The sequence below is a fragment of the Psychrobacillus sp. FSL H8-0510 genome, from assembly GCF_038008345.1.
Lineage (GTDB): Bacteria > Bacillota > Bacilli > Bacillales_A > Planococcaceae > Psychrobacillus > Psychrobacillus psychrotolerans.
This window is the reverse complement of record NZ_JBBOYZ010000002.1, coordinates 1-106,517: the sequence shown is the minus strand read 5'-3', so window position 1 is coordinate 106,517 and position 106,517 is coordinate 1. Positions and strand designations below refer to the sequence as shown.

The window sequence follows — 106,517 nt, the reverse complement described above, 5'->3', positions numbered from 1 at the left end:
GTATCTTTTGGACATACGCATACGCGTGCTGGAGTAAAAGAATCAGACCAGAAGACAATTGTGTTGAATCCACTTGGTTATTTTGAGGAATGGAAGACAGATTCCTTTGAAAAAGAACTCGAGAATGTATTCGTCATAGTGGAATGGAAGAAGTAGAAATAAGAAGGAACCGTCATGCATAAGATAAAAGGACATAACAATAAAGGGGACAAAAAATGGAAACAAAAGTGAATAAAAATGAAAATGCAATTAGAATTTTACAGAAAGTCATGTTCTTCTTTGGTTTGATGTGGCTAGTTTCGGGAGTGGGACTAATATTTGGTCAATACGTGCCTTCATCTTTACTCATTCCGTTAATCATTGTCGAATTGGGTTTAGTTATAGCCGTTGTGTTTGCACGTAAATCCAAGGCTGTAGGAAAGTTCTTAGCATTGCTTTTTGCCCTCGTCAGTGGGATTGTGTTATATTCATCCATCTCTTATTATGTGGGAGAATTAGGAGGGCAATTAGTGCTCACTGTATTCCTTACAACTGCTATAGTCTTTGCGATATACGGGATAATTGGATTTAATCTGAAGAAAGATTTGGCAGGGTGGGGAAGTTATTTATTCATCGCTCTAATCGTACTTGTCGTCTTAATGGTCGTGAATATGATATTTCCTATGAGAGAGACATGGATGCTTGTAGCTTCAGGGTTTGGCGTCTTATTATTCTCCTTTTACACGATCTACGACTTCAATTCGTTGAGACACCGACAACTTTCAGTTGATGATGTTCCATCACTTGCTCTTAATCTATATCTAGATTTTCTTAATCTATTCCTGGACTTGTTGCGAATCGTTAACTATTTCAAGAACTAATGGGCAGCCTCGGCTGCCTTTTTATATTGTTACATGTCGTATTGCATATAGTAAAAGACAGAGAAAGGAAGATGATATGAGTAACTATGAGAAGAGAATAGAAGATGAAAGAAGAAAACAATTTATAGAGATGTACGAGAAAACATTTGGAGTAGAATGTCAAATAGAAGAAATAGACAGACATAACAAAACAGTACTAGTAATCAATATCTGGGGTATCAAAAGTAATTGGATTTAGAAAACGTAGCCTCTGTAAAAGCAGAAGGCTTTTTTATGTTATTGTAGTCGCTATTTCTATTTTGCATATAATAGACGGATTCTAATAAAAAGGACAGGCAAAGCCTGAATATACAAAGGGAGAGGATTCTTATGAAAGCTAGATGTCCAAGGAACACTAGCCATCAGCAATTTATTGCCATTGCAAATGTAACGCAAAAGTGGGTTGTAGATGAAGACGGCAAGTTTCAGAAAGAAATAAAGATTTTAGAGGTTGTTCATGGGCCAGATACGCATAATGTATGGAATTGTGCCATATGTGATACAAAAGCTATCGTATCTGTATGAAGCATTTAAAGTGAATTTAGAAAAATGATTATATCAGGAGGGAAATGTTATGAAGACAACTTATATTCATCAGTTACCAGAAATATTAAAGGGAAAAATCTATGTTGCTTTGAAGGAAATCATCCAGGATAAAGATTTACTGGATGAAGCGATGAATAGTAGGTTGTCCGATCTGGAAGATACGATCGACATTAGACCTTTTATTGCTGAGATGGAATTCTGGAAAAACCTCGGAAGAGAAGTTGCTCAATTTGAGCTTGGAGATACGCTGTGGGATAAGACAGGGAAATTGTATCTAGTGGTCAAAAACCCCTCGCTTCCAAATCGAATCACAGCAGAGACGGCTATGTCGTTATATGAAGATGATTTGTTAGAAGGTATATCTACACAGGAAGAAGTTGTTAATTTCAATTGGACGAAATCATAAGGAGGAAAAATTTATGCCAACAGCAAAGACTATTCAAGAGATAAAAGATAACATGGTAGTGCCCGAATCCTATGCTATAGTACGGATAAAAGGGGAAGATAGAGAGTATCATGTTTGTGATATTTTCGAGGATGATCACTATCTCTTACCAGAAACATGCATGATGGTGGTAGTGGAACATTTTCAGTTGTTCATGGAATTCATGAAAAACTTGCCAGACATGCAACAATTTGCAGATGGCGATACATTACCGTATTGGAGAGATGATACTGTAGTGGGTCCAGGGGAAACGACAAGAATCTTCTATAAAGATGTGAATACAGAGCGTAAGGTATTGGTTGGCTACGATGACTATCCCGTGATTTGTTTGGAACTAAACAGTAAGCATTACGTGAATGAAAGTGAGAAATGGACTGCGGAAGACAAAAGGTAATCAAGGTATTAATATTGTTTCGTATTTGTAAGCAGTAGATTACTGTAAAGCTTAAAATTAAACTTACAGACCATCAGTTATTTAACTGGTGGTTTTTTATGTAAAGGAGCAGAAGAGATTAATATGGTGGTTCGTTGTTGATTATAGAGTATCTGCATATAGTAGAAGGATTTGACTAATCTGTTCAAGCACTGCATGCAATTTGAAAAGGAGGAAAAAGAATATGGAACAAAAACAAGTCACTGTAGGTTGTAGGCACTTAGATGCCGTTATTGCTATAAGAGACCATGGATGGAGATTCGAGGGTTCCCCACAAAGACCATTGCTTGTGCCTCCTTTAGAAGACGAAAGAAGGCAATGGACAGCTATGTGGGATGAACATGGATACCCACACTGGCTACCGAGGTGCTCAGAAGGAAAAGTATAGCAGAAAGGTGGAAGATAGAACAGAAAATAGGCACTTGCGAACTTTGAGATGTAGAAGATGTACTTGGTTTGTGCGGCTAAAAGTCGCATGCAGTATGCATAAAATTGTAATACGAAAGAAGCGGGATTTATCCGTTTCTTTTTTTATTTCATACAACTTGGTTGTGAGACCCGTCTTAAGAAAATGTGAACAAAATTATGATAGATGTGTAGTATATTACATTTTAGTTGTGTCTCTACTTATATCTGCATATCATAGGAGGATTAATAAAAAAAGGACAGGTTAGCCTGTATTCAAAAGGAGAGATATTTTATGGCAGAAATTATTCTAAGTGGAAAATATGATAGTGCAAAGGTGTTCACTGAAAACATTGATGATGTAACGATTGGACAGATTATCAATTTCTTAAATCAACCGTTTGTTGAGGGTGCAAATACTAGAATCATGCCTGATACACACGCTGGAAAAGGTGCTGTTATTGGAACAACAATGATAATTACTGACAAAATCGTTCCTAATTTAGTAGGGGTCGATATTGGTTGTGGGATGCTTTGTGTAGAAGTCGAAAAACAATTAGTTGATTTTGCACTTCTGGATACTTTAATCAATAAATTAGTACCTTCAGGACAGACGAACAGAAAAACTGCTCATCAATATGTTAACAAAATACCACTTGATGAAGTTATTGCACCATTCTCGAAAGAAAGAGCTATTCTCTCAGTGGGTAGCCTTGGAGGAGGGAATCACTTTATAGAAATGAACGTTTCAGAGGATGGTAGATTATTTCTTATCATTCATTCTGGTTCTCGTCATTTAGGAGTGAAAGTAGCAAGTTATCATCAAAAGAAAGGTATTGAGGCATTAGCTAAAGACCTGGACGGACTAGAGATGGTTATTGAACAGTTGAAAGCAGAAGGAAGACAAAAAGAAATACAGCAAACAATTCAATCGTACAAGTCTACCAAACCGAAAATTCCAAATGAACTTGCTTATGTGGAAGGAAAGTTAATGGATGATTACCTGCATGATTTGAAAATTGCTCAAGATCTAGCTAAGTGGAATCGTGCTGCTATGATGCAAGTAATTATCCAAGCTATGGGGTTCAAAGAGGTAGGACGAATTGACACTATTCACAACTATGTAGACTTGGAGCAGATGATTCTGCGAAAAGGAGCTATTTCTGCTAAGTCAGGAGAAGAAGTACTGATCCCGATTAATATGAGAGATGGCTCTATTCTTGCGAAAGGAAAAGGCAATACTGATTGGAACCAATCTGCACCTCATGGAGCAGGAAGAATTTACTCTCGCTCAAAAGCGAAAGAAGTTTTGAAAATAGAAGACTTTACCGAAACGATGAGGGGCGTTTACTCTACGAGTGTGCGTCAAGAAACACTGGATGAATCACCGTTTGCCTATAAACCAATGGAAGAAATCATCGAGAACACGAAGGATACAATTGATATTCAGGCTATTTTAAAGCCAATTTATAACTTTAAAGCGACAGAATAAAATTAATACAGAAGTGATATGCAGACGCCTCGGCGTCTTTTTATATATATAAAAACAGATTATCCGACACTTTAATAATAGTAAATAACAAAAGAGGTCATCAAGATGAAAAAAGAACCATAAGAGTAACTGTTTAAGAACAGAATTTTATCTTGTTGTTACCTTCCTAACAACTGCATATCATAGAACGATTCAAACAAAATAGGACAGGTTCGCCTGTACATAAAAAAGGAGACGGTATGCATGGTAAACGTCAAAGAACATAAAAAGGAAGAAACGACAGAGGAACGTCTGGATTATAGACTAACTAAAAAGTATTTGAATGGGTATTTGAAGTCGAAAGAAGAAATATTGGAAATTGCCAAGAGTGAAGGAAAGGATAAAATTTACCGAGTATTGTCGTTTGGAGGAGGTACACAATCTAGTCATCTATTAGAAGCTCATTTCCAAAATCTAGTAAAATATGATTATATTGTCTTTTCTGACACAGGTGCAGAACCTCAATTTATTCATGAACAAGTGGCTTTCTGGCAAAAAAGACAAATTGAAATGAGTAATAAGACTCCGTTTATTATCACGACCCACAATAGTATGAAAAACGGTCTCGAAGAAATGCTTATGAGGTATATATTTACGGATTATCAACGTTTTCAAATGCCTCTATATTTTAACAAGGTGACTGAGAACGGAGAAATTGTTCCAGGTGGACTGATGCCAAGGCAATGTACCGGAGATTTCAAAATCGTACCCGTGCAACAAGCGGTGCGAAATAGAATTAAAGAGGAGTTGGGAATAAGAAGAAGCCAACCAATGCCTAAAAACATCGGGATAATCATGGATATAGGGTTCTCTTTTGACGAGGTGAACCGAGTAGGGGGTTATGTATCGCATCAATCCAAGTATATATATCTAGCATATCCTTTAATAGAAGAAGGGCTGACAACAAGAGATAGTATCCACTTCTTAGAAGAAAATAACTTTCCGAGCAAGCGATCTAGATGTTATTTCTGTCCATTTAACTGCTCTGGTGACAAAGGGAAGGCAATTGGAATGGAATGGGAAGAAATTATAAGAGAAGAACCTATCAGTTTCTTGAAAGCCTGTTTCTTCGATGATCAACTCCGTAGTGTACAAGCGACAGGTAAGAAGAACATGCGTAGCATCCCTTATTTCCATTCGAGTCGAACTCCACTTAGAGAGTTCTATCAAGCTGAATTCGACAAATTAGAGAAAATGCATGTAGAAGAAATGGAGAGCTGGATATTGCACTGGTATGCTTTTCTTAATCAAAAATATTTGAAAGCCGCTGCATAATATTTTAATAAGACAATAATTATATTATGTTAACTAATTGGGTGAAATGAAATAGACTTCTAGGCAGGAGAGAATAAAATGGAAAACGAATGCAATTGCGAAAAAATGTATGATTGCTGTGATTGTGGTGGAAATGATTGTGGATGTGGCTATTGTTGGTCCTGTAACGCTTGTGAAGAATGTTTAAGCGAATAAGATTATAAGATAGTTGAAGACATGCTACAAATCTACAAGACCAATATCTATTAACAGGAGAAGGCTGCTTGGTTTATTCAAGCAGCTCTTTTTGTTTGTCAAAAATCGTTGGGCTTGATACCGCTTGATATTCAAGGCGAATTAAATGTTTTATGTTCGAAATGTCTCCGGAAAGAAGCGGGCTTGGAAGAAGGTATTTAGATAAAACAGGATGTCCATTAAACTGTATCTTTTTGAAAAAGACCTGTCGAGTTTTATTTAATCCTATTTCATCCTTTCTCCTACATATACAAATATCAGAGGAGTCTATTTCCACAAATTCTAAATCTTCTATAGGTATATCCAATAATTCTCTCAACTGTAGATCAAACATGACTTTCATTTCTACCAAGGTTTTGTTCCACCGTAATGGATAGATACCGTAATTTTGCATTTGATCTATGAGTAACAAGTGAATCATATTATCACCCTTTATTCGTTATTTTTAGTCATCTCCCAGTCAGTTTAGGTAATACATCTGCGGTTGAGACATGGGAATATTAGCCATTAAAACGGAGTGCTTAATATTCTTTAGACCAATTATAGATATACATAATACACTTGAGCATATAATAAAAAAAGAAGTAATCAGGAGGGATATAAGATGAACTGGCTTTTTCTGTCTGATTTACAAGGGGTATATCATGATGAGTGGCAAACCTTTATAAATATGGACAATACAGAATGGGATGGAGTAGTGGTCCTTGGAGACATCGACACTCTCTATTTGAAGAGCATCTCTGAGCGATTCAAGGGGAGACCAATTATTGGCGTTTTAGGAAATCATGACTATCCAGGAGATCTAGAGTATTACAATATCGTCAATATTCACCGAGAACAATCAAAGTTAGGAACTGAACGAGTAACAGGCATCGAAGGCTGCGTGAGATACAAGCAAGGAAAGAGTTTCCCGATGTATACACAAGCAGAAATGATTTGCATTTGTGATGACTTGCCTGCAGCAGATATCATCATTAGTCATAATTCACCATTTGGAATTCACGATAAAACTAATCGTGCCCATCTTGGGTATCTCGGGCTAAAAAACTACATCGAAAAACATCAACCGACTCATGTGTTTCATGGACATCAACACAAACATCAAATTAGCATGGTTGGGAAGACAAAAGTTGTTTGTGTATTTGGAGGATGGGTCTGGAATCAAGAGAAAGACACGCTAAAACAGGTGCTAAAAGTGGCAGAATGAATAATCCCTATTAAATTTAAGCATAGAGAAATCGACGGACAAAAACGTTCGTCATTTTTTATTGTAAATTTTATTTGACAAACTGGATATTGGGTGGTATACTTAGAATATAAAGTTAAAGAAACGAAATAATCATTTTTGTTCGACACGCTAGAAATGTATATACACCAAGGTTTTGAATGGGATAGAACCATTTTTGGTAAAGATTATGGAATAATTGCCGAACTATAGAATATGATGTTACAACAAAACAAAAAAAACGAAAGCAGAGGTGATGGACATGTTGAGAAAAATGACGATAGAAAACTTTTTAAACGTAGCGTCAAAACAGGGGAACAATCCCTTTATTTCAACACGCCTATCATCAGACGCATCACATACAAATTTAGATAGTCGCGAACTAACAGCAGAGGGATGGTATCCTTCTCGCTCATTAGGAAAGCTCCGAAAGAACATGCAGACATACTTGTATTCTTTTTACACACCACTGGTGTCGAATCGAATGTAGATTAGTTGTATATTCTTTTCCCACTCCGAGAGGATTGAGGAAGCTGCTCCTGATGAGATTATCTCACCGGGAGTTTTTTATTGCCTAAAAGGAACAAAAACAAAAAAACTAACACACGAAAGGAGAGGAAAGACATGATGAAAACAATTGCAGATTTAATGAGCAAGCATTGGCAAACACTATCAAGCGAATCAAGAATAGGCGGATTTGATCGCCCTAGTTTCACATGTCCGGAATCTGGACGTGTTGTTGAGTATACGCAAAATACGGCAAATTTACTGGATTTAGCGGGAGAGGTTTCATTACCGAAAGAATGTTTCAAGGAAAAACGTAAGATGGACGACCGACAGCAAAAGGGCAACCCTTATTTTTCAGGGCACCAATATTTGCACAGGCGAACACATCGCATGTTTTGTCATACCTTCGCATAGGAGGATATAGACACCCTTGAAGCACTCGTCGGGAAACCGAACGGGTGCTTTTTTGTAACATTTTTTTCGGACAGGTAGCCAAGAGGCTCAAGGCGAGAGACTGCAAATCTCTTATTCGCCGGTTCAAATCCGGTCCTGTTCTCCAATTATTCCCCTTTAGCCAAATGGTAAGGCATTCGACTTTGAATCGGAAAAGTCCACGTTCGAATCGTGGAAGGGGAACCAATCACACGGTGCTGTAGATCAATGGTAGATCGCTTCCCTGTCACGGAAGAGGTTGCGGGTTCAAATCCCGTCAGCACCGCCAACATTTCAAGATGTAGCTCAGTTTGGTTAGAGTACTTGGTTTGGAACCAAGGGGTCGCAGGTTCGAGTCCTGCCATCTTGACCATATATGAGGTGTTCGCATAGTGGCAATTGCAAGGGACTGTAAATCCCTCCTCGAAAGAGTACGTTGGTTCGAGTCCAACACACCTCACCATACTTTAGAACAACAATGCGGATATGGTGGAACTGGTATACACGTGCGATTCAGAATCGTATGCCTATGGGCGTGGGAGTTCGACTCTCCCTATCTGCACCAAACTTATAAAAAGAAGGAGTGAGCGACATGCTCGAGACAATAGAAGTAGATGAGATAAGGTTCGGAAGGCAACACAATAAGGCCCAGTGGTGAAATGGTTAACACACTAGACTTTCACTCTAGGATTGCGGGTTCAATCCCCGTCTGGGTCACCAAATAATGCGGATATGGTGGAACTGGTATACACGTGCGATTTAGAATCGTATGCCTTCGGGCGTGGGAGTTCGACTCTCCCTATCTGCACCAAACATGCTCGTTTAGTTCAGCGGAAGAATGCCTGTTTTGTAATCAGGATGTCGGGGGTTCAAATCCCTCAACGAGCTTAGCTTCATCAATACAAAAAGAATAGGAAGTGAGAACGATGAAGAGTGATAAGAGTGACAAGAAAATCAGCAAGCAATCAAATCCGCCTTCGTAGCTCAACGGTAGAGCAAGGTACTTTTAATACCGAGGTTGTAGGTTCAAATCCTATCGAGGGCATTTCATTTGTGGTCATGGTCTAATGGCAAAGACGACTGCCTTCCAAGCAGTAGATGTGGGTTCGATTCCCACTGGTTGCACCAATTAAACACAAGAAGGGATCTGATGTAGATGGGAGCAAGACAGAAGTACTACTAATTGACTACAAACAACTAATCGATTTTACAGACTCGATGCAGAAGAACAACTTTAAATTCGTTCACCAGTACATTCAAAAACGAGTGAAGAAACAAAAAGAAGGATGGGAAGAGGAATGTGAAAGCTTCCTGAAGGATGCAATAGAGTTGCAAGAGAGATTGAACCAGTATAGAAAAGATTACCTTAAACGGTTCGGTAGTGAACTATAACCATATTTGCCCTTGTAGCTCAGTAGGATAGAGCAACCGATTTCTAATCGATGAGTCAAGAGTTCGAGTCTCTTCTTGGGCGTTTTATTAATGCGGTAACAGGTGTACATTTGCTCTCATAAGGCAGATTGTGTAGGTTCGATTCCTACTACTGCAACCAATCTATACATCCTTAGCTCAGTGGTAGAGCGTTCGGCTGATAACCGAGAAGTCAGGAGTTCAAATCTCTTAGGATGTACCAATATTTCAAGATGTAGCTCAGTTTGGCCAGAGTACTTGGTTTGGATCCAAGGGGTCGCAGGTTCGAGTCCTGCCATCTTGACCAAATGGGATTATAGCTCAATTGGAAGAGCAACTGCCTTGCACGCAGTAGGAAGGGGTTCGAGTCCCCTTAGTTCCACCATTTTCAAAAGAATAAAGTTACGGGTAGTTGGCTGAGTGGCTGAAGGCACCGCACTGCTAATGCGGAAGAGGGGTAAAATACTCTCACAGGTTCGACTCCTGTACTACCCGCCATAACGGAGATGTGGCAGAGCTTGGTTTATTGCGTCGGTCTCGAAAACCGAAGGGCATGGAAGTGTCCCGTGAGTTCGAATCTCACCATCTCCTCCATATTTGGAAACGTGGCCGAGAGGCTGAAGGCGTCGGTCTTGAAAACCGAAGGGCGTGTAAGCGTTCCAGGGGTTCGAATCCCCTCGTTTCCTCCAATAATGACTCCGTGGTGTAACGGTTGCACGCCCGCCTGTCTAGCGGAAAGTTGCGGGTTCAAATCCCGTCGGGGTCGCCATATTAAGTATTTATTTTGCGGGTGTGATGGAACTGGTAGACATAGCGGACTTAAAATCCGCTGCTCTTGTAGCGTGTGGGTTCGACTCCCGCCATCCGTACCAAAATAACCACGTAGCTCAATGGATGGAGCATCTGACTACGAATCAGAAGGATTGCAGGTTCAAGTCCTGCCGTGGTTGCCATAGGGGTATAGTTTAATGGCAAAATGACGGCCTCCAAAACCGACGATGTAGGTTCGATTCCTGCTATCCCTGCCAAACGTTTGCTTAGCTCAACTGGGAGAGTACCTGTTTTACAAGCAGGTGGTTGGGGGTTCAAGTCCCTCAGCAGACACCATTAAAGTAAATGAAATTTCGAAAAAAAGATAAGGAGTGAGCAAGTTGAAATGGTTAGTACAAGAATTTCTAAACAATAGTTCGAATGTGGAAAGAGTCATAACTGCTTTAGAAATGAGTTCTACTGCTTATTTAATAGTACGACTGAACAAAGATTATAGTTTAACTGTCCTCCATAAAGGTACGAGAATACCTGAAGATAATTCAGCAGATATATTGAAAAAATTTACAAAAAATGAAAACATAATGGTCTACGGTTCAAAACAATTTGCAAACGTTGCACAATCAGAGAATTTTAAGCCAGGTTCTTTCTGGAGCGAAGACTTTGAGTATGAAGTGTTTAAACAAAAAATCGGCAAGGAACTGTTAAACAACGAATTCGTGGTTGGGGAGCTGTCGGGGCTAAAACCTATTTGGGATTCCTTTTTCATCCGACCGACGGGAAACACAAAGTTGTTTACTGGTTTCACCATCACATTAGAAGATTTTCTTTCATGGCAAGAAAGAGAATCTGATGTCAATAGTGCGTATGTGGGACAGACTTTAATGATCTCACCTGTCAAAGAGATAAAAGCCGAATATCGCTTTTTCGTTGTTGAGCAACAAATCGTGACAGCCTCAAGCTATGTAGTCGAGAAGTCTACAAATATTAATCACAAACCATCTGAAGAATTGATGGCTTATACCAAAGAAATGATTGATTTGTTTCCTCTCTCAAAGGCCTTTGTTATTGATGTTGCGGAAACAGATGATGGATTTAAAGTGATTGAATACAATAATATAAACTCTTCAGGACTGTACGGTTGCGATGAGTTAAATATTGTCCAAAAGATAAACGCAATGCAATTATAGATTAAGAAAAAAATACAGAAAGTCGGTGGAAGAACAATGAAAATGAAAGACTTAATCATGAAAGATCTAATCCAAGCAATGAAAGCGAAAGACGCACGGAAAAAAGGCGTGCTACAACTCGTGAAGGCAGGCTTGGAGAATGCTGAGAAAGTAAAACGTTCGCCTTTGGATGAAAAAGAAGAAATCCAGATCGTGCAACGCGAGATCAAGCAGACCAAAGACTATCTGGCAGAAGCCGAAAAGCTTGGTCGGACAGACAGCGTGGAGGATGCGAATGCAAAAATCGACATTTTATACGGTTACCTTCCGAACCAGATGTCAGAAGATGAAGTGCGAGCAGCTCTCATACAGAGTGGTGTCGTAGCTGGAATGAGTATGGGAGATGCAATGAAGATTGCCATGCCTGTACTATCTGGTAAAGCAGAAAACGCAACAATTTCGAAGATGGTGAAACATCTAATATCCTAAAATTCGGGCAGCAACGACTGCCTTTCTTATTCCGATATAACTCAGTTGGTAGAGTATCTGGCTGTTAACCAGGAAGTCACAGGTTCGAGCCCTGTTGTCGGAGCCAATTATTTACCCGTAGCTCAATCGGTAGAGCAACTCCCTGTTAAGGAGAAGGTTACAAGTTCAAGTCTTGTCGGGTAAGCCAACTATTGCAGAGCGATGTAGTTCTGTAACCAGTGGGAGTAGTTTAATGGTATAATGCCAGCTTGCCAAGCTGGAGGTGAGGGTTCGATTCCCTCCTCTCGCACCATATGGATCTTTAGTTCAGCGGTAGAGCGGTCCGCTCATAACGGACATGTCGCAGGTTCGAATCCTGCAAGATCCACCATAACGGATAAATAGCTGAGATGGATTAGCGATGGACTGAAAATCCATAGAGGGTGGATCGTTACCACTTTTGTCCACCATACATGCCGAAGTAGCACAATTGGCTAGTGCACCTGACTTGTAATCAGGGGGCTGCAGGTTCAAGTCCTGTCTTCGGCACCAAATAAAACTGTGGTGATGTTGGTGAAGCGGTTAACACGGGCCACTGTGAATGGTCTATTCGAGGGTTCGACCCCCTCACGTCACATACTAGAAAGAGTTAGAGATAAGCGTCGTCCATAATGGATGGCGTTTTTGTCTCGTTTAGAAGTAAACTAGATGTATTTTAGGTCGAATGGTTTTCAACAGAATCTACATCGAATTTAGATGACGTTACTATACTATTGTGTACTATAGTAACAAATCTGTAATGATTGAAATGCAGTTATAAATGGTTTAATATGTCGATTCTAGTCGATTTTTTCTATGACTTCGATTCAATTAACCAATATTATTTATTGACATTGTTTACTACAGTGTATATAATAAATGGTAGAGATGAGATAACCTCTTATTCCTTCTGTAACCGATTCATCTAAAAAAAAATAAGGGGAGTGGGCTAAGAATATGACAGTGAGCTTACAAAAAGGTCAGCGTATTGACTTAACAAAAGGAAATGCACAACTCGATCGCATTCAAGTCGGTTTGGGTTGGGATTCTGCTTCTGCTTCGTCAACAAAAAAGAAAGGTTTTTTAGCAGCTCTTACTCCACAGATTGACTGCGACGCATCTGTCATCATGCTTCAAGATGGAAAGTTCCAATCGAAGAAAGATTTGATTTATTTCATGAATAAAAAAAGTAATTGCAAGTCTGTTATACATTCTGGTGATAATTTAACAGGCAAAGGCAGCGGCGATGATGAAGTAATAACGGTTGATTTGAAGTCTGTTCCTGCTTCTTACGATAAAATCGTCTTCGTAGTAAATATTTACAGCTGCGTTTCTCGAAAACAAGACTTTGGCATGATTTCCAATGCATTCATTCGAATCGTTGATCCAACAACAGGTAACGAGTTGGTTAAATACAATCTCTCGGATGATTATCAAGGCCTTACTTCTCTTATTGTCGGCGAAATCTATCGTCATGGGCAAGAGTGGAAGTTTTCAGCAACTGGTGATGGAACAACAGACAAAACCGTCAACGAAATTTGCCAGAGATTCGCATAAATACACAATACTCGCAATAAAAACGTAAGAATAAACAAAAAAATGGAGGTTTTGTAAATGGGAGTTTCCTTAGCAAAAGGACAAAAGGTAGACTTAACAAAAAATAATCCGGGATTATCACATGCAACGGTTGGTCTTGGATGGGATGTTAATAAATATGATGGAGGACATTCTTTCGATTTAGATGCATCCGTATTTTTATTGGACGCGAACGGTAAAGTGTCAGCAGCAAGTGACTTCGTGTTCTACAATAATCCAACAGGCGGAAATGGTTCTGTGGTTCATATTGGCGATAACCTTACTGGAGAGGGAAACGGCGATGATGAGACGATCAACATTGATATTCAAGCAGTTCCATCTTCGATTGAAAAGATTACCTTTGCCGTGACTATTAATGACGCTGAAACTCGTCACCAAAACTTCGGTATGGTAAGCAACTCGTATATCCGTATCATGGACAAATCATCGGGAGAAGAATTGATTCGTTATGATCTAGGAGAGGATTTCAGTATTGAAACAGCAGTAGTCGTAGGCGAGCTTTACCGTAACAACGGGGAATGGAAATTCAACGCAATCGGAGCTGGTTATCAAGGTGGCCTTGGTTCACTATGTAACGACTTTGGAGTAGAAGTATCTATAAATTAACCATATACGAAGGGGAGGCATTTATGCTTCCTCTTTTTTGGTTGTTAAATACTTTTTTCTAGAGAAAGGCTGTTTTTACTTCCATTCTTATAATAATTAAAGATTAGCAAATTTCAGAAAATTGAATTGACTAAATGTTAAATTTTAGATAAAATTGAATCAGGAGCCCTAATAGATTAGGAGAGGAGAAATTGACTAGAAAAAGAGCGGAGTGATTTTATCAAAAAATACATTTACCTTGGAATTTCAATAACTTTAGTCATTTTCTTAGGTATTATAGCTTCATATTATTTCATGAAAAGTGAAACGACGGAAATAGCAGAAGTTGTCATTGAAAATGACGATTATTTAAACAGCTTGAACAAAATTGACATAAATTTATTAGAGAGTTCTCCTAGTGTATATTCTTTAAAAAATGAGTCTTTGGCTAATGGAGATATTTTTTTGCTGAGAGAGAAAAATGAAGGATTGTCTTTAAAAAAAGGTGATCATGTTTTTATTAATCTCACCTTTGAGCCAGATGGTTCAAGTCAAACAAATGCTGGTTTCATTTTAAATGGAAATTATACAGAACTATTTGCAGAAAAAATTACTGATAAGCTCGTAACTGATTTTACTGTAGAAGAGGATGGAGAATATATATTTTGCGTAATTGGTTTTAATGCAAATTTCATCAATCTTACATACGGTGGTATTCATATCAATTGATAGATAAAACAGGGGGAAATATATGAAGAATTTAAACAAGTTCGCAAAGTCTATCGCTTTCTTAGGAATGATTAGTTTTGCCATTTTCTCGGTTGAAACCGTTGCAAGTGCAGATTCCGTATCTGTATCTATACCAAAACAGGAACAATTGGATTTTGATAAGTTGAACAAAATAGATACCCTTGGTGTCAATGCAGAAGTTTATGTCAATCCAGAACACCAAGACGATGTCTATTTTCTAATAGATAATGAGAAATACATCATAAAAGATAATACTTTTGTAAAAGACATTAACATTCCTAAATATGGTACATATGCTACTGATTCGTGGTATGTTCAATTAGAAAATGGTCATAATACGGGAAAACATTATACCATTTCAAAGGGTACGAGCACGCAGTTTTCTACTTATGGATTACCGGAAACTAGAAGAATGGTGGTCTATGGACCTAATTGGGATGTAATAGCAACAGTGACAGGTAGCAACGAAGGTGTAGCTATGGTACAAAAAGCAAAAGTAACAGGAGATCACGGTTTTTATGTTCAAAACTTCAGTGCAACAAGTCAGTTGTTTAGATGTGAAGTGAAGTTTTAATAAATTAAGAGTACGTTTGTAACTGCTCGCATATTGTACACAAAAAGACATTCAGGGCTAGACTATTCTATTCTGAATGTCTTTCGTCATGCCATATTCTATTGAGTTCTTATTTTTCTTTACTTGAAATGAACATAGATTTTCCGTTTAAGATACCTGAGTAAATATCTCTTCCGCGATACGAATGACACCAGAATAGCCAAGACCCCATTTTGTTTCAAAAGGAATATCATTCTCTCTACACATCTGTTTGATGTGCTCTCCTCCAACATGACCTGAAACAGACAATAAGAAAATGACAAGATCCGCTTTCTTCACGAGTGGTTCGATACGAATTAATTTATCTTTCGCATCTGCCGTCAATAAAGTACCTCCACGCTGATAAATTGGATCTTCGTAATGATTTCGGTTGGATTCATCACCAATCAATAAGATGGTACGTCCAGTAAGGGTTTGTTCTAAGGGTTCTATCTCTATCTCTTTCATGCTTTTCTTCTTACTTCCTGTATTCTTGTCGTTTGCTTCTGGAATGACTTCTGTTTTATGCACCCACAACACTTTTGCTTTTTGAGGGTTAGTTTTGTAAAAAGCAATATCAATAAGGGATCCTTCTTGAATATGATGCTCATGAATATCTTGTTCATCTAACAAAACGGTATAGAAATCTTCTCCGGAACGAATTGGTTTGCCTGTTTCCTCACTTTTATCTACCGCCAGTCTTCCAGCTACCTTTTTCACCACACAATAATTAAATTGTTGGCGTATTGGATTCTCTTCAGCAACTCCTTTTTCAACTAGCTCATATTGATAGAACTTATGATTGTCATCGAACTCTTTTAGCAACTTGGCACTTACGCTATCACCGTGTTCAAGTCCGAGTTTTCGAACGATGCCTTCTGGAACAAATCCATTAATTTCAGGAATATATCCACCTCTTAATTTTCTCTCAAAAATATAAGTCGGGGTTTCAATTTCCTCAGTATCTATCAATTCTTTCTCAACTAATACTTCCTCTTTCGGTTCAATTATTTGCTCCTCTTCTTTCTTCCAATTTTCCAATACAGAGAGTTCGTTATCTAAATTATGTTTAGTTTTGAACGAAACTACTTCTTCTAATTGTTCGCATAGCTGCCAATAGTGTTTAAAGAGTTTTTTCTGTAACTCGATATTCTCAAAACTGATGGAATCGATACTTTCTTTCATTTGCTCTTTTATCATTTCTAGTAATTGTCTATTCATAATTTTCCTCCTTCTACTTTGGATAATTCTACAAAAATCGTGGCATTCCTGCTAATTATATCCTAAAAAAACTAAATTAGTAAATTTTATTATACAATAATCTTATAATTTCATGAAAAAAAGGTCCTCTGAGTCACTCGCGGTCTTATTATCGACATCTCTTCGAGAATGGTTCGACTTCTCATCGAGTTCTGTTTGAAAAAAAACATAAGAAACCAACACATTGAATACCAATATACGTCCTTGCTATAAATATATGATTTCCAGACCTTGTCACGTTTCTAAGCGGACCACGGTAAGTCTTTTTTTTGTTCCTTTTCTTACTTCATCTTTTTTTTATCAACTCGCCTTTTTTTGCATAGAATAGGTGAAAACTTCCAAAAGGAGCAACTTGTTTGCAGATAAAAAGGGAAGCAGTAGAAGGGCGGAAAAGAAATGAAAAAAGAACCAAAAGAAACAGCTAGCTATCTTGAAAAGTTTGTGAGGAATTTGTTTATTATTATCGGAGCAATTATCACAGCAGTCGGTTTAGAAGCTGTACTCATTCCAAATGACGTAATTGATGGGGGTATTACAGGAATATCTATCATGATTGCACATTTATCCGGTTTATCGCTCAGTTTGTTCATCTTTATCCTCAATATTCCATTTGTTTATGTCGGGTATAAGCAATTAGGGAAGACTTTTGCCTTTAGAACGGTGGTTGGAATTGCTAGCCTTGCAATTGCAACTAGTTTACTTCATCATATTCCAACGTTGATAAGAGGAGATTCACTTCTTGTTACAGTTTTAGGAGGAATTATGATTGGTGTGGGTATTGGAATCGTTCTTCGGAACGGTGGGGCTTTAGATGGCACAGAAGTTCTAGCTGTCTTGATTGCTAAAAAGATACCATTTTCTGTTGGGGAAATCATCATGGTATTAAATATCGTTATCTTCTCCGTGGCCAGTTCTATATACGGGTTAGACGGAGCTTTGTATTCAGCTTTAGCCTATTTTATCGCCATCAAGGTGATTGATGTAGTACAGGTTGGATTTGATGAATCCAAATCAGTGACTATAATCAGTAATAACTCAAGAGATGTCGGCGAGGCTATTCAAGCTAGGTTAGGAAGAAGCGTTACCTACATCGCCGGTGAAGGTGGCCATAAAAATGAAAAGGTAGAGATGATTTATTGCGTGATCAATAGGTTGGAAGAATCGAAAATGAAGACTATTATCAAATCGCTAGATACAGAAGCTTTCATCACGATTTCGGATGTAGCAGAAGTAAAAGGTGGAAACTTCAAGAAGCGAAACATTCACTAATACATTTCTAACTAGAATCATATGAGTAAGCACCTCTTATCGAGGTGTTTTTTTTGTGATTTTCCTACTTGCATATATCCAACAATGGAATTTTTCTTAAGTAATACAACTATAATGGTAAGTAAATCGAAATCAAGGAGAGCTTTTGGGCTTAGGTAAGGGAAACAATAAGAATGAGAAAAGGGAGATGTTTTAATTGGGCGAGAATGTAAATATGTTAATAGGGTGTATTAATAAATTGGAACAAGTAATCCAAACGCGTTACTTTTATTTGAATCAGGAGACTGGAGCTGTGAAGGATGTTACTCTAGAACTATGCGAGTCAATCGATTCTTTTAATGAGGCAGCTCGGGAAAAGCGAGATAATAATGAGTATGCTTTAATAATTCCATACGAATATAACCTTGGGATGGCTCAGTACAGTTTTGGTTGTGGATTATCTCATTATCTACAAGCAGATCAATTTATCTTAATCGAGAGAAGACATAATGCAGCTGGAAAGACTCTTTCTTTCCCTCTATTTAAATGTCGCATCTCGATGTATGTTCCGTCAGATATAAAAGACATCTTGGAGTGTACAGGAGTTTTTGATCCATCGATTCAAGAAGCACTAAGAGCTAGATATGTAAAACAACTGACAGGTAATAAATAAATACCATACAGTCCGACACCTCATTTCGAGGTGTTTTTTTGAATCTTATTCCTTCTATCAAAAAGACTGCGGCTGCATATCATATAACGGCAAAACAAATACAGGAGCGAGGAATCGCAATTAAAAAGGAGAGAAATAAAATGAGTCAAGAAGTAACTGGTAAAACAATTAACGGAAGTGGAAGGGCGATTTTAATGCAAACAAGAGATGTGTATTTGGCAGAATATAAAGAGGATTTAGGGGAAAGAGAGTTCAAGAGTATGTTTTCTATCATTGATAATGAATACTATGCACTTATAGAAAAAGATATTAAAGAGGGAAGAATTATCACACAAGAGGTATATGCTAGTTTAGCAGAAGGCCAAAGATTTCATTTTAACAAGCATTACAATCATCGAGGAGACAAGGTGAAAACAAACAGTGAATTTTAAAGGAGCTGTAATATGTCAAATTTAATTAGAGTAGCAGACATCTCTGCCAAAAAAGTGTATAGTCTTGGAAAAGCTCGCAATGCAGCGAACATTTTACCTTTGTTATTGAGTCAATTATCGCTAAAATCAACTCAAATAGTCTTATACGGGGATGAGAGCCATGCATTCTTAGAGGATAAGTACGAAGACGAACAAAACTTCGAGCAAAACATGTTGGATTCTTATACAGACGATTGGGTAGATTGGGCAAAATCGAATAAGTGGAGTTTGGAAGAATTTAATGAACTTTTTGAAGTATATGGAGGAAACATCGTAACACCATTAGAATTAATCAAAAGAGCATAAATTCCATTATAATAACTTTTAAAGGATGAGTGATATGAATATACTAACAACTGATTTCACAGATTGGTTCAAGCATTCGAAAGTTGTAGGAACCGATAAGCTCCCGTTAATCGTTTATCATGGTACAAACAATGAATTCTCAGCTTTTGAAACGGAACCATTAAAGGCGAAAAGTTATTATGGAATGGGTGCTTCAGCTATTGGTAGTTGTTTTTCCGAAAGTCTAGAGGTTGCGGCTTCTTATCCAAAGCAATTAAATTTGGAAAACCGCCATGTAAAAGAAGTATATCTGTCCATACAGAACCCGAAAAAGTATAGAACACTCACAGCTTTAACTAATCATTTAATAGAGTTTTGTGAAGAACGAAAGCTTCCCCTTGTCCAAGACCGGTTGCTGCACGTATCCATGTTCAAAGACTATTTAATAGATCAGGGTTATGATGGAATCACTTATAAAGAAGGACCTGTTTATAATCCTAAGCAAAATAAAGCGACTGTGTGGGTGGCGTTTCATCCATATCAGATTAAGATCAGTAAGTAAAGTTGTCAATAAACAAATAAATACCATTCAGGCAGACACCTCATATCGAGGTGTCTTTTTTTAATTTTATTCCTTCTATCAAAAAGACTATGACTGCATATCATAGAGCAGCAAAACAAACACAGGAGCGAGTAATCGCAATTAAAAAGGAGTGTTAGATATGGGAAATATTAAATGGTCTCACTTGGTTAGGTTATGGTTTAGTCATCCAGAAAAAAAGGGAGAATCGGTAAGGAAGTTATACGAAATTAATAAATTGACAGAGAGAATTAGAGAAAAAGGAGGTTTTCAGTTAATTACGCGAAATACACGATTTTTAGCGTTAACCATTAGGCTAAAACAAATTAACAAGCTCTATCACGACCAGCCATCCATGCAAATAGAAGTATTGGATAAATATGAACCAACGCTTTGTGTCATTAAGGATGCATTGAAGCTTTCATGGGGTCGAAATATCTCAAGAGATACGCTATTTTGTAAACGGATAGAAAATTTACTGCAGTTTGTTTTAGAAGACATGGAAAAATTGTTGATAGAGGATAGAAATAAAATAGGAACAGATGTGGTAAATCCACTAGAACAAGAACTGTTCATGTTGAAAAGCCTGAAAGAAATGGGAAGTATTTAAAAGGGAGTGAAATACATGACAGTAGAAAAGTTGGGGTTTATCCTCGCTGTGAGCGTACTGGTTATAAGAGGCATAAGTTCTGTCATTCATTTGGTGAAGATGAAGAGAAACAAGGGGAAGATGTTAGAAGAGAAATACGACAGCCTGAAAATACTAGAGGATACAGTATCAACACTGCAAGCTGCTGTTAAAACAATGGAAGAATCGGAAAGTAAAGTTCCTGAAAAGTTAGTGCATGTGTACAAATCGTTGGCTGTATTAAGAAATGTCTGCAAACGAAAGGAAACGATGGCTTACTATAAGCCACTAGTTGACAAATATGACGAATCGTTTTTATTAATAAAGCGTTCGGTAGAAGGTACGATAAAAATCAATTTACTTGGAGAAGAAGTCGTTTGGGAAATGACAGCAAGACTCATTGATTCCATTGTCCTCGAATTTGTAGAAATGGAGAAACTTATAAAGACAAATCAAAAACTGACTAAGCAATCAGAACTTAACTCTATTGTAGAACAATTAAAATGGGAGATAGAATTAATGGAAAAGTTCAGAAGCGGTAAGCAAGAAGGGAAGACGCAACTGGACCAGGTCAGCTTATTTAAAAAATATTAATTCACTAGGCATGTCGTTCGGAAGCTAACAATATGACACCCTTTAAATGTTTCAAGAGACACCTATTTGGGTGTCTTTTTCTATCACAATTAAAAAGACAGACGCTAAGGCCTGTCCAATTCAAGCATGTTCGGTTGTATATACTTGGTAGTCTCCAATTGTTCCCACTAAAGAAAGATACAAGCTAATATGAGCTTCTTCTGCAGCTTCTGCCGCGTTAGTTGTGCCATACATTTCAAAAATTTCTTCCCCTGAATAGATAGCTTCAAACATGCTTTCCAGACGGCCGTGGATCTCATCTTCTTTCAACACATCGTAATAGATGCTCTCACCATTTTCTTCTACATAATATTCATTAGCAACTCCGCTATCTACATCTTCCTTAATAAAACGAGAGGATATCTGCTCCTGATTTATTCCTAACAGTTTTGCTAATGCTTCTATTCGGTTCATTTCCTTATTCCTCCTTAGTAAACTATGACAGTTTCCTGATATTTTTATTCGCTTATTCTATGCAGGTGTGACAAGAACTATAAATCTCTACATGTCTGGAATGATAAATGGAGCGTCTTTTGAATATGATATAGGGATTTGATAACACTGGTGCAGTTTTCGTGCTGCTGACTAAAAAGGAGAGATTGTAGATGAAAAGAAAAGACATGTTTATGAATGAAGTTATTTTAGTAGAGGAAGCCATGGGAAAAGCGTGTGGACTGTCTATTCCGCCTCGATTTGAAGCGTTGGAACTAGATGCTGTGCTTGAATACTTACGTGTGTTCCGCAAGCAAAAAATAAGTGTGCTTGTGAAACATTTAAAGGAAGAAGAAACAGGTACATTCTTAATAGAAACTGCTAAATTGGTATTAGCCATCTGCAAGGATTTAGGAGAGAAGACTTATCAACTCTCTTGGAATGATACTCAAGACAAAGTAGCGACGGATTTATCCAATTCATTTCCTGAGCTATTTCAAGCAGTCAATGCCGAGATAGAAGAAGCTGATGCATATGAGGAGATTCGTTATAATATGAACAAGTCTCATACGAGACAATTAAAAGGGATTACGGCCTTGTTATCAACTCCACAAGAAGTCGTGGAAATCAAACGGGAAATAGGGAGAAAATCGCGTGAAATGCAATACTTAATAGACAACAGTAAGCTCTCTATGGAAAATAAAGAGAAGTTGAACAAGTACAGGAAGACAAAATACGAAGAATCCCTCTTACGAATAAACATTAAATTCGAAGAAGAACCAGTTAAAGTACTGTATTACCGTTCTGGAACAAGTGTATCCGTTAAGGTGAAGTTGAGCAAGACTGGATATAGCTACCGAGAAGGAAGAGGAAAAGAAGTAAGGAGAAACAAAGGAACAGACAAGGCAGAGTATCCACTTATTATATCTTTTTCCTATTTCGAAGATTTCTTATCTGGAAATGGAGTAGCGAATGAGGATATTTTAGTAGATAAACAAAGTCTGGATACATTCTATCAATTTGGAACGAAATTATCTGCCAATCTAACACCGAAGTTTGTGGAAGACTGGTACAATTACGATTGTCCAGATCTTTATCGACTTAGTTCAAATAAAGAACAAGGACTATCTTGGATAGGAGAACCGCTACCTCATTTTTGCACTAAATTAGTAGAGGTATCTTGGAGTTCCACCTATGTAAATGAAGGTGTGTCAGAAGAAGAAGTGAACAAACTAATTAAAGGCCGTGAGCACACTGGGATAGCGACAGAATTAACAACCATGCTTAAATCAAAGGCAATGAGATTAACTGGCGAGGCAGATGCTCTCGAACAAGAAATAAATGAGTATGATGAGAAGATTCAGAAGGTCATTCAAGAGAATTCTTCCACAATCCTAGAAGGGGTAGCAAAAGCTTTTCCAGAACGGATGATTCATTTTTCTAACCAACCAGCTGACTTTAAGATTAACGATGATTTCGGCTTGGATTGTGGATATATCAACATCCGGTCTAAAGATGATGTGTATACAGAGAAACGGAAGATGTTATCGAATGTCTTCTCAGACGTTGCAGATTGGATGAGTATATCGCTGCCATTGTATTCACAGAGTACAACGCTCAATAAAGTGCAGTTTGATGTAGCCGCTCAAGTTGTAAGGAATGAGTTGGGTATTGAACTATTTGCACACACGGTTATGGATTAAATAACCAGGTAGGAGAGAGAGTTCTCTCCTATTTTTATTGACTAAAAACTAGCACTACTTATGAGATTAAGTGGTACCCCGTTGGTTCAACATTCCAAATGGAATAGTTGTAACTAGGTTTATATATAATAGAACATCAAAATGAAAAAATTAAAGGAGAAAGATATATGAACCCATTAATACCCGCTATAGTTCTGTTAGTCGCGTTCGTTATTCTGTTGTGTTTCAACTGGGGAAGAATGAATGGAGCATCTGAGCTAAAAGAAAAGAACGCATTTAAACAAAAAGTGTTTTTATACGCTTTTGCCAGTGTCGTTATTGTGGTCGCTGGAATAGTAATGTTCGTACTAAAATAACAGACAGAACCTGACACCGTCTTCGGTAGATTCAGGTTCTTTTTTTGTCTACTATCTGAAATAAAGAACCTAAGTGAAAATGGTTGAGAATGCATATGATAAACAGCACAAGTGAAATAGGAGCGAACATTCGCGTGTAAAAAGGAGAAAGAAGAATCCATTGGATAACAGGTGAGGAAGAATAAAGGTAGGTATGTATTATATATGTTTTTTTATAAATGGTGTTTTGTTAGAAAGTAAAGGAATGAATAAAAACAGGGAGGGATTTATAAATGGCTAATGAGAGAGAGTTGGAAAAATTAAAAGAAATAGCCCATGATGTAGCAAAGGAGATCCTTGCATTTAAAAAATACGGAAGAATTATTCGTGTACATTATGATGAATCAGATGGAAGAAATCAGGGCCGGTGGAGTCATGATTACGGACTACAGTCTGACTCAAGTGAAAAAGAAGTCCCTTTTGAATGGAATGAAGACGATGATTATTGTGAAAAGCATTACGACGCATATGGTGTTATTGATGATTGTCCATTATTTAAAGAGTGGCAAGAGTTTGCGGAGAGAATAGCTGCAGAAAAGGCAAGTCTATATGGCGTCGAAATATTTACGGAATTAGAGGGTGTAAAATATCAAATTGGCCTTAGAGTAAAGGTAGAAAAGGAAAATCAAGCATGGTGGTAACTTGTTATTTTTGTAGAGAAACCGGGCCATTAGAAGATTTCGAAATGGATACGGTGAATAAACTTGGCTTTTGGTGTGAATGGTGTGATGGATTCACCTATTTTGAGGAAAAGATGAAGGAAAGACACCGCTTTACATTGATTCTGGAGGACAAAGAGGCTGAGAAGCCTAAAGTCGGAGCAATGCCTATCAAACTGAAGAAAAGCCTCTCACCACTTCGTTATCCGGGCGGTAAAACGCGGTTGGTAGACTATCTTTACAAACATTTGCAACAAGAGAATTCAAAGACCCTAATTTCCCCGTTTACCGGTGGCGGATCTTTCGAACTCGCGATGTTGGATGCCGGTGTGGTTGAACAGTTGCACTTAAATGACTTGGATTACGGGGTGTATTCGCTTTGGTGGACAATGTTACATGCACCGTACGCTCTAATAGATAAGCTTCAGCGAATTCAACCAACCCATGCGGATTACTTTAGAGCACAAGCAATGATTAAGCAGGATTATCGAGGATTAGACGCAGTGGATGCTGCTTGGGCAACACTTTTGGTCAATCGGACAGCTTACAGCGGAATAGTGAAAGCTAACCCCCTAGGTGGAAAGAATGGAACGAAAGAAGCGTTGCTCTCCCGTTGGAATCCGAAAGCTCTAATCGAGAAGATTAACCATATTCATTCGCTATCAGATCGGATTCAAATAACGCAAGAGGATGCAGCTGAATTGATTGAAGAGTCCTATTGGTTAAGCAACGCAACCATCTTTATAGACCCTCCATATGTTGAAAAAGGGAAGGATTTGTACCACTGCTATTACACGGAAAGAAATCATGTGGAGTTATCAACATTGTTGGACTCTCTGCATCAAGGGATGCCAGGTGCGGACATTGTCGTCACCTACGACTACAATGAATGGTTACAGGCCATCTATGAGTATCCAGAAACCGTTGTGATAGGAAGAAACTACAGTATATAGAAGTAAAAAAAGAAGGCAGAGTGGGGGATATCCATTCTGTCTTTTTATAGGTTTTGATTGCCTTAGTAAGCTCGGGAAATATATTCATAGCCTATTAAACAGAGATAGAACTGTTTAAAAGAATAATTCGTTTTCATTTGTATATGATGTCTTAGATGCAAAGAGGTTTCGCATTCTTAGGCGTACGGCCTCTAGAAAGCTGATTAATCATTGTAGTGGTATCAAAAACTAGAAGTAGTTAAAAAAGGACGTTCAAACTGCTTAATTTGAAGGTCCTTATTCTGTATACGAAAAAGTCTTGTCTATCTTTCCTTATGAGAGACTTGATATTAGGTGCATCACTGTAAATCCATATCAATATATCTTTAAAAACATATAATGCAAAAACATTAGAGAAGAACGGGGGAAATGAAGTGGACGGTTTATTGATTATTGGAGTTTTTATATTGGTATTTTTCTTTGCTTCTGGTTCCTTTATTGGTTCATATTATTTTAATGCGGCAAAAGATGGTAGTGAATATTTCTTGAAACGCTATAAAATATTTAGAATTATGATTATGCCGATCATTGGGTTTTGTGGCTTGTACATCTTTAGGGAATCCAAAGATGTCGATGGTATTGTATTCATGGTAATTTCTGCTGGTTTTTACACATCAATCCTATTCCTCAAGATATTTAAGAAAAAATAAAAAAGAGAACCCCCTAAGTATTAAGCGAAGGGAATGATAGGAGAGAATATGTATGGGGAAATCCTTTAAGGAAATAGGAATCATACAGAGAGAGAACAGTAAGATTTCCATGGCTCTTGCTATCGGAGTCTTTATTACTATCGTTATTGGGTGGGTTACGGCTAGCATTCAACGGGTATCGTATGGTTCCTATCTACAGCCTGACAAAGTAATAGAAACGATTTTTATCATCCCGACAATGCTGTTTTTATTGTTAGTGCATGAGGGTATACATGTCCTTTTTTTTCTGATGTATGGTAAAGGAAAGGCAAAGATAGAGGTGAAACTAGAGCGTAGCGTTGGTGCGATCATTATGCACCAGGTCAATCCCGAGGTCTATTACCAACGGAACGAGATGTTAGTAATTTTACTTGCTCCTCTTGTAATAATAACAGGCGGTTTGTTAATGCTTGACCAGATTGTTATGCTTCCATTTTTGTTTATGACGAACATTTTATTGAATTCTATCGGGAGTTCTGTGGACCTATATCTCTCTTATCAATTGTTATTCAGATATAAATCCCAGCATTTCATTAATTTCGATACGAAGGAACCGATACTCTATATTCATCAGAAAATATAACGGACTTCAAGAAGGCATCTTCCATTTAAAACGGAGGATGCCTTCTTCTATTAGTTTATTAAGCTCCGGCAATTATAATCAATAGCCAAAATCCGAACTTATACATAATGGTAACAGAACCAAGAATGACTCCAGTGATAGCAGCCCCTTTTTTCTCATTACGCATCCACGCAACTGCTCCTAAAATTATGGCTAGAAACCATGTCGGAAGTAAAAACCACCCAACTATTGGTATAAGACCTAACACTAATCCAACAATTCCAAGAATTAAGGCTGCAGTAGCTAATCCACCGACTTTGTTATCGTTATTCTCCAAAAACACTTCCCCCTTTATCAGTAGTAGTTCATTGTATGCATAGAGCACCAATTGCAATCATTTTGGATACTTAACCCCTACGAATGAAGTCTCGTTCGGACTGGAAGTCTAGTCATCTTTGTTTATAAAAATATTTTGTTCGAAAGAATCGAAGAATGATAGAATAGAAAGCATGTAAATGCTTACAATATAGTAGTTCGAAAAGAAAGGAAGCGATAGCTACTTATAAAGGAGAAGGATATGAAGAAGGGAGAGCGATGACATGATTCAGATTTTCGCAGGGGTATTAGCTATATTTGTGCTAGCTAGTTATATAGTGTATTTTTTCATGACTGACAAGTACAATTATAATGTTCGAAAGTGGAGAAAAGGATTGTATACCCTATTTGTACTAGGATTGATGGTTGCCTTGTTTTTTGAAATAGTGGGTATAGAGGATTGGAAAGATCTATTGATTTTGGGGAGTTTTGTATTCTTGGCAGATTTGGGAGTTCTCCTGACTCCAAGTGTGTCTAAATTCTTGAATACCGAGTTTGAATATGAGAGTTATGTGGAAGAAGTAATTAAGAACAACAATCAAATCAGAAACGGAAATATGCAACGTGCCAATTACATGTCTACTATGATACAAAATATAGACGATTATTTTCATGGGTTCGTCCTTACAAATGACCAAGAGCAGTTGGAAGAATACCTAAGAGTTTATACTGAACATTTTGGACTTAAGGTTTCTCTCTTTCTTATAAATTTTGGTTCTAGCAGTTCATTGGCGGATGATATTAAGCTGTCTCTTGACACAATTGAATTAAATTATTTGTTGGATTTGGGAAATAAGAAGGATAGTTTCAAAAAAACGCTTGCGAAATCAGAGATTGTTTCAATTGAGCAACATGGAATTATGATTGTTCCGATATTAACACAGGGTTACGCAATGTTAGCTGTATTAAGATCTGGAAGAGGCGAGGTTTTAGAGATAGATTCCACGCATATTGTAAATCTGACGTATCTCTATTATAATTTTACCTAAATATGCTATAATAGTAGAAAGAGTACAGATGAAGGAGGAGTTTTATATGACGAAAACAATGCAAAGACCAACAGAAACTGCCCAAGGAAGAAATATCAGTAATGTTACAGTAGCTGAAAAACGTCGGAATTCCGTTAGACCTCTTCAAACGACTCAGTTATCCGAAAAATCAGCTAGTCGATTAACTAGAAAAGTAAATGCTTTAAACGAGAAGATTTTAGAGTATGTAAATAAATAATTTTTGGAAGAAGAGGGTGCACTTCATGCATCTTCTTCTTTTTTTTGTATAAATTGTGGTTCATTGGTAAATGATGCTAGAAAAAGAAAAAGGAAGATGCCCCATGAGAAAAGCAACGGATAAGAAGAAAGTTACCCCATTAAAGGTGACTCAATTTAAGGGAGAAACAAAGATGGAAAAGGAAAACAATAAGCTCCTTAAGATGTTGAAAGAGCGTAGGGGATAATAAGACCAACAGAAAGTCTACTTAGAAGCAGTATTTTTGTTTTAGTTAATGATACACTACCACTCATAATAGATGATTAATTGGGATTGTTATTAACAATAACGTAAAGTATCCCTATTGTTATGGGGAGAAATACGTCATTCCCAACAAAACAAACAGCACCGGATACATTAGTGCTGTTTGTTTATATCTAATTTTGACTATTTAGATGTTTAAGTCAAAAAGATAAACATCTACCGAGGTAAACATTTTCTCGAAAACAACTAACAACTTATTACCGTTCAGAAGAACTTTTTTTACATGGCTCTTTTTATAATTCTTGAAATCATTGCTTGATGTTCTAGTAGTCGCTTTATTTTCATTTTCAAAAGCGGAAGGCGTGTCTGATTCTATTTTTTCATAGAAGAACCAGATAGACTCATCATAGACACTTACTCGAAAGTTTTCGTTGTCAATAGTAATAATAGCATTACCATATGGTCTTTCTACGGTTTTTCTTCCGTACAGTTCTTTATACTGCATCGTATGTGATGAAAGTAACGGGATATGGTGATATGTCATATGGCTAAACTTTTTCATATCACTGAATGCGTTAGTGTTTAGCAATGCTCTAAATCTTTCATAGGAAAGGGGCGTCCCTTCAAAATTCTCAATCAATTCTAAGATATAGTCAACTTTCTGTTTTCTTGGCAAGTTGTCGGGATTGAATTTCTCCAGCGTATCAAGTTTTTTCTCGTCTTTAAATAAACGTTTTAGCAGACTCATGTTGTTTTGTCCTCTCTGTTTTTCATTAATTGACGCACAAGGTTAAACGCTCCCTATTGTAAAATATATTTTACTATTGTGTTACGCTACTGTCAAGCTTGTTTTTGTTCGTCGGATAAGAAGAATACTTAAAGTTCATATGCATATGATGGGTTAGCTGGCTTGTTGTAAGGACAAATAATCAATATGTCGACCAAACACTTACAAGACATAGCCATGGGAAAGGCACACCTACTCAAATCCATGTCAGAATGGATTTAAAGTGCTAGGTTGTGGAAACCTCATCTGTCCGAAACTCCACATAAAAAAACGACCTCTAATAAGGGTCGTTTTTTTATGGAGTCTAGTTGTGAATATGCTCCAATAAAATATTTAATCGTGGAGTGTGTCGTAGGAATTAGATTTTTGTTCTAAAGGAAAGGAAACGAAACGCAACAAGAATAACTAAAAGTGTTTTAGATAAAAATACAGAGCTTCGTAACATGACAATTTTGTTCTGAGAATAAGAACGCAATGGAGAAATGGTATTTATTAGGGTGCTTTAAATTGACGTTGAGAGCTCGATATTTGTCGAAAGGTGGAGCTACATATACGTAGAGTTGCCTGAGACGATTATTAGTCAAGCTTATAATTGGTCAAAACGTTGCTATTACTAGGGTTAAAGAGGATTTATGCGATATAAAACTTTGCAAATCAGATAAACACATGCAAATTGTGGAAATAGAAATAAAAAGACACCATCAGTCTAAAATCTGAAATGGTGTCTTTTCTAAATTGGAGAGTATTCAAAATAAATCTACATTAAGGTCTATGTCTAGTTGTTCCGGGGCATTAATTTCTGTCGTTATATCCTTGCCAACCTGAATTCTGGCTATTCCGGATGCGATATCGACAGCTATTTCTGCACTATCAGAAAGTTCAACTTTTTTTTCTTTCTTCCAAACCAAAGTGCTCTTGAAAAAGTTCGCATTTTCTTTGATAAACAGGGAGAAGTCAGCGAATGGGGAAGTTAAATAGGATAATGAAGATAAGCTAATCCACAGAATCAAACGCAAAGGCCATGTTATCAACCATGCAGCGGCTAATATAAGCTCCAGGATAAACATAGACAGTGCAGAGACTGCCTCTATCAATGAGTCTAAAAGATCCAAAGCTATTCCTACATATTTATATTTTCTCAACACATCTAAAACATCTTCTATTTTATCAATGCAAATCATGGGTAACATCAGTATGCAAGCGAGTATTTTTACTAATAAATCCATAGCAATAGATACTAGTCTCATGGTTTTCATCTCCTTAAATATACTTACTACATAATACGCAAAACTAAATATTGTATTCATGATATGCAAGGGATAGGATGGTGTTCGGGAAAATTCCTGAAAGTTATATTAGAATAACATTTAGAAAAGATAACATGGTAATATTCCATTGATTTAGCATCGTGATTGCAAAGTCTGGATTTTGGACAACGATTTATCACGAATTTTTCGTCCTGTCTCCGAAAATCTACAAAGCCTTGCGGCATCTATGTTTATTCGTAATTTTTTGGACTAAATTTGTTACTGTTTTTTAGGAATTGCCTGGTTTTTCAGCAAGGAACGGATGGAGAAAAGGGGACATTTTGAGCGTCCTTGCAAAATCTTTAACTATTCCAAAAAGATATGTTTTCGGAATAGTTGGGTGTATACTTATTTGACTATGCAAAAAAGACCTGATGATTCTTCAATTGGAGTGCAAGTCCAATGAAAAGTTCAACAGATCTGTTTGTCATAACCGATGTATGGTTGGTGTATCCATGGAAGCGAAGTGTTTGTCGGTTATGTGGTTTCATTATGAGTTATTCTCCAGATTTTTATACTAAGACAAGTTCTCTATCATTAATTAACTTTCGAAATGTTCTAGTGTTTTTTACCGTATATCCTGGAACCACTCGTAAATATAAATTATCCCGAATAAGATGATCGCCATCTTGATCTACTAATGTAATTTCTAATCTGCAAATCTTCTGGGATAATTTGATAATATCCTCCTGAATTGAAATATAACTTTCATTGATGGCACCATTGATTGTTTGCCATTGGTCATTATAGCCGCGAGTGTCTTGCGTCGAATACAACAAATATCGATGCGTTTGCAACTCATTGATTGTTTCCATCAAGAGCATTAAGTCTTCTTGTTCGAAACCTTTTGTTGCGTTAACCAGGATACCAACCGCAACAATTTCTTTTTCTTTCATCGATAAGACTTCCTTTCCATTCATAGTGTCTTATCTTATGCAAAGGTTCTCTACTCAAAACCTTATTTATGGTCTATGAAGTCGCATCATTAGCAAAATATGAATGAAAAGCAAATAAAAAAGACCATTAAAGGTCTTTTTTTAGTCACGTTATTCAAACTATCCCGATATCGCCAGTTCCTATTTTTATGTTATTTAACAAAAGGAAGCGAGTAAGGAAATTAAGAGCATCTTCATGTTCATTGTCTTTATACAGAAGTTTATTTTGTTTAGTTTTTGCTTGAATAATCGCAAGTGTTCCGTTAAATTCTTCAAACTCTAAGCAAACAATCGGCCTATTTTGTTTACTGATTGTTGCCAAAATCAATTTTCCATCTAATGCTTTTTGGTCATAAAAACCTGGTAGACTTAGTGCGTTTTCCATTAATAATCCCAAATATTTAATTTCTCTTGCAGTATTTAACAGTTCGATTTTAAATCCGTCATTTTCCTGTTCTGTAAAGATGGCACGTACTTCTGGCGAATAGTTTATTGTTTTAGACATGTGATAATTATCCCCTTTTATAGTTCGATGTTGGACATCGCCTTTTTATTTTGTAACGGTCCATTATATACATGAATTCGTTATTCAATTACTTATTACTATACAAAAAAGAGACCTATTGAGGGTCTCTTTGGATTTTTTCCCATTCAGCAGCTGGCATAAGACTGTCTGTTATGAGCGAAATGTTATTTTTCTGCATGAACTGAGCAATAAATAAAATTAATCTCGAGTCATTTTCACTATTTATGTTTAATCGTTTTGATTTTGTGATGACTCTCGTCAGAGCTAACCTTCCAAATAGAAACTTGAACTCCAAACAGACAATTGGATGTTTACCTATGTCCAAGGTAGCCATGATAACTTTACTTTCTAGAACCTCTTCTTCATAAGGGAAAAGTCCCTCATGCATATATAATTGTAGATATCGAAGTTCTTTTATTGTCTGCAACAGTTCGATACTTAGTCCGCCTACTTTTTCTCCAGTAAAAATAGTACGAATTTCTGTCAAATAGGAAATATTGTTTGACTGTTGATGCTCTTTCATTTTTAGCGATTTGATAACGACATCCCCTTTTAATTTTAAATATGTAGTATTGTATGCAATCTTATGTGCCTCAATCACTTCTAACTAATCTGAAAAACTCGTTTTTTGGATTAGATAGCAAATATTTACTATAAAGTAATATTTTACTTGCATTATTATTTCCAATATATTACAATTAAAATAGGCAGGAGACCCCCTTCCCTGCCCCACTACCCGAATGAAAGTGAGGAATTCATCATGAATCAAGAAATCAACCAAGAAGTTCGGGAAAAAGTTCGGGAAAAATCAGAACTGTTACCAGACTTCGCTGTAGACTGCCTCTTTTCTATAGAAGCAGCCAAGTCCCCTAAAACCCTTTATGAATATACAAAAGACTGGCTTCTCTTTTTCGATTACTTAGTAGACATGAAAAAAGTAACAGCTCCCTCCTCTAAATATATAACTGTAGAAGATTTAGAAAAAGTAAATGAGCGTGATCTTCTTTCTTTCTTTGACCGCCTTACGAAATATGTAAGAAAATTTGAAACAGCAAGCGGGAAACCTACGGAACAGACATTCAAGAATGGTCCTCAAGGAAAAGCACGCAAACTTGCCAGCATTCGGACATTATATCAATACCTAATCAGACGAAAGTTTCTGTCTATAGACCCTTCTGTCTATGTAGAATTCAAGATACCGTCCAAAAGCAAGATCCGCAACAGGCTAAGTCCAAATGAAATACAGTCCTATTTCCAAGCAATACTAGGAGATGTAGAACTCACAAAAGCAGAGCAGAAGTTTCATGGCAAAGTAGTCGAGCGTGATTACATTATCAGTCTTTTCCTTGCCTATATGGGGCTTCGCGTAAGCGAACTTGCTGCTCTAGACATTTCCGACGTCACAATCAACCAACAGGATGATCAGTCACACATCATTGTTACCCGTAAAGGTGGAGACGAGCAATCCATTGCGATGCCTGAGCAAATCATCGGAGATGTTGAGGGGTTTATAGAGGTGAGAAAAAGTATGAAAGACATCCCAAAATCAGAGAACGCCCTCTTCCTTTCATTACAGAAAAAGAGGATGAACAGTCGTACGATACGCCAAATGATTGAAAAATATAGGATGCGTGCAGGGATTCAAAAGACTGTCACACCCCATGTGTTCAGGAGGACGTTCGGAACCAAACACTACAACGATTACGGCGATATGTACTTGACCGCACGTGTACTTGGTCACTCCTCAGCAGAGACGACGAGAAAGCACTACGCGGATCCAGATGAAAGTAGAGAAAGAAAATCAATGACCGGTTTTAAATATTGAAAAAATATAGGAGAAATCGTTCATAATTTGATTGCAAAACACAGTATAATAATTCATACTAAATTTATTCCTTCTGTTTTTATAAAAGCTCGAATCGTTTTAAGCGGTTCGGGTATTTTTATATTTTCGAACTACTGAAACAGAAAAAAAGCCCCCGCATTATCTGCGAGAGCCTTATCTATGCATCTATTCGGAAAGTACCGTTAGTTGCTCTGACAATTCCTTATATGATGACCGAGCCGTTTCATAAGTGATTTCCTTTAACAATTTAGAAGAAAGAGCAGCTTTATGCTTGTCGATTTCTTTTTGTCCTTCCTCTGTGGTTAACCATTGATTTATTTCTCGATGTTTTCGATAGCTAGGACTTGATTCTTCATCAATCGCTTTATACCTTACATCATATGCAGCCGATTCTGAACGATTTTGTAAACGCTCATCAAATGAGCGAATTTGGCTAAGAATGTTCTGTTTCTTTAGTTCAAAGAGACTTGGAACGCCTCTAATAACGCTAATACTCATGCCAATATCCACTGGTCGATTATCCATAACGCCTAAGTCCGTCCATTTTTGTTCTCGTTCTTTCCAGTCATTTTCCGTTAATCCTTCCAGCCTGTCGACATTGTTCCAATAGCCATATTCCGAAACGCCAGGAGTCTGTTCCCACAGCTTTCTGATCTCATTGTGCTCTGCATACAGGAGTACGTAAATACCTTCTTCTGCAGGGAGTAAGATTAATTCGCAATCGAGGTCAATTGCTGGATCTCGTTGCTGCGTTTCTTGCATACGTTGATACCTGCTTTCGATACGTTGGTAGGATAACCGGAGCGGATTTAGTCCTTCAAAGATACTCTCTCCTTTTCCTTCCATTCCTCTGATGTCTTGAAGATGTTGTGCAATAAACTTCTCTTTGCCAAGTATCGCGAGATTGTCTAAGTCGGAAGCTACTAGATTTGCGATATATCGCTCATACAAGTCCTTCCTTAATTTCTCTGAAACTGACTTGAAATTAAGAATAAATTGATTTAACTCCTGAAGATTCATTGCTGGTAGCCGATATCCGTTGTATATTTTTGTCGACATGTGTATGTCCCCCTTTTAATTAATTTCCTTAGGTAAAGCGTTAGAGGATTACAAATCCTCTCTACCAAAAATCTCACGAAAGACGCTTTCTACATCAGTGGCATCTTCAATATAATAGTAAGGTTCAGGTTCGCATGGACCTACATGAGCAGCAAAATAATGCTTGCCATTTTTATCTTTTACTAGATACGAATATTCAGAGCCTTGCAGATCTTCTTCTATCTGGTCCTTATTAGGAAACTCTAATATTTCATAGCTATATTGATGTTTTTCAATCGTCCTTCCAAATAACTCCGCAATAGCAAATCCTTCTACCATTGAATCTTCTGGCATTAATTTATACAGCGTTTGAGTCATTTTCTCTTTAGGCTGAAGATTTTTGTCAAAAGCTACTGTAACGTAAATATAGCCTTTCTGTAGTAAAATACCTCCCAAATATAATTCGTTTGTTTGTATGATTGCACCCATAATAAATTCCTCCTAGTGTTTTTATTATTTTTCCTGGTCCTTATCTTCACCTAACATATAGAATCTCTTAACTTAGCTCAGTAAGTCTATTCGGAATATGAAATCCGCATCAACAGAGAAGTGATGTTGTTTAGGAATTACTTCTACTCCAAACGAATCTTTCTTCTCGCCTACAGTTACTTTGAAGTTGTTGTCAGAAGATAAAAAGAAGCCGATGAATTTCGATAATGAAAATGCTCCTTCACGAAATTGATAAGATTCTTCATTAGAGAACTCACCGTTTGTACAAGAGTCGGATTTTTTAACATACACCCCATAATGCTTATTCGATGAAGCTGCATCATCCACCAATGCTTGCATGGTAACCAGTACGTTTTCAAATTCGAAGAAATCATACATTTTACTTTCTATGTTTTCGATAGAAGCAACCTTCGCTTTGTAAGCTGCTAATTCTTCTTCAATGATAACTAGTGCTTCCTGTGACATGCCGTGTTCCCCCATGATTCCAGTGATATCTTCTGCGATGAAGTCTGCATTCAAAGAGCCTATTTTGTACTCTTTATCTCTCACTGCAAAATCAATTGTGCCAACGACTTCTTTTCTAAATTCCTCTACTGTGCTCTTTACCTCTACTTTAATGTCTGTAACATAATTAATCATTTGAATTCCTCCTGTTTTATCTAGATTTCCTTTTAATAATCCTTCTGTTTCTGTCGCCACTTCACTTTTTATACCAATCCATTTAGATTCGATATGAATCCCTCCATTTCCAGATGTTCTGAAGAACGCCTATTATTTATTTATGACTTAGCATTATAGTCGTAGCTTGGTAGAATAATTCATGGACGATGAAAGGATTTTGTTCTAGTGATATAGACGGATTGATTAATGTTATGAAGTAAACCAGAGAAAAGAAAACGAAAAGAAAAGCCATCTCCTGAAAGATGGCCCATCGTGTTATCAGTCTTTGATGTTTAATCGCTTCTTGAAGTACGCAATCTCTTCTGGAGTGGATCTTCGCAGGTTTTTGAAAGAACCAAAATCTTCAATGGTTCTCGAAGAGCTATAACCGTCTCCTTTACGCTTCCAGTTCACGTACCGAACATTGCCCAGATATTTCTCTCGAACCGTGCCAATCTGCATAATCCAAGACTCATCTCTTGGGTACACATCATTAGGGGGACTGACCATTGTCCAAAAATCACCCTCTCTTACTTCTACGCCATGTTCATTAATAACCGAACCTTTAGTTGCTGTTGTCATCTTAACCTCTCCCTTTTCATATCATTCGCCTGTCCAACAATAATCCAGCAGTTGCTCCTGTGTAAGCTGCTCGTAAAGCCCCTTTTTGACTGTTGTTGCTCTATCATATGGGGTGCAGCCGGACATTATGCGGTTTGTTTTGTTCTAGGGATGTTCAATCACTTTGTTTTGGGACTATTTTAATCTTGTTGACTTGTTTTGAACTTAGATATTTTAATATTATAATGTCGGATAATCTGTTGTGTTATAAGTGGAGCAGAGAAAGATTAAGAAGGGTTCTGGTTGGGATAGCCTCTGTATGGAGGAATTCTTCAGGTTCGGAAGAGAACTCTTGTAGCCCACGCAAAATAGTTTGCAACTATGTGCAGGCTTTGGTGATTAGGATGTTTTCTGTTCTTTGCGTTCTGTTCTGCAAGATGAACAGTAACGATGACCGAGTATTCCAGAGTTCGTTCTGCTGTATACTGATGCTTCCCAGTAATATCCGTGCTTGCACTGCCACCATACTTTTTTATTTGTACCGCAAGGCAAATTGTTCACAATAATCTCCCCATTTTTGGCGGGATGAAATTCTTCAGCGATTTTCGGATAGCCATGAATCAGGTATTTCACAGGTGTACATTCTTCACATGATGGATTGCCCAGCTTCCCAAGTTTGGTACGATCATTGACAGTAGCTTTCCAACTGTTGCCATGGCTACATTGCCACCACACGGTTTTATTGGATTTAACAGAAAGTTTATCCACGGTAATCTCTGCGTTTTTGTTGGGATGAAACTGTGCTGCTACTTCAGGATGATATTGAACAAGGGAGTTCTTCAAAGACACGTAATTTCCACTGCAATATGGGCATCCATGTCCTTTTGTTCTACTGTAAATCTTTGCATTCCACTCATGGCTTGAAGCACAAAGCCACCAAGCTTTTCTGTTGCTACCAAAGGGAAATTGCTCAGGAGTTAAAAGACCATTTTTACTAGGGTGCCATTCTTTCGCAACTTCTGGAAACCTTTCAAGCAATGAATTTTTTACTTCTAAACGGTCCAATAGTTGGTATATAGCCATTTGGTCACGTGAAATATTTATATTTGGAATACTGTCACTTTTTGACATAACAGATACCGTTTCTACTATTTGGCGAATTATTTCGGACATCGTGTTCGAATTATGGTCCAAGAAATAAAAAGAAACTAGTGGATTAGATGATTGGTAATCAGGGCAACCGAACTCTCTGACCCGAATTAATTGAATGTCACCCATTGTTTGTTTTATTAACTTATCTTTTGCTAAATCCTTTTCACTGTCTTTGTGAAAATAGGCTCCATCGTATTCTATTGCAAGATTAATACTTGGAATGAAGATATCTAAACTTCTTCGAGTATTAGATATTGGATATTGCGAAATGGCATCTGGGGCTATCTTGCAAATATAAAAATAAATGCAGAGCTCCGGAAAAGAAATCTTGTTGCTTGCATGGCAAACCGGACATCCACTCCCTAGAGTTCTACTCCCGACTTTAGCTTTCCACTCATGATGATTTTTGCAAACCCACCACACTTTTTTTTGACTTTGAGTTGATACTTTATATGGTGATATATCTAAATTTTTGGTCGGATGCCATTCCTTTGCCAATTCTGGCTTTAAGAGGGCTAATGAACGTTCTGGAGTTGCATTCCTTCCGCTACAATAAGGACAATTAGTTCCTTTCCTCGTTCTAGATGATATTGCTGCTTCCCATTCATGTTGATTTTTGCATTTCCACCATACTTTACGTTTTGTTCCGTATGAAGTTTTATCTGGTGTAATTTTGCCGTTCTTTGTAGGATGCCACTCTTTTACAACTTCTGGATATCTGAAAGACAATGTTCGTTCTAGTGTCAATCGTTTGCCAGCACAATACGGACAGCCACGTCCACTCGTTCTGCTATGCACTACTGCCTCCCACTCATGCTTATGCTCACATTGCCACCAAACTTTCTTACCGCTCCCTTGTGTAAGTTCTCCAGGCTTCAACTCCCCATTCTTCGTCGGATGCCACCCTTTTAAGAGCTCCTGATAATCCTCAATCGTTTTCTTCTTTGCTTTTTCCATTCGTTGAACTCCTCCTATAATTGATGCGTGTTGCATCTTATGCAGGAGTGAATCTTTCATAAAGCATGAGTGTCGTTTGGAAGTGGACAAGTAAAGCTGACAAAAAGAAAAAGCCTGCAGCTATGTGCAGACCTTGGTGATTAGGAGGTTTTCTGTAGTTTACATTCTGTTTTGCAAGAGGAACAGGAAGGATGGCCGTGTTTGCCAGAACTCGTTCTATGATATACGGGTGCTTTCCAGCAGAAACCGTGCTTGCACTTCCACCAAACTTTTTTATTAGACATAACAGAAAGTTCATCCACAGTAACTTCCGCGTTTTTGTCAGAATCAAACTCTCCCGCTAATTCAGGATGATTTTGAACCAAAGAGTTCTTCGAAGACACGTAATGACCACTGCAATACGGGCATCCATTTCCATGAGTTCTACTATTGATTGTCGCTTTCCACTCATGATTTTTATCGCATTTCCACCAAACTTTTTTATTACTTTGAGAGGATACCTCATTTGGTGTTAGAACCGAATTTTTGGTCGGATGCCATTCTTTTGCCAATCTTGAATTCAAAAAGGTTAAAGAGCGTTCAGGCGTTGTGACTTTTCCACTACATAAAGGACAGCCTTTACCTGAAGTTCTGGAGTTAACTTTAGACTCCCATTCGTGTCCTTCTTCACATCGCCACCAAGCTTTACGGCCAGTCCCATATGAAATATTATCTGGCGTAATCTCTCCGTTCTTTGTAGGATGCCATTCTTTTGCAATTTCAGGACTCATGGATGCTAAGGATTTTTCGAATAAAAGTTTCTTTCCGCTGCAATAGGGGCAACTGTGCCCTTTGGTTCTGTTGATTACCATTGCCTCCCATTCGTGTTCTTCTTCACACTGCCACCAGACCTTCTTACCACTCCCTTGCGTGAAATCTTTGGGTTGTAGCTCATCATTCTTCGTCTGATGCCATTCTTTCATCAGCTTCGGATAATCTTCGATCGTTTTCTTCATTGCTTTTTCCATTGTCATTCTCCTCCAATAATTGTTGCGTGTTACATCTTATGCAGGAGGGAATCTTTCATAAAGCATGAGTGCCGTTTAGAAGAGAACGAGAGCAACAAGAAAAAGCCTGCAGCTTTGGCAGACCTTGTGATTACGCGACTTTCAGTTGTTTTCGTTCTGTTTTGCATGAGGCACAGGAGCTATGTCCCAAATTTCCTGAACTTGTTCTTCTGATGACTGGTGCTTTCCAACAAAACCCATGCTTGCACTGCCACCAAACCATCTTATTGCTACCAAAAGAAACGCTGTCTGGTCGTAGTGAACCATTTTTCTCCAGATGCCATTCGCTTGTGATTTCGGGATGTGTGACAGCTAACGCCCGCTCTTTGACTAATTTTAGCCCAGAACAATAAGGACAACCGACACCATATGCTCTACTGTACGCATTGGCCTCCCACTCATGCTCTTTCTCACATAGCCACCATACCTTTTTATTGCTTTTGGCGGGCGTCTCCTCTGCTCGCATTGTTCCGTTCTTCACTGGGTGCCATTCTTTAGCTATTGCTGGATATAGAAAAGATAGACTTCTATCTGGGGTTAATCTTTGACCTGCACAATAGGGGCAACCTCTACCACTTGTTCGGTTGCTGATGACCGCGTCCCATTCATGCCCTTGTTCACACTTCCACCAAACTCTTTTTCCATTTCGTGCGGATATTTCGTCTGGTTTCAGCTCTCCATTTTTGGAAGGATGCCACTCGATTGCTACGAGGGGGTACAGGGAGGCTAAGGAATGCTCCGGAGTAAATCTTCGACCGGAACAATACGGACAGCCATCCCCCGCCTGTCGCCTATTAGCCGAAGCTTTCCACTCGTGTCCTTGGCTACATTGCCACCAAACTTTCCGATTGCTTCCAAACGTGATATTTTCCGGGCTTAATTTCCCGTTTTTCGAAGGATGCCATTCTTCAACAAACTGAGGATGTGTGTGCACGATTGAATTAGCTCGAGCCAATTCCTCGATAAGTTCGTAGATGTGTTCTTCATCTGCTGTGACATCTACTTTGGGCACCCATTGACCTTCTATGACCGAGTCATCCATGATCTTGGTGATTGTGTCGGACAGAGTGTTGTTCTCATCCAAACAATACAGCAGTGTGGCTTCTCCAACAGGGTTGTATGTAGGGCAATCCTGTTCCCGCACACGTATCAATTTGGTTGTAGGCATGTGTTTCGCCAGAAGTTCATCCTTTTTCAGATCTCTTTTTAAGTCCTGGTGATAATAACTCCCATCATATTCTATAGCGAGATTTAAGGAAGGGATAAAGATGTCTATACTCATCCGAGAATGAGGTATTGGATACTGACGTTCTGCGTCGGGGTGCAGGCTATGGATGTAATAATAGATACATAGTTCGGGAAAAGATGTTTGCGTCCCCTCGTTGCATTTGGGACAGCCTCTCCCGCGTGTTCTGCTCCCAACTGCAGCCTTCCATTCGTGTCCCTTGTAACATTCCCACCACACTTTTTTATCGTTTCCAAATGACACTTCGTCTGGTGTGAGCTCTCCGTTTTTTGATGGATGCCACTCTTTTAGGAGCTTTGGATAACGGAAAGCCAAGGTGCGTTCAGGAGATAACTTGTGCCCGGAGCAGTAGGGACATCCACGCCCTGACGTTCTTTTTGCAATAGTAGCCTCCCACTCATGCTTCTGTTCGCACTGCCACCAAACCCTCTTTCCGCTTCCATAAGAGAAATCTTCCGGACAACTACCTGCATTGTTGGTCGGGTGCCACTCTTTTACAAGTCTCGGATATTCTGCCAGCGATTTCTTCTTTAAACTTTTCATGTATAAAGCCCTCCCTTGCTTGATGCGTGTTGCATCGTATGCAGGGAGTCATTGGATTACCGTTGTTTTCAGCTCTAACAATTCGAATGATAATTCTTTTGTTCTATGTAAAGAGAATACAAAAAAACCACCCATATATATGGATGGTTACTTTATCTTCAACTACTTAAAACTTTCCTTTTTACATACCTTTTTACTATTGAGTTCCTTTTTTACAGTTTGACAAGCGTTTCCTTCCTAAACTCCAAACCCTTCGCAGCAATGCACATGACTACAAATCCTAAAATTCCTACGACTATTGCTTTTATTGCGAATGGAAATAACCAAGCAAACAAAGCCCAACCTAACGTAACTTTCCCCAATGCTAATGCAACTCCAACCGCAATAGCTGCTGATGAAGCAATTATTACCCAAAACGCAATTTTCATTATAAGATCTTTCATTAAAATCTCTCCCTTTAAATGCCTTTTTACTTTCTGTATGGCTACGTACCTTTTTAATTAATTTCTATTTAGCTCACCATTTTTCTAGGGCTTTCATCGCGATCCATCCTGAAACAAAACCAATAAACCCAAAGATCATCGATTTTATTGCAAATTGAAACGACCATGAAAATATAGCCCAACCTAATGCAACTTTCCCAAAAGCAAGTCCAACTCCAACCGCAATAGCTGCTGATGATGCAATTATTACCCAAAACACAATTTTCATTATAAGATCTTTCATTAAAATCTCTCCCTTTCTATAGCTTTCTATGCCTTTTTACTTTCAATTTACCTTTTTATAAGATTAATTTTCTTTTGCGTCCCAAGGTGCCCAAAATTTCATAGCTACACACGCAAGTACAAAACCTACAATTCCAAATATTATTGACTTTATTGCAAATGGAAATAACCATGAAAGTAAAGCCCAACCTAACGTAACTTTTCCTAAAGCTAATCCACAACCAACCGCAATAGCAGCTGCAGATATAATTAACGACCAAAATATAATCCACATAACCAAATCTCTCATCTAAATCTCTCCTTTTCTATATTCCTACACTTTTTCCGTTTCTATTTGTCCTTTTTTCTTACCAAACACCCATTTGTTTTCCGATTTTACAATACGCAAACAAAAAGCATGCACATAAAAGTAAAATTGCTATTCCATTTTTCAGTAGAAACATACTAGGAAATATAGTGACTATCACAACAATTCCTAATACTACAAAAAATGTAAGCATTGAAAAAACAAAACCAATAAATAACCAGCTGTTGTTCGCTTCTTTCATTTTGAAACCACTCCTTTTTAGATAATTCCTTTTTATTTAGCCTAAGTAGCCGCCATGTTTGTTGAAGATGTTGTATTATATTCAAAACCACCCAGCTTACTACTTGGAAAACCAAGCACAAAAAAACTCCTTAGAGAAGGAGCGTTGATGGACCTATTTATTAAATTTATAAATCGTAGCTAATATCAAATTTTGATGTGATCCAACCGAACAGAATAATATAAAGAGCACCTAATATTGTCATTGGAATAAAAATAAAGAATAAAATTATGGGATAAGAAATGAAAAAATATCCAAAAATCATACTAATGCCAACCCCAAACGCTCCTGTTGCTCCAAATAGCAACAATAGTAACACTTCCTTATCTAATGCCCAGTTTTTCATTTTTACTCTCTCCTTTTCAAGTTTGAATTTTACTTGTTATATTAGTCATCTTATTCAAACGGTTTATTGATTAGAACAAGTTCTTTACTCACAATTAATTAATTGAAGCAAACCAACAAAAAAAACCACCCCCTCTAAGGAGATGGTCAGTATATCATGTTAATTAAGCGATTTGTCCGTGTTTACGCATCATATCAAAGAATATTTTGTCTGGTCTGATATCTAAAGCTTGCTTCGCTAAACCGTCCGCAATCTCGTTGAAATCGTCACCCGTATGAGCATCTACTTTGCAGAATTGGACACGCATCTGAGGATTCTCTCTAAAGAACTTCTGACACCAGTCGTAATAGACTTTAGAAAACTCGTTTGATCTTTCCCATACTCCAAGTGCATGTAAGGCAACTCCTTTGTAATCGAAGAATATGATGATGTCTTGAGCATTTACCGATTTAGCATATGTCATAGCCTTCATTGCTCCAAGTAATTCCCCACCAATTTGTTGCATTGCTGCTGCTTCTTTATTTTTTCCAGCTGTCTTTTCCAAATGTAGGATCTTGCCGTCTAACACATAAACTATGCCACAGCTATAGTTATTCAGTTCAGAAGATGAAGAACCGTCAACATAACAATGAATTGCATCCACGGGAAGTTCATCTTCCCCCTTGACTAAATAATCTTTGGACTTAATATAAGCTAGAGCGTCTTTCTCATTCTTAAACGACTTATATTCTGGGGATACGCCATGTACCGACTTGTTAATACCCACGACCAGTTGTTTGGCAGCTTCCCATTCTGTTTCAATCTTTGCAAATACCGCTTCCTTTTTGTTTAAATCATATCCTTTTCGTATCCCATACCATTTACCCATTCTTATTTCCTCCTCTTGTTAGGTTCTAAACAATACTCATTTGCTTATCAAAATCCGCATGACGGGAATCGATGCGAAACCATCCCGAACATAACTGTGGAATCGATGCCATCCATCAATAAGCCATTCGTAATCATCTTCCACATTTTCAAAAACGGGATATTGTTCTTCGTGACACGGAACATCTCCATTTCGCAAATATTGTTCATGATATTCGTCGAAGTTTTTATAGCTTTCTTTCAGCTCAGCAAACGACATGCATCTTTTTTTTGCTTCTTCTACAGTTATCCATTCTACTTCATACTTCACGTCGTTATAATGCTTCTTTTCCAGATACGGAAAAGCTTCTACGGATTCTATTGCTAGTAGTGGCAATTCTGAGTATCTGTAAATAACCATTAAAGTCTTCCCTCCTTAAATAGAGGTTTTTCGCCTCTCCCTTTCTTATGAAATCCCATCATTATATGCATCAGGCTTGGTATTGATAAGGCGAACCCTGCATTACCAAAGGGAATAAACACTCCGCTTTAGACAGAAAAAAAAGCCCAAGGAAGATCCCAAGGACTTTAATGTAGAAAAGAAACTATTCGGAAACGGACTCGAAACTAGCAGATATTGGCATTGTAACAAAGCCTGCATCGTTTAAAATCGAAAAATGTTTCGCATAACGTCCCTCGACCACTTGCTTCACCTCGTAGATTGCTCCCGCGGTTACTTTGTCTAATCTACAGCTACTTTTTGCTCTTAACTTCATTCCTTCTACCATGGAAATCGCTCCTTTTTAAATAGAGATATTTTGTACCTCAACCAATTTGTGTGGTACGCTCTATCATATGCGGAACTCTCTTTTTGATTACTAGACTACTCCAAATAGAATTTCTTATTTTCTTTAATCGATTGAATATAAAAAGGTAGCTCTTGGAATTCAAACATAAACAAAGTTTGTTGATATATATCTTTTATTTCTGCATGTGGAGCACCTTTTTTTTCTAGGCATTGTCCTTTATAGTATAAAAATTGTCCGACCAGAAAGTAAAAGGAAGTTGTTTTTGATTGTTGTATTCCATGATTGGCGGTTTCTAGAGCAGCATCGTAGTCTTGCATGTCATATAGTGTTTTACACTTATTGTATAGTACAGCTATAAGGGTTTCGTGTATTTTGAAATCATTATAGTTTTTATGTGTATGTTCCTTTAAAATCTTATTGTAGTAATACAGGCTCTTCTTCGTCTCTCCAATTTCCGAATAAACATTCGCAATGGAATTTTCAATCTTGATTTGTAGAAATCTGAATTGAATCGTTTGCTGATTCGATGTAATTAAGCTTTCTTTTAGCCCCTCAATACATTCTTCTCCAGTAATTCTTCTAAGATTGTAGCTAGCAATTTTTAGCATGTAATTAGAATAGGAATTTAACCAAACATTATCCTTATCCAGACTTTCTTCTTCTATCATTGAAATAACCATTTCATAGTTTTGCTCTTTTAACTGAAGGTCAATATTCTTAATTAGTTCCTCATTATCTAAAACATTTTCATAAAAGAGCATTTCAATAAAGTATTCAACAGGAACTTTTAATTTAGATGCAATTTTTAATAAAGTATCTATAGCCGGAAAAACATCCCCGCCCTCTATCCTGCTGATTGTGGACTGAGTGCAAATTCCTGATGCTAGATCCTTTTGGGACAATCGCATTTCACTTCTGAGCCTAGCGATCTCAACTCCCAGGTATTTCATTTCCAACAAAATCACCCCATATATAGAAGTAGACATGAAAAATCAATAAGTGTTTTATCACAATGTTTTTTGCCTCTATATGGAATTTTTCCCTAATCACAGCGGCCAAAACTGATATTAATTGTTCATCCCTAAGTTATTGATATTATCATATTCTTAATAGAAAAAATAATTATTGGTACTTAATTAATAATTTCAGAATATTCTTCATTAAAACCTATGATATTACTCGTAATTATGTTAATTAATATATATTTTATAGTAAAAAAGACTCCCTTTTATAGGAGTCATTGGTTCAGGTATTATGCTATTAAATTTAATGTATTAAGAGCTGGTTTTACATATTGCTGAATGTTTTCATCGGTAATAGCACATCCTGCAGCATGTGGATGACCTCCACCTCCAAATCTCTTGGCAATGTCTACTACTGGAAGTTTATCATCCTTCGATCGGAACGACAAAGTTCCTTTTGTCAGGTTGATGAGGACTACATAGTCTAAATAATCTCGAGTTTCGGCAATAAAGTGTCCAACCTCGGAGTGGTACTGTTCGCAAAGCACGACAGCTGCATGCTTGCCATCCACTTTAATTTCCTGTGCATAGCGATTTCTTTCTCTTAAATAGTGATAAATACGTTTTTCTTCTATTTTTAGCAATAATTCGAACTCTTTAGTAAAGACAAAACGTTTCTGTTTTATCATATGTCGCACCAATTCGAGATAAGCAGAAAAACCTATAAGATAAAACAGGTTATTTAACCGTTGCGGCTCGACATTTCCTTCTCTTTTCCAATCCCAAGTATCCCAAGAACGAACATTCTCAACGAATTGCTCTAAGGACTGCATAGATAGGTGTGATAAAACTCCAATTTTCATTAAGAAGTCTGCGTATAGGCTTGTTCCACAAGCAAAACGCTGATTTGCCATCACTGCAACTTCAGCCCAATCATAGTTGTTCAACTCGATTGCTGATAGATGATGATCAAACATTAACACATCTAATTTCGCAATTACTGCTACTTCAATGCTTTCAGCTACTTTTGCAGAGGGAGAAATATCGGTAAGAATTAATAAATCATCTTCTTGCATCTTTTCTAATAGAACAATAACTTCTTTATCTACTTCATGATTTCCTACAGCCTTATACTCCACGTTTGGAAATGCCTCTAAGGATAATGCAATTGGAGACAATCCGTCCAAATCGTTGTGAGAAAGGTGATATACCATTCCTTTTCTCTGTTGTAAAGAATGAACCTTTTTACGAATAGTTGGTGTGATTTTCATATAAATTCCTCCTGTTTATATATTGAGGTACATCGTCCTCATCCTGTTTATTTGTTACCATCTATCGTATGCGATAGAACATTTCTTTATAACGACAAAGAAGCAGGACCACCACTAAGGCGACTCTGCTCCCTTTAACTAACCAAATATTAGTGAAACGGATGAATTTAAATAACTCCTTCCCGAAGCTCTTTCAATTTTTCGAGAATTTCTTTTTCTTTTGTTAAAGAAGAAAGTATTTCGTTTTCCTTCATTCTTCTCGATAAATCTTGATTAGTCTTCACTATTTTAATTAAAGGTTTCCATTCCGCCACTAAATATTCTAACAAATCATATATATTCGTATACAATTGGTCATTTTCATGCATTTGATGGAAAATTGCTTCTTCTAGACTATTTTCCACAATACGCAATGTCTCCGCATAACTAATGAGAATTTGCCTGAATGCCTCTCTATGACTTTGCCCATTAAAATGCACATAAGTGCAGGCGGTGTTACATAGCCATTCAACCTGTTCTAGCAGGATTTTCACCGACTTGCTGGCGTATTCAAAGCTATTGTTTTCGACGAATTGTCGAATTCTAGAAAGGGTATCGTAGGCTTCTACCCAATCAGGTTTGGGTTTGTGTTTCGGTTTTTTAAACTTCTTTGAGATAAATTTTATTATTCTTACATAATCTTCCGTTATGACAAGGTATAACATCACAAAGAATAGTAATATTCCTAGTATTATTAATAGTACTTCTCCCATTCACAAGTCAGCTCCCTTTGTTCTCATCCTTTTTAGTTGTATATCAAAAGAGAACCACCCGTAAAGGTGGTTGTCTCGTATATTTATTGCTGTTTCCCTTCGATTACATACTTAATATCACGTACAAAGTCATCATGGTCATGAGCCATATAGCCACTCCCAAGGATAACAATCGTCTCTCCTGAAGAAGATTCAATACACGACCCATAATAACCATCAGACATCGTATTTATTTTTATATCATTCACTATATAAGAGGCAGTGTCACAGCCCAATTCTTTATCAGTAATCTTTTCACTTTCGGGATAAGTCAATTCGTCTCCCTCTAGTTTTAACTGTTTCGGCTTTCCGCCAGGTACAATATGAATGATGGCAGTCGTCTCATTCTCTTCTTGTTCGAAAATAAGGTCAACTGACACCTGTTTAAATACCTTTTGAATGGTTAAATGCGGATGCAATGAATTCCCTTGCTGATCAAAATAACTTTCGTCTCCGATAACTAATGCTAGATCTCTAACCTTTTGTTTACTCATATTCATTTCTCTCCTTTGATAGCTCGATGCGAACATCGTCCATTTATTTAGGTACCGTCCATTATATGCAACCTTCCCCTAAATCATTAATAATCTAGGAACAATTTTTTCTCGTAATAAAAAAGCCCGCAACAATAGCAGGCTTCTTTCCACTAACTTTAAGCTGTCTTTGCTAAATATCGCTTGGTTATTTCTCGAAGAATAGCACGTTCTTCCACTAGCTCTTTCTGAAGAGAATCTACCTCAGACAATGCAATATTTTTCGCATTCTGAATTTTATCCAATTCATCTCGCATTTTACTCATTTCCTCCGTCAGATTGGCTATCAACTCGTCTTTTTCTTCTATAGTGAACTTTTCTGATGTTTGTTTATTAGCTACTTCATCGGTTACCGCTGACTCATTAATTTTATCATCGCTCATACTCACGCTTTTCTCCTTTTCTTTCGCTTCTACGCTAGGATTAAATGCTGCAGATGTGGGAGCCACATATTCAACGTGCGTTTCGTTTTCTGTTTGGCTGTTTGCTTTTGAATTATCTTCCATTGGCAAATTCAACTCCGGATGCTTATAATTAAGATTCGTTTTTGGGGTTCTTCTCTTCCCAGGATTTTTATGTTTCTTGGTTAAACCGTTCACGCTCTTGAATTGATAGACTGACTCGACCGACATGTTATATTCCAAAGCTATACGTTTGTCTTTCCATCCTCTCTCTCTACATTTCTTATAATTACTTACGGTTAATTTGGACATATCAATAACTTCCTCCTCCATATTTTCTATTTCTTGTTTATCGACGATTCCAATTGCTAAAAGTCTTTTTGCTTTTTCTTCTCGTTGCAAGAAAGCTTTTTTCATCTTTTGCTTGATTCCTTTTCTTGTCCTAGAAATATGGGTTTGTGTATATCCCATTTGTATACCTAATTGTCTTTGGTTTAGACCATCCTTTCCATGAAGCATATTGTGGAAAACTGTTAACTCTACTGGTTTCAATGTGTTTTGAGCAATATCAATCATTTCTTCAACCTCTGCACGATTAACAAGATCCCTTTCTATGTCTACTCTTGCATCTGGAACAAGGTCTTCTACACGAAGTTCGTTCCCGCTGCTATTATCTGAGTGAACGATAGTTTCAAGGCTTACTAGCAGATGTTTGTTCTTATCTTTGCGAAGTTGCATTAATATCTCATTATTAATAACAGTACTGGCATAAGTGGCAAATTTTATTTCCTTATCTAAGTCGAAGCTTCGAATAGCTTTCATCATTCCAAACATGCCTAGCGAATGTTTTTCTTCTATAGTAAGATGGGGTGTTTTAAATTTATTGCAGAGGTAATAAATGAACTTATCATTGTTACGAATAATATCATCTTCGATATACCGCTTATCTTCGTTAGAAGAACACTCCATATACGCTCTTAACATTTTTTCATTGTCCTCGTACGCTCTTAATTTAGTCACTCTTCTCCCCACCTTTCTCCAACTAATACATCTAGACAACCTTAAATCTAATTGATTCTCCATTACTTGTTGGTCTATTTTAGTTAAGAAGCAGAACAACTATAACGATTGCATCGTCGAACCCTGCGGAATAGAAGAAAAAGCAACTTTTGTTCAGAAGAGAACAGCATTCACTAGCTTTCTCTGAAGGGTCCAGAGGTATAATGGCTAGGAAAATGGACAAAAAAAAGAAAGCCCTCCTAGAATGGAGGACCTTCTGATGGGCCAATAGTTATTTCTCTGTTTACTTATCTTTCCTTTAACGAAGTAACGAAATAATCGATGGGGTATCCTAGTGCATTTGTAATCTTTCCCATTTGCTTATAATAAGTAGAGGCATTTGGACTGTTCCCTGTTAGTATAAGGTTCAATGTAGGTCGAGAAACTCCCGTAGCAGTTGAAAAAGATGATTTTGAATAACCTTCTGACAGTATATAGGCTAATAAATGTTCCCCAATTTTATCCCTGTATTGATACAATTCCATAAATTTATCCAACCCCTCTCCTTCATATCATTGTTTTAGTTTATTATACAAAACTGCATAAGGGTGCGACAGCACATATTAAAAAAAATCACACCTGCGTCAACAGGAGTGATTTTCTGCTATCGATTTATTATTCTTCGTCTGTTAAAAAGATACTTTTAATTCCACAATTGTTCAGCATTTAAAAGAATCTATCCTTCTGTTTCAACCTTGTCGTCTTCGGTTACATCCCAGATATAGACCTCACGACCAGCAATGAGCTCGTCGTATTCGCCGTTTTGGATATTCACTGCGACTAGTTCACTTGCTGCTGGAGCATTCTCTGCCTCTACCACTACAGTCTCTACTTGGATATCTCTCTCTTCCCATGTTTCGGACAGATCGAGTGCGATATTATATTGATTCATTGGACACCTCCTGAGTTATTTTCCTTTATACCTCTAGCTCAGTTTCTAGATCTTTATCTAATTCTAATTCTTCCCCAGGCTCTTTCCTTAAGGCTAGCTCTCGCTCCAACTCTTCTAAATCTACTTCTAACTCAGCCTCCTCTTCTTCCTCTAGTTTCGATGCTTCAATTTGCTGTAGAATATCCGTTACTGTATCTGGTTTAACTTCTGCAGATGTAATTCCGCCGTACACATAAGCATCTTCTGGATGTACATCTTCTTGATATACAGTAAGCAATTCTTCTTCCATCATGCCTTCTGTATCATAGTCTACAATTGTTACGTCTACCTCTTGGTCTGCAATTACACTTTGCACATTTCCGCCTACGATTGTCACAATTACTTTTGCTGGTTGATTTTCCATTGTAATCTCTCCCTTTGATTTCATGTATTTTCCTAATAACTGCAATTGTTTGATTTCTGCTTTCAAGTGCTCCATTTGTTCGGCGATAAAGGAATCTTCCACAATATAAATATTTTCCAACTCGAACAATTCTAGATCCTCCATACCATGTGACGATTCTTTTAATTCTATAGGTACTCGGTACACATCATCTTTTAGCGTAAAACAAGCCATTTGACCAAGCTTCAAGAAAGAACCTTCTAGCAATTCTTCTAAAATAGAAACGTTGTACTTATTCACCCAGTAATTACTTTCCGAGCTCATATCCATATAAGTGGATTCAATCTTTTCTACCAGTTGTTCGTACGTTAAGGAATGTTTCATGTTTTTCTTCCTCCCTTATCCATTTTTATTTTTTAGCTAATCATTTGAGCATATAGCTCATCTTCTACTTGGAAAAATGCGGACACAACTTCTGGACAGAAATGCGTACCGGTATCTTTCTTAATGATGTTAAGTGCCGTTTCCCTTTTTAATGCTGGACGATACGGACGTTCGGAAATAAGTGCATCATATACATCAGCAACAGATATAATTCGTGAAAAAACATCGATTTCTTCTTCTGGTAGTGAATGTGGATATCCTTTCCCATCAACTCGTTCATGATGACTAAGAACTGCCTTGCGAACATTCTCTGGAAACAAATTTTTATCCAACATGTTGTAACCATGAAGTGGATGACCTTTCACTATTTGAAACTCTTCTTCTGTTAGACGACCAGGTTTATTTAAAATCTCTAGTGGTACATAAATCTTTCCTATGTCGTGAAGACGAGCTGCGAAATAAATCATCTCGACGTCTTCTTCTGTAAAGTTCATTTCTCTTGCGATTTCTGTAGCAACATTAGCTACATGATTAGAATGATCAGCTGTGTATCCATCGTATGCTAATAAATGTCTATACATTTGTTCATAACGATCCCTTTTGATTGATTTCATGAGAAACCCCCTTTTTTGTTAAGACATAACATTGTATGCAGGCTCCTTGTCCTTCATAATAATTCCTCTATGTACTGTGTCGTACGTTGTTCGGAAGTAAACGAATAAAGGAATTCCATAAGAAAAAGAGATCCTATAAGGACCTCCCAAAATCATTTGTAAAATTATTGACAGAAAAAACACCTTAGCTCTCTTAGGTAGGAGCTTAGGTGCTTTACTTTAATTTTCTAATAAAGGTAGCAATCCTGGTTCCTCTTGGTAGGTTTAATCTACTTTCTTATCTCTCTTTGCAATAAAATGATAAACACTTCCTGCGTTAGAATCTGATGGAGCTGATGGATTATTAAATTCTTCCCAAGCATGACTAAAGGAACTTGTAACCATATCATGTAATTCAAATAATTCATCATGGTTATCTTTTGTAGAAGCTGATTCCGTATCAAGACTCAATTCTTCAATTAAATTCAGAAAATCCATAGTTTCGTGTTCGTTATAAAGACCGTAAATATCCTTAATCATCCTATACGCTAAGATATTTGGTATACATTCATTAATGTCCATCAGGAAGATGAATGAATCTTTATTATTCTTGTGGTATACCTGCACAAGATCAATTTCATGTTTATGAAAAGCAATCATTATATTATCCCTTAACATATTTTCATTAAAATAAAAGACACAATCCGTTCCTTCTTCCGACAACATGGATAAACCGTTAATAAAGGACTTCTTAATTCCCATTCGACATTCAACTCCTCTTCTTATTTTAGTAGTTTCCTTTTTCACTAGTTTCTAATCATTTTTTTGTTAATTGAAGTGCTTGTAATTTCTTTCGAATGCGAGTAATTCGACCACAGAATTCAAGAAAGGGTGCGGCGTAAAATTACTCAGTGTCGCTTGGGGATATCCATTTTTATCATCCTTCCTAATTATAAATAATCCTGTGTTTCCCTTAAGATTTATTTATGATATGCATTACTTTTATAAAAACATCAAAAAAAAGGCACAACCAAGTGGCAGGCCTTTACTAAATTATTTCGTGTTGTTGTCTTCTTCATCTTCAATCAGAATAATTTCAACGCTCTTGATACGAACGTCTGAATATTCATAGTTCCCATAGTCCTTATAGGTAGCGAAAACATCATATACGCCATCTCCAAAGCCTGAACTAAAAGCTACTGCTAATCCTTCATTCCCCATGCGGTAAGGAAGTGAACCAGCTTGGTTTTCACCTAGCGTAATATCCGAGATCTGATCATAAGTACCTGTTGTTTTAATAAAGCTAACAACTTTTTCTTCAATTGATTCCATCGCATTTTTTAGAACCAATAGAGACAGCTCTTTTGGTGATTTACTCGAGAAGCGAAGGAAATAACTAGATAAATTAGATTCGATAGCAATGCCCTGCTTTGTTAAGATATCGGCTACTTTATCTCCACCTGCTCCCCAAAACTGAATCCCGATTTCTTCTCCATCATTTTCCCACTGTGATTTGATGTAGGAAGGATCCATCACCATTAATTGTCCTGAATCTACCCCTACGCGTCCGATTAATTTTCTTTCCATGTTTAACTCCTCCTCTTTCCTGTTTAGTTATGCATTCGCCATATGTTTAGCAGCTTCTTCATTGCACATATACGAACCTAATCTCTCGATAGCTTGATCCAAGCTAAACATACCCAGTACGTAAAGCTCTCTTATGGTATTAACTGCTGGATGTGGTCCATCAATGTGAAATTGCTCTAACGATTTTTCATCCATCGCATAAAGTTGACCATTCTCTGATACAACCCCACCTTTTGCAAGCCAACGAACCATTCGTTCCTTTTTACTTAGAATGGTCATGCTTTTCCCTCGGAAAACAGCAGCCTCTTCTGGTTCTTGTTCAGAAATGAACAAAGCATTTGGTTGAAGAGAAAATGATGGCATTTCACAACTGACACAATGTAATCCTGCGAATATTGCTTGTTCCATATTTATGCACGCTCCTTTTCATCATCACGCATTTGTGCGTGTCCTTTTGTGTTAGTTCTATGTATGATATGCAGAAACGCTTATACTGAACACAAAAAGGAGACGTCCGAAGAGACATCTCTAATTGCCGATATACTCCATCAAATCTAATTGAAAGAAATTCTCCAGTTTCTCTATAGCATCTTTAGATGCTCGCCCACCTTCCATCAAATTGACCATTTCTCGTTCATCTACAGATATGCTAGCTGCAAGTTCTGCAGGATGTATATTGGCATTTTTGCAGTACTGATAGATGTATTCTCCAATTGGCTCTTTGAATCTAGTTAGTACTTTCATACAATCCCCTCCCTTTTTATGAGCTACTGTAGTTTATGCGAAAATCTGTGTTTTTATAAAAACGCTATTAAAGTAAATGATTCACCAAATTATGGTGTTTTATGACCGTTCACTAACCATTTTTCCTATTTCTTGCATAACATCCTATATACCGAAATAGTAGACTAAGGTACAGTAGGAAAGTAGTAAACTATTTCATGGAGGGAGAGCTTAAGATGAAAATGAACAGAAAAATAATGACTGGAATGCTTGCCGTAGGTCTTTTAACAACTGGGGTATTGGGTGTTCAAGCTGAAGAAGAAGCTCGTGGCATAAATATTACTGTTCCTGGATTAAACGGAACTAACACCGCAGGAAAGCAAACTAAAGTAATTTCGGATATGGATGGATATTTAAACATTTATGAAATTTCTGGCGATAACAAAATGGATGGAAGAGCAGAGACAGCACTTCATACCTCAACAGGTCCTTGGGTACGTTTATCTCATGACAATAAGGGCTATTTATTACCGAATTCAATAAAAAAAGATGCGAAAATAACTGCTAGATTCAGTTCTGATTTAACGACCTACCTACCTATTACGGTTACTGGTTCATTCCAAGGTAATTAAGTCACTGATTCCAAAGACATTATTAAACAGATTTAAAGACCATGAGGATTTTAAATCCACGTGGTCTTTATTTTTACCTTAAGCTTTCTAAAAAGGGCATCTCCCATTTAGGAAAGTAAATTGTAAATTATAATTGACTAATGTTTATATTTCTGGTTTACTTGAGTTGAGGATATAACCAAATGGTGTCCCGTAATTACTAACTGTGAAATTGATACTATTAATTCCAGTGGTTTTAAGTAGCAGAATAGGAGAGTGAGAAATGTTAAAACAACAAATTGGGGTTGAATTCAAGCGGATATTTACGTTTAATAGAGTTTTAATATGGTTTCTAATTATTACTTTGCCTGTGTGGATACAGTTCTTGATAATACAGGATGGCTATTCCTTCACAGACAATATAGACCTTTACGGGCGTTTGCTTAACGGTGTTAGTGCAATGATTTTTCCAATTTTGATATTGTTCGTTTTTGCCGACACAATAATTCATGAAAGAAATAATAATTATTTAACTTACACCAAGATTAGAATAGATTTTAATACATATCTGAACGCTAAAATCATAGTAAATGCACTTCTTTCATTTGGGGTTTCATTCCTATTTGCATTTTTACCGTTCGTATTTGTTCAATATATAAACCCATCTTTTGGATTTATCTCTGATATCGGGGTTAGTGGAAATCTACCTGGCACAGTAACTTTCGACCAATTATTGGTTTTCGGACCTTTTGTGTATGGATTAATATACTCCATCTGGGTGGGACTTAATGGTGTTTTATTTGCTACTTTGCCTATAATCTTATGCCTACTCTTAGATAATTCATTTGTTGCACTATCAATACCATTTGTATGGTATCAAGGGTTGAGTTTTATCTCTGCTGTGTTAGGCATTGCAAAATTTGCACCATTATATACGGTTTTCCCATATTCTATAATCCAACAAGAATTATGGACAGTATTTGTACCATTTTCTATCCTATTAGTAATCGTGATTGTCAGTTATATATATCTAAAGAAAAGGAATTCAACAGAATGGTCATTTTAAGGAGTCTTATTAATGAGCTTTTGCAGTTAAGATGGATTATATTGGGCTTTGTTATCTTTATCTTTTGTTTTGGAATTAGAAAAACAATTATCGAAAGTAGTGCACCTGTAAATGCCTGGGATCTGTTAATAACATTATTAAGCGATGTTAACTTGATTCTTTATTTCATTTTGCCATTTCTGTTGTATTTCAATGTTATTTTTTTAGTAAAGAACTTTGAATATCATTCATTGATTAGATTAGGCTCATATCAAAAGTGGGTAAGAATGGTCACAATGAAAATCCTAATTTATATAATTTTGACGATTTTCGTTTGGTTATTAGTTGCATTCATTATGACTATAGGCTTCTCTTATACAAACGAATGGAGTTTAGGAAGTAATTCATTTGTAACTACTGACATTATGAGTCAGTATTTTACTACTCCAGCTCTAGCTTTAATATATCAAATAGTTATGTTCTTTATTACGACATTAATTATCTTAACTTTTGTAAATACTACATATGTTTTCCTTCAGTCTTGGAAATGGATTAGTTTTGTTGTTACCGCTTTATATATATTTTCTCTTGTATCCTGGAAGCTTTTCCCTGAGAACCTTACGAAAGTATCTCTTTCAAACTATGTGGCTATGTATCAAACATTAAACCTTTGGAAAAGCACATTCACGACACCTATAATGGCAATCATTTCGATTGTATTAATCTACTTAGTCTTGCAATTTAAAGATGGAAAACTTAAAGTAAGCCTCACCTCTTTTCAGATGGGAATCGCCGTATATCTTTCTATAGTCGTACTAGGAACTTATTTTATGACGGATATCCGAAGTAACACTGTTATCGATCTATTTCTCCTTAATTTTTTCGGCACCTCATCGTCGGGTTATACTCTCATGTCTTATTTGTATTATATAGTAGTATTTTTTGGATTTTTATATCTTACCCAAGTCTATCTAACTAGAGAATTTTCAGAATTGAGTTACTACAAAATCATACGATACAGCTCCATGTTTAAGTGGATGGGTGAATGGTTACGAAAGATTTTATTAATGGCTATGTTGTATTTAGCTTTTATATTTTCATTGACTTTGATAGTGGCATATTCTAGAGGGATGGAATTTTCCTTACAGGTAACTGTAGTAGAAGATATGACTTTTGCTTCTCTGTTATATCACTTTTTTATCAATGGCTTACTACAATTAAGCATTTACCTTTTACTAATGATTACGTTGCAAATAGTTTTCAAAAGAAGTTCAACCAATTTACTGACAATAGCCTTTTATATCGCGTTACTATTTCCTGGATATAAATATATTCCAGTGGGTTTAAATGGGTACAGCCATTTGATAAATGGTTCCTCACCAATAGTTATATCATTGTATTTGTTCCTCGTAGCTTTAATTGAAGGGATATGTATATTTTATTTGCTAAAGAAAAAATATGTATTAGAGGGAGTATGATTATATATGAGCCTTATTGAAGTAAGAAATGTCCATAAGTCCTATAAGGGCTTAACTATATTCCAAGATATAGATCTAACTATTGAAAAAGGGAAAATTTACGGGATTGTAGGTCCTAACGGCTCTGGCAAATCTGTATTATTCAAGTTAATCTGTGGATTCGTGAGACCTGACAACGGAGAAATACTAATCGGAGGGGAATACTTACACAAGGATATAACTTTTCCAAAGAATTTTGGTATCATAATTGATAGACCCGGTTATCTAGGGAATAAAACCGGTTTTGAAAATCTTAAATCTCTAGCTATGATACAAAATAAAATTGATGATGAACAAATCATTAATACAATGAACTTAGTTGGACTCCAGTCTACAGCAGAACAGAAGGTTCGTAAGTATTCATTAGGCATGAAGCAGAAGTTAGCTTTGGCACAAGCCTTCATGGAAAATCAGGAAGTATTAATACTGGATGAACCTTTTAATGCTCTAGATTCTGAAAGTGTGGAGAAATTGCGTAGCCTCTTACTTGCTTACAGAGAAGAAGGAAAAACAATTATAATGACTAGTCATAATCAAGAGGATATTGATTTACTCTGTGATGAAGTCTATAGAATTAATAAGTTTAAGTTAGAAAGCTTATACTAGTTATTACTACTACTTCTGTGGATTCTGAAAAACGAATCTATGTAAGATTTAGAATAAATACGATAATAAAATATAATGAGCTAGGAGAACATATCCCAGCTCATTTTTCATGTGTATTCACATCAACTTTTCCACTAATATAGCCTCTATAAAAACAAAACCTTTAATCTATGATTGTAACATCGACAATTTCATCTAGGTTTAGCTTTAATAAATAGAAAGGATCTTGTAATTCAATTTCTCTTCTGCTTAGGTCTACCCCTTCGACAATGCCTCTTCTATATACAAACTCCCCATCTCTCCACATCTTCACTTTCGTGTCTGCTTTACTGATAATTGCAATGTCTAAGATGGTTTGAATCGCATCATAATCCCATTCATCTAATTGTGGCTTTGCTTCCCTTTTTAACCCCTGTTTAAAGCCTTTTAGCATAGACACGTGCTCTGTTAACATCATGCCTTGCCACTTCTTCATGCCACGGTCTACAATCAAAATGTCCACTCCCTATTCCTTATGCCCACCGACCATCTTAGAGCGTTTCACTGCAGTTCCTGCAGCTGTATAGGAAACGGCTCTCAATAATGCAGCAGACCCATATCGATTTCTAATATTATCCATAGCGGTTGCAAGCTTCCGGTTCTTCCAATTATCTTTTTCAAAAAGACTCAGTTGCATTGATTGTTCATCTTCTAACTTTGTAACAGAAATGGATATGTGTCGCACGGGATTTCTATTATAATTTTCTTTTAATAAATCCAAGCACACTTCGTATATTTTCATGGTGTCATTAGTCGCTTCCTGAATGGTTCGAGATCTTTGAAATCCACCGCCAAAAGCATCTTTACTATAACCAATTCCTAATGAAATCGTTCTAGCTGCTTGGTAGGTATCTCTTGCTCTCTTTGCTACATCTTCACACATTTCTAATATAACGGCTTTTACTTCCTCGATTTTATTGTAATCTCGCATTAAGATTTGACTTTTGCCATAACTGATTTGGCCCTCTACTACAGGAGAGCCTAATTCGGACAAATCAACCCCATGAGCATGGTGATATAGTTGGTTGCCCATTACGCCAAATTTTTCTTCTAGTAGTTCTAAAGGGTATCTAGCCAGCTGTCCTATATTAAATATCCCCATATTGTTTAGTGTTTTTTCTACTTGGCGACCAATTCCCCACATTTCTGATAAGGGAGAGACTGTCCATAATTTTGTTTGCACATCAGCATACGTCCATTTCGCAAACCCAGTTTTCTTTGCTTCTAAGTCCAAAGCAAGCTTCGCCATGAGCATATTTGGACCCATCCCAGCGGTCGAATGCAATTGCAAAGTATCTAATATTTCTTTTTGTATTTCTTTAATTGTATTTTCTGGTGGTCCCCATAGCCTTTCAGTACCAGTCAAATCAATAAAACTCTCATCCACACTATATACGTGTATGGCTTCTGGAGGCACATATTTGTGTAGTATTTCCGTAACAGCCATACTCATTTCCAAGAAAAATTGCATTTTAGGCTCAAAAATCTGTATGTCCGGGTGGTTAGGAATTTCAAATAACCGTGTTCCGGTTTTGACACGGAAACGTTTTTTCATTGCAGGAGATGCCGCTAATACCACAGATCCTTTTTGTTCTAAATTACCAACTACTGCAATGGGAACTGTCCTTACATCTAAATCGTGTATAACAGCCATACATGAGGCGTAAAAACTCATCATATCCACACAAGCGATGGAGCGGTTAGGCAATTCGTTATAATTGATCATCGCAATATGTGCAAAGTTCTTGAACGCTGATCTATGAAATCAATATATCCTTTTCTCCTCATGCTTTCCAAATGACCATGAACTGTTGCTGGAGAATTTAGCCCCACACCATAAGCTATCTCTCTTATGGTTGGGGAATAACTATGTTCAGCTAAATACCCTTTTATATACTCGTAAATTAGTTTTTGACGATTACCCATTAGACAACATTCCTTTCTTTTTGAGTTACTGGAACAAATGCGAGCACATTTTCGGTAATAAACGTACGTTTTGCATTCCTATTGAAGCAAAAAACATGAAAAGTATCACCTTGAATCTTTAGGAGTTTTACTAGCCTTTTGCTTATATTTCCTTTGGAATCCAAATACATTAAATCAATCAATTGATTACGTTCCGTACATTTCATTAAATCTCTACGCACATCTGTTCGCCCCTTTTTCTTTCAATTATACGAACGTTCGTTTGATTTTACAAGAAGAAATTTTTTCTATTTATCAAGTTCGTTCTTGTTTTACAAAAAAAGAGACACCCATTAGGACGCCTCGGCTTTTCTATTCTGTTTCGTAGATGACTAATGCGGAATGCATAACACCTTTCTCTGTTTCTTCATAAACAGCTGCATACTTAACATCCACCAATTCCATTTCACTTTCACCTAAGAACTTATTTATTTCTTCCTCCATTCTTTCCAAAACGAACCACTCACTAAACGACTTCACTTTTCTCATCTTCTTCATCCTTTCCTATCCACATCTCGGAACTTTTTACTCCCACTCTTCAACAGATAAGTATTTTACAAAGCCATTGCATTCACCATCAAATTCATCATTGGATTGAATCACATTGTCAATATCAAAATCATTATGGTACTCTTGAAATGCTTCTAATAATGTTTCTTTTTGTGAAGAGTATATCACCGTTCTTACGGACATTAATTCTTCACCATGCTCTTTTTCCATCTCTTCTTCTTTGATGTAATCTACCAAACATAATTCTTTTATTTTAATTTTCATTTTCATTCTCCTTTTCTATATCGCATAATGTGTCTACGGTTACATAAGTTCGCACAAATTCTTTGTCCCTTACTATACCCATTTGATAAATTCATTTGTTCTGTCCTCGAAATGACACAAGCGTCCATCAATTTTCAACAAAAGAATATCGCCAAGCACCGCATATATTCCAATATACCTAATTTTATAGGTGCCATAATTTGCTGCACATTTTTTCAAATCATTCTCTAGTAATTTCCATGAGTTTTTATATAGTTTCATGTGATCTTCTCCTTTTGAATGAGTTCTGGGTTCAAAAATTGGTCACCCAGCACTTCGTATCGTGTATTGGTGTTCAATCTTCTGTTTCCAGCAAAATAAAACCCTGACCAATCTACTTTAAATTCCACTATTCCAGAGAGTCTTAAATCGATATTGCTATGATAATGAAAAATGAGATCATGCTCGTAAATATCTACCCCTCTACAATCTTTAATTCCGGTAAATCCAGACATGACATAGCGGTCATTTGAGAAATAATAAGATAAGTCTCCTCTCATCATTTCTTCCCAAGCAATCCATAAATTTAATGCCGTGTCCCACGCTCTAAATTTATACTTCACTCTACGCCCTCCTATCTTAGCTTTTCTAAAATCGTAAACCGTCCATCGGAGAGTTCTTTTCCATTTTCAAATGCTTCAATCGACGCGATAATCTCGGAAAGATAGCCTTCCGAAGGGCATCCATTCCCCATCACGCCACTAATTACCTTTGTAGACTTTTCTTTTCCATTATTTAATTCAGACATTTATGACTTCCTCCTTTAATAGTCTCAAATCTTCTACAGCAACAATCGTAAAACCACCACCGTCGAGCCTCACATGATATGCATGTACCGCTACAACTTCTCCTTTTAGAAGCATTCCTCTTCGCCGCACGTCAATATGTCCCATAGAACCTTTATTAAAATGCCTAATTCCTTGCGAATAGTTACCAGTTAATTGAACGCGGTTGCCTTTTTCAAACCCATTCATGTTTGATCCTCCTTTTTATATGACGGTCAAGCCGCTCCTTTTTATTTGATACATGTCATTCTATGCAGTTGCCTTCTAAACCATAAGAAAAGACGCCCCTAAGGACGTCGTCTTATTCTTAAGTTATTCAGACTATTTTTAGAGCACCTTTACATCCAGGTAAATGATTACTTGACCAAAGGCAATTTCAATTCTATCTAGTCCTATGATTCTATACTTTTCGTCTAATACTTGGACAATGCTACCAACGCAGAGCATCTTCATTCGGTCACTGTACTCTGCAATGTCAGAACTTTTAATACAGAGCTTATTTTCTCTGACGAACATACACATTCTCCTTTGATAAGACTAATTCATTTTTATATCGCTTTGAAACCACAATAATTAATCGTGTAGTACAATTCTAGTGTTATGAACATTATACGAAATGGCATGTTCTAAAGCAGTTTAATTGCTGCTCTTACTACTTCTTCCTTTGATTCATAGGTATCAAACACACGGAACATATCTACCCCGTCTTCTACAAATTCGAATTTTTCTAGCACATAGAAAGGTGCCTCTTTATAGATCTGGTGTTTCCCCACTTTTACTACTTCATGCTCCCCTGCTGTTAGTAATTTCTGGAGTATCTGATTTTCTTGGTTGGTCGAGATTCTATCTCCCTCTGCAACTGCCATCCACTCACCTGAAAGCTCGTCTAAGGACATTGTGTACAAGTCATTATTGTCAATAAGGAGCTGGTGAAACTTTTCATCTTTGCCGCATTCCTCGGCTATCTCCCCAAACACTTCACCTAGTTTAAACAATAATTCTTTTTGCTTTTCATTCATTAACAATCTCTCCTTTTTTAGTGACAGCATGAAGCTGTTCCTTTTTGTAAAGACCCTCTATCTTATGCAGGAGCAGGCTAACTAATCATTCATTCGACCTTTTTTTGGTGGTAGTTTATGTAATCTAATAGAGATAATTTCCTCTGATTTTCAAAAAAAAGAACGCCCAGTTGGACGTCCTTAATGATTTCATATTTCTGCTACATGCAAACGCAGTACGCTTTCAAGATACGGCAACTCGCAGTGTTCAACACCTGTCTTCCACCGGTTATTCCGATAACACATACACATTTTAGAATCAAGATGTATCTGTAAGAGACAGGGATACTCCTTCTTAATCATACCTGCCAGAAGTTCTCCCGCTTCATCTGGATCAGTAAGAAGAAAGACTTTCTCACAGGACGAGATAGCCCCGTCTATATCCATCCGAACTCGGTTGTTGAGTCTAGTGCCGTTCGTAACCACTACGTACGCCGTAGGTAGTAGCAGTTTAAGCTTATCCTCATCATGAAATCCCTCTACTATAAACCCAAGCATATATATCCGCCTTTCTCTTCTCATCAAACTTTTGTAAGTTTACAATTTTCCTGGTCAAAGAATGCTATTTTCTCATTTTCCCAATTTCTTTCTTCAATGACTATTTCCAAGTCTACATTATGGGTCAGTTCTAAAATTCTCATTAAGAACTCATCGAAAGAGAAGCAGTCACTTGTATTCATCTCTATTAAATAGTGAGACATGCTTTCCCTCTGAGAATTACCATATATGGTGCTGACCCCAGCAAAGTACCTAGCGACTTCTTCTTGGTTCGTGAAAGAAGTCAGATACTTATTTCTCAAGCCATTTGTTTCCACTACAAAGCTTTCTATTTCAACCCCTCTGTATATGGTTCCCTTATAAGGGAATAGGTGTTGGAACGTCTTATACATCGTTTGGAGATGTATGAGAATGTCGTCTAAAACCTCACCATTCAGCCAATAAATAAGGAATTTTTCTACTTTTTGTATACTGTTATGATACGAACAATATTCCACTTTCCCAAGTATTGCTGAAAGGAAGTAATTATATTCCTCTTCGTAGGTTTTGACTGAAACATCATTTGTCTTTAACGTTAGCAAATCAAATGCCCCCTCTTTAAATCATCTATTCATACTAGACCTCAGCGAAACTCATATAAGTCTATTTCCACTGGACTATTTTTAAAAATTTCCTCTATTCCTTGTTTGATCTCCGTCCAATCTCCCCCAGCTAAACCGCATCCAATATAGGTTGGAATCGCGACAGATAGATTAAGTTCTCTCGCTTTTTCCTCTACTTGTTGAATTCCTTTTAACAGAGCTTCTTTTTTGGTGTAGACCGTTTTGTCATAAGTACCTTTTCGGATATTCACTTGGCCAAATACATTAGCGATGATATTCCCATCATAAACATCTACAAAATTAACAAGTCCCAGCAAGTCTTCATCTTTTAGGCCCTTTTGTAGTTCCCTTAGTCGAAACTTTTGATATTCCTTTTTCACATTCGGATAACGCATCATAATAGATTGTGCAAGGCCCTTACCCATAAATCCTTTACAATTAACTTGTTGTACCAAAATATCCTTATCCGACAATAAAATATTTCCCTGTAACGTTTTCATTTTTTATTCTCTCCTCTAGTTTCATTTCCCTCATTGCTCCACCTGATAATCAAGCTATAGGTGTCAGTAGGTGAATACTTGGAATTAGTCGTATGATATACATCAAAATTTCGTTTTTTGAGTTCTTGGACTACCTCTATCACCATTTCGAGTGGTATCCCTTTTCCTTGAATCTGGTATTCGAGAAAGTTCTTTTTGTGTTCGTAATGGTGTTCGACAATACGGCAAGCAATTTCAAAGAAAAGATCTTTTGTAACCGCAAATCGACAAGCTGTAGCCTTCCCATTTTCTTCTACACCATTGGTCATTCAGAAAACCTCCAAAATTCGCCTTCGGTTTCCTTTCGCATGAATATATGATGAGTGATACCTGTTGAATTTTCCCAGTTCATATCTATTTGGCCAGCACCATCGTCTAACACCTTATCGACCAAACCAACATCCCCTTTTTTGCAGTACCTGGAGTTGACGAGCAACTCTATTTTATCTCCTACCTTCATCTTCCAATTCCTCCTTTTTATCATCAGCCAAAAACTGTCCTATATTGTTTGTTCTGTTTATGATATGCACGTAAGGATGGCCTAACAACGAAATGCGAAAGGTAATCGTTCGGAAGGAAAGAAAAAGACCCTTGGTGCAAACCAAGAGTCTCATCTGTCTATTCTTTTTTAGTTGGCCTCTGGGTAATACTCAAACCCCTGTATTAGATCTCCTTCTACCACGATCGATATTCTTCGATTTCCGCAAGAACATCGGTGTTCTCCCATAATATACGTAGAACACTCGTAACATTCATGTTTCAGGTATACTTCTGTCCCGAATGGCACTTGTTCCTTTAGATACTTTTCTTTTGCTGACTCTGCGACTGTGGCAATAACCTCCGTTGGCGTCAAATCCTCGATGTCTATTTGATGCTCTGTTGCATAGGCAATGGACTTAATCAATAACTTATCGGTCTTTTTGACTTGATTGATCTTGCTATTAAATTGATTTGTTATCTTCCTGTGCAATTCGACCACATTGGTAGGCGATTGATTATTACTGAGCTCAATCCCTTGGATAACACATGAAGTCATATGTGCCGTCGGAATATGTCTTTGGTAGCTTGGATATTTTTCCGATATTTTGTCAACAACGTTATTTTTGAACCATGCTTGATACCCACTGGGCTTCGGAAAGAATCCTGACTTCTTATACTTAATAACGTCAATACCCTGTGTTTTCAGAAAGGTGACCACTTCATCTATTTTGGTATTCTTTTCTGTTACAAGCCGCTTATATGTTTCCTGGTTCTCCTTTTGTATTTCATGCCAACTCTTATACAGGTCTATTACCTCTTTTTCAGTCAATGCTAATAACTTATCCCATTCTCTGATTACTTCTGCATTTGGAAACTCTTTATATACACTCATGGATTTACCCTCCCGTATTTTCTGGCAGTGCCAGACCTTCTTTTTCTTTCTGCTGCATGATATGCAAGGAATCTTGGTTCCACAACAAACAGAAGGAAGAACAAAAGAGACAGCCGAAGCTGTCTCCTTGTTATATCGCTTTATGAGAGAGTTCTTCTTTCGATATCCATTCTTCGACAAGACGTTTCGCTTCATCCATTCCAGAAAGATCAGATGGATACGTACAAGAAAATGTACCCAAACGTTCAACAGCTAATACATCATCTTTTTCAAATAAACTGATGATCGCTTGATAGAATCGATAAGCAAATTCCATGTCATCTCCAAATGAAAAGTCTCCAATCCCACACTCCGAACCTATAATATCTACTCCGTAGCCTTCTTCGTCATCGCAATAAAATAGTATTTTAATGACATCCTCATTTTTTACAATAATATTGTACTGTTCTTTTACTTTAGCCATTTTCAACATCCTCTCTTTTTTATGTTCCATTCGTCTTGGGTAAATTCGTGCTTATTCTACTCCGAACTGCCCATCACGATATTCATGCTCCTCAATTTGATCTACACTTTCCATTACTGCTTCCGTATTATCTGGATACAGCAGATATACCTCCTGCCCATCATTAAACAATTTTTGAGCTTTTTGGGAACTTATTTTTGTCATACCTTCATCGGTATATGCCATCCATTCTCCTCCTCAATGCAGTCAAGCTGCTCCTTTTTAGTTAATACCTTCTATCATATGCAGTTCTTTTAATAACTATAAGAAAACGCAATTAGATGGACACGTTAAACTTTGAAAAAATCGGTTTTAATTAAGGTGAGAAGGAAGTTTAAAAATAAAGCGATAAATAAACCACATATTTACTAAAAAATGTCGTATTATTAGGTATATTAAGTTAATGGGGGTCGAGAAGTATGTATGATTTATTAATGGTGCTCATCGGAGCAAGTTTTTTGGCAATGTGCCTATTTATATTCTTAGCTATCATTTCTTGGATTAATAAAAAGAGTAGTAAAAGCAAGAATATGATTAAGTTTGCTGGTTTTTCATTAGCAGCAATATTCTTTTTTGGATTTGTCTCGGAATTATTTGAAGAAGACACTCCGGTCAGTAAGAAAAAAACAGAAACTTCTGCACCTGTAGTTGCAAAAGAAACAGAAGAAGAAAAAAGTATAAGAGTAGCAAAAGAGGCTGAAACAAAAGCGAAAGAAGAGGCCGAAAATGCAAAAGCAAAAGAAGAACAAGCAAAAGCTGATGCGGATGCAAAACTTAAAGCAGAAGCAGAAAAAGTGAAAATTGCAGAAGAAAAACGGGTAGCAGAAGTTAAATTTTATAAAGAAGAATTATCCCCTCAAATGCAAACAACATTAAAAGAATACGTCGCGATTTGGGAACAACTTTGGGTAGCTACATTCAATGGAGTATCAAATGGCTCAGTAGATGTTTATAATGCATACTCGAATATGAAAGCAATAGATACTCAATATAGAGCTCTGTCTACCAAAATAGATAATATTGAAAAAGGTTCCTTATCCAAAAAGAATCAAAAGGAACTAAAGACGTTCAAATCCAAGTTAAATTCTGCAGTTATGTATCGAAGGATGGCATCTGATGAAGCAGCAGATATGTTTGACGCTGGCACATTCCGACCTTCTGAATTCGAGGATGTAAAAAGAATTGTAAACTCTTCCGATATTGACATGATGCAGGCAGCATTGAGCATGACCGTCATTGAGGATAATCTTGGTCTTTTGGGCGAATAAAGTAAAAAAAACCAAGATTATTTTTTTCTTGGTTTTCTTCTATTTGCCATAGTTTTTTATCCACTCTCACTCTTTTTCAATCTTTTTATCGAGACCATTGAAACGAATAGCCAACTTCTTTGTAAACAAAACCCCATTATTCATAGAAAACACATAATTCTTTCCTGTTTCTATATCTTGCCATACACTATCTGTCCATATTAAATTCGCTATCGGTTTATTCATAAGAACTAAAGAAAATGCATAAAGTTGCTCCTTCCCAGTAGTCTCAGCATGCGATAAATAAAACCCGAACAATCTTCTATAACCAAAGAATTTTATTTTTTTAGCTCTTACACTACTTTCTTTTTTGTTCATTTCGGTTCCTCTCCTTTCTTTGCCTTCGTCCAATTAAACAAAATCGTGGATACAACAAACCCTAAGACTCCAATTAAAAATGGGAAAACGGTAATGAATGCCCAATTGCCTATCGGTGAGTCGGGTATAAAGATCATTGCTATAGCTATGACGTTAGCACCTATCAAACCAATGACAGCAAATATATGCAGAGCGGTCTTAAAAAATTCATTTGAATTTTTCATAAGTACACGATTTACTTTACTTTGTCTGATGCTTTTCTGTTTCGACACTAAAACACCCTCCCTAACTGCAGCTTCACTGCTCCTTATTAATGGATATAGTTATCTATATATATGCGAATAGCCATCAGAACATAAGAAAAGACGTCCATCAGGACGTCTTATGATTCTTTTAATGCTTCTTGTGCAATTTTCTGTGCTACATACAAAGTAGTCGTATGAATGTTATCAATCTCTTTTAAAGCTTGCTCATACCGCTCTATTAATAACGACAACTTTCTTTATATGCTTTTAATTCTTCTAATAATTTACTCATTTTCTTCACTCCTTTAGATATCTAAGCCTTATATTAGTTCTATTAGTTAGCCCACCGTTCATATGGATAATCCACTCTATCAATAAAGCCGATTTCTTTTGCCTTGTAACGTACTTTCATTGTGTTTTCGTAAGTCCAACCCCAAATTTCTTTATAATCATTTAGGAAACCTTGTTCACCCTTCATAATAAATCCTGCGAATTGCTGAACTAAATGTCTCATTGTTCCACCTTCACTAAAACCATCCCAACGATAATGATTAATTGGACGGATTCGTTCTTGAGTGTAACTGTCGATGAAATAAAGAAGACCATTTTCAGCAAAGATAAATTTACTTGGTATGAGTTGTTCATCTTTTTTTGTTCCTAAAGTTGGGTTATGGCGTTCTTTGTCTGTTTCAACAATGAATCTTATTAAAAGATTAATTGCATCTAACCTTTCAACTCTTTTAGATTTCATAATGTTCCTCCTATTGTGTGCTTGTCCATTAAACATTTCTCATATACAGCAAGTTTTTGAATTTTTCTAAGTCCCTATGACAATAAAAACGATAATATCCTTCGTAATACGCATCACTATTTATAACCATTTCATTCGCTACTTCTATTGTTAATAAATGCTCTGTATCACTCTCAAAATCAAAATAGTTTCCATATATGAATGGAATTTGAGCGTAAGCAATATTTTCACCCTCAATAATCTTTTCAATATCAGTCTTGACGAAGTGGATAATCATTGACTCACCCTTTCTGCTACGCTTGATGATTCTTTTGCAACATTTGGTCTAACAGTTCATTTCCCATATATCCAACAGTCAGAATGAACGACTATGCGATTTCCACTCTTATCTTCTAGCCCACATGGAAGTAAAATAATTCCGTTTCCTGCGTTGTATCCAATAACTACATACTCGATATCTCCAGTATGACCGTTATAAACTAATTGACCCTTTTCAAACTTCATATAAATCGCCCCTTAATTCGTTACCCATTCACATGCCAACCCCTTTACTTCATATGCTAATTAGAGCTAGAATGGCAACTACTGACCAATATTTTTCAAGGCGTTTTCAATTGCTTCATCAAAACCGCATCCCCCGTTATAATATCGGACTTCAAATGTAATTTCCCCGTTTTCACTAATACTTGCATTGAAAATACCACTATCTGGGTCAACTTCTTCTTTTTCAACTTGATAAACATCCCCGTTCTGAATCGTCATCGTACGATAATGCTTATCTAATAGATATTCTTCGTAGCTATCAAAGTAAGACGGAAGCTCTTTATTTCCTAAAAGTCTTTTGCATTGTTCTTCCAAATTTTCCTTCTCAAATCTTTCGACTCTACTTAAGACGCCTTTGTAATGAACTGTTTCACTCAAACTATTCATCCTCCTTCAATCTGAAATATTTAATTTGTTTTACTTCATTGCTGTTAGTTGTTCAAAGCCTCTTTTAATGCTTCCTCTACCTATCCGCCGTTAACATGATAAGTTATTATTATCTGCGAGAAAAGACGCTCCTTTTTTTCATATTCTCCTCATGATATGCAGATATCTTCTAAACCATAAGAAATCAAATGCCTTATTATTACACCCTCTAACTTCTTGTATTAGATGATTTTTCTCTAACTGGTATGAAATGTATCTACTTTTCTCATAAAATCTAATCTCATGTACTTTTTATGTTAATTCGATTCCAGTTCTTTTCGTAAACAGGTTTGTCTTTACGGAGCATGATAAACATTCCATCTTCATTTTGATACTTCTGAAATCTTCGGAACGGGCTACTATCTTTTTCCAATTCCCATTTAGCAACAAGAGAATAAGCATTTTCCGACTTCACAATAATTGTAGGTTCGTTCCATTTTTCTAACCAATTATTAATATAACCCTTTATTTTAGACATATAATCCCATCACCTTTCTAATATGGATAACATCTGATTCAAAAAAAGATGCTCCGAAGAGCATCCGATTCCTCATGAATAGTGAACTTTAATTTAATGCCACTTAACTTTCCCTCCATTTTCTGCACAATCTTTAAAAATGTGTTTCAAGTCAGAGAACATTGCACAATCTGATCTTCCTGCATATCCATAGCAAATATTATCGTCTTCATCCTTAATCTTTTCGTAAATCAGCTTTGCTTGTCTTTGGTCAATGGAACCTTCACAATCTGATTGATAACAAAAGTTCGCAATTTCGGATGTTATTACATTTCTTTTAATCAGTTCATCCGTTTGTTTATTATATTTCTTATAAAAAGCCTCTCTATCCATATCTGGTAAGCTCATTGCTTTATCTAGCTTGGAGAAGTGATTTCCAAATTCTAAACTAGATAGAGTTGCAATTTTTTTTCGATAGAGATTAAAACCTCCATAACCCATATCCGCACTAAAACTTTTTGATTTTATTGTAACTCCCACTGAAATTCCTCCTTATATTTAGTTCTCCATTTGATTCTAGGGCGTGTTGTTTATTGCTGTTTTTTTTCCATCCACGTTTCTAAATCTTCTTTTAGGAACGAGCCAGTTAAATAGTTTTGCCTCCCACAATTAGGGCATGTTCTACTTAGTGTTTTTTCAAACTCACCACAACCAGAACACTGATATTTATACTGATCCATTTTTAATTGTTTGATCTCTAATTCCAATTCGTCGATGTAATCAGCACTTTCTGTTAAAGCAGCTGTTATAATAGATGACTGAAATTTACTAGCTAAACTTCTTAGTGCTCGAGTTCTAACTTTCGGCATATTCATTCTCCTTTTCTACTTCTCTATTGCATTACAGTGAGTTCAGCTTAGGCTGAAAGTAGTTTTTTATTTCCGGCTCTAAATTCTTCAGGCAGTCTTTCATCGTATGACTGACATAAATACCACTTTTAGAATGCTGATAACCAGTTAAAACTTCTGCCACTGTGTAGTTGTACCCTCGTTGTTCTAAGAAAATGACAATGCGAACATACGGCAATTGCTCCAATTTTTCTAGTTTTCCTTTTGCTTCAGTTAACATTTCTACTTTTTCCATTGCTTCATAGGCTAGTTCTATTGCTTCTTTCTGCTCTTTTGTCCAATTAGCCCATGCAAATCCAGCTCGAAGGATCTCTTTTGCTTCTTTTAGTTCCATTTTCATTCTCCTTTATCATTCAGCAGTTAATCTGCCCCTTTTTACTTAGTACTTTCTATTCTATGCAGTTGCTTTCGGAACAATAAGAAAAGACGTCCCCGAAGGACGTCTAATGTATTATTCATCATACTCTATTGGTTTTGGTGGAGACTTGGCCCATAGAAGTATTTCATTTAAAAACCTTTTCTTGGTAACAGTAAATTGAGGATTCTTGTCGTTTATAAAATCATACACACTAACATAACGAGAGCCCTTCTTGAACTTAAAATATTGCCAATCAAAAGGGGTTACTAAGTTGTACCACACGTTATACTCCAAAGATTTTGGCATACTATTTGCAATAGCTTTTTTCTCTCTACCTCGCAATATAATTTTTTTCATTTTCCCTACCCTTTCATCAATTTGTCCTATTTGCTTATTTTTCTATCTTTCGCTCAACTTTTCCGGTTTGTGTCGTTACCTTCCGAACAATAATAAAAGACGCCCGGAAGGACGCCTAGCATAAGGACTCTACCATTTCACCCATTCATAACCTACTTGGGTGATCTTTAATTCGCCTAATCCAGTCACTTGTACTTTACTCACATCACTTAGTCGAACTGGTATTGGATTAGGTCCTCCTTCATCCAGGTAAATTAATCCTTTAGAAATATCTATCTCCACGAATGAATGATGAAATCCGCTTAGTTTGTAAATACAACTCGTTAGATGTTTTTCAAATTTCATATATAAAATCTCCTTTTCCTGAAGAATGGTTTGATGTTGTGTTTATCTGAGAACCACACTCAATACATTCTACGAAAGACATGTCTTTGATATAACTACCTCACTTTGTACATACTGTGACCTTTTTCTCTCACTCATCTTCCTCATATGAAAAGTAAGAGATTTTTTCTGGAGGAATGTCTCTATTGCAAATAAACTCCCAGTGATTCTCGGTCTGTTTCACCCAATCTTTTGGAACACAGACCTTAAAACATGTATTTCCAAAACAATGTTGAGGTGTTAGAGATAAAAATATAGGCTTATCTCCATATATTTCAGAACGTGCATTAGAAAGCAAAAGTCCTTTTGCTAATATGCTAACTAACCACTTAGATGTTGTGCAGTGAAACAAAGTAACTATCTCATTTGGACTATTCATTTTAGCTTCACACCCTCCATTCTAAAGCGAGTACATAAGGCCGAACTGTTTAGGAATAATGTTGCTTCGAATGAGTGCCTATACACTCTTCAGATCCACATAAAGGTATTGAACAAGTAAACGTACCTGCAACTGAGCAACCATGTGTTGCCTGTTTTTCCTTACACTGATAGCATTTAATAGTATGCTCCTTACAAAAATTAGTTCCTTCCACCAATTTACCCATGCAAGGTCCTTGCCACGGTTTATCGTATTGGCATCTCACTTTTCCATCAAGGATTTTGACAGAATTCCAGTCTGCTTTCCATCTAATTCCGTCGTCCCCTTCCACATGGATTAGGTCCCCATCTTCAAAGACAACATTTCCTTCTTGATAACCTTCTTTTGTTCTAAATTTCACTCTAATAGTTTTCTCCATTTTAACTACTCCTTTACCTGACTTTTTTGTCTACTACTTCGTATAGATAATAGAGATATTTTGAAACTAACTTTCATTATCTTTTTAAATTATCGTTAATATTAAAAGGAACACAGAACATTACTGTTACTAAACCGATTAGACTTAAACTCTTCACATTTATAAGGCAACCAATTAAAACTATTACAAAGCCTATAATTGCTATCCAACTATACAACTTCAATGTTTGTCACCCTTTCTTAACACGAATAATTCAATTGGGACGCATTATCTACTAACTACGTGCAATATCTACCAGTGTTTTATAATTTCTCAACAATTTGATTTCTTAAATAGCATAAAAGCGATAGTCGAGATTCATTATCAAATCCCGTTTCTTCTATTAGTTTCTCTAGCTGATCCACTTCATCCCCACGTAAAACAAGTGTCACTTCTTTATCCGTATAGTCCATTTTCGCGTCTCCTTTGCTGCACATGAGTCTAGTACGTCGCAATATGTTTCGAACTGCGTCCTATTCTAAAGCACCACAAAGCACCTTATACTTTGTTCTATTATCTCGTTTTACTTTTTTGATCCCTTGATAATGAGGACAAGTTGGTAACTGTAAACCACCAAAAGAACCGCTAAAGCGAATACATGAACATTCTTTTAGAATAGGATTTTCAGTACCTTCTGGAACGGAAAGATATTTTGTTCGCTCTCTATAGCCATTCGTACTTTTGATAGGACATTGATGTTGTTCAACCATTACATCCTCAGTTCCATCGCTCCCAAAAGCACAGCAACTTGATAATATCTCATTCTTTTTTGACATTAGTTTTCTCCCTTTCTTATTACGCTTTTTGTGTCTAGTACGTCGCTATATCTACGTACTTAGGTCTGTTACCAATATTTAAAAATACATTATGACTTCAATCTTTGCTCCATCTTTTTCAACTTCTTTTGGTTGTCACGCTTGGCTTTTCGCTTAGCTTCCCTCGTACTATATCCTTCTGAAGTTAATTCCAAGACTTGCTTCTCAAAGTAATAGTCCCTATTACGACCGATCTCTGGATTCATTTGTATACCTCTCCCATTCTGCAGGTGAACTGCTCCTTTTTATTTTGTACATTCTATACTATGCGTCCTCGGTCTAATCCATAAGAAGACAAGCCCAGAAGAACGCTGAACAAACACTTTTTTGTTAAGTTCATACCAAATAATTCTGCAAAAAAAACACACCCTTTGACTATGGATGTGCTTCTGTTAAATAGTTTGTTAGGATGATACCTCTTTAATAACAACTGGCACAATTGCTCCTTCACCTGCTTGGATGTTTGATTTAAATCCATCAGGTGAACACATCTCGACGATTTTCTTCATTTGGTAAAGGAACTGATATTTTTCCTCTTTTTCATCTTCTTCAATTGACAAATCCTTATATGCCCAATGAGTACAATCCTCTTCCGTAGATTCAATAACTATAACCTCTACAATGTCACATTTCTTTGCCCCACACATAGAAACAGCAATCTTATTTGAATAGAAATGCTGGTATTCTCCGGTTTCTCTGTCTTTTTCACAATATAGATTCATTCGTAACTTACCCCTTCCGTATTTTACATTTTAAATCCAATCTTTTAATGTACACTGTAATGATAGCTTTTAGTTACATGGTATATGGAAACTATAAACGCCTTCATCTTTGAACGTGCGGTGATTGAAAACAGCCTTCATCTTTTCCCAAAAACCATAAGCTTCCGCGGTACTTTGTCCAGTTATACGTTCTACTTGCTTTTGATGCTTTAAGTATTTAACAAGCATTTCTCCATATCCTTTACGTTTTTCAATTGCTTCTACGTTATCCATGTATATATCAGAATAATCAAATCTCAATTGACCTGTGGCTCTTATTTTGTGGTCTACTAAGAATATAAAATCAGTTTCCAGATTGTTGAATTTTTTTATATGTACACTTTTAAAATTAATCCAGTTTTCATCGACTTTTATTTGTAATTTCATATACTTTCCTCCGATTCTCCTTAAATGCAGCAAGACTGCTCCTGTTTATGAGTACATACTATTCTATGCAGAGAACAATTAATCATAAGAAAAGACGTCCAAAAGGACGCCTTTCAATTTTCTTCATCATCTTCTAATACCTGAATCTCTCTTTCCAAAGCTGCTAATTCTTTGTGTTTTCTCTTTATTTTTTCCAACCTTTGAACCTCTAACTCTTCTGCAGTAATCACTGGTATGACAGTGGCATTTTGCGACATGTTAGCACGCCCATCTTTATCGATAAGAACCCCACCACATTTTTCACAAGCCACATCTCTTGAATCCTTACTAAAATCTTTTATTGGATAAGTCTGTTGACATTTACTCTTTTGACATACTAAATACCCCATATATCGCACTCCTTTTCCAATTCTATTTTTTCTCACCGTTTCACAATTCTCATTGGTTTGGGTTAGATGTTCATATCATGGATTTCACTAATGACCTGGAAATAATGGAGTTCTTCTATATCCACTGTCCTCGGGCTTTCATACCCACTGGAGAATAACTTTCCATACTCTTTCCCATAGCGTGTGCCCTCAGAATGAAAAATTGCTTTATGTCTAAAATTACCTTTGAAAAACTCTAATTCGACTACATAGTATTTTCTTCTTTCCAAAACTATCAGTCCTTCCTTTTCAGTCTATTTGAACGTTTTCTGACTGTTCTTTTAACACTAATGTCCATTCTTCCCATTCCTCATAACAGTTGCATTCCACAAAACTTAGCATTCCTGTAGGCTCACAATCACATTCTGTCATAGCGACCATTAAATCACTTTCACCACAATAGTCATCTAGTAATTGTTTAGCTGAATAGGATTTCATTATTACTCTTCCAGTTTTATTACTGGTGATTGTTGCCTGTATCATTCGCTTCCCTCCTTCATTATTTGCAGCGTTCCAGCACCTTTTTAATTAACACACCCTATTCTATGCAGTTTCTTCCAATATATAAGAAAGACGCCTCGAAAGACGTCTAAAGTTCGACCTATAAATTAAAACAATTGGTCCTATTTCATTTACTGCTCTTCTTCCTCAACCTTAAAGTATTCACTGTACTGTTCATTACTTATGATAAAATCGTTTAGATACTCCATAACTTCTAATGTATGTTCTGCATATGTTTCATTTGGATTCTGCTCTGCTAGCACTTCGAACGTTCTTTCTAGTTCTTCAGGTATCTCTATATTTTCCTTTTTAGCTACATAGTGTAAAGCTTTAAAGATAATATCTGCTTGTAGAATATGTATTAGTTTGCCATTCATTTTATTCCCACTCCTATCTATTAGGCTTTCCACTCTCTAATTTGCTTTCAAATCATAAGAATAGACGCCCCGAGGACGTCTAAATTATGCTAAATAGAAATTTTACCTCCGAAAAGAGAGGGTGCTATTCTTGTTAAACTCTTAGTTACTGGGTTTATTCCAATTATTTTTCCATTTTTAATCGTGTCAAATTGATATAATATAGCCTCTCCTTTAAGACTTATATAAAAATAATCGTCTTTAACGAGTTTCATAAATTCTTCTTGGAGTTCTCTATTTTTTGCCTCAATATCTATTTTCTCTAATACTTCAACAAACGATTCTACAGATATGTTATAAGAAGTACCTTCAATTAAACCAATAAAATTCTTTTGTTTGAGTCTTACAAATTCAGCAATACTACCGTCATGCAGTTTCACTTTGTCTCCGCTATTTAATTTGCTTAATTGAGTTAATTTTTCCATGCTCGGCATTGGTCTCATTTAAATCAATCTCCATTCCTTTTTAGTTTTTCGTTCCTAGATTAATAACATCTATCCCTCATAACTACAATTTGTACCGAGTATCCTCCTTATATGCAGTCATACTGCACCAGTTTAATTACTACGCTCTATTATATGCAGTTAGCTTTCCAACTATAAGAAAGGAAATATCCTAGAAATACAGGTTCTGTTCTTCCAGAATATTAATTTCATTTAATTAAACAGTATCCCTCTGGATAATATATCCTTTTGGCACTTCATATACATAATCAATAGGTAACAAATTAGAATCAAATGCAAATATCGCTTCCTCTGAAACCCTTGATATTATACCGTCCACTTCGAATTGTTCAGAACTGCAGAAGTCCTCGAATATCCCTATTTTCTTTATTTCTCCAAGTGATAGAATCAACCTTCTCGGTAATGGTCTATTCATTAAGCCATTCCTTTCTTTATAGCAACAGCTACATAATTTGATAGTTTAAGACAATGACACAATTTGCACCAAGTTCCTCTTTTATCTGTTTTTCTATCTTCCTCAATTCTTCATTAGAAATACCATCATTTGTTGTAGTGAAACTTGTATTGTTTCCGAATGACCAAGGCTTTCCTTCCCCTTTGGAGAAATAGAAAGATACAAATATCGTTTTAGGCATTCTTTTTGCTTTTGCTAATTTTTTGTAAAAACCTCTATTTGGCATATGTTTTCTCCTTTTCATTTAACTTAATACCAATAATAAACGGGTATGCCAGCTTACTTCGTTTTAAGAAGCTGTGAAATCGATTCCCCATGAATACAAATAATGCTTGATGTCAGCGTCTAGAAATAACGTTTTAGCATCTTTTATAGTTAGATGTTCCAACTCGACGGTGATGCACTTAATTTCATGCACATCATGCTCCGCAAATGCTTTTTGTAATTTCTCTTTGGTAACATCCAAGACATAAAACACATCTGGATTCTTCTCGTTTTTCTGGTAATACACTACTGATACATGCTGGCCCATTTGCAACCTCTCCTTTCAATTTGCAGCAGAACTGCTCCTATTTATCTATCTCGTCCTATTCTATGCAGTTCACTTCCTAACCATAATAAAAGACGCCTCGAAGGACGTCTTGTAATTTACTCTTTGAACTTGGCCTTATCAGTTTCGTAAGCATATAGCACGTCATCGCCTTCAAATTGGTAATAGACTTTTTCAATATGTTTCTTTTTGGACTTGGTTCTGCAGTTCGATATGAACAGGCAATAATCAATGTGTTTCCTTTTTTTGGTGTCGTCATATTTTATTTTAGATACACCCGTTGCATATTCGTACACCGCTGTTTTGAATGTCTTATTCAAGAAGTTGTTAATTTCACTTAGTTTTAACGGTTTCCCATTATGACTTTTCAAGGTAGCGATTTTCAAAAAGTCTACATGGATACTGATGTAGGTTAGGTTCGATAAATCGATCGTATACTTTTCATTCCAATGATAAATTCGACTTGGTTTTCTTTTATAATCGATTATCTTTTCTAACTTGAACTTTTTCTCATACCTTTGAATAATGTCCCAGGTGGAACTTCCGCCCCTTGTCCTATTTAATTCAACCAGTTGGCATTTTGCTAGTTTCACTTTTTGCCTTAAGTTCATCTGCACGACTCCTTTAATTTATCAGTAAGTACCAAACATAAAAATAATGGCCAATTATAAGCCCAGATTCCGAAGAGGATTATGCCTCTTTGAAATTTATTAAAATAGCTTCCTTTAACATGATTACATAAGCAACTTGAGCTTCGTTTGAAGTTATTTGAAACTTCGTTGCAGTTTCCGTTACCTCGTAGTCCAAACCTTTCGTCCAAGAGTTATTTTCGGCTTCTAGATTTTCTAATGCGATTACTTTATATTTCTTCATCTTTTCCTCTCCTTATCCGCAGGTGAACTGCTCCTGTTTATTTAATACACGCTATTCTATGCAAGTACTTTTGGAACCATAAGAAAAGACGCCTCGAAGGACGTCTAATCGTTTCTATTTTTTAAACTTTCATTTCTGTAAACCTAATCTTACTCACGCTCTTTCATTATTTTTAAGAAGTCTTTCCCTTTCTTAATACCTTCATTACGACTAACAGCACCCATAACCCCATAAGGTGAATCATCATCTTTAACAGTCAATTTCCTATCGTTCCTTTAGACCATTGGGTTGAAAGGTCGATTTTTCATGATCGTTAAGATAATGCGTGAATCCTCCCTTATAATAGAGACAAATATTACCTGCTTTCGTTTTGCTATAAGCAATCGGGATCAGTTCATCTTTTTTCGCATGATATTCTGCTCCTTGTAGTCGCTTCATGAAAAGCACTCCTTTAAATCTCCACCATTTCCCTTACAATCGGGACACTCAATTAATTGATTCAAACCTATTCTCCTCCTTATTGTTTTGATTCTATTGAGTCACTTGTTCCAACGTCCATATCCTTACTCACTGATATTGTTTAACTTCATGATTTCTGAGATGCCATGTACAGCACCTTCCATATTTAGCGTTAATTCACTATGTCCGTTTCGCTTTATTTCCTTATTCATTTCTCTCCAGAGAGAGTCAGATATCTGTTTTAAGCTCCCTAATTCCTTATGTTTTAATACAAGTGGTTTCTCCATTTTCTTTTGCTCCTTTTTTTTCTGTTTATTTATATGACTTCCCATATACTTCATATTGCCTTCACTTTCCCTTCTTCAATAAGATCGTCATACTTTCTTATTGAAAGAGTGGTTGTAATGGTATCTCCTTTTGCATAATCCATTAAGAAAGTTCCTAATCTTGTCTTACGAGTCATACAAAAATTTTCCAATACTTCTAATTTGAAAATGGAATACATAAAACATTCCTCCAGTTTAGTTTTTTCTTTTAAACAATTGGTTTTATACAAGTTACGATTACTAAGAGCTCTATAGCCATATAGGTATAATATCTTTTCGAACTAATAATATCTTTACTAACTGCATAGTAAGAGCCCAAACCTAATAACAATCCCATTACTATCAATACTATATTAAGATCAATCCAATGAAACATTCGTTCATCCCCTTTTTAATATTCTCAATTCATATCTTTTCGTTCCATTCATATTCACTTATAGCTTTTATTAGCAATGAGCGAAAATTCATTACTTAACGCTAGGTTGAAAAATCTTACTCCCTTTAGGAACCCTTTCACCATAAATTCAATGTCACGTTCGTGTGAGCGTAAACCTTTTTCTTTTGCACGTCTACTCATTTTTAACATGCCTTCAAGCTGTTTTCTCAAATCGTTTTCCGTTAGCACCATCTCATAATATAAAGTATTCGATGGTTTCTTAAGCTCGGTCCACGAGATTCCGAAGGTCTGCATGAGGATAGTGTATTCCGCTCGATTTATTGCATTTACGTCATCAAACATGTGATTTGATTGTGTTAATTCTCTTATCCTTTTTATCAATTGATATTTTTCCACTTTCCCATTCCTCCGATTCAATTAGTTTCCTAATGTAAACAACTTTTATAAATACAACCTTATTCTTATTAAGAAAGATAGACGTCCTTAAGACGCCTATACATTTCAAGGTTAAGCAGTTGCTTGTTCTTCCTTATTCAGACTCTGTCCAATTGTTAGGAGCATCTCGCGAAACTCTGGCAGATCTCCTCTGTTACTGTAGCCTAAGCTATGCGTATATACTCGAGGAGCATGCAAGTTGTGTCGTTGGTACTCTATATAACGTTTAGCCTCATCTCTAATGAAGAACCAGGCAACATCTTTCCACTCATCGATAATCCACGTCTTGCCAGTCATGGTAATTCCATAAGCAGCCAGATAGTCTTTCTCTGAACATATCTCCTGTTCCTGGCCCATCACATCAATCATGGTCCCATGCTCTACAGCCTCATATGAAACATATGGAATAGGCGGTTCATCTTCAAAGAAGTCCATTATTAGATCTTCTAAGCTCTCAAACCAGATCTCATACGAATCGCAAGCAGAGTACTTAATCTTTTCTCCCCCGAAATAGTCCATTAAATCCTCGTGATAGGGGATGTACCGTTCTACCTTCGACTGTACCGTATGAATTGGCGTTTCCGTAAATACATTATCCTTTGCTCCGTCATACTGCTTTTTCGCAAACTCCTTCAAAAAATTTTCCTGTCTTTCAGTCAACGCTAATGTGATCTCTTTCATTCACAATTCCTCCTTATTATGCAGACGAGCTGCTCCTTTTTAATGTGTTCCGTATATTGTATGCAGGTATAATAGAACTCATAAAAAAAGACACCTCAAGGGCGTCAACTTACTTCTTATTTTGCATATTATTAACGTCCTTCTTCATCTGGAAGTCCGGAGATTATCTCTATCAATCGCTCCATGTCTTTCTTGCCTTGTCCTAGTATTTCTAACACCTTTCTCCTTTTATTTTCATCAATTAGTTCATGACTCAACATGTGCAATACCTTTTCTAATGGCTTTTGCGAATAAGAAAATTGAAGCACTGCTGCAACCGAAGGATAAACGATTGCCTCAATTGGAATCGGACATTCGGAAACAATATTTGCTATATAGTCCTCTTCTACAGTCTGAATAGTTCCGCCTTCCATTATCAACCTAGGAAAACCATTTTTCTTACATAACGTCGCTTTCCAAAACCCATTAACAACCTCAAATGTTGTCCCATCATCTAGTTTTGTCACATATACCTCAGTTCCTCCGTATCCATTCTTGCCCATATACTCCATCTCCCTTTTTATTAGCAGGCTAGCTGCTCCTTTTTGTAAGTGCATATCATTCTATGCAGCAGGAGATTAATTCATAAGAACAGAGCCGTCAAAGAAGCAAACAATCTAGTTCGCTTCCAAACATCAAAACAGACGCCCTTTGGACGCCTGTTGGTTCGTGAGTGTTTTTCAACATCTACAATAAATATTCGACCGTAATATAAATAGTAGCTAGGATCGATTGTACAAAAAACAAGGCCCCCCAGAATATAGCCGGAACAAATGTTGACTTCGCTAGGTTCGTCGCATCTCCAGCATTTCTCCTATCCGTTACACTATATTTTAAAATGACTAATGCACTGACAATTGATTGCACGAGCACCATACAAGTTAAAAGAATACTGATATGCAACAATAATACTTCAAAGTGTTTGTACAAGAAGAAAATCATCATACCGATAAAAGCCGTCAACCAAATAAATCCAAAGAGATTTCTAACCCAGAACAACCAATTAATAGTTGATAACAAAACAAAAAAGTAGATGATCCATTCGTATTTTCCGAGATGGAGCAGATAGAACAATCCTACAGCAACCAAGGAGGAACCTGTATAGCCTGCATAAGAAACTAGTATCCTAGCAATCCTCGAGCTAGATGTCGTCTCTGCAAGTCCAGACGAATCTGCAGATATAGAAACACCTCTAATACGACCTCCGGTGACTATCGCCATACATGCATGACAGGTTTCGTGAATCATCGTGTTTGCAATTGCTACGCTCATTCCGATGGCGTGAATCACTTTCGATAGCCTAGCATTTCCTTTTATAAATGAATTAACCAAAGGAACGTTCGACAATACGAAAGCTATCAACAAATAGAGGTACACTAAATTACTATTCAGCATCTGCAATTCCTTCAGTTTTGTTCTCATCCTTTGTATCTAGGTCTTTCCAAATATTTTTCCAAACCTGTCCTGGCTTTCCTGCACCTGATAATAAATGGATGTCTTGGTTGATAACTGTGATACACTTGCTAGATTTAGTAGATAGCAAGATTATCTTCTTCATAGATTTTGCAGTAATTCTCATCGCATCTTCATGCGTTAAGATAATTCTTCGTTCTTTGTGAATTCTTAACCATTTTCTAGTTCTGAATGATTTCATATCTTTCTTCCTTTCTATTTAACTGTCTTTTGATTTTTCGTAAAGGGGATAGGAATATCCTCTTTTATACTTAATGACCTACCATACTTCTCTTCATAATTTGGAATACTCTCTGGTAGAACTCGATACCAAGCTGGAAGCGAAAACTTGAACAAGTAGTGCCGACATGCTTTATATTCTTTTCTAACCAACGAAGAAGGATATTTACTCACATTATACGCATGACAATTGTGCACATCCTCCAAAAAAGTTAAATGTCTATTAAATAATCGATTGACCACTTCCAAGCTTGGCTTCACGGTGGTTTTCTTGGAAGAAATCCCTAACTGGCAAGCTATTAAATAGCGAAGTACTTCCAACTCTTCTAATATGAGTTCTTCTTCCTCGGGTTTTATTCCCCAGGTCTCCAATAAACCGTGGCCATACCTTTCATCTTGCATCGCTCGCAATATCTCCTTGTAATGATTTTCAATGTCGGCGATTGCTTGAAAATACTTCATATGCATTGCCCATTCTCCTTTCTACTTCTTCTCCAGATCTTATGCAGCTTACTGCTCCTTTTTGTATTTGTCCTATCGCATCATACGCTTCCTGTTGGCATATCATCACTTTTTCAAGACACAAACAAGAAGAATACATAAACTTTGGTTTACTTCCAAACAGAAAGAAGCGAATTGCCTATATTACAGGGCAATCCGCTTCTTTATTATACTTTCATTTTTCTTTCAAGTCGGAGTAATAATTCCGCCATCGTATTACCAACTGCATGAATAGGTTGGAATCTATCCAAATAAGCATAGGGACTTTTCTCCAAGTCTTGCATCTCTACAAATACCTTGGTGGCAGTAGCTTCAAAAGACATTTCATAACTACGACCTTTTCCTTTACACTCAATATGAATGTTCCACCCGGCTTCCATCAGTTGTTGCAGTTTTTCTATTTCATTCATCATTAATTCTCCCTTGTTTGCATTAGTTTTCCGTTTCAACAAGATGACGATTCTTCACTCTTTCCACACACTCAATATAGTGGATATCTCCATTCGCTCTTCCGTAAACCTTTAAAACACGTTCGATTTCTGCTAGTGTTTGTTCATACGCAAGGAGCATATCGCACAACTGACCATATCCAGCCGTGTTCTCAAGTGGAAACAAGTGTTTTACTTTTTTCGCTTCTTTACTCACGGATATCTTGTATAGTATTTCTTGATCTTCTCGATACTCTATCTGCTTCTGCAGGACTGCAATGTCTTCTATCGCTTCGTTCACATGCCGTAGATCATTGCTATCCACTTGAATGCTAGATTCTTCACTCTCGATCACGTGTTTAATATCTTCCCTTAAGTCTTTCAAATACGCTAAAGTTCTTTCCAATGCCTTTATACCTCCTTTAAATATCTAAGTTGCTTAACGATTTCTCCATCAGTTAATACATCATAATTAACCATACGCTCTCCATATCTATCCAACTCTAACGCTATGCATAGCCTAATATTTTCTTCCCTTGTGGATGTTTCCTCCTGTTTACGAGCATAATCTCCATTACTCATTACGTAACCTCTCCCTGTGCGATCATTTATAGCTGCTTTCCAATCCATCAGGGATAACTGTGTAGCCACAACCGTAAAAGTATCATTCTCTTGATTTTCACTTTGGATTAATAAGCTAGGATTAGCGATTACAGCTTTTTCCCCAATGATAAAACTCTCAACCGGAAGTCCTGTACGTTCCACTAATTTTATCATTTTACTTCCTCCTTTTTGTCAGCTAAACGAGCCAATATGATATAAGCCCCGTTGGGTACATTGTATTGAAAGGACTTTTCTCCAACTTTATTGGAAAGGGTGACTTCTTCTTCTGTGAGTACACCGTCATACAAGTTGTTACTTTTGTAAACTTGCAGTACCGTTCCGGTCGGAATTTCTATCATTCCGTAAGCAGTTCCGTAAGAAACATCTTTCACCAACTTAATAGTGTCACCACGGGATGCTCTCCAAAGGATAAGATTGGGATTTCTATAAATATCCCCGATTACTTCTCCATCCTCTATATATGAAAGATTCAAACCCATAAGACACTCATTGCCTCGAAACAATTGGAACATGCCCCCGTAAAATTCCACGTTTAGATTTTCTGGTAACGGAGCAGAACTCTCAAAAGTTAATTGCTTTATACATAAAATATCTCCTTGATAAATAGGTGTGCCTTTTGTGTCTGTCTCACCAGAGAATCTTTTGACATAAAATCGATTTGTAACGTTTTCTCCATTCGAATAAACTTCTCCATTCGGTGCTAAAGCGACTCCTTCTTCGGTGACGATTCTTTTCGTTTCCTTATCTACTAGCTGATACATCATTTTTCATTTCCCCCTTTTGATTGAATTTCCAAATTGGTAGTGTCTGTAGGTATAAAGTGGATACAACTTGGACGTTCCCAGCCATAATGCACACACCCTACCCACCTGCAGGTTTTACAAGTCTGCAAATTCGATTCATTACTTTTTACCATGTATTTCTCTCCCTTTTTCTTGCTTCCTACCTTTTTACAACTATCCCATGTGACATAAAGCTATTTTTGTCTTCGTAATAGACACGTATTTTCGCGTGTTTCCCGACAACTACTTTAACTAGGGCAACTGCTTCTTTCTCATTGCGTGCACCCACCTTGTACCGCCCTAGAACCATACATCCACCGCTATCTGTTCTTCCTCTGTGGTGTAAGATATATGCCTTTTCCTTTGGTTTACTTGCCATACTGCACCTCTCCTTTTGTAAAACTCTTCTCTGCACCAAGAACACATATTTCTTAAACTTTGAAAATACAGGTTTCTGCTCCTGTTTATTGATTACATGCCATTGTATGCAGGAATGTCCGATGGCATAAGAAAAGACGCCAACAATGACGTCTTAATGAATAGCTATTTCTTTAATTTACGAGAGTTTCTCAATTTTTGCTTCTACAGTGCCAGTGCCATTAAATTCAAAGCTGACACTTGCTTTTTCTCCGTTCGGACTAACTGGAAATTCTCCTGAAGTGACCTTAGAATTCACATCTTCCATCATGGCAATAATACTTTGTACTTGGTCATAATCCGCTTGCGTTAATAAAGAAGAACCACATGCGGGACATGGTGCATTGATATAACTTTCATATTGTTCCAATTTGATCGATTTGTCCTTGTAATCACATGCTGAGTTGTCACATTTTAATCCACTGATATTTGGTGTTATTCCGTATTCCATATTAAAAACCTCCACTTTTTTATTTGAGCAATTATGAATCTGTGTTTACTTTTAGTCTCACTATGCAGTTACAAATGACCGCAAATCATCTAAAGACATGCTATCAATCTTCCCACGAGCCAGTACTAACAATTCTTTCATTTCCTTTTCATAGGCTACGTTTAACTCATATTCTTCTTTGGATAACCATAAGCGATAGGAGCGTCCATCTGGTATTGAGTATTTAACTTGATGCGTTTTTTGATTAACTTTATAACGCACTTTGGATTTATCATTGTGCCAAATATAAACACTTGTTTTATTTGCTTCCAATACTACCATTTCACACGGTTCATTTTCGTAGCGAACATCGCACCCATGTCTATTTGTAGTTTCTAACCAAACTTTTTGACCAACAACTAAGGGTTCTTTTTTAGCCATATTACGTCACTCCTTTTTTGGATTCTGTATAGTGAATGGTTAACTCATTTACTGTCGCCGCCCTTCGCTTCATGAGTCAATCGGTCACTATCGCCATTACCTTTTGACTACCTTCATGGTCCATTTCAAAGTAAGCAGTATGAACTTCATTTTTAGTACAGTGATTGGATAAAAACTCAATTAAAGATTCTTTGAAGTTTTCATCAGTACTTTGCAAAACAAATGTGTTTTTAGCATTTTCTAATTCCAATATTGTTCCTCCCTTTTTCGAATTATTTTATTTAAGCTTTAGCTACAGTAATAACTGCTCCTATTTAGTTGATACGTTCCATTCTATGCAGTTGAATTCCTAATCATAAGAAAAGACGTCAATTATGACGTCCGATGGCTGTAGCATAAAAAGAATTTTGTAACTAGATGAAGAAGTCTCTGTAAAATTGTATAGCAATCGCTCCGATGAAGGCTGCTACAAAAGTAATCCACACGATAACCGAAAATACTTCTATAAGCTTATTTGCTTTTTCCATGTTCTTCCCCCAAATACGAAATTTCATTGAAATAGGCATGAATCGAATCTGGTGTAATAAAAACGGTTCCTTTTTCATTTGCTAGTTTCCATGGGTCCTCCAGCAACGTGGCATTAACCAGAGCGAAAACGTTATAATTCCCCAAATCATCCCATACATGTTCAATAATTTTCTTTTCCTCATCTGTTAAGTAGGGTAAATCTACTTCCCCTTCGCTAGAATGTATATCATTCTGGCCATATATACTGAATCTGCGATGGATCCGGGGAATAGATGGTCCATATGGCCAAGCCTCAAAATAGTCCCGAAATAAAGGTTTCTGATTCATATAATAAGAATACCCTTGACAATAGTAGAGGAGCTTTTGCATTTTTACATTTTGCAACGTTCGATAATGACCACTTTTTTCATCCTTATTACACAAATGTACGATGAAACTGGCCACGTCAGCAGCAGTTGTTTTCTTTAATCCTTTTTTATCAAATAACCAACGCACTTTAACTCACCATCCATTCAGAAATTCTCCTGTTTTCTTTTCTAACGTTTATCGTATCTATGGCAAACTTGTACCTGTTTTGCATAATTAAAGTCGTCCACAAAGCATTTTTAAACTTCACTGTTTAGATGTGAACAGAGCCCATACACCCATTTTCCATGTCGCATTCATGTATATTCAAAATGCTTATAACTATCACAAATACTTCCGTCGTTTATTCGCAATTTGAATACCTCCAATAGTAATAGATGACTTACAGCTTGAAGTCAAATTCTTATTCCAGCTCTCGTCTATGCTTTATCCAATCCTCATCTAACCAGTTTTTCTTTATAATCGAGGTGTGTCTCCATCCAAGTATCCTTCTCTTCCCACACCAAGAACACTCTTGAAACCACCAAAGATTTTCTCCTTTGAATAAGTGCACTTTCACATTTTTGTATCAATGAATAAACATAGAATCACTCTTCTTTCTTTCAGGTCTTTACCTTTTAATTTCTGCAAATCCTCCTTATAAGCAGCTGGACTGCTCCTGATTAGTTCATACACTCTATTCTATGCAGTACTATTCCAAACCATAAGAAAAAGACGTCCATAAGGACGCCTAAAGTGAATCATTTGCCGTGAGCAAACAATCTACTATTATTATGTTAAAATTCGTTCATTATTCTCCCAGTTCTTCTGTCAATAATCCATATAGCTCCGTGATCGACATGCGTTTCTCTCCCCAAATACGAATATATTCAATCGACTTGGTTTGATTTTGATAAGATAATTTTGCAATCAGTTCTGGTATTGCCATACGTTTTCTCAATAAGATCGGATCAATTGGTAGTTCATTCATCTAATTCATCTCCCTTGTCATCTCATAGTGAAAATACCTTTATGATTCTCCCAGTTCTTCTATCAATAAACTATAAAGTTTAGTAATTGCCATGCGTTTCTCTCCCCAAATACGAATAAACTCAATCGCCTTAGTCTGATCTTGATAAGATAGTCGAGCAATTAGTTCTGGTATTGCGATAGCCTTTTGCAATATGATCGGATCAATTGGTAAATTTCCTATCTAATTCAACTCCCTTTTTATTTTGTCTTGTCTCTTAGTCTTATTAACTCATATTTAATATATTCTGTACATTTATTAGTGAACAACTGCACCATAAGAAAAGACGTCCATAAGAACGCCTCAAAATTAAATCAGTTCGCTTTATCTAAATAATTAAATTGGTTCGAATTTAAATACTTTGAACTTCCAGATTCTACCCATCCGCCTTCTTTCATTGATTCGGTGAATTCTTCTTTCTTGCAAACTGCCCATGCCCAAAACCTTGCAGGCATTCGGTCATTTCCCTTGCAGATTATTATCTTGTTACCAGTCATATTATCTCCCCTTTTCAACATGGTGTAATATTCACCTAGTATAATGCTCTAAAATAGCTGTACGTTTAATCTGTTGTACAACATCCGTATCCATTCTTCTAGCGAACATTTCGCTCCCGCTTGCCGTTATAACCATTTGCACGTGATTCAATTTTCCATTTTCAATTGTTTGGTAAAGAATTTTGTCACCAACTTGGATATTTTCATGATTTATTTCCATTCAAATCTCCCTTCCTTTTCGCATAATCCGATTCGTTGTAAAAATTTTCTATATACGCATCTTCTTCAAGTTTTCCTTCTTTAAACGACAATCCTAATTCATCATTGCGTACAAATCGTAACATCTCCAAACAATTTTCAATCCGTGTAGGATTAATTCCTTCTATTGCTTGTAAAAACCTTAAGTGGGCAATCTCTTTTAATAGCCTTTTGTTGAAATCCGCCATTTTATCCATCCTTTTCCACTATCAAATTTTTGGGTTCCAAGACATGTCCTTTTGTAAAGACTTAATTTTTTCAAATACTTCCTTATTATTATTTTCTGCCCATTCAGTCAGTTCTGCTAACACCATATGTGCTGGTTTTATGTTGTCATACACAGACACAACAGATGTTAGATTCTGTGTGTGAAGAACATTTTCTGCCGTGAAATGTGCGTCCGTGGCTCCCATTTTTCTCATGGATTTTGTTAAAAACTCAATTGTTTTTCTCAACTTATTTCCTCCTTAGTTGCAGGCTAACTGCTCCTGTTTAATCGATTCACATCATTCTATGCAGATTGCTTCTGAACAATAAGAAAAGACACACAGTAGGACGTCTGAGTTGAAATAATAAGAGGGGTGGTCTAGCCTTTCCTTTCATCCAGAATGGCAGAAACTGCTACTACTCCTTCATCTTTTTATAATTTTGCCGATATTTAAAGAACATTGCGTTAATAAAAAGGAGTACGACAGCCCAATGGCTATATATTTGATTGTAAATATTTATGTTTTCCTAGTAATAGTTAGCTATATAGAAAAAAGAAATGAAGAAGATAGGGTTTGGAACACTGTTTTTAATACCCTTATATTTACCCCTGTCGCATTCTTTTTCGAAGTTTTATTTAGGATTATGCAAGTATCATTTTTTTCCTTAACAAGAATATTTTTACCGATTTCATACGGATTCGTTCTCCTCATTATCTTAATGTTGCTACCTAAACTATTTAATGTGGATAGTTTTGTAAATATAGATATCTTTGGTTATTTAATATTGATAGTTTGGTCCAGTATCTATGCACATGCCACCGTATTCAAAAAGTTATACATAGGGATATTAAAAGTTGTCAAAAAAATATTTAACACACAGTACACGAATGAAGAAATTGATAAAGAAAAAAACAAAGTAGAAAATAACCTACTTAGCCTTCATATGTATATACTCTTATTTATTATTTATTTTACGTTTAATATGCTTAATTTTTCAGGAGCTTTTAAAACCGATACGCTCGACTTCATTAGCGAATCCTTTTTGACATTCGTAATGATTGACACCGTCATCAACCTTCGTAAGAAAATAAATGAAAAGACGCGTTCGGTTAAGGATATCTAATATTCTTCGAATTCTTTCCAAATGAAAAGACGTCTCTAGGGACGTCTAATTTTAGTATTTTTATCTATCAAATGTAATCTTGTTTGAAAACATAATCACTTCAGAATCACAAACTCTCACTTTAGCAGAGATAAATCAAAACCTGATTCAACAAACTGCATACTTAATGTTCTGTTTGTATCTTCTCCAAAGTTTGTATAAAGTTTCCTCATGTCAGATTTCGTTAAGTTTGTTCCCAGCACCTCGTTAAAGCTATTCAGCATTTTCAAACTCCAATACTCATTCAACCCCTTGCTTATGGGTCTTGACATCCAAGCGATCAGCTTACACTTAAATTCTAGTTCATTTTGGACACCAGTCAAGATAAAATATAGATTGTTTTTGGGTTCCAAGATCAATTCATTTTTCAGTGTAATATTAGCATTAGGGAATGCCTTTTTGGTTTTGTTTAGGATTAATTTTAGCCCATCGACATTTTTTTGATTGTTTGTGTAATGCTCAAAGTCTTTTGCTGTGTGTAAAACATGCATCTTCATGACCACAATCTCCATTCCTCCTTATTAACCATTCAGAATTATTTTCATTACCTCATCAATTTGTTCTGCTACATCAGCACACCTTTTAACTTCTTTTGTATTTTTTTGTTTCGCCCAGTCCATCATGTCCTCTTCAAAATACAGCTTTCTTGCTGATAACTGATTATAGATAAGTTCTTTCTGTTCTTCTGTAAATTCCATTTCCTCATTCTCCATTCTTATTTGCAGCAAAGCCGCTCCTATTTTTGTAGTCTTCTCATGATATGCAGTTAGCTTCTGAACCATAAGAAAATGACGACCCGAAGGACGCCAAAAGTAATATACTATTCTATTTTTTGTTATTCTTAACATTATGGATAATGAGAGCAATGAGCACAGTCCACATGAGGGATTGAAAAATTATACTATACCACCCTACCAAAAATTCTCTTGCTAGAACTCCCACTAATATACCAGACAAGATTGATAACAAACGAATCGCTGTCATGATTAATCACTCCTAATTCTTCTGCTGCGACTACGTATGGTCGAACTTTGGGGCTATTCCATTTTCAAACGGTAACTTGGTGCTTCATTTTCTTTTCCTTGTAATGCACGATTTAAAAACTCGTGAATATCATCATCTTCGGTATGCTTCATTGCAAATGCTATTATTTTTTCATAGCGTTCAGCCTTTTCTGTTCGTTTGATAAGCCATTCATAATCCTCATATGGAATTACTGTAATAAAATCATGTTGTTTAGTTGTAACAGCATTATCTTTTACTTTTTGTAATCTATTAGGCATTTATTATCCCTCCTTTTCATTCACCGTATGTGTCTACTGAAACGTTTGGTCTCAATGTGCAATGATCGCACAAAAATCTTTTAACGCCACTCAACCTTAGTTCCATCTGAAAAAATCTTTTTCAAATCAGCCATTGTTGCACAATCTACTCTTCCAGAGTATCCAAAACTAATGTTGTCATCGCACTCTTTAATTAATTCATATATCTGTTTAGCTTGTTTTCTGTCTACCTTTCCACCACCATCGCTCTGAAATAGAAAGTTAGCAACTTCTACTGTTACCATGCCTTTCCCAACATACTCATTAGTAATAGCGTCATATTTTTTGAAATATTCGTTCCTTTCTTCCCCAAACAAAAACATGACTGACTTATCTGAGAGCAACAAGTAATGTCTATGAAACTCTGTACTTACCTTTTCTGCTACCGCTTTCCTAAATCTACCGAAGCCACCATAACCCAAATCACAACTTTGCCTTTTCGAACTTATTGTTATCCCCATAAACTTTGATCCCTCCTGCAATAATGATTCTAAAATCCAGTTAATTATAATTAGTTAATGTTAGCTGCGGACTAATCGCTCCTAAATCTGTAATCTCCTTATGATGTGCATTTGGCTTCTAAAGCATAAGGGCCCTGATGGTCATCTAAAGACATCCACGATAATACTAAATTGAAGCATCACTATTTCTATTTCTCACCCTTTTGCATCCCTTATTAGTCGACTCATCTCATATTATTGACTAGAACTATTCTTTGCCTTCTAATTCATTTTTAGCGATTTCTCCTTGAAAGGATCTTTCTGAATGATTAACAATCTCTTTTAAAGCCTTCTCATTTCAGCAAATACGTATTTTTTCAAGAACTAATCATTTGAGCCTGTTTTAACTTCCTCTTATATACCTTTAGGGTATTTCTATTCGTTCCAGTCATTTCGGCAATTTCAAGAACACTTAAATTCCCTTCTATTAACAACTCTTTTGCACGAAGCACATCACCCATGGGTTTTTTTCCATTAATTTTTATTTTCCCTACTTTATCCTGCTTCTTTTTTTCTTTGACCTCTTTAGGTTTCTTGCTCTTTATCTTCTCTAAAATCTCGGTCTCATGCTGTTGAATAATCTCATTAATTGTCAGCTTATCTATTAACTTTTCTTTATAAAATTCCTCATGCTTTTTTCTAACATTAAAAATTAATATTTTAGATACCGTAGCTTGGTTTATCCCGAGCACTCTACCTATCTCATGTTGACTTTTGCCCAGCATTACTTCTTGCACCACATATTTCTCTCTCGAACTCAGCGTTTTTAAAAACTCTTCTGCAAGCATTTTCGTCTGATCATCATTCTTTCCCAAGAAGTGAAATTCTTCTAAATCAGAGGAATCTATTTCATCCAGAGATTCCAAATACTCATTCTGGTGCAAATGAAGTGCTTCAGCAACTTCTTTTCTATCTCTTGCTAACTTTTTAGTTATTATTTCAATGGATTGAAATTCAAGTTCCTTTTTAAATATTTCTTTACGCAATTCTTTTACAGCCGGTGTGTATCTGAACCCTGGATTCGTACTTCTAAAAAAAGAGTTAACCTCATTTCGTATAGAAGTATATGCATAGGTCGAAAACTTAACTGAGTGGTTATCTCCATCAAAACGGTCAAAGGCATTCAATAATCCAATATTTCCTATTGACACCATATCTTCGTAGTCATATCCTAATCGATATCCCCAATTGAGATCTCGCTTAATAACCAAATGTACAAGCCCTTTATAACGTTCATACATGGTGGTTTTGGTATGCCACTCCTCATTAATCCATTTTTTATTTTCTGATTCCATCTATATCATCGCCCCTCATTAAATTGTCTACAATATTTATATATCGTTTTCTATAGTGTACATTAAAGGGGCATGAAAAACAACTAGCCATATGAATATATTCAAAAAAGACGCCCTATTGGAAGGACGTCTAACACTTTTATGCGGTATTCTTTTGTTTGGTATAGCTTACCTCACTTTATTCACAATAAGGAACAGACACACCGTGTTCTTGAATAAACATTTGTGTAATATTTTGTGAAACACTACTGCCGTTATATTTAGAGTCAGAAAGAATGAAATAACAACCAGTCACCTGATCTTTTATTTTATAAATGGTAGCTTCTCCAATCCCATCTTTACTCACACTTGTAAAGCTTTCTGGTAAACTAGCATGAGTTGTTTCTGATGATCCCTGACACCCTATTAAACCTATTGACACGATAAAAATAATTCCAATAAAAACACGCATCTTCATCAAAATCCTCCACTCCCTAAGTTTGATTTTATATATGAAATGGTAACCTTATTTCCTTAAAACGGATATATAGATGGACCATTGTCGCCATGAGTGATGTACAGCTTCTCTCCGCTAGGCATCTCCAAGTATTCCTCGTCTAGCACTTGTACTTCATCCCCCTCTTCATCTAGCCCCTCTACCACTTCTATTTCCATAAGAAGACCTGTTTGTTCATCAACTTTAGCCTTACTTCGAATCTCATATCCCCCGTCCCATACAGACACATATGTTACCTCAGTCAATTTTTCCATTTATCCATCATCCTCTCTATTATTATCTAAACTGATTTAGCTTCTCCTATTTGTTTGTTCGGATTATGATATGCCTTTCAATTCAAAACGATAACGAAAAAAGAGCAACTAAGGCACCCTTCCTTTACTCTAAATTTATTTTGGTAAAGAACCCGCGTAAAACTCATGAGTCAAGCGTCTTTTAATAGACTGTCTGTGCGATTTATAGATATTTTTCTGAAAAGTTTCCCACTTTGCATGATCGTGAATCCGGATAATACGGTCGTTTTCAAAAGGACTATATCTAGAGGAAAATACTTTTCTTTCTTTGTGAAAAACATGTTCTATGAATGCATATTGATTACCGTTCGGATACCGTTCTTCTATTATCTTCCAATCCTCTAACCACTTTTCCTCCGAAGTTACAGAAGGGAATCCCCATCCCGTTAAACATTCTTTGATTCGACCTGCCGTCAATTTTTCCATATGAACCATTCTCCTTCTTAACGAAATGTTTTTCTATTCAATTTCCTATCGAAGAGATTGCATTATATTTTTTCACTTCCACAAAGGAAGGACTACCTGAATAGTCTTCATGCACTTTCCAGTTGTTCATCCACTCTCTTGCTAATACATCAAACGCATGATTGTTCTCTTTCGTATTGTTTACTGTAAATGTTTTGTGTTTCACTAGGACATGTGAAAATTTAGTATGTGATATTTCATTATCCCAAGTTATATCTGTATAATCAGACCAATAAGTTCCGTTTGCTGTGATTTGATAATTGACGATCTTATTGTCTAATAGAGCAATACTGACAGATACTAAAGATGGATATTCACTTAACGGTTCTCTTTCATTGTTTTCTTTTTCTAATCCCATCAATGAATGTAGGTTTCTCATTATAGTAGCTAATTTCAACTGAACAACTCCCTTAAAAGTTAATTACGTTACCTTAATGTTTTCACCCCGCTCTTTTATAGGTCAACAAAAAAGATTCTTCCGTTTCTATACCGTTTACGAAAACAATTTCGACAGCAGGGTTTGTTACTTTGAATTACTGGTAACTTGTCACTGCATCTAACACGCCTAATCATTCAAAAATCTTAGTTTCCAATGGATTACTCTCTTTTAATATTGGCTCCTTCATAATATCTTCTCTCCTTTCTACCTGCAGCAAGGCGGCTGCTCCTTATTATTCAATTCTTCCCATGATATGCAGTTCGTTTCCAAACAATAAGAAAAGACGCCTCGAAGGACGTCCAATTATTATTTTATCTGGCTCTTATTCTTAAGTCTCTAGCTTCGTTTACCAGTTCAATTTGCTCTTGACCAAGATATGCCGGAGTTTTTATATTATAAGTCAACAGGCTACGAAGGATGTCGGATGTAGTTGTTCTTTTTGCCATAAGAAAAGACGCCCCCGAGGGACGCCGATTTCTACGCCCTTTTTAAATGGGACGTTAGTATTTTCTTTGGACCTGTCTTAAACTTGCAGACAGCTACATCTTTTCCGTGGAACGCAATAATTGTTCCTTCTTTCTGTCCATGTTTAACGGTATCGCCTACGACGAAATCACCTTGATGTAAAGCAATCTTTGTTGACTCTTTTGCTTTGCTTTTCGGACCTGTTACAGCCAAAGATGGTACTGGTTTTATTGGTTTCGACTCCCATGCCGGTGCTGACTTTTTCTCAGGATTGAGAAGTGCATAAACTTCTGACAAGAAACCACTTGGTCGTACAGTGTCTTCAAATCGCTTGGTATAGCTCATCATGGTTAAATTCTTTTTTGCTCGCGTCATCCCGACATAAAACAAGCGTGTTGCCTCTTCCATATCAGAAACATCTCCTTCTGCCTCTTTCTTTTGGTCTGAACGAGATGGAATAATGCCATCGAGCAAGTCAATCATAAATACATCTTCGAATTCCAATCCTTTGGAAGAATGGAAAGTAGTTAATGTTACTGCATCTTTTCCTTTATTAAGCTTTGACTGTTTCATTGTTTCTTGTAAGTGATCCAATCTAGCAATAAAAGATGGTAAATCTTTTTCTTTCTCCGCAATGATTTCACACATTTCCAAAACTCCAAACAATGATTCTTTTTTCATGCCGAGACGATCACACATTAAACTAATATGATGGTCATATGCAATTGCTTTGCTAGTGCGAATCATTCGTATGGCTTTTTTAGGCTTCACAAACTTCAATCTTTTCGTTTCCTTGTGAAGTGTGTCAACAAGATTCCTTTTCCATGCAGGGGCTTTTTTATTTGCCGCCAGTGCTTCCCACAAATCATCCTCTGGACCGTACTCGTCCAGTGCAGTGAAATCATCTTTCGTCATGTACAATTTCGTCTTTCTTGATATAGCCTCAAATACTTTACGATGCTTGACCTTCGTCACGTATGACAATCGGAAAAAGTTCTTGAGGTCCTTTAAGATGAAATGGTTGAAAAATGAATGAGTTGATTCCTTCTGATAAAATGGGATACCTGCCTTCTCCAAAGCATCCACAATTGCTATAGAGCTCTCATTGTTTCTGTATAGAACAGCTGTCTCTTTGAAATTTTTGTTCTGCTTTATGGCTTTCGTCAATTTCTCAATCTGCTCTTCATACGTCAAGGTAACCTCGATTAATGGTTTTTTATTATGCCCATTATTCGTAAACATTTCTTTCGGATAACGCTTGGTATTTCGCTTGATAAATCGATTAGAAACTTCTACGACTTCTTTTGAAGAACGGTAATTCTGCTGCATGAATAAGATAACTGCCCCAGGATATGCTTGTTCAAAAGCTAACAAGTATTCTGGATCTGCTCCACGCCAAGAATAAATTGACTGATCATCGTCCGCGACTACGCATACATTTCGATGAACACTAACTAGGTGTTCTATGATTCTATGTTGAACTAAAGAAGTATCCTGCGATTCATCCGTCATTACATAATCAAATCGAGTTTGATAAGCTGCTCGCAATTCGGCATCTTCTCGAAGTATTCTCTCCGCATGTGTCAACATGTCATCATAATCGAATAACAGCTGGTCTTGGGACGCCTTATACTTCTCGTAAGCCAAATATATATCTTTCGCATGAGCAGGCTCTACCTGGTCTAGTTCTTTTCCGGACAGCATCCTGTTTTTTACAAACGTAATGTATGTCATGATGCCTTCGATTTCTTCATCTGTAGAGTCCTCGCCATTTGCTTTTTCATAAAGTTCCTTAAGGAGATTCCTCTTATTAGGATATCCCTGCACACTCTTCTCGTTTGTCTCAATTAAAATAGCCTTTTGACCTGTCTTCTTAAGATGTGCTCGAAAGATTTCATAAGCGAGACTATGAATTGTCGAGAAATGGATACAACCAAGTGGTTGATTAGAAAAAAACTTTTTGAATCGTTCATCCATGTCTTTTGCTGATTCATTCGAGAAGGTAACTGCTAATATCTTCGATGGATCTATCCCTTTTTCTTCTATCAAATACCCAATCCGCATGATGGTGACCGTTGTTTTCCCTGAACCAGGTGATGCTAGTAGAAGTACAGGTCCTTCCGTTGTCACAACAGCTTCGTGCTGTACATCATTTAGATTTACACCTATTTCCCTATTTTTACGTTTGAAAAAATCATCCATTATCCATTTTCCTCCTTACACATTCACCTTTTTAAATTGACTGTTCGTCTCCTTTCTTTCGTTGTCCGTCTATCTTATGCGATTACAAGTCTTTTCATTAGTACAGAAAAGAGGCTGCCTTAGGCAACCCCTTGTTGGTTCTCTTCCAGTTTACGTAAGTCATGTGTTTTAACTATTGCTCCCGATTCTCCCAAATATTCAAGTATAGACGCTACTCCTTCATCTTGAGGATTAGGTAGCTGATTAAATCTCATTTTTACTTCTTCAATCTCTCTCATTCCTGATGAAAACCGAATACACACATATGGCTCATTGTTTTTGTATCCAGTTACCAGATAACAACTCTTCTTAAAAGCTGATTCTCCATATGATGATATGCAATTTGACATATATGTCCCTACATCTACTAACGAATGTGTATCTGGAGCTGCAGTAAAGTAAATATCTCCATACACTCCTGATAATTTATCCTGTTCTGCTTTCGTATAAACAATCTCCTTGTTTTTCACACGCAGTTTACGGTGGGTAGACGCAAGTAAATCATGCACCTCTATAATAGAATGACCTTCCACCTTTGGCAGTAGCAAATCGGTTTCTTTTACCCCAATCTCTCGAATAATTTGCTTATACATTCCCAAAGAATCATTTACCTCGCGTGCAATAAAATTGATTGAACGAGACTTGCTTAACAGAGTTACTTTTCTATCGAAATCTTCTTGACTACGGAAGAACTGTTTTACAAATCGCATTCTTAACCTTTTTGAATACGACGGTGCTACTAACATCACCTGAGCATTTCTATCCGAATATCTGCTCGATTCTTTTTGTAGCGATTCACATATCGTTCGGAACTGATCCTTATTGGATATCATTGTCAAAATGTCCGTTTCAGTGTCTAAGTTCGTATGATTAACGGACTCCAGTATACTTAGTGACCGTCCTGTCAGAGCTGGAAACAATGCTTGCATCAATTTTATACGATTTCCACCTTCTGCAATATCTCTTTTCTCTTTACTAAACTTAGAGGCAGGAATCAATCTCCCTGTGTTAATCAAGTGTGGGTTTGCTAGCAGTAAAAAACATTGGGCTAGCTTTTCCGATATGTTATTCCAACTGCCCTTTGGAAATGGTGCCAGTTCTTCTAGAGCACGTTCCTTCAGTGCATAGTCTGGTAAAAGACTTGTTAATCTCTCCATCCATTTGCCAAATTCCTGGTGGATATCCTCTTGTTGCAACGTTAAGCTTTTTTGTTTAAGTCTTTTTGCAAATTCTATTAAATGTACCATTGCCTCATATCCTGGTTTCCCTACATACCTTACCTGTTTATTCTTCTGATCACCTTTTACATAATAAGTTTTCCCAGTTGCTAAGTTCGTCGTAATCCTAAATTTTTCACTCGTGCTATAAAGATGTGACGGTTTATACTGATTTGTCACCTTATCCTTGAAGTGTCTCACTTGAAACGAATTAATGATTAACACAAGAGCAAACTTATGGTCGTCGTTAAAGTATTTGATGGATGCTAACGTTTCTATAAAGTTTTGTTGTATATTATTGCATCCACATGCCATACACCCTTTATCCTGAAAGATTTTTATTATTTGATGCTCTTCTTTAGTCAATGTTAACGAAGTGACCGCACCGCAATCACAATAGTTTGTCCCCTTGTTACTCCATTCCTTATTTCTAAAGTGTCCAAAAAGATCGTGGTCATGTAATTTCCCAGGCACATGCTCTACTTCCAGTATTCCAAACAATCCCTTTTTATCTTTTTTTGCCGGTTTTTCTAGTACGAATTCCATTATTTTTCCTCCTTTTTATTTGCGAATATTTCGCTCCTTATTACTCGATTCGACTATTATATGCAGAAACAATACAGAACATAAGAAGAAACATGATTGCCCCTCCTTTTGTCATTTCTAGGTCTTTCTTCATTTTATTTCGTGATTTTAGAACTTTAAAATTTATAGAAAAGTGTCGGATAATCTGTTTTTCTTGTTAGCAACGAGGAAGATTCACCAACTAAAAAAGACGCCGAAGCGTCTCTGTCAATTAATCATCTGTAGTAAGTTCAAAAGATTCCTCTTCAGTTATTATTCCTTTTTCGACTGCTGCTTTTCTTATTGCTTGTTCTAATGAAATATAGACAAAATCTGTTCTCGTAATAATCCAAGCATCGCCTCCGATATAACGGTATCCTTCTTGACCCGCTGCAGTAACGATAATTTTCTCTTCTTGTATCATATGTTTTTGGAGAATACTAACCATTGATTCTTCGACTTCATCAATAATGTCCCCATCTAGGTTATAAATATCTCGACTCACATACATAAAGTGACCACCAAATAGAATGAATTTACCATCCTTTTCTTCTACTCTTAAATCTTCAGTATTAACTTCTTTTATTTCTTTCAAAAAAGCTTCCCTGTCTTTTACTTGGAAGTATGATGTTTTTGACCATATATTTAGATTTGCCATTAAATATCCATCTCCATTTCTATTATTTATCCTATATTAAATTGTTTTCTTTATGTTCTTCCTCTACTTTAGTAATGAAAGCATCCACATTCTGTTTCAAATCATCAAAAGCAACTGCCCATGCGTCAACTTGTTCTGTCTCTTGGTTTCCCTCGAACTCTACAATGCTATTACGTTCTGCCGTTTCCAAGCGAATAAACGCAGTTTCTCCATAAACATCTGTTTCTTCATACGTGAATTTCCCATCAGCAAAACAAAGTGTTTGTGTCGCCATGGAATCTACCTCCACATGAAATTCCTTAAAAAAGTTTTCCAATTGTTCTACCGTTGCCTTCATCAAGACCACTCCTTTTAATAGAATTATTCCTTTTTCAATGACAGTAAAATACTGTTCCTTTTTTGCCATTTGTCTATTCTATTCATTTAAGTCTGCTTTGATAATTAATAACAAAAAAAACACCCGAATGGGTGCCTTATGCGGAAATAGCTACGGTCGTACTTAATAACCGCAAATCATGACAATCAGTGTTGTATCCGGCATTCGTTAAATAATCAAGGTATTCTTTTAATATTACAGCTTCCACATCTTCATTTTGAACTATGCGATTAAATGATTTTTTCACTTGTACTACTTTTCGCATAGCTGGAACTATTTCAATGCAAACGATTGGCTTATCTCCCTCATATGCTGTTGCAATAATAACCTGCTTATTCACAGCCATTTGTCCATAACTTCCTACACAAATATTCATTCTACTGCCAATATCCACTAGTTCATGAGTATCTAATGCGAGACGAATATCCAGATTGCCAATACTTACTTCTAGTTTTTTCTCCGATTCCTTGTACTCGATAACCTTGTTCTCCGTTTGGATTTTCTTTATCATTGAGGACAACCGATCATGTACGTCTTTTAAATTTTCACCTTTTTTAGGAACTAACATTTCTTTACGTTCTTCTTTGTTAAAGCCTTTATATAACATATCGAACATTCTCAATGAGTCTATCAAATTGCTATTAGCGGTGGAATAAGAACGCTCGATGGAGCTTTCCAAAACCCTTTCAAATTGTTCTCTCTTAGCAAACATATAACGAACAAATCTCTCTTTTAAAGTTGGAGAATATTCCATTTTGTAAGTTGGCGTGATTGTCTCTCTCCAGTCATAAGTTTTGTTTTCATTAATGACCACATTCAAAACTCTCTTAAAGATATCTTTGTTGTGGAACATTGTAAGTGTTTCCATGGTTATCATTTTCCCTTGTGAAAGCAATTCGTCTAACTTCTTTATAGATTGTTTTCCACTTCCAGGAAACATCCCTTTTAAAATTCCCTTTTTTCCTTTTGCCTCCTGTAGCATTTTACGCGTACGTTGGCTTTCCGGAATGAACATATATTGTTCTGTATGTTGATGATATTTATTTGCGACAAACGCTAATTTTTTGATGACTAAGTTAAAGTCATCTCCTATAGAGGTGAATTGAACAGGAAGCAAAACTTGTATATAGTCCGACCATTTTTTTAGTTCTTCCTCATTCGAACGTACAAGCATTGACATATATTCAAGTCTAATATTTAAACCTACAGATGCTTGCCCTGCATAGAACACGCGATTTTTTGATACATCTACGAAATAACTCTTACCTGTTTTTTTATTCGTGTTCAGTACGTAGTTATGAAAGATTGCTACTACCCGACTATTTATTGGGTTGATTCCATCATAAGGAGCTTTCACAAAACCATAAAAGTGACCAGTTACTACAAGTCGTACATTTTCTTCGTTGTCATATGCATGAACCCCGTGCGTGATATGAGACATCTCTTCAAAGAAACGACGGTTTCCGCATTCTGGACATTCTGTTTCTTTAATAATGTCATATGCCTCATTCAATTCTCTAATATTCTTCTGAAGCCCTACTTTGGGAATATGGGTCAGCTGAATTTTGTTTACAAGACGGTAAGTAGCTCCGCATCCACAGTAGTACGTGGCTTCTAGTGAACTATACATATCCTCGTTCACATTTTCCCACTGTATATCCCCTCTATATACACCAAAAGAACCTACTTTCTCCTTATCTCTTTTTCTAACAACCGTGTATTCCATTCCATTCTCCTCCTTAAATGAGCTTGTGGCTCTCCTTTTTAATTGATTCTGTACATCTTATGCTCGAACTCTTCTATATATCACTGGATATACTTACAATCTTTTTCTTGGAACAACAAGGAGACATATGCTAAAATAAAGAAGAAGATAGTTTTAATCCAAATGTCTCCATTTTGGGGGCATTACTAGACTTTTATCCTTAAATCAAGAAGAGAGAAGCTATTTGCTCCTCCCTTCTTTTTTTAGTTCTTATTCGTAATGAAATACAACTTCTTCTTTATCGAGCTTGATGACTCGTTTATCCACTAAACTCTCCAACGGTTCACCTTCCCGTAACATCGTAATTAATGTATCTTTGTCGATATCCTCCAATTGCCACTCTATATACGCTGCTTCGTTTGGAAATAACACCAGATTTCCCTCTTTTAGCTCTACTTTCGCTTTTTCTAAGCTCCAGTTGTACTTTTTCGCCATTACTTCCAATTCTTCTTCTTTTAAATCCCATATTGTCCGTAAAGCAGATTCATTTTTCAAGACCTCTTCTGTTCTTTGTTCCATCAATAAATCACTCCTTTTTAATATTAGTATTCAATTCTTTATCTAAATAATATTGATTAAATTACCAGTATTGTCCCATCATCTGTTGATAGTCTCCCTCACTGAGAATCGTTATGCCCATTTCTAATGCCGATTTATGCTTCACAGTACCGAACACTGCTGGTCCCATAATTAAATAATCGGTATTTCTATTTACCTTATTGTTCACAATGCCACCAAGCGATTGGATTTCTTCTTCAAAGTACATACGTTGTCGAGAAAGCTTTCCGGTAATCACAAAGACCTTTCCTGCAATTAACGAGCTGTCATTTCTACTCATACAATTTCCTCCTTAATGGATGAACAAGTCATCTCCTTTTTGTGTAATCACTTATCTTATGCAGTAGGAGTAGACTTCATAATGAAAAAGACCACTCCTGGAGGAATGGTCAAAGTGTGTTGTTTAGTTCATAACCGCATCGAGTCTTGCTTGAAGTTCCGTTCTTTCTTTGCTATTAGGAAGTTTATTGATAGCCTCCTGTGCACGCGTGAAGTACGGGTCACGCTTGTAGCGTTCTGCGAAAGTAACTTGTTGCTCGGCAGCCTTTAGAAGTGCTGGATCCACGACTGGTGCTTCAGGTCCCGTAGCGATTGCATCTTCAACCGATTGGATCCTTGCTTCAAGAGCCGTTTTATCTGGACCATCTTTCAGCTTGGAAACCTTCTCCTTAGCATCTGTTAGGTATGGTTCTCGCTGATGCAATTCCGCAAGTACTACAAGCGATGTTGCTTCCGTCAGAAGTGCTTTTTCTGCTTCAATCTCTATTGCGTCTTTGACTGCTTGTAAACGTCCCATAAGCTGAGTCTTCTTCAGACCATCTTTGAGTTTATTCACACTTACGTAAGCCTCTGTGAGATATGGTTCGCGTTTAGTTGTTTCAGCCGAAACCACTTTACTTTCCGCTTCCAGCGTAAGTTTTAGCTCTGTGATTCTTTCCGCAAGCTCGGTTTTCTTCAGACCGTCTGGTAACAGCAGAATTGCTTTTTCCGCAAGCGAAATATTGTAGTTCGTTTGCATGCGTTCAGCCTGTTCCACTGAGCTAATTGCTTTTTGAACCAATTCAATATTTGTGATTCTGTCGATTAATTTATTTTTTTCTATACTGTCTGGAAGCAGAGAAACAAGCTCTTTTGCTGAATCAACTTCTGCTTTTGTAGAGTTATCATCTAAATTATCCACAGCTTCTTTCGCATTTTTCAAAAGTACCTCTTCGTTGTTTGCCTTTTCTACTACTGCTATTCTGTCGAGCAGCTCAGTCTTCACTTGACTATTTGGCAACGCCTCTGTAAAATGACGTGCTGTTTGTATATCCACATCCAGTTTTGTTTCTTCAGCCTTGATAACAGCTGCTGTTGCTAGTGCGATTCGTTCAGCCAAAGCTTTCGCATCTTCGATTGCTTTTTGAACGACATCCAATCGATTATTCAGGTTGGTTTTCTCGGTACCATCAGGAAGGTTGTTCACTAGTGAACGGGATGCATTAACATCTGCTTGTGTTTTAGAATCTTCTGCTTTTGTTACCGATGCAGTTGCTGTTACAATCTTCTCAGCAAGTGTAATTTCCGCTTGTACAGTATCTAAACGATTTGTCAGATTCGTTTTATCTGTTCCAGTAGGAAGTGCATTTACAAGGGTTTTAGCTGAATTTACATCTGCTTGTAACTTCGAACCTTCTGCTTTTAAGACTGCTGTAGTAGCAACTGCGATTTGAGTAGCTAATGCTTTCGCATCGTCAATTGCTTTTTGCACGACATTCAAGCGATTTGTTAAGTTCGTTTTCTCCGTACCTGTTGGTAGAGAATTGACGAGTAAAAGAGATGCGTCTAGGTCGGCTTGCAACTTAGATCCTTCTGCTTTCACGACAGAAGTTGTTGCTGTAGCTATTTTATCCGCAAGTGTAATTGCCCCTTGCACAGTGTCTAAGCGAGTTGTTAAGTTTGTCTTCTCTGCTCCCGTTGGCAATGCATTAACAAGCGTACGTGCCGCAGTTACATCAGCTTGTAGTTTAGATCCTTCCGCTTTTACTACTGATGCCGTTGCTGTTGCAATTTGTTCTGATAAAGCTTTTGCGTCATCAATTGCTTTTTGTGCTGTATCCAGGCGAGTTGTTAAGTTCGTTTTCTCTATTCCAGTCGGTAACGCACTAACTAGTGATCGTGCAACTGTCACATCTACTTGGAGCTTAGATCCTTCCGCTTTTACTACTGATGCCGTTGCTGTTGCAATTTGTTCTGCTAAAGCTTTTGCGTCATCAATTGCTTTTTGTACTGTATCCAAGCGAGTGATTAAGCTATTTTTTTCCTTGCTTGATTTTAATGCACTTACTAGCGTACGTGCAGCTGTTAAATCTGCTTGCAGTTTAGATTTCTCCGCTTTCACAACTGAAGATGTTGCTACAGTTAAGTTAGCAAGGTCAATTTCTGATTGTGTAACATCTATTCGAGAAGAAAGCCTATTCCGGTCTGTTTCTTTGGCCAATTCATTCACAAGTAAGCGAGCATTGTTCACATTAACTTGTTGTTTTGTACTTTCCGCCAGTTCAACCGCTTTTGTTGCTTCTTCTAATTGATACTCATATGCAATGGCGTCTGAAAGATTTTCTTCTGTATCATTTTTCAAATCTGACTCTGGTAATTGTTCAACTAGGTCAGTAACACCAGCAAGTTCACCACTCTCAATCTTTTCCCATATTGTTTCAAGGAGTTCAATGATGTCTAGTACATCTTGTACATATTGGGCAACATTTGCACGGTGTGCCCCATTTAACAGAGTTGTCGAATCATCAAAGATGCTATTCAGTGCATCTCTCATTGCTAGTACATCTTCTTTCGTTCCTTCTCCAGTGAGCAAGTAATCTTTCATATTTGCAAGCTCAGTCATCATATCGGTATACACCCCATTGGATGCATCGATCTCTGTTTGCACGGTATTCAAACGATTCGTCAAGTTGGTTTTCTCCGTACTAGCCGACAAAGCGTTGACTAGTGAACGAGAATCGTCTACATCCACTTGTTGTTTCGTTCCTTCTGCTTTGATTACCGATGTCGTAGCTGTTGCAATCTGCTTCGCTAAATCAATAGCTTCTTGAACTGTATATAAACGAGCTGTTAAGTTCGTTTTTTCTGTGCTAGTAGGCAATGCATTTACGAGCGTAAGTGCCGATGTCACGTCTACTTGCATCATTGAACTTTCTGCTTTCAATACGGATGCCGTTGCTGTTGCAATTTGGTTGGCTAATGCTTGTCCATCGTCAATTGCTTTTTGTACTACGTTCAACCGATTCGTCAAGCTAGTCTTTTCGGTGCCAGTTGGAAGTGCGTTC

168 protein-coding genes, 29 tRNA genes and 1 pseudogene (1 of these 198 running past the window's edge) are annotated in these 106,517 nt (G+C 36.7%); 70 read left to right on the top strand and 128 right to left on the bottom strand.

Annotation, left to right across the window (positions count from 1 at the left end):
- The 9 genes from MHI40_RS20355 to MHI40_RS20315 all read left to right on the top strand — a co-directional run.
- Positions 1-156 carry the end of a metallophosphoesterase gene (locus MHI40_RS20355; protein WP_340764964.1) on the top strand. 651 nt of this gene lie to the left of the window's left edge, so only the last 156 of its 807 coding nucleotides appear in the window; the start codon falls outside the window, past its left edge; the stop codon is at positions 154-156.
- A 59-nt stretch (positions 157-215) separates the two neighbouring features.
- On the top strand, positions 216-860 hold the full coding sequence (locus MHI40_RS20350; RefSeq protein ID WP_340764962.1) for a Bax inhibitor-1/YccA family protein: 645 nt from the start codon (positions 216-218) through the stop codon (positions 858-860).
- Between the two features lie 76 nt (positions 861-936).
- Positions 937-1,098 carry a hypothetical protein gene (locus tag MHI40_RS20345; RefSeq protein WP_340764960.1) on the top strand — a complete coding sequence of 54 codons (162 nt, stop codon included), beginning with the start codon at positions 937-939 and terminating at the stop codon, positions 1,096-1,098.
- Between the two features lie 131 nt (positions 1,099-1,229).
- Positions 1,230-1,424 carry a hypothetical protein gene (locus MHI40_RS20340; RefSeq protein WP_340764958.1) on the top strand — a complete coding sequence of 65 codons (195 nt, stop codon included), beginning with the start codon at positions 1,230-1,232 and terminating at the stop codon, positions 1,422-1,424.
- Positions 1,425-1,473: 49 nt separating this feature from the next.
- Complete coding sequence (locus MHI40_RS20335; protein ID WP_340764957.1) at positions 1,474-1,851, top strand: hypothetical protein; 378 nt, start codon at positions 1,474-1,476, stop codon at positions 1,849-1,851.
- 13 nt (positions 1,852-1,864) lie between these two features.
- Positions 1,865-2,284 (top strand): hypothetical protein, encoded by a 420-nt coding sequence (locus MHI40_RS20330; RefSeq protein ID WP_340764956.1) that lies wholly within the window; start codon positions 1,865-1,867, stop codon positions 2,282-2,284.
- Between the two features lie 223 nt (positions 2,285-2,507).
- Positions 2,508-2,711 (top strand): hypothetical protein, encoded by a 204-nt coding sequence (locus MHI40_RS20325; protein ID WP_340764954.1) that lies wholly within the window; start codon positions 2,508-2,510, stop codon positions 2,709-2,711.
- 312 nt (positions 2,712-3,023) lie between these two features.
- Positions 3,024-4,220 carry an RtcB family protein gene (locus MHI40_RS20320; protein ID WP_340764952.1) on the top strand — a complete coding sequence of 399 codons (1,197 nt, stop codon included), beginning with the start codon at positions 3,024-3,026 and terminating at the stop codon, positions 4,218-4,220.
- Positions 4,221-4,463: 243 nt separating this feature from the next.
- Complete coding sequence (locus tag MHI40_RS20315; protein ID WP_340764949.1) at positions 4,464-5,534, top strand: hypothetical protein; 1,071 nt, start codon at positions 4,464-4,466, stop codon at positions 5,532-5,534.
- 268 nt (positions 5,535-5,802) lie between these two features.
- On the opposite strand, the gene MHI40_RS20310 is transcribed toward MHI40_RS20315, so the two are convergent.
- Positions 5,803-6,120, bottom strand: coding sequence for a hypothetical protein (locus MHI40_RS20310; RefSeq protein ID WP_340764947.1), 318 nt, complete (start codon positions 6,118-6,120; stop codon positions 5,803-5,805).
- A 252-nt stretch (positions 6,121-6,372) separates the two neighbouring features.
- Here MHI40_RS20310 and MHI40_RS20305 point away from each other — a divergent pair, with 252 nt between their 5' ends.
- From MHI40_RS20305 to MHI40_RS20120, 38 genes are all read left to right on the top strand, one after another.
- Positions 6,373-6,975 carry a metallophosphoesterase family protein gene (locus tag MHI40_RS20305; RefSeq protein ID WP_340764945.1) on the top strand — a complete coding sequence of 201 codons (603 nt, stop codon included), beginning with the start codon at positions 6,373-6,375 and terminating at the stop codon, positions 6,973-6,975.
- A gap of 642 nt (positions 6,976-7,617) precedes the next feature.
- Complete coding sequence (locus tag MHI40_RS20300) at positions 7,618-7,914, top strand: hypothetical protein (RefSeq protein ID WP_340764943.1); 297 nt, start codon at positions 7,618-7,620, stop codon at positions 7,912-7,914.
- Between the two features lie 68 nt (positions 7,915-7,982).
- Positions 7,983-8,059: transfer RNA gene (locus MHI40_RS20295), tRNA-Cys, on the top strand.
- 5 nt (positions 8,060-8,064) lie between these two features.
- A tRNA-Gln gene (locus MHI40_RS20290) sits at positions 8,065-8,139 on the top strand.
- Positions 8,140-8,146: 7 nt separating this feature from the next.
- Positions 8,147-8,221, top strand: a tRNA-Asp gene (locus tag MHI40_RS20285).
- Positions 8,222-8,227: 6 nt separating this feature from the next.
- A tRNA-Pro gene (locus tag MHI40_RS20280) sits at positions 8,228-8,305 on the top strand.
- A 5-nt stretch (positions 8,306-8,310) separates the two neighbouring features.
- Positions 8,311-8,395, top strand: a tRNA-Tyr gene (locus MHI40_RS20275).
- Between the two features lie 17 nt (positions 8,396-8,412).
- Positions 8,413-8,497 (top strand) — tRNA-Leu (locus MHI40_RS20270).
- 80 nt (positions 8,498-8,577) lie between these two features.
- A tRNA-Glu gene (locus MHI40_RS20265) sits at positions 8,578-8,652 on the top strand.
- Positions 8,653-8,658: 6 nt separating this feature from the next.
- A tRNA-Leu gene (locus MHI40_RS20260) sits at positions 8,659-8,743 on the top strand.
- 5 nt (positions 8,744-8,748) lie between these two features.
- A tRNA-Thr gene (locus tag MHI40_RS20255) sits at positions 8,749-8,820 on the top strand.
- An 85-nt stretch (positions 8,821-8,905) separates the two neighbouring features.
- Positions 8,906-8,977: transfer RNA gene (locus tag MHI40_RS20250), tRNA-Lys, on the top strand.
- An 8-nt stretch (positions 8,978-8,985) separates the two neighbouring features.
- Positions 8,986-9,060: transfer RNA gene (locus MHI40_RS20245), tRNA-Gly, on the top strand.
- A complete protein-coding gene (locus MHI40_RS20240; protein WP_340764941.1) occupies positions 9,031-9,324 on the top strand; it encodes a hypothetical protein in 294 nt (97 codons plus the stop codon). Before MHI40_RS20245 ends, MHI40_RS20240 begins: the two co-directional genes overlap by 30 nt.
- Before the next feature lie 8 nt (positions 9,325-9,332).
- Positions 9,333-9,406: transfer RNA gene (locus MHI40_RS20235), tRNA-Arg, on the top strand.
- A gap of 84 nt (positions 9,407-9,490) precedes the next feature.
- Positions 9,491-9,565 (top strand) — tRNA-Ile (locus MHI40_RS20230).
- A 6-nt stretch (positions 9,566-9,571) separates the two neighbouring features.
- A tRNA-Pro gene (locus MHI40_RS20225) sits at positions 9,572-9,649 on the top strand.
- Positions 9,650-9,652: 3 nt separating this feature from the next.
- A tRNA-Ala gene (locus MHI40_RS20220) sits at positions 9,653-9,727 on the top strand.
- A gap of 21 nt (positions 9,728-9,748) precedes the next feature.
- Positions 9,749-9,840: transfer RNA gene (locus tag MHI40_RS20215), tRNA-Ser, on the top strand.
- A gap of 4 nt (positions 9,841-9,844) precedes the next feature.
- Positions 9,845-9,936, top strand: a tRNA-Ser gene (locus MHI40_RS20210).
- A 5-nt stretch (positions 9,937-9,941) separates the two neighbouring features.
- Positions 9,942-10,031: transfer RNA gene (locus tag MHI40_RS20205), tRNA-Ser, on the top strand.
- A gap of 5 nt (positions 10,032-10,036) precedes the next feature.
- A tRNA-Asp gene (locus MHI40_RS20200) sits at positions 10,037-10,111 on the top strand.
- Positions 10,112-10,128: 17 nt separating this feature from the next.
- A tRNA-Leu gene (locus MHI40_RS20195) sits at positions 10,129-10,214 on the top strand.
- A 4-nt stretch (positions 10,215-10,218) separates the two neighbouring features.
- Positions 10,219-10,295, top strand: a tRNA-Arg gene (locus MHI40_RS20190).
- Between the two features lie 78 nt (positions 10,296-10,373).
- Positions 10,374-10,449 (top strand) — tRNA-Val (locus MHI40_RS20185).
- Between the two features lie 35 nt (positions 10,450-10,484).
- Positions 10,485-11,300 (top strand): ATP-grasp domain-containing protein, encoded by an 816-nt coding sequence (locus MHI40_RS20180; protein ID WP_445678055.1) that lies wholly within the window; start codon positions 10,485-10,487, stop codon positions 11,298-11,300.
- A gap of 36 nt (positions 11,301-11,336) precedes the next feature.
- Entirely contained in the window at positions 11,337-11,768 is a 432-nt protein-coding gene (locus MHI40_RS20175) for a GatB/YqeY domain-containing protein (RefSeq protein ID WP_340764937.1), read from the top strand.
- Between the two features lie 30 nt (positions 11,769-11,798).
- Positions 11,799-11,874: transfer RNA gene (locus MHI40_RS20170), tRNA-Asn, on the top strand.
- Positions 11,875-11,879: 5 nt separating this feature from the next.
- Positions 11,880-11,955, top strand: a tRNA-Asn gene (locus tag MHI40_RS20165).
- A 31-nt stretch (positions 11,956-11,986) separates the two neighbouring features.
- A tRNA-Gly gene (locus tag MHI40_RS20160) sits at positions 11,987-12,060 on the top strand.
- A 3-nt stretch (positions 12,061-12,063) separates the two neighbouring features.
- A tRNA-Ile gene (locus MHI40_RS20155) sits at positions 12,064-12,138 on the top strand.
- Positions 12,139-12,142: 4 nt separating this feature from the next.
- A tRNA-Phe gene (locus MHI40_RS20150) sits at positions 12,143-12,217 on the top strand.
- 5 nt (positions 12,218-12,222) lie between these two features.
- A tRNA-Thr gene (locus tag MHI40_RS20145) sits at positions 12,223-12,299 on the top strand.
- A gap of 12 nt (positions 12,300-12,311) precedes the next feature.
- A tRNA-His gene (locus MHI40_RS20140) sits at positions 12,312-12,384 on the top strand.
- A gap of 359 nt (positions 12,385-12,743) precedes the next feature.
- On the top strand, positions 12,744-13,343 hold the full coding sequence (locus MHI40_RS20135) for a TerD family protein (protein WP_340764934.1): 600 nt from the start codon (positions 12,744-12,746) through the stop codon (positions 13,341-13,343).
- A 57-nt stretch (positions 13,344-13,400) separates the two neighbouring features.
- A complete protein-coding gene (locus MHI40_RS20130) occupies positions 13,401-13,988 on the top strand; it encodes a TerD family protein (protein WP_340764932.1) in 588 nt (195 codons plus the stop codon).
- A 294-nt stretch (positions 13,989-14,282) separates the two neighbouring features.
- On the top strand, positions 14,283-14,696 hold the full coding sequence (locus tag MHI40_RS20125; protein ID WP_340764931.1) for a hypothetical protein: 414 nt from the start codon (positions 14,283-14,285) through the stop codon (positions 14,694-14,696).
- Between the two features lie 22 nt (positions 14,697-14,718).
- Positions 14,719-15,291 (top strand): hypothetical protein, encoded by a 573-nt coding sequence (locus tag MHI40_RS20120; RefSeq protein ID WP_340764929.1) that lies wholly within the window; start codon positions 14,719-14,721, stop codon positions 15,289-15,291.
- Between the two features lie 147 nt (positions 15,292-15,438).
- On the opposite strand, the gene MHI40_RS20115 is transcribed toward MHI40_RS20120, so the two are convergent.
- Positions 15,439-16,530 carry a hypothetical protein gene (locus MHI40_RS20115; protein ID WP_340764927.1) on the bottom strand — a complete coding sequence of 364 codons (1,092 nt, stop codon included), beginning with the start codon at positions 16,528-16,530 and terminating at the stop codon, positions 15,439-15,441.
- 435 nt (positions 16,531-16,965) lie between these two features.
- Here MHI40_RS20115 and MHI40_RS20110 point away from each other — a divergent pair, with 435 nt between their 5' ends.
- The 7 genes from MHI40_RS20110 (at position 16,966) to MHI40_RS20080 (ending at position 21,047) form a co-directional block, all read left to right on the top strand.
- Entirely contained in the window at positions 16,966-17,838 is an 873-nt protein-coding gene (locus tag MHI40_RS20110; protein ID WP_340764925.1) for a YitT family protein, read from the top strand.
- Between the two features lie 196 nt (positions 17,839-18,034).
- Positions 18,035-18,490, top strand: a complete 456-nt coding sequence (locus MHI40_RS20105) for a hypothetical protein (protein WP_340764923.1) — start codon at positions 18,035-18,037, stop codon at positions 18,488-18,490.
- 140 nt (positions 18,491-18,630) lie between these two features.
- Positions 18,631-18,921, top strand: coding sequence for a hypothetical protein (locus MHI40_RS20100; RefSeq protein ID WP_340764921.1), 291 nt, complete (start codon positions 18,631-18,633; stop codon positions 18,919-18,921).
- Positions 18,922-18,933: 12 nt separating this feature from the next.
- Complete coding sequence (locus MHI40_RS20095; protein WP_340764919.1) at positions 18,934-19,266, top strand: hypothetical protein; 333 nt, start codon at positions 18,934-18,936, stop codon at positions 19,264-19,266.
- 34 nt (positions 19,267-19,300) lie between these two features.
- Positions 19,301-19,807: an ADP-ribosyltransferase-containing protein gene (locus tag MHI40_RS20090; RefSeq protein ID WP_340764918.1), complete on the top strand. Its 507-nt coding sequence runs from the start codon at positions 19,301-19,303 to the stop codon at positions 19,805-19,807.
- A gap of 160 nt (positions 19,808-19,967) precedes the next feature.
- Positions 19,968-20,435 (top strand): hypothetical protein, encoded by a 468-nt coding sequence (locus tag MHI40_RS20085; RefSeq protein WP_340764916.1) that lies wholly within the window; start codon positions 19,968-19,970, stop codon positions 20,433-20,435.
- 15 nt (positions 20,436-20,450) lie between these two features.
- Entirely contained in the window at positions 20,451-21,047 is a 597-nt protein-coding gene (locus MHI40_RS20080) for a hypothetical protein (protein WP_340764914.1), read from the top strand.
- Between the two features lie 120 nt (positions 21,048-21,167).
- Here the strand turns inward: MHI40_RS20080 and MHI40_RS20075 are convergent, their stop codons facing one another.
- Positions 21,168-21,500: a hypothetical protein gene (locus MHI40_RS20075; RefSeq protein WP_340764912.1), complete on the bottom strand. Its 333-nt coding sequence runs from the start codon at positions 21,498-21,500 to the stop codon at positions 21,168-21,170.
- Positions 21,501-21,691: 191 nt separating this feature from the next.
- Between MHI40_RS20075 and MHI40_RS20070 the strand changes: the two genes are divergently transcribed.
- The 6 genes from MHI40_RS20070 (at position 21,692) to MHI40_RS20045 (ending at position 26,539) form a co-directional block, all read left to right on the top strand.
- Entirely contained in the window at positions 21,692-23,221 is a 1,530-nt protein-coding gene (locus tag MHI40_RS20070) for a hypothetical protein (RefSeq protein WP_340764911.1), read from the top strand.
- 167 nt (positions 23,222-23,388) lie between these two features.
- A complete protein-coding gene (locus MHI40_RS20065) occupies positions 23,389-23,577 on the top strand; it encodes a hypothetical protein (RefSeq protein ID WP_340764910.1) in 189 nt (62 codons plus the stop codon).
- A gap of 272 nt (positions 23,578-23,849) precedes the next feature.
- On the top strand, positions 23,850-24,257 hold the full coding sequence (locus tag MHI40_RS20060) for a hypothetical protein (RefSeq protein ID WP_340764908.1): 408 nt from the start codon (positions 23,850-23,852) through the stop codon (positions 24,255-24,257).
- Complete coding sequence (locus MHI40_RS20055) at positions 24,248-25,228, top strand: DNA adenine methylase (protein WP_340764907.1); 981 nt, start codon at positions 24,248-24,250, stop codon at positions 25,226-25,228. The genes MHI40_RS20060 and MHI40_RS20055 overlap by 10 nt, the downstream gene beginning before the upstream one ends.
- 413 nt (positions 25,229-25,641) lie before the next feature.
- Entirely contained in the window at positions 25,642-25,917 is a 276-nt protein-coding gene (locus tag MHI40_RS20050; RefSeq protein ID WP_340764905.1) for a hypothetical protein, read from the top strand.
- 52 nt (positions 25,918-25,969) lie between these two features.
- Complete coding sequence (locus tag MHI40_RS20045) at positions 25,970-26,539, top strand: DUF3267 domain-containing protein (RefSeq protein ID WP_340764903.1); 570 nt, start codon at positions 25,970-25,972, stop codon at positions 26,537-26,539.
- Between the two features lie 58 nt (positions 26,540-26,597).
- On the opposite strand, the gene MHI40_RS20040 is transcribed toward MHI40_RS20045, so the two are convergent.
- The gene (locus tag MHI40_RS20040) at positions 26,598-26,861 is read right to left on the bottom strand and encodes a hypothetical protein (protein WP_445678054.1); all 264 of its coding nucleotides are present in this window, start codon (positions 26,859-26,861) and stop codon (positions 26,598-26,600) included.
- A gap of 256 nt (positions 26,862-27,117) precedes the next feature.
- Between MHI40_RS20040 and MHI40_RS20035 the strand changes: the two genes are divergently transcribed.
- From MHI40_RS20035 to MHI40_RS20025, 3 genes are all read left to right on the top strand, one after another.
- Entirely contained in the window at positions 27,118-27,882 is a 765-nt protein-coding gene (locus MHI40_RS20035; protein WP_340764899.1) for a type II toxin-antitoxin system SpoIISA family toxin, read from the top strand.
- Between the two features lie 46 nt (positions 27,883-27,928).
- Positions 27,929-28,120: a hypothetical protein gene (locus MHI40_RS20030; protein WP_340764897.1), complete on the top strand. Its 192-nt coding sequence runs from the start codon at positions 27,929-27,931 to the stop codon at positions 28,118-28,120.
- Between the two features lie 103 nt (positions 28,121-28,223).
- Entirely contained in the window at positions 28,224-28,346 is a 123-nt protein-coding gene (locus tag MHI40_RS20025) for a hypothetical protein (RefSeq protein ID WP_340764895.1), read from the top strand.
- Between the two features lie 204 nt (positions 28,347-28,550).
- Here the strand turns inward: MHI40_RS20025 and MHI40_RS20020 are convergent, their stop codons facing one another.
- The 5 genes from MHI40_RS20020 to MHI40_RS20000 form a co-directional block, all read right to left on the bottom strand.
- A complete protein-coding gene (locus tag MHI40_RS20020) occupies positions 28,551-29,111 on the bottom strand; it encodes a hypothetical protein (RefSeq protein WP_340764893.1) in 561 nt (186 codons plus the stop codon).
- 785 nt (positions 29,112-29,896) lie between these two features.
- A complete protein-coding gene (locus MHI40_RS20015) occupies positions 29,897-30,397 on the bottom strand; it encodes a hypothetical protein (protein ID WP_340764891.1) in 501 nt (166 codons plus the stop codon).
- Positions 30,398-30,969: 572 nt separating this feature from the next.
- Positions 30,970-31,377, bottom strand: coding sequence for a hypothetical protein (locus MHI40_RS20010; protein WP_340764889.1), 408 nt, complete (start codon positions 31,375-31,377; stop codon positions 30,970-30,972).
- Between the two features lie 130 nt (positions 31,378-31,507).
- The gene (locus MHI40_RS20005; protein ID WP_340764887.1) at positions 31,508-31,897 is read right to left on the bottom strand and encodes a hypothetical protein; all 390 of its coding nucleotides are present in this window, start codon (positions 31,895-31,897) and stop codon (positions 31,508-31,510) included.
- 115 nt (positions 31,898-32,012) lie between these two features.
- Positions 32,013-32,441 carry a hypothetical protein gene (locus MHI40_RS20000; protein WP_340764886.1) on the bottom strand — a complete coding sequence of 143 codons (429 nt, stop codon included), beginning with the start codon at positions 32,439-32,441 and terminating at the stop codon, positions 32,013-32,015.
- Between the two features lie 237 nt (positions 32,442-32,678).
- On the opposite strand from MHI40_RS20000, the gene MHI40_RS19995 reads away from it, so the two are divergent.
- Positions 32,679-33,743 (top strand): tyrosine-type recombinase/integrase, encoded by a 1,065-nt coding sequence (locus tag MHI40_RS19995; RefSeq protein ID WP_340764885.1) that lies wholly within the window; start codon positions 32,679-32,681, stop codon positions 33,741-33,743.
- A 186-nt stretch (positions 33,744-33,929) separates the two neighbouring features.
- On the opposite strand, the gene MHI40_RS19990 is transcribed toward MHI40_RS19995, so the two are convergent.
- The 29 genes and pseudogenes from MHI40_RS19990 to MHI40_RS19855 form a co-directional block, all read right to left on the bottom strand.
- Positions 33,930-34,823: a hypothetical protein gene (locus MHI40_RS19990; protein ID WP_340764883.1), complete on the bottom strand. Its 894-nt coding sequence runs from the start codon at positions 34,821-34,823 to the stop codon at positions 33,930-33,932.
- A gap of 48 nt (positions 34,824-34,871) precedes the next feature.
- Positions 34,872-35,291, bottom strand: coding sequence for a hypothetical protein (locus MHI40_RS19985; RefSeq protein WP_340764881.1), 420 nt, complete (start codon positions 35,289-35,291; stop codon positions 34,872-34,874).
- A gap of 72 nt (positions 35,292-35,363) precedes the next feature.
- On the bottom strand, positions 35,364-36,011 hold the full coding sequence (locus tag MHI40_RS19980; protein ID WP_340764879.1) for a hypothetical protein: 648 nt from the start codon (positions 36,009-36,011) through the stop codon (positions 35,364-35,366).
- 240 nt (positions 36,012-36,251) lie between these two features.
- Entirely contained in the window at positions 36,252-36,554 is a 303-nt protein-coding gene (locus MHI40_RS19975; protein WP_340764877.1) for a hypothetical protein, read from the bottom strand.
- Positions 36,555-36,932: 378 nt separating this feature from the next.
- Complete coding sequence (locus tag MHI40_RS19970) at positions 36,933-38,642, bottom strand: zinc-ribbon domain-containing protein (protein ID WP_340764875.1); 1,710 nt, start codon at positions 38,640-38,642, stop codon at positions 36,933-36,935.
- A 140-nt stretch (positions 38,643-38,782) separates the two neighbouring features.
- Entirely contained in the window at positions 38,783-39,649 is an 867-nt protein-coding gene (locus tag MHI40_RS19965) for a zinc-ribbon domain-containing protein (protein ID WP_340764874.1), read from the bottom strand.
- Between the two features lie 130 nt (positions 39,650-39,779).
- Positions 39,780-40,730: a zinc-ribbon domain-containing protein gene (locus MHI40_RS19960; RefSeq protein ID WP_340764873.1), complete on the bottom strand. Its 951-nt coding sequence runs from the start codon at positions 40,728-40,730 to the stop codon at positions 39,780-39,782.
- A 348-nt stretch (positions 40,731-41,078) separates the two neighbouring features.
- Positions 41,079-41,477 (bottom strand): annotated as a pseudogene (locus tag MHI40_RS23465) (zinc-ribbon domain-containing protein); the annotation flags it as partial.
- A 212-nt stretch (positions 41,478-41,689) separates the two neighbouring features.
- Positions 41,690-41,920 carry a hypothetical protein gene (locus MHI40_RS19955; protein ID WP_340764870.1) on the bottom strand — a complete coding sequence of 77 codons (231 nt, stop codon included), beginning with the start codon at positions 41,918-41,920 and terminating at the stop codon, positions 41,690-41,692.
- A gap of 73 nt (positions 41,921-41,993) precedes the next feature.
- Positions 41,994-42,203 (bottom strand): hypothetical protein, encoded by a 210-nt coding sequence (locus tag MHI40_RS19950; protein ID WP_340764868.1) that lies wholly within the window; start codon positions 42,201-42,203, stop codon positions 41,994-41,996.
- A gap of 63 nt (positions 42,204-42,266) precedes the next feature.
- A complete protein-coding gene (locus MHI40_RS19945; RefSeq protein ID WP_340764867.1) occupies positions 42,267-42,491 on the bottom strand; it encodes a hypothetical protein in 225 nt (74 codons plus the stop codon).
- A gap of 58 nt (positions 42,492-42,549) precedes the next feature.
- Positions 42,550-42,750 carry a hypothetical protein gene (locus MHI40_RS19940; protein ID WP_340764865.1) on the bottom strand — a complete coding sequence of 67 codons (201 nt, stop codon included), beginning with the start codon at positions 42,748-42,750 and terminating at the stop codon, positions 42,550-42,552.
- A 166-nt stretch (positions 42,751-42,916) separates the two neighbouring features.
- Positions 42,917-43,135: a hypothetical protein gene (locus MHI40_RS19935; RefSeq protein WP_340764864.1), complete on the bottom strand. Its 219-nt coding sequence runs from the start codon at positions 43,133-43,135 to the stop codon at positions 42,917-42,919.
- A gap of 163 nt (positions 43,136-43,298) precedes the next feature.
- Entirely contained in the window at positions 43,299-44,003 is a 705-nt protein-coding gene (locus MHI40_RS19930) for an RNase H family protein (RefSeq protein WP_340764863.1), read from the bottom strand.
- Positions 44,004-44,039: 36 nt separating this feature from the next.
- A complete protein-coding gene (locus tag MHI40_RS19925; RefSeq protein WP_340764861.1) occupies positions 44,040-44,402 on the bottom strand; it encodes a hypothetical protein in 363 nt (120 codons plus the stop codon).
- Between the two features lie 184 nt (positions 44,403-44,586).
- Positions 44,587-44,769: a hypothetical protein gene (locus MHI40_RS19920; RefSeq protein WP_340764858.1), complete on the bottom strand. Its 183-nt coding sequence runs from the start codon at positions 44,767-44,769 to the stop codon at positions 44,587-44,589.
- A 95-nt stretch (positions 44,770-44,864) separates the two neighbouring features.
- A complete protein-coding gene (locus MHI40_RS19915) occupies positions 44,865-45,740 on the bottom strand; it encodes a helix-turn-helix domain-containing protein (RefSeq protein ID WP_340765616.1) in 876 nt (291 codons plus the stop codon).
- Between the two features lie 302 nt (positions 45,741-46,042).
- Positions 46,043-47,023, bottom strand: a complete 981-nt coding sequence (locus MHI40_RS19910; protein WP_340764856.1) for a DHHA1 domain-containing protein — start codon at positions 47,021-47,023, stop codon at positions 46,043-46,045.
- 167 nt (positions 47,024-47,190) lie between these two features.
- Positions 47,191-47,775, bottom strand: a complete 585-nt coding sequence (locus tag MHI40_RS19905; protein WP_340764854.1) for a hypothetical protein — start codon at positions 47,773-47,775, stop codon at positions 47,191-47,193.
- Between the two features lie 83 nt (positions 47,776-47,858).
- Entirely contained in the window at positions 47,859-48,308 is a 450-nt protein-coding gene (locus MHI40_RS19900) for a hypothetical protein (RefSeq protein ID WP_340764852.1), read from the bottom strand.
- Between the two features lie 158 nt (positions 48,309-48,466).
- Positions 48,467-49,768, bottom strand: coding sequence for a sigma-70 family RNA polymerase sigma factor (locus tag MHI40_RS19895; RefSeq protein WP_340764850.1), 1,302 nt, complete (start codon positions 49,766-49,768; stop codon positions 48,467-48,469).
- 287 nt (positions 49,769-50,055) lie between these two features.
- Positions 50,056-50,292, bottom strand: coding sequence for a helix-turn-helix domain-containing protein (locus MHI40_RS19890; protein ID WP_340764848.1), 237 nt, complete (start codon positions 50,290-50,292; stop codon positions 50,056-50,058).
- A 191-nt stretch (positions 50,293-50,483) separates the two neighbouring features.
- Positions 50,484-50,699 (bottom strand): hypothetical protein, encoded by a 216-nt coding sequence (locus MHI40_RS19885; RefSeq protein ID WP_340764846.1) that lies wholly within the window; start codon positions 50,697-50,699, stop codon positions 50,484-50,486.
- A 25-nt stretch (positions 50,700-50,724) separates the two neighbouring features.
- Positions 50,725-51,465 (bottom strand): hypothetical protein, encoded by a 741-nt coding sequence (locus MHI40_RS19880; protein WP_340764845.1) that lies wholly within the window; start codon positions 51,463-51,465, stop codon positions 50,725-50,727.
- Positions 51,466-51,497: 32 nt separating this feature from the next.
- Positions 51,498-52,079, bottom strand: coding sequence for an HD-GYP domain-containing protein (locus tag MHI40_RS19875; protein ID WP_340764843.1), 582 nt, complete (start codon positions 52,077-52,079; stop codon positions 51,498-51,500).
- A gap of 264 nt (positions 52,080-52,343) precedes the next feature.
- The gene (locus MHI40_RS19870) at positions 52,344-52,820 is read right to left on the bottom strand and encodes a hypothetical protein (protein ID WP_340764841.1); all 477 of its coding nucleotides are present in this window, start codon (positions 52,818-52,820) and stop codon (positions 52,344-52,346) included.
- 291 nt (positions 52,821-53,111) lie between these two features.
- On the bottom strand, positions 53,112-53,645 hold the full coding sequence (locus MHI40_RS19865) for a hypothetical protein (protein ID WP_340764839.1): 534 nt from the start codon (positions 53,643-53,645) through the stop codon (positions 53,112-53,114).
- Between the two features lie 27 nt (positions 53,646-53,672).
- Complete coding sequence (locus MHI40_RS19860) at positions 53,673-54,053, bottom strand: hypothetical protein (RefSeq protein ID WP_340764837.1); 381 nt, start codon at positions 54,051-54,053, stop codon at positions 53,673-53,675.
- Positions 54,054-54,173: 120 nt separating this feature from the next.
- On the bottom strand, positions 54,174-54,389 hold the full coding sequence (locus MHI40_RS19855) for a hypothetical protein (RefSeq protein WP_340764836.1): 216 nt from the start codon (positions 54,387-54,389) through the stop codon (positions 54,174-54,176).
- A gap of 215 nt (positions 54,390-54,604) precedes the next feature.
- On the opposite strand from MHI40_RS19855, the gene MHI40_RS19850 reads away from it, so the two are divergent.
- The 4 genes from MHI40_RS19850 (at position 54,605) to MHI40_RS19835 (ending at position 58,147) form a co-directional block, all read left to right on the top strand.
- Entirely contained in the window at positions 54,605-55,000 is a 396-nt protein-coding gene (locus MHI40_RS19850) for a hypothetical protein (RefSeq protein WP_340764834.1), read from the top strand.
- A 262-nt stretch (positions 55,001-55,262) separates the two neighbouring features.
- Entirely contained in the window at positions 55,263-56,045 is a 783-nt protein-coding gene (locus MHI40_RS19845) for an ABC transporter permease (protein WP_340764832.1), read from the top strand.
- A 299-nt stretch (positions 56,046-56,344) separates the two neighbouring features.
- A complete protein-coding gene (locus tag MHI40_RS19840; protein WP_340764830.1) occupies positions 56,345-57,502 on the top strand; it encodes a hypothetical protein in 1,158 nt (385 codons plus the stop codon).
- A gap of 6 nt (positions 57,503-57,508) precedes the next feature.
- Positions 57,509-58,147 carry an ABC transporter ATP-binding protein gene (locus tag MHI40_RS19835; protein ID WP_340764828.1) on the top strand — a complete coding sequence of 213 codons (639 nt, stop codon included), beginning with the start codon at positions 57,509-57,511 and terminating at the stop codon, positions 58,145-58,147.
- A gap of 163 nt (positions 58,148-58,310) precedes the next feature.
- On the opposite strand, the gene MHI40_RS19830 is transcribed toward MHI40_RS19835, so the two are convergent.
- From MHI40_RS19830 to MHI40_RS19745, 19 genes are all read right to left on the bottom strand, one after another.
- Positions 58,311-58,622, bottom strand: coding sequence for a YolD-like family protein (locus MHI40_RS19830; protein ID WP_340764826.1), 312 nt, complete (start codon positions 58,620-58,622; stop codon positions 58,311-58,313).
- A gap of 30 nt (positions 58,623-58,652) precedes the next feature.
- The gene (locus MHI40_RS19825) at positions 58,653-59,912 is read right to left on the bottom strand and encodes a Y-family DNA polymerase (RefSeq protein ID WP_340764824.1); all 1,260 of its coding nucleotides are present in this window, start codon (positions 59,910-59,912) and stop codon (positions 58,653-58,655) included.
- On the bottom strand, positions 59,909-60,112 hold the full coding sequence (locus tag MHI40_RS19820; protein ID WP_340764822.1) for a LexA family protein: 204 nt from the start codon (positions 60,110-60,112) through the stop codon (positions 59,909-59,911). Before MHI40_RS19820 ends, MHI40_RS19825 begins: the two co-directional genes overlap by 4 nt.
- A gap of 351 nt (positions 60,113-60,463) precedes the next feature.
- On the bottom strand, positions 60,464-60,649 hold the full coding sequence (locus tag MHI40_RS19815) for a sporulation protein Cse60 (protein ID WP_340764820.1): 186 nt from the start codon (positions 60,647-60,649) through the stop codon (positions 60,464-60,466).
- Between the two features lie 27 nt (positions 60,650-60,676).
- On the bottom strand, positions 60,677-60,925 hold the full coding sequence (locus tag MHI40_RS19810; RefSeq protein ID WP_340764818.1) for a hypothetical protein: 249 nt from the start codon (positions 60,923-60,925) through the stop codon (positions 60,677-60,679).
- A 72-nt stretch (positions 60,926-60,997) separates the two neighbouring features.
- Positions 60,998-61,186 (bottom strand): hypothetical protein, encoded by a 189-nt coding sequence (locus MHI40_RS19805; RefSeq protein ID WP_340764816.1) that lies wholly within the window; start codon positions 61,184-61,186, stop codon positions 60,998-61,000.
- Positions 61,183-61,527, bottom strand: coding sequence for a YopX family protein (locus MHI40_RS19800; RefSeq protein ID WP_340764814.1), 345 nt, complete (start codon positions 61,525-61,527; stop codon positions 61,183-61,185). The genes MHI40_RS19805 and MHI40_RS19800 overlap by 4 nt, the downstream gene beginning before the upstream one ends.
- A gap of 11 nt (positions 61,528-61,538) precedes the next feature.
- On the bottom strand, positions 61,539-61,712 hold the full coding sequence (locus tag MHI40_RS19795; RefSeq protein WP_340764811.1) for a hypothetical protein: 174 nt from the start codon (positions 61,710-61,712) through the stop codon (positions 61,539-61,541).
- Complete coding sequence (locus MHI40_RS19790) at positions 61,705-61,938, bottom strand: hypothetical protein (protein ID WP_340764810.1); 234 nt, start codon at positions 61,936-61,938, stop codon at positions 61,705-61,707. The genes MHI40_RS19795 and MHI40_RS19790 overlap by 8 nt, the downstream gene beginning before the upstream one ends.
- 138 nt (positions 61,939-62,076) lie before the next feature.
- Complete coding sequence (locus MHI40_RS19785) at positions 62,077-62,265, bottom strand: hypothetical protein (RefSeq protein ID WP_340764808.1); 189 nt, start codon at positions 62,263-62,265, stop codon at positions 62,077-62,079.
- 110 nt (positions 62,266-62,375) lie between these two features.
- Complete coding sequence (locus tag MHI40_RS19780) at positions 62,376-62,768, bottom strand: hypothetical protein (protein WP_340764805.1); 393 nt, start codon at positions 62,766-62,768, stop codon at positions 62,376-62,378.
- 189 nt (positions 62,769-62,957) lie between these two features.
- The gene (locus MHI40_RS23460; protein WP_445678346.1) at positions 62,958-63,305 is read right to left on the bottom strand and encodes a toprim domain-containing protein; all 348 of its coding nucleotides are present in this window, start codon (positions 63,303-63,305) and stop codon (positions 62,958-62,960) included.
- A gap of 23 nt (positions 63,306-63,328) precedes the next feature.
- Entirely contained in the window at positions 63,329-63,886 is a 558-nt protein-coding gene (locus MHI40_RS19775; protein WP_340764804.1) for a hypothetical protein, read from the bottom strand.
- 41 nt (positions 63,887-63,927) lie between these two features.
- Positions 63,928-64,407 (bottom strand): macro domain-containing protein, encoded by a 480-nt coding sequence (locus MHI40_RS19770; RefSeq protein WP_340764802.1) that lies wholly within the window; start codon positions 64,405-64,407, stop codon positions 63,928-63,930.
- A complete protein-coding gene (locus MHI40_RS19765) occupies positions 64,404-64,715 on the bottom strand; it encodes a hypothetical protein (protein WP_340764800.1) in 312 nt (103 codons plus the stop codon). The genes MHI40_RS19770 and MHI40_RS19765 overlap by 4 nt, the downstream gene beginning before the upstream one ends.
- A complete protein-coding gene (locus MHI40_RS19760; protein ID WP_340764798.1) occupies positions 64,712-64,906 on the bottom strand; it encodes a hypothetical protein in 195 nt (64 codons plus the stop codon). Before MHI40_RS19760 ends, MHI40_RS19765 begins: the two co-directional genes overlap by 4 nt.
- Positions 64,907-65,074: 168 nt before the next feature.
- A complete protein-coding gene (locus MHI40_RS19755; protein WP_340764796.1) occupies positions 65,075-65,818 on the bottom strand; it encodes a hypothetical protein in 744 nt (247 codons plus the stop codon).
- 130 nt (positions 65,819-65,948) lie between these two features.
- Positions 65,949-66,281, bottom strand: a complete 333-nt coding sequence (locus tag MHI40_RS19750) for a hypothetical protein (RefSeq protein WP_340764794.1) — start codon at positions 66,279-66,281, stop codon at positions 65,949-65,951.
- Positions 66,282-66,332: 51 nt separating this feature from the next.
- On the bottom strand, positions 66,333-66,506 hold the full coding sequence (locus MHI40_RS19745) for a hypothetical protein (protein WP_340764793.1): 174 nt from the start codon (positions 66,504-66,506) through the stop codon (positions 66,333-66,335).
- Positions 66,507-66,739: 233 nt separating this feature from the next.
- Here MHI40_RS19745 and MHI40_RS19740 point away from each other — a divergent pair, with 233 nt between their 5' ends.
- A complete protein-coding gene (locus MHI40_RS19740; RefSeq protein WP_340764791.1) occupies positions 66,740-67,588 on the top strand; it encodes a hypothetical protein in 849 nt (282 codons plus the stop codon).
- Between the two features lie 66 nt (positions 67,589-67,654).
- Here MHI40_RS19740 and MHI40_RS19735 read toward each other — a convergent pair whose 3' ends face one another.
- The 54 genes from MHI40_RS19735 to MHI40_RS19470 form a co-directional block, all read right to left on the bottom strand.
- Entirely contained in the window at positions 67,655-67,945 is a 291-nt protein-coding gene (locus MHI40_RS19735; RefSeq protein ID WP_340764789.1) for a hypothetical protein, read from the bottom strand.
- Positions 67,942-68,217, bottom strand: coding sequence for a hypothetical protein (locus tag MHI40_RS19730; protein ID WP_340764787.1), 276 nt, complete (start codon positions 68,215-68,217; stop codon positions 67,942-67,944). The genes MHI40_RS19735 and MHI40_RS19730 overlap by 4 nt, the downstream gene beginning before the upstream one ends.
- Positions 68,218-68,524: 307 nt before the next feature.
- Positions 68,525-68,941 carry a hypothetical protein gene (locus MHI40_RS19725; protein ID WP_340764785.1) on the bottom strand — a complete coding sequence of 139 codons (417 nt, stop codon included), beginning with the start codon at positions 68,939-68,941 and terminating at the stop codon, positions 68,525-68,527.
- Between the two features lie 28 nt (positions 68,942-68,969).
- Entirely contained in the window at positions 68,970-69,218 is a 249-nt protein-coding gene (locus tag MHI40_RS19720; RefSeq protein ID WP_340764784.1) for a hypothetical protein, read from the bottom strand.
- A 56-nt stretch (positions 69,219-69,274) separates the two neighbouring features.
- Positions 69,275-69,445 (bottom strand): hypothetical protein, encoded by a 171-nt coding sequence (locus tag MHI40_RS19715; RefSeq protein WP_340764782.1) that lies wholly within the window; start codon positions 69,443-69,445, stop codon positions 69,275-69,277.
- Between the two features lie 78 nt (positions 69,446-69,523).
- Complete coding sequence (locus tag MHI40_RS19710; protein WP_340764780.1) at positions 69,524-69,862, bottom strand: hypothetical protein; 339 nt, start codon at positions 69,860-69,862, stop codon at positions 69,524-69,526.
- A 289-nt stretch (positions 69,863-70,151) separates the two neighbouring features.
- Positions 70,152-70,388 (bottom strand): hypothetical protein, encoded by a 237-nt coding sequence (locus MHI40_RS19705; protein WP_340764778.1) that lies wholly within the window; start codon positions 70,386-70,388, stop codon positions 70,152-70,154.
- A gap of 93 nt (positions 70,389-70,481) precedes the next feature.
- Positions 70,482-70,907 (bottom strand): hypothetical protein, encoded by a 426-nt coding sequence (locus MHI40_RS19700; RefSeq protein WP_340764776.1) that lies wholly within the window; start codon positions 70,905-70,907, stop codon positions 70,482-70,484.
- Positions 70,908-70,957: 50 nt separating this feature from the next.
- The gene (locus tag MHI40_RS19695; RefSeq protein WP_340764774.1) at positions 70,958-71,236 is read right to left on the bottom strand and encodes a hypothetical protein; all 279 of its coding nucleotides are present in this window, start codon (positions 71,234-71,236) and stop codon (positions 70,958-70,960) included.
- A 31-nt stretch (positions 71,237-71,267) separates the two neighbouring features.
- The gene (locus MHI40_RS19690; protein ID WP_340764772.1) at positions 71,268-71,609 is read right to left on the bottom strand and encodes a hypothetical protein; all 342 of its coding nucleotides are present in this window, start codon (positions 71,607-71,609) and stop codon (positions 71,268-71,270) included.
- A 117-nt stretch (positions 71,610-71,726) separates the two neighbouring features.
- Positions 71,727-71,990, bottom strand: a complete 264-nt coding sequence (locus MHI40_RS19685; RefSeq protein ID WP_340764769.1) for a hypothetical protein — start codon at positions 71,988-71,990, stop codon at positions 71,727-71,729.
- Positions 71,991-72,119: 129 nt separating this feature from the next.
- Positions 72,120-72,335, bottom strand: a complete 216-nt coding sequence (locus MHI40_RS19680; protein WP_340764767.1) for a hypothetical protein — start codon at positions 72,333-72,335, stop codon at positions 72,120-72,122.
- 130 nt (positions 72,336-72,465) lie between these two features.
- Positions 72,466-72,753, bottom strand: a complete 288-nt coding sequence (locus tag MHI40_RS19675; protein ID WP_340764766.1) for a hypothetical protein — start codon at positions 72,751-72,753, stop codon at positions 72,466-72,468.
- A gap of 49 nt (positions 72,754-72,802) precedes the next feature.
- Positions 72,803-73,171, bottom strand: a complete 369-nt coding sequence (locus MHI40_RS19670) for a hypothetical protein (protein ID WP_340764764.1) — start codon at positions 73,169-73,171, stop codon at positions 72,803-72,805.
- Positions 73,172-73,473: 302 nt separating this feature from the next.
- Positions 73,474-73,623 carry a hypothetical protein gene (locus tag MHI40_RS19665; protein ID WP_340764762.1) on the bottom strand — a complete coding sequence of 50 codons (150 nt, stop codon included), beginning with the start codon at positions 73,621-73,623 and terminating at the stop codon, positions 73,474-73,476.
- Positions 73,624-73,683: 60 nt separating this feature from the next.
- Positions 73,684-73,986, bottom strand: a complete 303-nt coding sequence (locus MHI40_RS19660; protein WP_340764759.1) for a hypothetical protein — start codon at positions 73,984-73,986, stop codon at positions 73,684-73,686.
- An 89-nt stretch (positions 73,987-74,075) separates the two neighbouring features.
- The gene (locus MHI40_RS19655; RefSeq protein WP_340764757.1) at positions 74,076-74,231 is read right to left on the bottom strand and encodes a hypothetical protein; all 156 of its coding nucleotides are present in this window, start codon (positions 74,229-74,231) and stop codon (positions 74,076-74,078) included.
- A gap of 198 nt (positions 74,232-74,429) precedes the next feature.
- Entirely contained in the window at positions 74,430-74,747 is a 318-nt protein-coding gene (locus MHI40_RS19650; RefSeq protein ID WP_340764756.1) for a hypothetical protein, read from the bottom strand.
- A gap of 69 nt (positions 74,748-74,816) precedes the next feature.
- Entirely contained in the window at positions 74,817-75,173 is a 357-nt protein-coding gene (locus MHI40_RS19645; protein ID WP_340764754.1) for a hypothetical protein, read from the bottom strand.
- A gap of 113 nt (positions 75,174-75,286) precedes the next feature.
- A complete protein-coding gene (locus MHI40_RS19640) occupies positions 75,287-75,562 on the bottom strand; it encodes a hypothetical protein (RefSeq protein WP_340764752.1) in 276 nt (91 codons plus the stop codon).
- Positions 75,563-75,624: 62 nt separating this feature from the next.
- A complete protein-coding gene (locus MHI40_RS19635; RefSeq protein WP_340764750.1) occupies positions 75,625-75,831 on the bottom strand; it encodes a hypothetical protein in 207 nt (68 codons plus the stop codon).
- Between the two features lie 19 nt (positions 75,832-75,850).
- Positions 75,851-76,084, bottom strand: a complete 234-nt coding sequence (locus tag MHI40_RS19630; protein WP_340764748.1) for an acetyltransferase — start codon at positions 76,082-76,084, stop codon at positions 75,851-75,853.
- Between the two features lie 149 nt (positions 76,085-76,233).
- Positions 76,234-76,479 (bottom strand): hypothetical protein, encoded by a 246-nt coding sequence (locus MHI40_RS19625; protein ID WP_340764746.1) that lies wholly within the window; start codon positions 76,477-76,479, stop codon positions 76,234-76,236.
- Positions 76,480-76,568: 89 nt separating this feature from the next.
- Positions 76,569-76,943: a hypothetical protein gene (locus tag MHI40_RS19620; RefSeq protein ID WP_340764744.1), complete on the bottom strand. Its 375-nt coding sequence runs from the start codon at positions 76,941-76,943 to the stop codon at positions 76,569-76,571.
- Between the two features lie 235 nt (positions 76,944-77,178).
- On the bottom strand, positions 77,179-77,397 hold the full coding sequence (locus tag MHI40_RS19615; protein ID WP_340764742.1) for a hypothetical protein: 219 nt from the start codon (positions 77,395-77,397) through the stop codon (positions 77,179-77,181).
- A 28-nt stretch (positions 77,398-77,425) separates the two neighbouring features.
- Entirely contained in the window at positions 77,426-77,662 is a 237-nt protein-coding gene (locus MHI40_RS19610; RefSeq protein ID WP_340764740.1) for a hypothetical protein, read from the bottom strand.
- A gap of 63 nt (positions 77,663-77,725) precedes the next feature.
- Entirely contained in the window at positions 77,726-77,968 is a 243-nt protein-coding gene (locus tag MHI40_RS19605; RefSeq protein ID WP_340764739.1) for a hypothetical protein, read from the bottom strand.
- 116 nt (positions 77,969-78,084) lie between these two features.
- Positions 78,085-78,597, bottom strand: coding sequence for a hypothetical protein (locus tag MHI40_RS19600; protein WP_340764737.1), 513 nt, complete (start codon positions 78,595-78,597; stop codon positions 78,085-78,087).
- 79 nt (positions 78,598-78,676) lie between these two features.
- Positions 78,677-78,859, bottom strand: a complete 183-nt coding sequence (locus tag MHI40_RS19595; protein ID WP_340764735.1) for a hypothetical protein — start codon at positions 78,857-78,859, stop codon at positions 78,677-78,679.
- Positions 78,860-79,123: 264 nt separating this feature from the next.
- Positions 79,124-79,297, bottom strand: coding sequence for a hypothetical protein (locus MHI40_RS19590; protein WP_340764732.1), 174 nt, complete (start codon positions 79,295-79,297; stop codon positions 79,124-79,126).
- Between the two features lie 125 nt (positions 79,298-79,422).
- Positions 79,423-79,605, bottom strand: coding sequence for a hypothetical protein (locus MHI40_RS19585; protein WP_340764730.1), 183 nt, complete (start codon positions 79,603-79,605; stop codon positions 79,423-79,425).
- 50 nt (positions 79,606-79,655) lie between these two features.
- Entirely contained in the window at positions 79,656-79,823 is a 168-nt protein-coding gene (locus MHI40_RS19580; protein WP_340764727.1) for a hypothetical protein, read from the bottom strand.
- Positions 79,824-79,852: 29 nt separating this feature from the next.
- Positions 79,853-80,020 (bottom strand): hypothetical protein, encoded by a 168-nt coding sequence (locus MHI40_RS19575; RefSeq protein ID WP_340764726.1) that lies wholly within the window; start codon positions 80,018-80,020, stop codon positions 79,853-79,855.
- A 54-nt stretch (positions 80,021-80,074) separates the two neighbouring features.
- Positions 80,075-80,437, bottom strand: coding sequence for a hypothetical protein (locus MHI40_RS19570; protein ID WP_340764724.1), 363 nt, complete (start codon positions 80,435-80,437; stop codon positions 80,075-80,077).
- 111 nt (positions 80,438-80,548) lie between these two features.
- The gene (locus MHI40_RS19565; RefSeq protein WP_340764722.1) at positions 80,549-81,157 is read right to left on the bottom strand and encodes a hypothetical protein; all 609 of its coding nucleotides are present in this window, start codon (positions 81,155-81,157) and stop codon (positions 80,549-80,551) included.
- A 131-nt stretch (positions 81,158-81,288) separates the two neighbouring features.
- Positions 81,289-81,699 (bottom strand): hypothetical protein, encoded by a 411-nt coding sequence (locus MHI40_RS19560; RefSeq protein ID WP_340764720.1) that lies wholly within the window; start codon positions 81,697-81,699, stop codon positions 81,289-81,291.
- A gap of 184 nt (positions 81,700-81,883) precedes the next feature.
- A complete protein-coding gene (locus tag MHI40_RS19555) occupies positions 81,884-82,618 on the bottom strand; it encodes a M50 family metallopeptidase (RefSeq protein ID WP_340764717.1) in 735 nt (244 codons plus the stop codon).
- Positions 82,581-82,850, bottom strand: a complete 270-nt coding sequence (locus tag MHI40_RS19550) for a hypothetical protein (protein ID WP_340764716.1) — start codon at positions 82,848-82,850, stop codon at positions 82,581-82,583. Before MHI40_RS19550 ends, MHI40_RS19555 begins: the two co-directional genes overlap by 38 nt.
- A 14-nt stretch (positions 82,851-82,864) precedes the next feature.
- On the bottom strand, positions 82,865-83,356 hold the full coding sequence (locus MHI40_RS19545) for a hypothetical protein (RefSeq protein ID WP_340764715.1): 492 nt from the start codon (positions 83,354-83,356) through the stop codon (positions 82,865-82,867).
- 200 nt (positions 83,357-83,556) lie between these two features.
- Positions 83,557-83,802, bottom strand: coding sequence for a hypothetical protein (locus MHI40_RS19540; protein WP_340764713.1), 246 nt, complete (start codon positions 83,800-83,802; stop codon positions 83,557-83,559).
- A 19-nt stretch (positions 83,803-83,821) separates the two neighbouring features.
- A complete protein-coding gene (locus tag MHI40_RS19535) occupies positions 83,822-84,223 on the bottom strand; it encodes a hypothetical protein (RefSeq protein ID WP_340764711.1) in 402 nt (133 codons plus the stop codon).
- A 5-nt stretch (positions 84,224-84,228) separates the two neighbouring features.
- A complete protein-coding gene (locus tag MHI40_RS19530) occupies positions 84,229-84,594 on the bottom strand; it encodes a hypothetical protein (RefSeq protein WP_340764709.1) in 366 nt (121 codons plus the stop codon).
- Positions 84,591-85,205, bottom strand: a complete 615-nt coding sequence (locus MHI40_RS19525; RefSeq protein ID WP_340764707.1) for a YopX family protein — start codon at positions 85,203-85,205, stop codon at positions 84,591-84,593. The genes MHI40_RS19530 and MHI40_RS19525 overlap by 4 nt, the downstream gene beginning before the upstream one ends.
- Before the next feature lie 178 nt (positions 85,206-85,383).
- A complete protein-coding gene (locus MHI40_RS19520) occupies positions 85,384-85,602 on the bottom strand; it encodes a hypothetical protein (protein WP_340764705.1) in 219 nt (72 codons plus the stop codon).
- A gap of 177 nt (positions 85,603-85,779) precedes the next feature.
- Positions 85,780-86,091 carry a hypothetical protein gene (locus MHI40_RS19515; RefSeq protein WP_340764703.1) on the bottom strand — a complete coding sequence of 104 codons (312 nt, stop codon included), beginning with the start codon at positions 86,089-86,091 and terminating at the stop codon, positions 85,780-85,782.
- 60 nt (positions 86,092-86,151) lie between these two features.
- Complete coding sequence (locus MHI40_RS19510; protein WP_340764701.1) at positions 86,152-86,511, bottom strand: beta barrel domain-containing protein; 360 nt, start codon at positions 86,509-86,511, stop codon at positions 86,152-86,154.
- Positions 86,512-86,587: 76 nt separating this feature from the next.
- Positions 86,588-86,761: a hypothetical protein gene (locus MHI40_RS19505; RefSeq protein ID WP_340764699.1), complete on the bottom strand. Its 174-nt coding sequence runs from the start codon at positions 86,759-86,761 to the stop codon at positions 86,588-86,590.
- A gap of 260 nt (positions 86,762-87,021) precedes the next feature.
- Positions 87,022-87,534, bottom strand: a complete 513-nt coding sequence (locus MHI40_RS19500; RefSeq protein ID WP_340764698.1) for a Panacea domain-containing protein — start codon at positions 87,532-87,534, stop codon at positions 87,022-87,024.
- A gap of 661 nt (positions 87,535-88,195) precedes the next feature.
- Positions 88,196-88,375, bottom strand: a complete 180-nt coding sequence (locus tag MHI40_RS19495) for a hypothetical protein (protein WP_340764695.1) — start codon at positions 88,373-88,375, stop codon at positions 88,196-88,198.
- A 39-nt stretch (positions 88,376-88,414) separates the two neighbouring features.
- Positions 88,415-88,567: a hypothetical protein gene (locus tag MHI40_RS19490; protein WP_340764694.1), complete on the bottom strand. Its 153-nt coding sequence runs from the start codon at positions 88,565-88,567 to the stop codon at positions 88,415-88,417.
- Between the two features lie 161 nt (positions 88,568-88,728).
- On the bottom strand, positions 88,729-88,911 hold the full coding sequence (locus MHI40_RS19485) for a hypothetical protein (RefSeq protein WP_340764692.1): 183 nt from the start codon (positions 88,909-88,911) through the stop codon (positions 88,729-88,731).
- Between the two features lie 31 nt (positions 88,912-88,942).
- Positions 88,943-89,131 (bottom strand): hypothetical protein, encoded by a 189-nt coding sequence (locus MHI40_RS19480; protein ID WP_340764691.1) that lies wholly within the window; start codon positions 89,129-89,131, stop codon positions 88,943-88,945.
- Positions 89,115-89,357, bottom strand: coding sequence for a hypothetical protein (locus MHI40_RS19475; RefSeq protein WP_340764690.1), 243 nt, complete (start codon positions 89,355-89,357; stop codon positions 89,115-89,117). The genes MHI40_RS19480 and MHI40_RS19475 overlap by 17 nt, the downstream gene beginning before the upstream one ends.
- A 21-nt stretch (positions 89,358-89,378) precedes the next feature.
- The gene (locus MHI40_RS19470) at positions 89,379-89,624 is read right to left on the bottom strand and encodes a hypothetical protein (RefSeq protein ID WP_340764688.1); all 246 of its coding nucleotides are present in this window, start codon (positions 89,622-89,624) and stop codon (positions 89,379-89,381) included.
- Positions 89,625-89,868: 244 nt separating this feature from the next.
- Here MHI40_RS19470 and MHI40_RS19465 point away from each other — a divergent pair, with 244 nt between their 5' ends.
- Positions 89,869-90,501: a hypothetical protein gene (locus MHI40_RS19465; RefSeq protein WP_340764686.1), complete on the top strand. Its 633-nt coding sequence runs from the start codon at positions 89,869-89,871 to the stop codon at positions 90,499-90,501.
- A gap of 116 nt (positions 90,502-90,617) precedes the next feature.
- Here the strand turns inward: MHI40_RS19465 and MHI40_RS19460 are convergent, their stop codons facing one another.
- From MHI40_RS19460 to MHI40_RS19380, 17 genes are all read right to left on the bottom strand, one after another.
- Positions 90,618-91,037 (bottom strand): hypothetical protein, encoded by a 420-nt coding sequence (locus MHI40_RS19460; protein WP_340764684.1) that lies wholly within the window; start codon positions 91,035-91,037, stop codon positions 90,618-90,620.
- Between the two features lie 24 nt (positions 91,038-91,061).
- Positions 91,062-91,388, bottom strand: a complete 327-nt coding sequence (locus tag MHI40_RS19455) for a hypothetical protein (protein ID WP_340764682.1) — start codon at positions 91,386-91,388, stop codon at positions 91,062-91,064.
- 189 nt (positions 91,389-91,577) lie between these two features.
- Positions 91,578-91,823, bottom strand: coding sequence for a hypothetical protein (locus MHI40_RS19450; protein WP_340764680.1), 246 nt, complete (start codon positions 91,821-91,823; stop codon positions 91,578-91,580).
- Between the two features lie 80 nt (positions 91,824-91,903).
- Complete coding sequence (locus MHI40_RS19445) at positions 91,904-92,323, bottom strand: hypothetical protein (protein ID WP_340764678.1); 420 nt, start codon at positions 92,321-92,323, stop codon at positions 91,904-91,906.
- Between the two features lie 356 nt (positions 92,324-92,679).
- Positions 92,680-93,657 (bottom strand): sigma-70 family RNA polymerase sigma factor, encoded by a 978-nt coding sequence (locus MHI40_RS19440; RefSeq protein ID WP_340764675.1) that lies wholly within the window; start codon positions 93,655-93,657, stop codon positions 92,680-92,682.
- 178 nt (positions 93,658-93,835) lie between these two features.
- Positions 93,836-94,114: a hypothetical protein gene (locus MHI40_RS19435; protein ID WP_340764673.1), complete on the bottom strand. Its 279-nt coding sequence runs from the start codon at positions 94,112-94,114 to the stop codon at positions 93,836-93,838.
- Between the two features lie 56 nt (positions 94,115-94,170).
- The gene (locus MHI40_RS19430) at positions 94,171-94,407 is read right to left on the bottom strand and encodes a hypothetical protein (RefSeq protein WP_340764670.1); all 237 of its coding nucleotides are present in this window, start codon (positions 94,405-94,407) and stop codon (positions 94,171-94,173) included.
- Positions 94,408-94,542: 135 nt separating this feature from the next.
- Entirely contained in the window at positions 94,543-94,872 is a 330-nt protein-coding gene (locus tag MHI40_RS19425) for a hypothetical protein (protein ID WP_340764668.1), read from the bottom strand.
- 37 nt (positions 94,873-94,909) lie between these two features.
- Positions 94,910-95,308, bottom strand: coding sequence for a hypothetical protein (locus MHI40_RS19420; protein WP_340764666.1), 399 nt, complete (start codon positions 95,306-95,308; stop codon positions 94,910-94,912).
- A gap of 519 nt (positions 95,309-95,827) precedes the next feature.
- The gene (locus tag MHI40_RS19415; RefSeq protein ID WP_340764664.1) at positions 95,828-98,017 is read right to left on the bottom strand and encodes an ATP-dependent helicase; all 2,190 of its coding nucleotides are present in this window, start codon (positions 98,015-98,017) and stop codon (positions 95,828-95,830) included.
- Positions 98,018-98,136: 119 nt separating this feature from the next.
- Positions 98,137-99,819 carry a hypothetical protein gene (locus tag MHI40_RS19410; RefSeq protein ID WP_340764662.1) on the bottom strand — a complete coding sequence of 561 codons (1,683 nt, stop codon included), beginning with the start codon at positions 99,817-99,819 and terminating at the stop codon, positions 98,137-98,139.
- 250 nt (positions 99,820-100,069) lie between these two features.
- Complete coding sequence (locus MHI40_RS19405; protein WP_340764660.1) at positions 100,070-100,495, bottom strand: hypothetical protein; 426 nt, start codon at positions 100,493-100,495, stop codon at positions 100,070-100,072.
- A 31-nt stretch (positions 100,496-100,526) separates the two neighbouring features.
- On the bottom strand, positions 100,527-100,901 hold the full coding sequence (locus MHI40_RS19400) for a hypothetical protein (RefSeq protein ID WP_340764658.1): 375 nt from the start codon (positions 100,899-100,901) through the stop codon (positions 100,527-100,529).
- 67 nt (positions 100,902-100,968) lie between these two features.
- Positions 100,969-102,597: a PcfJ domain-containing protein gene (locus MHI40_RS19395; RefSeq protein ID WP_340764655.1), complete on the bottom strand. Its 1,629-nt coding sequence runs from the start codon at positions 102,595-102,597 to the stop codon at positions 100,969-100,971.
- Positions 102,598-102,846: 249 nt separating this feature from the next.
- Positions 102,847-103,155, bottom strand: coding sequence for a hypothetical protein (locus tag MHI40_RS19390; RefSeq protein WP_340764653.1), 309 nt, complete (start codon positions 103,153-103,155; stop codon positions 102,847-102,849).
- Between the two features lie 61 nt (positions 103,156-103,216).
- Positions 103,217-103,474, bottom strand: coding sequence for a BRCT domain-containing protein (locus tag MHI40_RS19385; RefSeq protein WP_340764651.1), 258 nt, complete (start codon positions 103,472-103,474; stop codon positions 103,217-103,219).
- A 123-nt stretch (positions 103,475-103,597) separates the two neighbouring features.
- Positions 103,598-106,517, bottom strand: a 2,920-nt coding sequence (locus MHI40_RS19380; RefSeq protein WP_445678345.1) for a GA-like domain-containing protein, incomplete at its 5' end; no start/stop codon positions are given.

Coding starts and splice junctions, on each gene's coding strand:
- MHI40_RS19590 (WP_340764732.1), bottom strand. CDS start 79,297: ATGAAGCGACTACAAGGAGCAGAATATCATGCGAAAAAAGATGAACTG.
- MHI40_RS19770 (WP_340764802.1), bottom strand. CDS start 64,407: ATGAAAACGTTACAGGGAAATATTTTATTGTCGGATAAGGATATTTTG.
- MHI40_RS20000 (WP_340764886.1), bottom strand. CDS start 32,441: ATGAAAGAGCATCAACAGTCAAACAATATTTCCTATTTGACAGAAATT.
- MHI40_RS19620 (WP_340764744.1), bottom strand. CDS start 76,943: ATGGAAAAATTAACTCAATTAAGCAAATTAAATAGCGGAGACAAAGTG.
- MHI40_RS20340 (WP_340764958.1), top strand. CDS start 1,230: ATGAAAGCTAGATGTCCAAGGAACACTAGCCATCAGCAATTTATTGCC.
- MHI40_RS20110 (WP_340764925.1), top strand. CDS start 16,966: ATGAAAAAAGAACCAAAAGAAACAGCTAGCTATCTTGAAAAGTTTGTG.
- MHI40_RS19860 (WP_340764837.1), bottom strand. CDS start 54,053: ATGGAACAAGCAATATTCGCAGGATTACATTGTGTCAGTTGTGAAATG.
- MHI40_RS19890 (WP_340764848.1), bottom strand. CDS start 50,292: ATGGAATTGTATCAATACAGGGATAAAATTGGGGAACATTTATTAGCC.
- MHI40_RS19745 (WP_340764793.1), bottom strand. CDS start 66,506: ATGGCATATACCGATGAAGGTATGACAAAAATAAGTTCCCAAAAAGCT.
- MHI40_RS19440 (WP_340764675.1), bottom strand. CDS start 93,657: ATGGAATCAGAAAATAAAAAATGGATTAATGAGGAGTGGCATACCAAA.
- MHI40_RS20130 (WP_340764932.1), top strand. CDS start 13,401: ATGGGAGTTTCCTTAGCAAAAGGACAAAAGGTAGACTTAACAAAAAAT.
- MHI40_RS19605 (WP_340764739.1), bottom strand. CDS start 77,968: ATGGGCCAGCATGTATCAGTAGTGTATTACCAGAAAAACGAGAAGAAT.
- MHI40_RS20115 (WP_340764927.1), bottom strand. CDS start 16,530: ATGAATAGACAATTACTAGAAATGATAAAAGAGCAAATGAAAGAAAGT.
- MHI40_RS19945 (WP_340764867.1), bottom strand. CDS start 42,491: ATGAGAGATTTGGTTATGTGGATTATATTTTGGTCGTTAATTATATCT.
- MHI40_RS19790 (WP_340764810.1), bottom strand. CDS start 61,938: ATGAATGGGTTTGAAAAAGGCAACCGCGTTCAATTAACTGGTAACTAT.
- MHI40_RS20095 (WP_340764919.1), top strand. CDS start 18,934: ATGTCAAATTTAATTAGAGTAGCAGACATCTCTGCCAAAAAAGTGTAT.
- MHI40_RS19600 (WP_340764737.1), bottom strand. CDS start 78,597: ATGAACTTAAGGCAAAAAGTGAAACTAGCAAAATGCCAACTGGTTGAA.
- MHI40_RS19990 (WP_340764883.1), bottom strand. CDS start 34,823: ATGTCGACAAAAATATACAACGGATATCGGCTACCAGCAATGAATCTT.
- MHI40_RS19755 (WP_340764796.1), bottom strand. CDS start 65,818: ATGAGTGTATATAAAGAGTTTCCAAATGCAGAAGTAATCAGAGAATGG.
- MHI40_RS20045 (WP_340764903.1), top strand. CDS start 25,970: ATGGGGAAATCCTTTAAGGAAATAGGAATCATACAGAGAGAGAACAGT.
- MHI40_RS19835 (WP_340764828.1), top strand. CDS start 57,509: ATGAGCCTTATTGAAGTAAGAAATGTCCATAAGTCCTATAAGGGCTTA.
- MHI40_RS19460 (WP_340764684.1), bottom strand. CDS start 91,037: ATGAAGATGCATGTTTTACACACAGCAAAAGACTTTGAGCATTACACA.
- MHI40_RS20100 (WP_340764921.1), top strand. CDS start 18,631: ATGAGTCAAGAAGTAACTGGTAAAACAATTAACGGAAGTGGAAGGGCG.
- MHI40_RS20025 (WP_340764895.1), top strand. CDS start 28,224: ATGAGAAAAGCAACGGATAAGAAGAAAGTTACCCCATTAAAGGTGACT.
- MHI40_RS19855 (WP_340764836.1), bottom strand. CDS start 54,389: ATGAAAGTACTAACTAGATTCAAAGAGCCAATTGGAGAATACATCTAT.
- MHI40_RS19780 (WP_340764805.1), bottom strand. CDS start 62,768: ATGAATGAAAAGCAAAAAGAATTATTGTTTAAACTAGGTGAAGTGTTT.
- MHI40_RS19930 (WP_340764863.1), bottom strand. CDS start 44,003: ATGGGTAAATGGTATGGGATACGAAAAGGATATGATTTAAACAAAAAG.
- MHI40_RS19955 (WP_340764870.1), bottom strand. CDS start 41,920: ATGAAAGATCTTATAATGAAAATTGCGTTTTGGGTAATAATTGCTTCA.
- MHI40_RS19845 (WP_340764832.1), top strand. CDS start 55,263: ATGTTAAAACAACAAATTGGGGTTGAATTCAAGCGGATATTTACGTTT.
- MHI40_RS19655 (WP_340764757.1), bottom strand. CDS start 74,231: ATGAATCCAGAGATCGGTCGTAATAGGGACTATTACTTTGAGAAGCAA.
- MHI40_RS20175 (WP_340764937.1), top strand. CDS start 11,337: ATGAAAATGAAAGACTTAATCATGAAAGATCTAATCCAAGCAATGAAA.
- MHI40_RS20070 (WP_340764911.1), top strand. CDS start 21,692: ATGAAAAGAAAAGACATGTTTATGAATGAAGTTATTTTAGTAGAGGAA.
- MHI40_RS19615 (WP_340764742.1), bottom strand. CDS start 77,397: ATGAATAGACCATTACCGAGAAGGTTGATTCTATCACTTGGAGAAATA.
- MHI40_RS19810 (WP_340764818.1), bottom strand. CDS start 60,925: ATGAAAATTAAAATAAAAGAATTATGTTTGGTAGATTACATCAAAGAA.
- MHI40_RS19415 (WP_340764664.1), bottom strand. CDS start 98,017: ATGGATGATTTTTTCAAACGTAAAAATAGGGAAATAGGTGTAAATCTA.
- MHI40_RS19410 (WP_340764662.1), bottom strand. CDS start 99,819: ATGGAATTCGTACTAGAAAAACCGGCAAAAAAAGATAAAAAGGGATTG.
- MHI40_RS19760 (WP_340764798.1), bottom strand. CDS start 64,906: ATGAAGGTAGGAGATAAAATAGAGTTGCTCGTCAACTCCAGGTACTGC.
- MHI40_RS19585 (WP_340764730.1), bottom strand. CDS start 79,605: ATGGAGAAACCACTTGTATTAAAACATAAGGAATTAGGGAGCTTAAAA.
- MHI40_RS20035 (WP_340764899.1), top strand. CDS start 27,118: ATGATTCAGATTTTCGCAGGGGTATTAGCTATATTTGTGCTAGCTAGT.
- MHI40_RS19445 (WP_340764678.1), bottom strand. CDS start 92,323: ATGGGGATAACAATAAGTTCGAAAAGGCAAAGTTGTGATTTGGGTTAT.
- MHI40_RS20350 (WP_340764962.1), top strand. CDS start 216: ATGGAAACAAAAGTGAATAAAAATGAAAATGCAATTAGAATTTTACAG.
- MHI40_RS19545 (WP_340764715.1), bottom strand. CDS start 83,356: ATGCATATGAAGTATTTTCAAGCAATCGCCGACATTGAAAATCATTAC.
- MHI40_RS19720 (WP_340764784.1), bottom strand. CDS start 69,218: ATGATTATCCACTTCGTCAAGACTGATATTGAAAAGATTATTGAGGGT.
- MHI40_RS19575 (WP_340764726.1), bottom strand. CDS start 80,020: ATGTTTCATTGGATTGATCTTAATATAGTATTGATAGTAATGGGATTG.
- MHI40_RS20010 (WP_340764889.1), bottom strand. CDS start 31,377: ATGAATGGAAAGGAAGTCTTATCGATGAAAGAAAAAGAAATTGTTGCG.
- MHI40_RS20125 (WP_340764931.1), top strand. CDS start 14,283: ATGAAAAGTGAAACGACGGAAATAGCAGAAGTTGTCATTGAAAATGAC.
- MHI40_RS19670 (WP_340764764.1), bottom strand. CDS start 73,171: ATGGAGAAAACTATTAGAGTGAAATTTAGAACAAAAGAAGGTTATCAA.
- MHI40_RS19975 (WP_340764877.1), bottom strand. CDS start 36,554: ATGACAACAGCAACTAAAGGTTCGGTTATTAATGAACATGGCGTAGAA.
- MHI40_RS20055 (WP_340764907.1), top strand. CDS start 24,248: ATGGTGGTAACTTGTTATTTTTGTAGAGAAACCGGGCCATTAGAAGAT.
- MHI40_RS19660 (WP_340764759.1), bottom strand. CDS start 73,986: ATGTCAAAAAAGAATGAGATATTATCAAGTTGCTGTGCTTTTGGGAGC.
- MHI40_RS19475 (WP_340764690.1), bottom strand. CDS start 89,357: ATGGCGGATTTCAACAAAAGGCTATTAAAAGAGATTGCCCACTTAAGG.
- MHI40_RS19530 (WP_340764709.1), bottom strand. CDS start 84,594: ATGATAAAATTAGTGGAACGTACAGGACTTCCGGTTGAGAGTTTTATC.
- MHI40_RS19520 (WP_340764705.1), bottom strand. CDS start 85,602: ATGGCAAGTAAACCAAAGGAAAAGGCATATATCTTACACCACAGAGGA.
- MHI40_RS19825 (WP_340764824.1), bottom strand. CDS start 59,912: ATGATCAATTATAACGAATTGCCTAACCGCTCCATCGCTTGTGTGGAT.
- MHI40_RS20085 (WP_340764916.1), top strand. CDS start 19,968: ATGGGAAATATTAAATGGTCTCACTTGGTTAGGTTATGGTTTAGTCAT.
- MHI40_RS19450 (WP_340764680.1), bottom strand. CDS start 91,823: ATGCCTAATAGATTACAAAAAGTAAAAGATAATGCTGTTACAACTAAA.
- MHI40_RS19485 (WP_340764692.1), bottom strand. CDS start 88,911: ATGACTGGTAACAAGATAATAATCTGCAAGGGAAATGACCGAATGCCT.
- MHI40_RS19515 (WP_340764703.1), bottom strand. CDS start 86,091: ATGGAATACGGAATAACACCAAATATCAGTGGATTAAAATGTGACAAC.
- MHI40_RS19675 (WP_340764766.1), bottom strand. CDS start 72,753: ATGAATAGTCCAAATGAGATAGTTACTTTGTTTCACTGCACAACATCT.
- MHI40_RS20300 (WP_340764943.1), top strand. CDS start 7,618: ATGATGAAAACAATTGCAGATTTAATGAGCAAGCATTGGCAAACACTA.
- MHI40_RS19680 (WP_340764767.1), bottom strand. CDS start 72,335: ATGAAATTTGAAAAACATCTAACGAGTTGTATTTACAAACTAAGCGGA.
- MHI40_RS20060 (WP_340764908.1), top strand. CDS start 23,850: ATGGCTAATGAGAGAGAGTTGGAAAAATTAAAAGAAATAGCCCATGAT.
- MHI40_RS23460 (WP_445678346.1), bottom strand. CDS start 63,305: ATGCTTGGGTTTATAGTAGAGGGATTTCATGATGAGGATAAGCTTAAA.
- MHI40_RS19560 (WP_340764720.1), bottom strand. CDS start 81,699: ATGGGCAAGAATGGATACGGAGGAACTGAGGTATATGTGACAAAACTA.
- MHI40_RS19650 (WP_340764756.1), bottom strand. CDS start 74,747: ATGAATCTATATTGTGAAAAAGACAGAGAAACCGGAGAATACCAGCAT.
- MHI40_RS19910 (WP_340764856.1), bottom strand. CDS start 47,023: ATGAAAATCACACCAACTATTCGTAAAAAGGTTCATTCTTTACAACAG.
- MHI40_RS19435 (WP_340764673.1), bottom strand. CDS start 94,114: ATGAAGATGCGTGTTTTTATTGGAATTATTTTTATCGTGTCAATAGGT.
- MHI40_RS19875 (WP_340764843.1), bottom strand. CDS start 52,079: ATGAAATCAATCAAAAGGGATCGTTATGAACAAATGTATAGACATTTA.
- MHI40_RS19935 (WP_340764864.1), bottom strand. CDS start 43,135: ATGAAAAACTGGGCATTAGATAAGGAAGTGTTACTATTGTTGCTATTT.
- MHI40_RS19610 (WP_340764740.1), bottom strand. CDS start 77,662: ATGCCAAATAGAGGTTTTTACAAAAAATTAGCAAAAGCAAAAAGAATG.
- MHI40_RS19565 (WP_340764722.1), bottom strand. CDS start 81,157: ATGAAAGAGATCACATTAGCGTTGACTGAAAGACAGGAAAATTTTTTG.
- MHI40_RS19725 (WP_340764785.1), bottom strand. CDS start 68,941: ATGAAATCTAAAAGAGTTGAAAGGTTAGATGCAATTAATCTTTTAATA.
- MHI40_RS20330 (WP_340764956.1), top strand. CDS start 1,865: ATGCCAACAGCAAAGACTATTCAAGAGATAAAAGATAACATGGTAGTG.
- MHI40_RS20015 (WP_340764891.1), bottom strand. CDS start 30,397: ATGAGACTAGTATCTATTGCTATGGATTTATTAGTAAAAATACTCGCT.
- MHI40_RS20305 (WP_340764945.1), top strand. CDS start 6,373: ATGAACTGGCTTTTTCTGTCTGATTTACAAGGGGTATATCATGATGAG.
- MHI40_RS19540 (WP_340764713.1), bottom strand. CDS start 83,802: ATGATGAATGAAATAGAAAAACTGCAACAACTGATGGAAGCCGGGTGG.
- MHI40_RS19905 (WP_340764854.1), bottom strand. CDS start 47,775: ATGGGAGAAGTACTATTAATAATACTAGGAATATTACTATTCTTTGTG.
- MHI40_RS19555 (WP_340764717.1), bottom strand. CDS start 82,618: ATGAGAACAAAACTGAAGGAATTGCAGATGCTGAATAGTAATTTAGTG.
- MHI40_RS19550 (WP_340764716.1), bottom strand. CDS start 82,850: ATGAAATCATTCAGAACTAGAAAATGGTTAAGAATTCACAAAGAACGA.
- MHI40_RS20065 (WP_340764910.1), top strand. CDS start 23,389: ATGAACCCATTAATACCCGCTATAGTTCTGTTAGTCGCGTTCGTTATT.
- MHI40_RS19390 (WP_340764653.1), bottom strand. CDS start 103,155: ATGGAACAAAGAACAGAAGAGGTCTTGAAAAATGAATCTGCTTTACGG.
- MHI40_RS19830 (WP_340764826.1), bottom strand. CDS start 58,622: ATGAAGAAGTGGCAAGGCATGATGTTAACAGAGCACGTGTCTATGCTA.
- MHI40_RS20315 (WP_340764949.1), top strand. CDS start 4,464: ATGGTAAACGTCAAAGAACATAAAAAGGAAGAAACGACAGAGGAACGT.
- MHI40_RS19950 (WP_340764868.1), bottom strand. CDS start 42,203: ATGAAAGATCTTATAATGAAAATTGTGTTTTGGGTAATAATTGCATCA.
- MHI40_RS19495 (WP_340764695.1), bottom strand. CDS start 88,375: ATGAATGAACTACCAATTGATCCGATCTTATTGAGAAAACGTATGGCA.
- MHI40_RS19665 (WP_340764762.1), bottom strand. CDS start 73,623: ATGGACTATACGGATAAAGAAGTGACACTTGTTTTACGTGGGGATGAA.
- MHI40_RS19880 (WP_340764845.1), bottom strand. CDS start 51,465: ATGAAACATTCCTTAACGTACGAACAACTGGTAGAAAAGATTGAATCC.
- MHI40_RS19425 (WP_340764668.1), bottom strand. CDS start 94,872: ATGGAAAAATTGACGGCAGGTCGAATCAAAGAATGTTTAACGGGATGG.
- MHI40_RS19900 (WP_340764852.1), bottom strand. CDS start 48,308: ATGAGTAAACAAAAGGTTAGAGATCTAGCATTAGTTATCGGAGACGAA.
- MHI40_RS19685 (WP_340764769.1), bottom strand. CDS start 71,990: ATGAAAAAAATTATATTGCGAGGTAGAGAGAAAAAAGCTATTGCAAAT.
- MHI40_RS20005 (WP_340764887.1), bottom strand. CDS start 31,897: ATGTCTAAAACAATAAACTATTCGCCAGAAGTACGTGCCATCTTTACA.
- MHI40_RS19395 (WP_340764655.1), bottom strand. CDS start 102,597: ATGGAATACACGGTTGTTAGAAAAAGAGATAAGGAGAAAGTAGGTTCT.
- MHI40_RS19765 (WP_340764800.1), bottom strand. CDS start 64,715: ATGACCAATGGTGTAGAAGAAAATGGGAAGGCTACAGCTTGTCGATTT.
- MHI40_RS19715 (WP_340764782.1), bottom strand. CDS start 69,445: ATGAAGTTTGAAAAGGGTCAATTAGTTTATAACGGTCATACTGGAGAT.
- MHI40_RS20020 (WP_340764893.1), bottom strand. CDS start 29,111: ATGAGTCTGCTAAAACGTTTATTTAAAGACGAGAAAAAACTTGATACG.
- MHI40_RS20080 (WP_340764914.1), top strand. CDS start 20,451: ATGACAGTAGAAAAGTTGGGGTTTATCCTCGCTGTGAGCGTACTGGTT.
- MHI40_RS19960 (WP_340764873.1), bottom strand. CDS start 40,730: ATGGATGACTCGGTCATAGAAGGTCAATGGGTGCCCAAAGTAGATGTC.
- MHI40_RS19970 (WP_340764875.1), bottom strand. CDS start 38,642: ATGGAAAAAGCAAAGAAGAAAACGATTGAGGATTATCAGGAGCTCTTA.
- MHI40_RS20345 (WP_340764960.1), top strand. CDS start 937: ATGAGTAACTATGAGAAGAGAATAGAAGATGAAAGAAGAAAACAATTT.
- MHI40_RS19740 (WP_340764791.1), top strand. CDS start 66,740: ATGTATGATTTATTAATGGTGCTCATCGGAGCAAGTTTTTTGGCAATG.
- MHI40_RS20090 (WP_340764918.1), top strand. CDS start 19,301: ATGAATATACTAACAACTGATTTCACAGATTGGTTCAAGCATTCGAAA.
- MHI40_RS19465 (WP_340764686.1), top strand. CDS start 89,869: ATGGCTATATATTTGATTGTAAATATTTATGTTTTCCTAGTAATAGTT.
- MHI40_RS19750 (WP_340764794.1), bottom strand. CDS start 66,281: ATGGCTAAAGTAAAAGAACAGTACAATATTATTGTAAAAAATGAGGAT.
- MHI40_RS19480 (WP_340764691.1), bottom strand. CDS start 89,131: ATGGAAATAAATCATGAAAATATCCAAGTTGGTGACAAAATTCTTTAC.
- MHI40_RS19850 (WP_340764834.1), top strand. CDS start 54,605: ATGAAAATGAACAGAAAAATAATGACTGGAATGCTTGCCGTAGGTCTT.
- MHI40_RS19915 (WP_340765616.1), bottom strand. CDS start 45,740: ATGAAATACCTGGGAGTTGAGATCGCTAGGCTCAGAAGTGAAATGCGA.
- MHI40_RS19995 (WP_340764885.1), top strand. CDS start 32,679: ATGAATCAAGAAATCAACCAAGAAGTTCGGGAAAAAGTTCGGGAAAAA.
- MHI40_RS19795 (WP_340764811.1), bottom strand. CDS start 61,712: ATGTCTGAATTAAATAATGGAAAAGAAAAGTCTACAAAGGTAATTAGT.
- MHI40_RS20030 (WP_340764897.1), top strand. CDS start 27,929: ATGACGAAAACAATGCAAAGACCAACAGAAACTGCCCAAGGAAGAAAT.
- MHI40_RS19640 (WP_340764752.1), bottom strand. CDS start 75,562: ATGGGGTATTTAGTATGTCAAAAGAGTAAATGTCAACAGACTTATCCA.
- MHI40_RS19815 (WP_340764820.1), bottom strand. CDS start 60,649: ATGAAGAAGATGAGAAAAGTGAAGTCGTTTAGTGAGTGGTTCGTTTTG.
- MHI40_RS19525 (WP_340764707.1), bottom strand. CDS start 85,205: ATGATGTATCAGCTAGTAGATAAGGAAACGAAAAGAATCGTCACCGAA.
- MHI40_RS20335 (WP_340764957.1), top strand. CDS start 1,474: ATGAAGACAACTTATATTCATCAGTTACCAGAAATATTAAAGGGAAAA.
- MHI40_RS19625 (WP_340764746.1), bottom strand. CDS start 76,479: ATGAATGGCAAACTAATACATATTCTACAAGCAGATATTATCTTTAAA.
- MHI40_RS19695 (WP_340764774.1), bottom strand. CDS start 71,236: ATGCCGAAAGTTAGAACTCGAGCACTAAGAAGTTTAGCTAGTAAATTT.
- MHI40_RS19925 (WP_340764861.1), bottom strand. CDS start 44,402: ATGGTTATTTACAGATACTCAGAATTGCCACTACTAGCAATAGAATCC.
- MHI40_RS19645 (WP_340764754.1), bottom strand. CDS start 75,173: ATGAAATTACAAATAAAAGTCGATGAAAACTGGATTAATTTTAAAAGT.
- MHI40_RS19985 (WP_340764881.1), bottom strand. CDS start 35,291: ATGGGTGCAATCATACAAACAAACGAATTATATTTGGGAGGTATTTTA.
- MHI40_RS19920 (WP_340764858.1), bottom strand. CDS start 44,769: ATGGTAGAAGGAATGAAGTTAAGAGCAAAAAGTAGCTGTAGATTAGAC.
- MHI40_RS19400 (WP_340764658.1), bottom strand. CDS start 100,901: ATGGCAAAAAAGGAACAGTATTTTACTGTCATTGAAAAAGGAATAATT.
- MHI40_RS19870 (WP_340764841.1), bottom strand. CDS start 52,820: ATGGGAATTAAGAAGTCCTTTATTAACGGTTTATCCATGTTGTCGGAA.
- MHI40_RS19785 (WP_340764808.1), bottom strand. CDS start 62,265: ATGTTCGTCAGAGAAAATAAGCTCTGTATTAAAAGTTCTGACATTGCA.
- MHI40_RS19405 (WP_340764660.1), bottom strand. CDS start 100,495: ATGGCAAATCTAAATATATGGTCAAAAACATCATACTTCCAAGTAAAA.
- MHI40_RS19965 (WP_340764874.1), bottom strand. CDS start 39,649: ATGGAAAAAGCAATGAAGAAAACGATCGAAGATTATCCGAAGCTGATG.
- MHI40_RS19735 (WP_340764789.1), bottom strand. CDS start 67,945: ATGAACAAAAAAGAAAGTAGTGTAAGAGCTAAAAAAATAAAATTCTTT.
- MHI40_RS20240 (WP_340764941.1), top strand. CDS start 9,031: ATGTGGGTTCGATTCCCACTGGTTGCACCAATTAAACACAAGAAGGGA.
- MHI40_RS19455 (WP_340764682.1), bottom strand. CDS start 91,388: ATGTTAAGAATAACAAAAAATAGAATAGTATATTACTTTTGGCGTCCT.
- MHI40_RS20320 (WP_340764952.1), top strand. CDS start 3,024: ATGGCAGAAATTATTCTAAGTGGAAAATATGATAGTGCAAAGGTGTTC.
- MHI40_RS19630 (WP_340764748.1), bottom strand. CDS start 76,084: ATGATACAGGCAACAATCACCAGTAATAAAACTGGAAGAGTAATAATG.
- MHI40_RS19595 (WP_340764735.1), bottom strand. CDS start 78,859: ATGAAGAAATATAAAGTAATCGCATTAGAAAATCTAGAAGCCGAAAAT.
- MHI40_RS19820 (WP_340764822.1), bottom strand. CDS start 60,112: ATGGGTAATCGTCAAAAACTAATTTACGAGTATATAAAAGGGTATTTA.
- MHI40_RS20120 (WP_340764929.1), top strand. CDS start 14,719: ATGAAGAATTTAAACAAGTTCGCAAAGTCTATCGCTTTCTTAGGAATG.
- MHI40_RS19885 (WP_340764846.1), bottom strand. CDS start 50,699: ATGAATCAATATAATATCGCACTCGATCTGTCCGAAACATGGGAAGAG.
- MHI40_RS19430 (WP_340764670.1), bottom strand. CDS start 94,407: ATGGAAAAATTGACTGAGGTAACATATGTGTCTGTATGGGACGGGGGA.
- MHI40_RS19510 (WP_340764701.1), bottom strand. CDS start 86,511: ATGGCTAAAAAAGAACCCTTAGTTGTTGGTCAAAAAGTTTGGTTAGAA.
- MHI40_RS19805 (WP_340764816.1), bottom strand. CDS start 61,186: ATGAAACTATATAAAAACTCATGGAAATTACTAGAGAATGATTTGAAA.
- MHI40_RS19690 (WP_340764772.1), bottom strand. CDS start 71,609: ATGGAACTAAAAGAAGCAAAAGAGATCCTTCGAGCTGGATTTGCATGG.
- MHI40_RS19940 (WP_340764865.1), bottom strand. CDS start 42,750: ATGAAAGAAGCGAACAACAGCTGGTTATTTATTGGTTTTGTTTTTTCA.
- MHI40_RS20135 (WP_340764934.1), top strand. CDS start 12,744: ATGACAGTGAGCTTACAAAAAGGTCAGCGTATTGACTTAACAAAAGGA.
- MHI40_RS19865 (WP_340764839.1), bottom strand. CDS start 53,645: ATGGAAAGAAAATTAATCGGACGCGTAGGGGTAGATTCAGGACAATTA.
- MHI40_RS19385 (WP_340764651.1), bottom strand. CDS start 103,474: ATGAGTAGAAATGACAGCTCGTTAATTGCAGGAAAGGTCTTTGTGATT.
- MHI40_RS19705 (WP_340764778.1), bottom strand. CDS start 70,388: ATGTCTAAAATAAAGGGTTATATTAATAATTGGTTAGAAAAATGGAAC.
- MHI40_RS20325 (WP_340764954.1), top strand. CDS start 2,508: ATGGAACAAAAACAAGTCACTGTAGGTTGTAGGCACTTAGATGCCGTT.
- MHI40_RS20075 (WP_340764912.1), bottom strand. CDS start 21,500: ATGAACCGAATAGAAGCATTAGCAAAACTGTTAGGAATAAATCAGGAG.
- MHI40_RS19580 (WP_340764727.1), bottom strand. CDS start 79,823: ATGTATTCCATTTTCAAATTAGAAGTATTGGAAAATTTTTGTATGACT.